Consider the following 86,670-nt stretch of genomic DNA (forward strand, 5'->3'; position numbering starts at 1 on the left):
GTGGGGCCCGGGCGAGCCGCGTCTCAGTCCACGGCGAGCGCCGCGACGGGCGACGTGCGGGCAGCGGTCCGGCCCGGCACGACGGACGCGACGAGCCCCGCCACGAGGGCGACGACGAGCACGAGCGCGACGTCCCGCCACGGCACGGCGAGCGACACGTTGCCCATGACGCTCAGCGCCGTCGCCGCGCCCGCCCAGCCGTACAGGACGCCCAGCACGATGCCCAGGACCGCGCCCACGCCCGCGATGAGCATGCCCTCGATCGCGAGCATCCACCGCAGCTGCGCCCGGCTGAGGCCGATCGCGCGCAGCGTCGCCGACTCGCGTCGCCGCTCGATCACGGAGAGCGAGAGCGTGTTCGCCACGCCGATGAGGGCGATGACGACGGCGACCGCGAGCAGCCCCACGATGACCCCGAGGATCGTGTCGATGACGCTCTGCATGGCCGCACGCTCGACGGCGATGCCGGCCACCTCCACCGGCGTGTCCGACTCGACGATCGCGTCCTGGATCGCGGGCACGACCTGCGTCGCGTCGCCCGTGTCGTCGAGCCCGACCCACAGCCGGGACACGAGGGCGTCCGGGGCGAGGGTCTTCGCGTCGTCCGCGTCGAGGAGCCAGCCGTCCCCGATGGCCCCGACGTGGGCCGTCACGTCGAGGGTCCCCCCGTCCGGACCGGTGAGCTCGAGCGTGTCGCCCTCGGCGACGTCCCAGGCGTCCGCGTCGGCCTCGGGGACCATGACCGTGCCCGGGGCGAACGCGGCGAGCACGTCGGGCGAGCGCACGACCGCGCGGGCCTGGTCCGGGTCGACCCCGTGCATCGTGATCTCGGCGCCGTCGAGCAGCGTGACCGTGACCCCGGAGAGCTCGACGACGCGCGAGACGCCCTCGGTCCCCGAGACCGCGCGCACCACGTCGCTCGGCACGGCGTCCTCGGTCGACCCGTAGGCGTCCGTCGCGACGAGGACGTCGACCGGGTACTGGTCGTCGAGCGCGGCGTCGAGGGACGTCCGGGCGCTCGCGGCGCCGGTCGACATCATCGCGACGAGCGTGACGCCGATGAGCAGCGCGGTGCTGGTCGCCGTGGTGCGGCGCGGGTTGCGCAGCGTGTTCGCGGTGGCGAGCCGCGCCGTCGATCCCGTGCCGGCCAGCAGCCGGCCCACGAACGACACGACCCCGGGCAGCCAGTACACGGCGCCGACGAGGACGCCGACGAACGACAGGGCGCCGCCCGCGACCCCCGCGAGGAGGCCGATCTCGGGGCTGCCGGTGCTGCCCAGCCAGATGCCGCCGCCGAGGACGGCGAGCCCCCCGAGGGTGAGCAGGGTCGCGACGACGAGGCGCGCGCGCCCACCACCGCGCGCGAGGTTCGGCGCGTCCGAGGGGCGCAGCGCCTCGAGCGGCGCGACGCGCGTGGCGGCGCGCGCCGGGGCGAACGACGCGACGACCGTGACGAGGGTCCCGACGAGCAGCGGGACGAGGACGACCGCGGGCGTCACCGTGATGGTCGCCGGGATCGGCACGCCGAGGTCGGCGCCACGGGCCACGAGGAGCGCGACCTGCGTGAGCAGGCCACCCAGCAGGATGCCCCCGACCGACGCGAGGACGCCGAGGATCGTCGCCTCCGTCAGGACCGACCGGGCGAGCTGCGACCGGTTCGCGCCGACGGCGCGCAGGAGGGCCAGCGTCCGCGTGCGCTGCGCGACGAGCACCTGGAACGTGTTGGCGATGACGAGCGCGGCGACGAGCAGGGCCACGGCGGCGAAGCCGAGGATGACGTACGTGAAGACGTCCTGGTCACCCGTCATCTTGCGGGTCTGCGCCTGGGCGTGCTCGTCGGGCGTCACGGCCTGGGCATCGTCGGGCGACGCCGCGACGAGCGCGGTACGCGCGGTCTCGAGGTCCGTGCCGGGCGCGAGCCCGACCATCGCCGCCGAGTACAGGCGCTCCGGGTCGTCGGGGCTCGCCTGCGCGGCCTCCCACGCGGCGACGTCCTCCGCCGTCACGACGACGGCCCCGCCCATCTGGGCGTACGCGCCGTACGGGTCGTCGGTCGTGCCGACGACGGTCAGCTCGTCGCGGACCTCCTCGTACGCGCCGCCGTCGGGGGCGGAGGCGTCCCACACGTTGCGCGAGCTCGTGACGGCGTCGCCGATCCCGACGCCGAGGCGCTCGGCCACGGCCGTGGGCAGCGAGACCTGTCCCGAGGCGGTGGGCATCGAGCCCTCGACGACCTCGAGCGCCTCGAAGCGCGGGTCGGAGGGCGCGGGGACGCCGAGCTGGAACACGCGCTTCGAGCCGTGCGACAGGTCGAGGTAGGTGAACTGGACCGCGTCGACCGCGTCGACGCCGCTCACGGAACGCAGGGCGTCGACGTCGGACGCCGTGAGGTCGCTCGGCGCGGACACGACGAGGTCCGCGTCGGCGAATTGCGCGGCGATCGAGTCGTTCGTGGTCTGGGTGATGACGTTGCCCGCGATCAGGGTCGCCGTGACGAACGCCGTCCCGATGACGATCGCGACGCCGGCCGCGACGAGGCGGCCGATGCTGCGGCGCATCTGCGCCAGGGTGAGGCGGAGCATCAGGCGCGCACCGCCTGCGACGCGGGGGCGGAGCCGTCGGCGCCCGGCGCCTCGAGCGTGCGCAGGGCGTCGAGCCCGGCGAGCACCGACTCGGGCGTCGGGTCGATGATGTCGCCCGCGATCCGCCCGTCGGCGATGAGCACGACGCGGTCCGCGTACGCGGCGGCCGTCGGGTCGTGCGTGACCATGATGATCGTGCGGCCGAGCTCGCGGACGGAGCGGCGCAGGAAGCTGAGCACCTCCGCGCCCGAGCGCGAGTCGAGGTTGCCCGTCGGCTCGTCCGCGAAGACGACCTCCGGACCGGCGATGAGGGCGCGCGCGATGGCGACGCGCTGCTGCTGGCCGCCGGACAGCTCGCTCGGGCGGTGGCTCAGGCGTGCCTCGAGCCCGAGCGTGCGCACGAGCGTGTCGAACCACGTCCGGTCGACCTTGCCGCCCGCGAGCTCGACGGGCAGCGTGATGTTCTGCTCCGCCGTGAACATGGGGAGCAGGTTGAACGACTGGAAGACGAAGCCGACCCGGTCGCGGCGCAGCTGCGTGAGCGCGTTGTCGTTCAGGCCCGTGACCTCGGTCTCGCCGATGAAGGCGTGGCCGCTCGTCGCGGTGTCCAGCCCTGCGAGCAGGTGCATGAGCGTCGACTTGCCCGAGCCCGACGGCCCCATGATGGCCGTGAAGTGGCCGCGCTCGAAGTCCACGTCCACGCCGTCGAGCGCGTGCACCGCTGCCTCGCCCGTGCCGTAGGTCTTGCGCAGCGAGCGGGCCCGCACCGCGGGCGGGCCGGCAGGGGCGGGGTCGGCGGGTCGGTACACGGTCGTGTCCACGTCATCTCCTGAGTGCGTCGAGTTCGTCGTCGGGCCGTCGTGCGGCACGCCGGTCCGGTGGTCGGAGGCGTGCGCCGGGGATCGTGGACGACGCTACGGACCCGGCCCGCCCCGCCGCGTCCGGCGAGGGTCGGGTCCTGCACGCGAGCAGGGTCATCCCGTGGTCGTACCCGACCCGGGCCGAGGGCTGACACGACGGCGCCCCACGGGTCCGGGGACCGGTGGGGCGCCGTCGGGACGGTCGGGAGTCAGGAGCCCGGGCGGACCAGGCCCGTCTCGTAGGCCGTGACGACGGCCTGGACGCGGTCGCGCGCGCCGAGCTTGGCGAGGATGCGGCCGACGTGGGTCTTGACCGTCGCCTCGGCGACGAACAGGTCGCTCGCGATCTCCGTGTTGGACCGGCCGCGCGCCATGAGGACGAGCACCTCGCGCTCGCGCTCGGTGAGACCCTCGACGGCGGCGTGCGCGGGGGAGTCGTCGGCCTGCTCGGCGGGCAGCGCCGTCACCAGGTGCTCGAGCAGGCGCCGGGTGGACGACGGGGCGATCACGGCGTCGCCGCGGTGCACCGTGCGGATCGCCGCGAGCATCTCCTCGGGCGGCGCGTCCTTGAGCAGGAACCCGCTCGCGCCGGAGCGGATCGCCTCGAGCACGTACTCGTCGAGGTCGAACGTCGTGAGCACGATCACCTTGGGCGCGTGCCCGCCGTCGGCCGCGGCGGCGGTGAGCCGGGCCGTCGTCTGGAGCCCGTCCAGGTGCGGCATGCGGACGTCCATGAGCACGACGTCGACCGGGTGGTCCGCGAGGAGGCGCAGCGCCTGCAGGCCGTCGCCCGCCTCGACCGCGACCGTGAGGTCGGGCTGCGAGTCGATCACCATGCGGAAGCCCGCGCGCACGAGCTGCTGGTCGTCGACGAGCGCGATGCGCACGGGCTCGACCGGCGCGAGCGGGTCGGCGGCGTACGCGCCGCCGGGGTCGGGGAGGGCGTCGGTCATGGTGTCCTGTCGGTCGGTCGGTCGAGGGCCGGGTGCGGGGGCTCCGCGTCGACGGCCGGCGGCGGCGGGGCCGTCGCGGCGGCCGGGTGGCCCGGGGCCATCCTGCCCGACGCCGCGGGCGCGGGTGCGGGGACGACCCGACCCGGGGGTCGGGGGAGGGCGGCCGGTCCGGGGGCCGCGCCGGGCAGGGCGGGCACGGGGATGCGCAGGTGCACGCGGAACCCGCCGCCGGGACGCGGGCCCACCTGCACGGACCCGCCGAAGAGCGCGGCCCGCTCGCGCATGCCCAGCACGCCGTAACCGCCGGGCCGGGCCTCCTGGTGCGCCGCGGCGGCGGCCGAGGCGCCGCGCCCGTCGTCCTCGACCTCGAGGTCGAGCGTGGTGGCGCCCCAGCGCACGACGACGGTGACCTCCGGGTCCGGGCCGGCGTGCTTGAGCACGTTGGTCAGGGCCTCCTGGCACACGCGGTAGACCGTGAGCCCTGCCCCGGGGGGCAGCGGTCGCGCCTGGCCGACGCGGACGAAGGACACGCGCATGCCGCTGTCGCGCACCTGTGCGACGAGCGTCTCGAGGTCGGCGGTGTCCGGCTGCGGGGCGCGCTCGAGCGCCGCCGTCGCGCCGCTCGCGGGCGCCGGGTGGCCGGGTGCGGCGGGCCCGTACGGCGAGCCGGCGGGCGGCGCGCCCGCCGGCCCCCGTCCCGGCAGCGCGAGGGTGCCCCCGGGCCCGACGGCGGCTCCCGGCGGCGCGGCGACGCGCGGCTGCTCCGTCCGGAGGACGCCGAGGAGCCGGCGCATGTCCGCCAGGGCCGTGCGGCCCGTCTCGGACACGGTCGCGAGCGCGCGCGTCGCGGCGTCGGGGTCGTGGGCGGCGGCGTACCGGCCGCCGTCGGCCTGGGCGATGATGACGGAGAGGGAGTGGGCGACGATGTCGTGCATCTCGCGCGCGATGCGGGCACGCTCGGCGGCGGTCGCGATCTGCGCCTGCTGGTCGCGCTCGACCTCGAGGCGTTCCGCGCGGTCGACGAGCGCGGCGATCGTCTCGCGCCGGGAGCGGCGCACGAGGCCGAACGCCCACACCGCGAGGAACGTCATGCCCCCGAACGCGGACGTGAAGAAGACCATCGTCGCGAGGTCGGTGAGGCGACCGGACATCAGGCCGAGCGCCACCCCGAGGACGACCGCGCCCACGAGCGAGGACACGATGGCCGTCCGGTGCGCCCAGCGGGGCCCGTAGACCGTGACCGAGTAGAGCGCGACCAGCACCGCGAAGTCGGCGGGGAAGATCAGGAAGTAGCCGGCCAGCAGGTGCACCAGCGCGACGGAGTACACGGTGATCGACGACGCGAGCGGGTTGGACCGGCGCCAGGGCAGCGGGGCGAGCAGGAGGGCCGCCCAGAACGCGGCCCAGCCGCCGCTCGTGCCGACGCCGCTCGCGCCGGCCGAGGAGAACGCCGCGGACGCGGGCACGAACACGACGGCGAGGACGAGCGTGACGGTGAGGTCCACACCGAACCGGTGCTCGTCGGACCACTGCCCGAGCCGCTCGTACCATCCCATGCGTCAAGCCTAGGCAGAGGGCGGCGGCGGGGCGTCCGACCAGGGTCGCAGAGTTCACGAGACACGATGGGACCGAAGTCGTACTGATGCCCTAGCATGAGCGAATGACCCACGTACTGCTAGCGGAGGACGACCCGGCGATTGCCGAACCTTTGGCGCGCGCACTGACACGTGAGGGTTACAACGTCGTCGTCCAAGGAACTGGTCAAGGAGCGATCGACTCCGCGAGCGGTGCGGACATCGTGGTGCTCGATCTGGGCCTTCCGGACATGGACGGCCTCGACGTCGCGCGCGAGATCCGGCACAAGGGTCTCACCACCCCGGTGCTCGTGCTCACCGCCCGGGCCGACGAGGTGGACCTCGTCGTCGGCCTGGACGCCGGTGCCGACGACTACGTCACGAAGCCGTTCCGGCTCGCCGAGCTGCTCGCCCGGGTGCGGGCGCTCCTGCGCCGCTCGCACGGTGAGCAGGTGGACGAGGAGGAGCTCGCCGCGCAGGACGTGCGCATCGACGTCTCCGCGCACCGCGCGTTCCAGGGCGAGCGCGAGCTGCACCTGACCACCAAGGAATTCGAGCTGCTGCGCGTGCTCGTCGCCAGCGCGGGCTCGGTCGTCGTGCGCGACGCCCTCATGCGCGACGTGTGGGGCTCCGAGCCGGTCGGCTCGACCAAGACGCTCGACATGCACGTGTCGTGGCTGCGCCGCAAGCTCGGCGACGACGCGAACGCGCCGCGCTACATCTCGACCGTCCGCGGTCTCGGCTTCCGCTTCGAGACCGGCGAGAGCTGACCGACCCCGACCGGGGACGAGGGACACGGGGAGCGAGGAGCAGCGTGCGGCGTCGGATGCTGCAGGCGACGGTGGCGGCCGTGGCCGTCGCCGTCATCCTCCTCGGGTTCCCGCTCGCGTTCTACGGCGCGCGGTTCGTGCTGCAGGGGGAGGTCGACGACGTCACGTCGCGCGTCGAGCGCCTCTCGCGCTCGATCGACGCCCGCCTCGCCGCGGGCGACGAGATCCCCGACTACGTCATCACGGACGCGGTCCAGCCCCGCGCGAGCGACCCTCCGGCGCAGGTCTACGTCACCCTGCCCGACGGGACGGTGCTCACGGCGGGCGAGGAGATCACCGGGCGGGGGATCGAGCAGCCGCTGCACTCCGAGTCGGGTGCGCTCGTCACGCTCACCGTCTCCTACTGGGACGCGTACCTCCAGGCGGCGCAGGTCGTGCTGCTCGTCGTCGCCGCGGCCATCGTCGCGTTCGCCGCGGGCATCGGGATGGCGGTGTGGCAGGCGAACCGCATCTCGGCGCCGCTGGTCTACCTCGCGGCGTCCGCCGAGCAGCTCGGGTCGGGACAGGTGCGCCCGCGGCTCGAGCCGTCGGGGGTCGAGGAGATCGACCTCGTGGCCGCCGAGCTCGCGCGCAGCTCCGACCGGCTCGCGGGTCGGCTCGCGGCGGAGCGCCAGTTCGCCGCCGACGCGTCGCACCAGCTCCGCACGCCGCTCACGGCGCTCAGCATGCGGCTGGAGGAGATCTCGATGGCCTCGGACGACCCGGCCGTCCAGGAGGAGGCCCGGATCTCGCTCGAGCAGGTCGAGCGACTGGTCGGCGTCGTCGACGACCTCCTCGCCTCGTCGCGGCGCGCGCAGGGCGGGACGACGGAGGCCGTCAGCCTGCTCGACGTCGTGCACCAGCAGGAGGAGGAGTGGGTCCCGACGTTCGCGAAGGCGGGCCGTGAGCTCGTCGTCGACGTCCCCGCGGAGTACCAGGTGCTCGCGACGCCCGGGGCGCTCGCGCAGGTCCTGGCGACGCTCATCGAGAACTCGCTCAAGCACGGCGGCGGGACGACGACGGTCCGCGCGCGCCCGTCCGGCACGAGCGGTGCGATCGTCACGGAGGTGTCGGACGAGGGCGCCGGCGTCCCCGACGACCTCGCCCCCCGGATCTTCGAGCGCGAGGTGACCTCCGGCGCCGGCACGGGCCTGGGTCTCGCGCTCGCGCGCGACCTCGCGGCGTCCGACGGCGGTCGGCTCGAGCTCGCGCAGCGTCGGCCCGCGGTGTTCGCGCTCTTCCTCGCGGGGGTGCCGCGGCGCCTCGACCCGCGGGTCGTCCTGCCGACGGGGGTCGCGGTCTCCGCGCACGGGCGTCGTCGCCGGCGCCGCGGCTGACGCGACCGGGTCCCGGTGGGGGCGTCAGGGAGTCGCGGTCTCCCGGCCGGCGACGTCGTCCCGCGCCCGGTCGCCCGTGAACACGAGGCGTCGGTAGGCGACGTAGCGGAACGCCGTGCCGAGCGCGAGCCCGACGACGTTCGCGGAGACGTTCTTGGCGAGCGGGGACGTGAGGCCCAGCGCGTACGTGGAGATCGCGAGGCAGCCGACCGCGATGAGCATCCCGCCCACGTTGACGACGACGAAGGCCGCGAGCTCGCGGCCGCGCGCCTGGGTGCGGCGTGCGGAGAACGTCCAGTAGCGGTTGCCGATCCACGCGACCAGCGTCGCGACCGTGACGGACACGATCTTGGCGGTGAGCGGCTTGTGGCCGAGGACCTCGCCCGGTCCGAAGCTGAGCAGGTTGAACAGGCCCAGGTCGACGACGTAGGCGACCGCCCCGACCGACCCGAACTTCGCGAGCTCCCGCACCCGGGCGAGGACGCGCTCGCGCCGCGGCGGGGCCGCCGCGTTCGCCTCGGCTCGCCGGTCCAGGTCGCTCGTCACCCTCCGAGGCTACCGGCCGCTCCTGAGCGTCGCCCGGGTGCCGGGGGCGGCCACCGGGTCGCGGGGCCGAGGAGCCGACGGTCCGGAGTCCGGGCGACGCGCGGTCCCGCGCCGCCCAGGCACTAGGGTGGGTGCACGTGGCAGCCCCAGTGATCGCCGTGGTCGGCGGAGGACAGCTCGCGCGCATGATGGCCCCCGCGGCCGGAGAGCTCGGCGTGCACCTGCGCGTGCTCGTCGAGGCCCCGGACACGTCCGCGGCCCAGGTGGTGGTCGACGCCCCCGTGGGCGCCGCGTCCGACGAGGCCGCGATCCGCTCGCTCATCGCCCCCGCGGGTGCCGCCCCGGCGGACGTGCTGACCTTCGAGCACGAGCACGTCCCGAACGCGCTGCTCACCGACCTCCTCGAGCACGGCACGCCCGTGCGTCCCGGACCCGACGCGCTCGTGCACGCGCAGGACAAGATCGTCATGCGGCGCCGGCTCACCGAGCTCGGCGTGCCGTGCCCGCGCTGGGCCGCGCTCCCCACCGCGCCCGACGCCGCCCGCACCGCTCTCGCGGACTTCCTCGCCGAGGTCGGGGGCGAGGCCGTGGTGAAGACGGCGCGCGGCGGGTACGACGGCAAGGGCGTGCGCGTCGTGTCGGTCGCCGAGGGCGGCGCCGAGCAGGTCGCGGAGTGGATCGAGGCGGCCGCCACGGGCGGCCCCGAGCTCCTCGTCGAGGAGAAGGTGCCCTTCACGCGCGAGCTGGCCGTCCTCGTGGCGCGCCGTCCGTCCGGAGGGATCGACGGTCGGGGCGAGGTGCGGACCTGGCCCGTGGTCGAGTCGATCCAGCGCGACGGCGTGTGCGCCGAGGTGATCGCGCCCGCGCCCGGTCTCACGGAGGCCGAGGCGGAGCGCGCCCGCGACGCGGCGGTCCGGATCGCCGAGGGCCTCGGCGTCACGGGGGTGCTCGCGGTCGAGATGTTCGAGGTCCCGGGCGACGACGGGCCGCGCGTGCTGGTGAACGAGCTCGCGATGCGCCCGCACAACTCCGGGCACTGGACCATCGACGGCGCGGTGACCAGCCAGTTCGAGCAGCACCTGCGGGCCGTGCTCGACCTGCCCCTCGGCGACACGACGGCCACCGCCCGCTGGACCGTCATGGCGAACGTGCTCGGCTCGACGCTCGGCGAGCTGACCGACGCGCTGCCCGACGTCCTCGCCGCCTTCCCCGACGCGAAGGTCAACCTGTACGGCAAGGGCGTGCGCCCCGGGCGCAAGCTGGGCCACGTGAACGTGAGCGGCGACGACCTGGGCGAGGCCCGGCGTCGGGCCCTGGCCGCGGCCGCGATCCTGCGGGGCGAGGGCCCCGAGGGCACCCCGAACGAGGAGCGAGCATGAGCGAGAACCCCGTCGTCGGCATCGTCATGGGGTCGGACTCCGACTGGCCCGTCATGGAGGCCGCGGCCGACGCGCTCGCCGAGTTCGGCGTGCCCGTCGAGGTCGACGTCGTCTCGGCGCACCGCATGCCCGTCGAGATGATCGACTACGGGCGCAGCGCCGCCGAGCGCGGCCTGCGCGTGATCGTCGCGGGCGCCGGGGGAGCGGCGCACCTGCCGGGCATGCTCGCCGCCGTGACGCCGCTGCCGGTGATCGGCGTCCCCGTGCCGCTGCGCCACCTCGACGGCATGGACTCGCTCCTGTCGATCGTGCAGATGCCCGCGGGCGTCCCCGTCGCGACGGTCTCCGTCGGCGGGGCGCGCAACGCGGGCCTGCTCGCCGCGCGCATCCTCGCGGCCGGCACCGACGACGACTCCGCGCGGCTGCGGGAGAAGATGGTCGCCTTCCAGGCGGACCTGGGCGACCAGGCGCGCGCGAAGGGTGCGCGCCTGCGCGCGTCGAGGTCCGGGGAGCAGCGCACGGGCTTCGGCGCCTGACCGGCGCGCCGCGGGTTTCTGCGGCAGGCGGTTGTCGGGTTAGCCTGCGGGCGCGTCTCGCGACGCAGGGGGCTGGACCGACGACGGTCCGTGGCGGGTCGGTCCGACACCCACCCGGAGCAGTTTCACGTGGCAGCACCGCAGGCAGCATGGGCGCCGACGGCGTCGTCCGACGCGACCCCCGGTGCGGTCCGACGGCACGCCCGCCCGAGGACCGCGACCTCGCGCGACGGCTACCGCTACGACCTCGACGGCCTCCGGGCGGTCGCGATCCTCCTCGTGGTGGTCTACCACGTCTGGCTCGGCAGGGTGTCGGGTGGCGTGGACGTGTTCCTCATGCTCTCGGCGTTCTTCCTCACGGGTTCGTTCGCGCGCCGCCTGAGCGCCGGGCGCGGGGTCGCCGTCGGGGCGTACTGGGTGCGCACGTTCAAGCGCCTCGTCCCCGTCTCCGCGGTGGTGCTCCTCGGCGTCCTCGGGACCGCGTTCCTGCTCTACCCGCCGTCGTCGTGGCCGTCGGTCTGGACGCAGACCTGGGCGTCGCTGGGCTACGTCCAGAACTGGGAGCTCGCCCGAGAGTCGGTGGACTACTACGCCCGGGACGGCGCGGTCGCGAGCCCGCTCCAGCACTACTGGTCGCTCTCGGTCCAGGGCCAGGTCTTCGTCCTCTGGCCGCTCCTCCTGCTCCTGTCCGGGCTCGTCGTCCGGCGCCTGAGGCTCTCCGTCACCCCTGTGCTCCTCGTGGTGTTCGGGACGGTGTTCGCGGCCTCGCTGGCCTTCTCCGTCGTCGAGACGGCGTCGGACCAGGGGCTCGCCTACTTCGACACGAGGGCGCGACTGTGGGAGTTCGCGCTCGGGTCGCTCGTCGCGGTCGCCCTGCCGCTCGTGCGCCTGCCGGCACGGGTCGCCCTGATCGTCGGCTGGGCGGGGCTCGCCCTCATCGTGACGTGTGGGCTCGTGCTCGACGTCCAGGGCGGGTTCCCGGGCTACTTCGCGCTGTGGCCCACGATGGCGGCCGCCGCCGTGATCGTCGCAGGCACGGCGGCGCACCCGTGGGCCGTGGGCAACGTGCTCGCGCACCCGGTGCTGCGGTCGCTCGGGCGGGACGCCTACGCCCTCTACCTCGTGCACTGGCCGCTGCTCATCACCTGGCGGGTGGTCACGGGACGTCAGGTCCCGTCCTGGCACGAGGGTGCGGTGATCGTGGTCGTGTCCCTCGTCCTCGCCCGCCTCCTCACCTCGCTCGTCGAGCGCCCCGTCCGGGACCTGGCGTGGGCGCGGACCGTCCCGTGGCGCGGTGCGGTCGCCGTGCTCGTCGCGGTCACGGTCGTGGCCGTTCCCCTCGCCGCCTGGCAGTCGGCCGAGCGCGCGCGGGCCGCCGAGGCGCTGGTGGGCGCCTCCGCCGACAACCCGGGCGCGCGCGTGCTCCTGCCGGGATACCAGGACGCGTCGGACCCGACCGCACCTCCCGTCCCCGTGGCGACCGCGCTCGACGCCCAGTGGGTGTCGCTCACGGAACGCTGCTCGGGAAGGTTCGCGCCCGACGTCGCGGAGCTCGCGAAGCGGTGCGGGCAGCTCGTTCCCCCCGCTCCGGAGGGTCCGACGGTCGTGGTGGTGGGCGACTCGCACAGCGAGCAGTTCATGGGTGCGCTGATCCCCGTCGCCGAGCGCGAGGGCTGGACCCTGGTCTCGGTCCTCTACGGGGGATGTTCGTTCGGCACGGCGGGCCACCCCTGCCGCGAGTGGAACGAGCAGGTGCTCGACTACGTCCTCGAGCTCGGTCCGGACGCGGTCTTCACCGTCACGACGGCCGCCGAGGCCGACGGCACGGGCGAGACCGTCGTCGTCGGGCTCCAAGAGGCGGTCGACGTGCTCTCCGACGCGGGGATCGCACTCCTCGGGGTCCGGGACAACCCGCGGTTCTCGACGGACATGTTCGTCTGCGCCGAGCAGCACGGTCCCGATGCGGACGTGTGCCGCCACGACCTCGCGTCCCGCTCCGCCTCACGGAACCCCGCCGAAGACCTCCGGGTGGGCGACGGGTCGGTGCTCGTCGACCTCTCTGGGGCGGTGTGCCCCGACGGGTGGTGCGTCCCGGTGGTGGGGAACGTGCACGTCTACCTCGACGACAACCACCTCACGTGGGACTACGCTCGTTCGCTGGCCCCGTTCCTCGAGGACGAGCTGTCACCGTGGACCGACCGCGCGACGTCGACGCGACACGGGGAGCCGTCATGACCGGACCTGTCGGAGCGAGGGCTCGCTCCGTCGGCCCGACCCGGCCGACGACGCCGCCCCGTCATGCGCGGTCACGTGCGGCGGACCGGTCGACAGACGCTGCCGTGCCCTACCGGCACGACCTCGACGGCCTGCGCGCGCTCGCGGTCGTGCTGGTCGCCGTATACCACGTGTGGGTCCACCGCGTCTCGGGCGGGGTGGACGTCTTCCTCATGCTCTCGGGGTTCTTCGTCGCCGGGGGTCTGCTCCGCTCGTTCGCCCGCGGAGCGCCGGTGCGGCTGCGAACCTACCTCCCGCGGCTCGCCCGCCGGCTCCTTCCGGCGCTCGTCCTGGTGCTCGCCGCGGTGCTCGTCGCGAGCGCGGTGCTCCTCCCGCGCACCCGGTGGACGGGGGTCTCGGGCGACGTGCTCGGGTCGCTGCTCTACGCCGAGAACTGGCGGCTCGCCGCCGCGGAGCAGGCCTACGGTGCGGCCGACGTGGGACAGAGCCCGCTCCAGCACGTCTGGTCCCTCTCCGTCCAGGGACAGCTCTTCGTCGGGCTTCCTGTCCTTCTCCTGCTCGTCTGGTGGTCGGCAGGTCGCGCGGGGATCGCGACGCGCCTGGCGATCGTGCACGCGACGGTGGTGACCGGGGCCGTCGCCTCGTTCGTCTACGCCGTGGTCGCGGTGCGCGCCGACCAGGCGTTCGCCTACTACGACACGGTGGCGCGCGCGTGGGAGTACCTCGCGGGTGCGCTGCTCGCGCTCCTGGTGACGCGCGTGCGCCTGCCCGGTGCGTCGGGGCTCGTCGCGGGCTGGGTCGGGCTCGCGCTCGTCGTCGCCAGCGGCTTCCTCGTGGACGGCGCGGCGCTCTTCCCCGGCCCCGCCGCGCTCGTTCCTCTCGCAGGCGCCGCGCTCGTCGTCGTCGCGGGGACGCCCGACCCGCGCGGGATCGCCGTCGCTCCCGCGTGGTCGGTCTCGAGGCTCCTCGCGTGGGCTCCGGTCGCCCGAGCCGGCGGGTACGCGTACGCCTTCTACCTGTGGCACTGGCCCGTGCTCGTGTTCACGATCGTCCTCCGCGACCGGCCGGTGGGCTGGCTCGCAGGGATCGGCGTGCTCGGCCTCTCGGCCGTGCTGGCGGTCCTGACGAAGCAGCTCGTCGAGGACGTGCTCCGTCGGGACCCTCGAGATGCGCGAGGCGCCACGCGCGCACGGCCCCCGCGGTGGGTGCTGCGTCCTCTCGTCGCTGTGGTCACCGTGACCGTCGCGGTCGTGCCGCTCGCGTGGCACGCCCACGTCCTGTCGGTCCAGCGCTCGTACCAGGGCACCCTGCAGGACGTCGACGTCGCTGCGTACCCGGGGGCGCTCTCCGTCCTCGAACCGGGCGCGTACGCGGCGGCGGCTGCCGACCCGGTGCCCGCCGTGGAGGCCGTGCTCGAGGACACGTCGCGGGTCGTCCTGGACGGCTGCATGACGGGGGACGGGGAGAGCGACGTCAAGCGGTGCTCGTACGGCCCGGAGGATGCCGCGACGGTCGTCGCGCTGGTCGGTGCGTCGCACAGCGAGCACTGGTTCGCCGCGCTCGAACCGATCGCCGACCGTCGTGGCTTTCGTGTCGTCCCCGTCCTCAAGGCGGGGTGCCTCTTCCTCGACCCCGAGGACGGCGACGTCGACGGCGAGTGCGCGACCTGGCAGCGCGACGCGATGGACTACGTCCTGTCGCTCGAACCTGACGTGGTCATCACGACCTCGACGCGACCGACGAAGTCGGACGGGCCCCGTGAGGTGGTCCCCGACGCGTACGTCCGTGTCTGGGAGCGGCTCGCCCTGGAGGACGTCCCGGTCGTGGCCATCCGCGACAACCCGTGGCACCCGTTCTGGATGCCCGAGTGCGCGGCCGTCCACGGCTCGGAGTCGGACGAGTGCGCCGTGGCGTGGGAGGACGTCCTGGACGACGTGGACCCGTCGCTCGACGCCGTCCAGGCGCTGTGGAACACGACGATCCTCGACTTCAACGACGTCCTCTGCCCGGACCGTGTCTGCCGGCCGGTCCAGGGCAACCGGTTCGTCTACCGCGACGACAACCATCTGACGGCGACCTATGCCGTGACGCTCAGCCCGGTGTTCGACGAGCGGCTCGGTGTCGCGACCGGGTGGTGGTGACGACTACTGCGGCAGGCCGCCGACCTGCCCCGGGGTGAGGTTGCCGTCACGGATGTCGATCCAGAACTGCCCCACGGTCTCGGGGTTCAGCTGCACGGTGGACCCGACGTTGCCGCCCGGCCGGTAGTCGGGGTTCGAGATCGGCGGCGTGCCCGTGATGCCGTCGGGACCGTTGGCCTTGCGGAACGCGAGGGCGAGCTTGCCGAGGTCGACGATGCCCGTGCTCTCGTCGACGGTGAGCGACCCGAGGCCGGAGTCCAGCAGCGAGACCTGGTCGCCGGGGCGGAACAGGATGCTCGGGTTCGCCGCCTTCGAGCTGATGGCGCCGATGACCTGGCGCTGGCGCTCGGCGCGGCCGATGTCGCCCTTCGGGTCGGAGTAGCGCATCCGCGAGAACGCGAGCGCGGTGTGGCCGTCGGCGACGTGGCACCCGGCGGTCCACACGAGTTCGCTGCGTTCGTCGTTCACGTCGTAGTCGAGGCACAGCTCGACGCCGCCGACGGCGTCGACGATGCCCTCGACCCCGCCGAACCCGACCTCGACGTAGTGGTCGACCGTGAGGCCGGTGAGCTGCTCGACCGTCTGCACGAGCAGCGGCGGGCCACCCCACGAGTACGCCGAGTTGAGCTTGCTCGCGCCGTTGTCCGGGATCTCCGCGTACGTGTCGCGCGGCAGGCTGATGAGCGCGACCGGGCCGCTCGGCGGGGCGTGCAGGACCATGATCGTGTCCGTGCGCGCGCCCTCGGTGCCGTCCTCGCTGATGCCTTCGCCGCGCGCGTCGGAGCCCGCGAGGAGATAGGTGTTCCCGGGCGTGCCGGGCGCACCGGAGAGGGCCTCGACGTGCTGGATCTTGCCGTTCGCCCAGATGAGCAGGCCGACCGGCCAGGCGAGGAGCGCGACGATCACGACGCACGCGACGAGCCCGACGACGCGGCCCTTGCGGACGCGGAACCCGCCCCCGCCGGCTCGAGGGGTCCCCGTGCCCGACGGCGGTCGCCCACCCCCGCCACCGGGTCGGCCGGTGCTCGGCCGCGGCGCCGCGCCCGGACGGCTCCGCGTCGTCGTGGGCACGGCCTGCGCACCCGCGTGGGGCGACGACGAGACGCGCGGAGGTGCCGCCGTCGCCTGGCGGGGCTGGCGCGACGGCGCGACCGACGGCGGGAGCGCGGACGCCGCGGAGCTCGTCCGCGGGCGTGCGCCGCGCGCGGGCGGCGCCGGCGGCGGCGTGCCCTTGCGTGCGGGGGTCACCGGGATCTCGCGCGACGACTGGCGCTTGATGCGGGGCTCGAGGCGCACGGCGTCGTCGGGCACGGCGGGGCGGGGGCGCGCCGGGGCGCGCCCGCTGTTGCCCACGGCGATCGCGTCGTCGACGGACGACGGGCGCGGGGCGCGGCCGCCCTGGGGCGTGAAGCTCGGGGGGAGCGACCGGGGGTCGCGCGAGGGGTCGGTCATGGGGTCACCCGCACTGCGCGGTCTCGTCGGCGGCGGAGAACGCCTCCTTGCCGGCTTCCTTCGTCTGCACCGGGGCGGGCTCGGCGGCCGCGTCGCCCGTCGGGTCGGCTGCGCCCTCCCCGGTCTGCGACGGCGGCTCGGTGGCCTCGGCGGCGTCGGTGGACCCGCCTGCGGCCTCGTCGGTCGCGGGTGCGGGCGCAGCGATCGGCTCGTCGGCGCGCACCTTGGCCCAGAGCTCGTCGGCCTCCGACGTCCAGACGACCTTCGCGTCGGGGTCCTGCGGGTCCGGCGCGTTGGGAACGGTCATGAAGGTGATGTTGCCACTGGTCGCGCCCTTGAGGCTGAAGGCGAGCCCGGCGAGGCTCGGGATCGACGACAGGTTGGCGCTCATGGTCAGAGACTTGGTGCCCGCGTCGACGAACCCGTAGATCTGGCCGAGGTCCGAGAGCACGTTCTTCGAGAGCACCTGGTTCACCGTCGCGGCGAGGAGCTGCTGCTGGCGGCCGATACGGCTGAGGTCCGACCCGTCGCCCACGCCGTAGCGCGCCCGCGCGAACCCGAGCGCCTGGGCGCCGTCGAGCGTCTGCATCCCTGCGTCCAGCCGAAGGTCCGCCTTGGGCGAGTCGATCGGCTCGGGGATGCAGATGGGGACGCCGCCGATCGCCGTGACCATGTTCTGGAAACCCGCGAAGTCGACGACGACGAAGCCGTCGACGAACACGTCGGTCAGGCTCTCGACGGTCTGGGTCGCGCACGCGGCGGCCGAGTCGACGTCGCCACCGACGGTCGCGCCGTTCGCGAACGCGGCGTTGAAGCGGGTGGTGGCCGGCGCGGTCGTCTTGCCGTTCGTCGTGTGGCACGCCGGGACGTCCACCCGTGAGTCGCGGGGGATCGAGATCATCTCCACGCGCGTCCGGTCTGCCGAGACGTGCACGAGGATCGTCGTGTCCGAGCGCATGCCCGCGACGCCCGCGACCTCGTGGCCGTTCTCGCCGCCGCGCTCGTCGGAGCCCATCACGAGGATGTTGAGGGGCTTCCCGGCGTTGGGGTCGCTCGGGTCCGGGGTGGGCTGCTCAGGTCGGTCCGTCAGGAGCTCGAGCCCGTCCGACGGCGCGATGTTCCCCTGGATTCTCGACACCGCTGCGGCGCCGCCGACCGCGCCGAACGCGAGCACCGCCGTGGCGACGAGCCCGACGGCGCGGGCTGTCCCGTGGGACCTCATGGCCCGCGCGTGCGCCGGACCGCGCGACGGCTCGGCAGCCGCCGCGTCGCTGGTCTGGGCACGGGAACGGGAGGTCACGGGAGTCGAGCATAGGCGTGCGGTGCGATCTGGCCGCGCGGGCCGCGGGCTCGCGGGGTGGAGGAGTTGTGCAGGCGCGTGCGGTGCGAGGACCGGTCGGGTCAGCCCGCGGCGTCAGCGTCCGGGCGGCCGCCCTGGCCGTCGCGCTGCTCGAGCTCGTCGACCGACGCGTCGACCCGGCTGAGCCTCGCCTCCGCGAGGCTCAGCTCGCGCGTGAGCAGCGTGATCTTGCGGGCGAGAGCGTTCGCACGCCGGTGGCTCGTGGCGATGTAGCTCACGAACGCGATGACGAGGGCGTAGAGGAGGAGGTCGGTCCCGCGGCCGACGCCGAGCATGTTGGCCAGCCGGGTGAGCCACTCGGGGAACAGGACGGAGAGCCCGGCGACCACGACGAACCCGACGAGCAGCAGGCGGCGGATCGCCTGGTGCCGGGCGTCGACCGTGGAGCGGGTGAGCAGGACCGTGACCACGGCGATCGCGGCGACGAGGACGATCTGGATGAGCATGTGCGCTCCCGTCTACTTGAACACGAGGTCGACCAGGATGTTCACGGAGTTCCAGAGCGACTGGCCCTTGGCCCGGGAGTAGTCCGTGTAGAGGACGTGCACGGGGTACTCGCGCCAGGGGAGCCCGGTGCGTCCGAGCTGCAGCACGATCTCGCTCGCGTGCGCCATGCGGTCCTGGCGCAGCTCGACCTGGCGCGCCGCGTCGACGCGGACGACCCGCAGCCCGTTGTGGGCGTCGGTGAGCCGCAGGCCGGTGCTCTGGTTCGTGAACCAGACGGCCGTGCGCAGGACCGCCCGCTTGAGGAGCCCGGGCCGGGTCCGCGCGTCGAGGAACCGCGAGCCGAAGACGATCGCGACGTCCTCGCGCCGGGCCAGCTCGACCATCGCGGCGGCGTCCTCCACCTGGTGCTGACCGTCCGCGTCGAACGTGACGAGGTACTTCGCTCCCGGCAGGTCGCGGGCGAACTCGATCCCCGTCTGGAGGGCGGCTCCCTGGCCGAGGTTGACGGCGTGGCGCAGGACCGTGGCGCCCGCCTCCCGAGCCCGCTGCGCGGAGTCGTCCGAGCTGCCGTCGTCGACGCAGACGATCCGGGGGAACGTCCCGAGCGCGTTCTTGACCACGTCGGCCACGACCGCGCCCTCGTTGTACAGAGGGACGACGAGGCAGGCGTCCTCGACGGGGCCGATGGCCTCGACGGGCGGGCGGCCGGGTCCCGCCGCGTCCGATTCGTGCATGTCGCTCATTGTTGCAGGCGACCGGGGAAGGTCGGGACCTTCGCCGCTCTCGGAGGGGCAGCGGCGGCAGGTAACCTTGCCGACGCGGCGTCCGCGTCCGACGTGGTCGCTGCGCACCGTCCCGACACGAAGGAGCCCGCATGGGAGTCCGGATCGCCCCGAGCGCCGACGTCGCCGACGACGCGTCGATCGGCGACGGCAGCCAGATCTGGCACCTCGCCCAGGTGCGCGAGGGGGTGTCGATGGGAGAGTCGTGCGTCGTGGGGCGCGGGGCCTACATCGGTACCGGAGTACAGATGGGCCGGAACTGCAAGGTGCAGAACTACGCGCTCGTGTACGAGCCGGCGTCTCTCGCCGACGGGGTGTTCATCGGCCCCGCCGTGGTGCTCACCAACGACACCTACCCGCGGGCCGTGAACCCCGACGGATCGCTGAAGAGCGCGGACGACTGGCACGCGGTGGGCGTGACGATCGGCGAGGGCGCCGCGGTCGGGGCGCGTGCGGTGTGCGTCGCGCCCGTGACGATCGGAGCCTGGGCCACGGTGGCCGCGGGCGCGGTCGTGACGAGGGACGTCCCCGACCACGCGATCGTCGTCGGGGTCCCGGCGCGGCGCGTCGGCTGGGTGGGGCGCGCGGGCGAGCCGTTGCGGCGCGACGGGGAGCACTGGGTGTGCCCGGTGACGGGTACGCGCTACGAAGAGCACGACGAGACCATCAGAGAGGTTGCGGCCGAATGAGCCAGACACTGATCCCCGCGGCGAAGCCGATCGTCGGGGACGACGAGCGCGCGGCCGTGGACCGCGTCCTGCGCAGCGGGATGATCGCGCAGGGACCCGAGGTCGCCGCGTTCGAGCAGGAGTTCGCCGAGGTGCTCGTCGGCGGGCGCACGTGCGTCGCGGTGAACTCCGGGACCTCGGGCCTGCACCTCGGCCTCCTCGCCGCGGGCGTCGGCCCCGGCGACGAGGTGATCGTCCCGTCCTTCACGTTCGCGGCGACCGCCAACTCGGTCGCGCTGACCGGTGCGACGCCGGTCTTCGCCGACATCGAGCCGGACCAGTTCTGCCTCGCTCCCGACGCGGTGCGGGCCGCGATCACGGAGCGGACCAAGGCCATCATGCCGGTGCACCTCTACGGGCACCCGGCGGACATGACGGCGCTGGGCGCGCTCGCGGACGAGCACGGTCTGCTCCTGTTCGAGGACGCGGCACAGGCGCACGGGGCGACCCTCGACGGACGCCCGGTGGGCTCGTTCGGCGCGTTCGCCATGTTCAGCCTCTACCCGACGAAGAACATGACGTCGGGTGAGGGCGGCATGGTCTCGTGCGCGACCGACGAGATCGCGCGCAACGTCCGTCTGCTGCGCAACCAGGGCATGGAGCGCCAGTACGCCAACGAGGTCGTCGGCTTCAACGCCCGCATGACGGACGTCCACGCGGCGATCGGCCGGGTGCAGCTCACCAAGGTCCAGGGCTGGACGGCGGACCGCCAGCGCAACGCGGCCTTCCTGTCGGAGAACCTCGAGGGCGTCGTGACGCCTCCGGTCGCGGACGGGGCGGTGCACGTCTACCACCAGTACACGATCCGTGTCGCCGACGACCGCGACCGCGTGGTGACGGCTCTCCGCGAGGAGCACGGTGTGGGCTCCGGGGTCTACTACCCGATCCCGAACCACCGCCTCGAGAGCCTGAAGCACTTCGCGCCCGGTCTCGACCTGCCCGAGACCGAGATCGCGGCGCAGCAGGTGATCTCCCTCCCCGTGCACCCGTCGCTCACCCAGGGCGACCTCGAGCGCATCGTCACCGCGGTCAACTCCGTCGTGAAGGCAGGTGCGTGATGGCAGACCTGCGTGCGGGCCTGATCGGGCTCGGAGCGATGGGGCGGCACCATGCCCGGGTGCTCCGCGAGATCGACGGCGTCGACCTCGTCGCCGTCGCCGACCCCGGCGGTGACCCTTACGGAGTGGCGGGAGACCTGCCGGTCCTGCCCGACGTCGACGGGCTGATCGGCGCCGGCATCGAGATGGCCGTCGTCGCGGTCCCGACCGTGTACCACGAGGAGATCGCGCTGGCCCTCGCTGCCGCGGGCGTCCACACCCTCGTGGAGAAGCCCATCGCGGCCACGAGCGCGGCCGGTCGCAAGGTCGCCGAGGCGTTCGCCGCGGCCGGGCTCGTCGGCGCGGTCGGGCACATCGAGCGGTTCAACCCGGCGCTCCAGGAGCTGCGTCGCCGCATGGAGGCGGGCGAGCTCGGGGAGGTCTACCAGATCGCGACCCGGCGGCAGGGGCCTTTCCCGGCGCGCATCGCCGACGTCGGCGTGGTGAAGGATCTCGGCACCCACGACATCGACCTCACGGCCTGGGTCGCCCAGAGCGCGTACCGCGCGGTCGCCGCGCAGACCACGCACCGCAGCGGGCGCCCGCACGAGGACATGGTGACCGCGACCGGCCGCCTGGAGAACGGCGTCGTGACCAACCACGTCGTCAACTGGCTCTCCCCGATGAAGGAGCGCGTCACGATCGTCACGGGCGAGCGGGGTGCGTTCGTCGCCGACACGGGCACGGCCGACCTCACCTTCTACGCCAACGGCGTCATCCCGACCGAGTGGGAGGCCGTCTCGGCGTTCCGCGGCGTGTCCGAGGGCGACATCACGCGCTACGCGTTCGCGAAGCGCGAGCCCCTGCGGGTCGAGCACGAGGCGTTCCGGGACGCCGTCCGGGGGATCCGCCAGGACGTCGTGACGATGGAGGAGGGCCTGCGCACCCTCGAGGTCGCCGAGGCCGTCCTGGAGTCGGCCGCGTCGGGGCAGACCGTCACGCTCTGAGCCGGCGCCCGGCGGCCCCGTGGTGGGGTCGCCGGGCCGACTCCCGACTCTCCCGGCGATCGTCCTGCGAGAACGTGCCCGCCTTGTGATACTGGCCGGGTTCGTCGGGGCGCGAGCAAGCCCTGGGTGATCTCTGCGACGACCGGGGTGAGCACGATGGCCAAGAGGTGGACGACCGTCCTGACGGTGCTGGCGGTGACCGTGACGTCGGCGGTGACGGGCAGCACCACCGCCGTGGCGGCCGGCCCCGCGACACGGGCCGCGACCTCTGTGGCTCCACGCGTCGCACCCGCCCCGCCGGCGGTGCCCGCACCGGTCGCCCCTGAGATCGACGAGACACCGCTCGAACCCGTCGACGCGTCCGGAGACGCCCCCACGGCGCCGGTGCCGTCGGAAGCGGGCGCTGCCGAGGGGCCCGGTGAGCAGGTGCTCCCCGAGGCCCCGGCCGACGACACGCCGAGCCCGGAGGGGACCTGGTCCGCGACCAGCCCGGCGACCGGTGCGACGACCGTCGTCGGCGTCACCTGGGACCTCGGGTCGGCAGGGGACGACGTCGTCGTCGAGGTGCGTTCACGTACCGGGACCGTCTGGACCGGGTGGACCGACGTCCACGCGGAGGACGCCGAGCCGACCGGGGGCGCCGGGGAGCAGCGCGACGGTACCGAGCCGCTGTTCGTCGGGGACGTCGACGAGGTCGAGGCGCGGATCCTTCCCGGGACCGGACCGACGCCCGTCGACCCGGTCCTGGTCGTGGTCGACCCCGGCGCGGACTCGGGGACCGCGGGAGGGGGAGCCGGCGGTGCGGGCGGGCTCGGTCGGTCCACGACCGCCGGGCTCGCGACTCCCGCCGCCGCACCGGCGGCCGCGCTGCCGACCGCCACGACCCGTCCGGCGATCTACTCGCGCGCCCAGTGGGGTGCCGACGAGCGGCTGATGACGTGGACGCCCCAGACCGGCAACGTCGTCGGCGCGGTCGTGCACCACACGGCCGGGTCGAACGACTACACCGCGGACCAGGTCCCGGCACTCATCCGGGGCATCTACGCGTACCACGCGCAGTCCCGCGGTTGGGGCGACATCGGGTACAACTTCCTCGTCGACAAGTACGGGCGCATCTGGGAAGGGCGCGCCGGAGGGATCGACCGGGGGATCGTCGGTGCGCACGCGTCCGGGGTCAACTCCCAGCGCTTCGGCGTCTCCGTGATGGGGAACTTCGACGCCGCGCAGGTCTCGGGGGCGGCCGTCGACGCCGTGTCCTCGGTCATCGCGTGGAAGCTCGACATCCACGGCGTTCGCGGAGCGGGCGGGAGCATCGTCGTCGGGCACCGGGACGTGGGCCAGACGTCGTGCCCCGGGGCCACGCTCTACGCGGCGCTCCCGCAGATCCGCTCCCTCGCGGCGGCGCGTCAGGGTCCCGTGCACGACCGTTCCCTCCGGAGGGACCTCGGGCTCGACGGCTACCCGGACCTCGTGTCGCGCACCGCGACCGGGGTCTCGATGCTCACGGCCACGGCCTCGGGGTGGGGGCAGACCCGGACGGTCGGTTCCGGCTGGCCCGGTTCCCGGGTGATCGCCCCCGGTGACTGGAACGGGGACGGTTCCCCGGACCTCATGATCGTCGACCCGGCGTCCGGAGACCTGTGGCTGTACCCGGGCACCGCGAACGGCGGCTGGGCCGCGAAGCAGAGGATCGGGGTCGGCTGGGGCGTCGCGAACCTGATCGTCGGCGGGCACGACTGGAACGGCGACGACACGACGGACCTCCTCATGAGGCGGCACGACGGGACGCTCTGGCTCTACCCCGGCAACGGGCGCGGCGGCTTCGGCACACCGCGGCAGGTGGGCACCGGCTGGAACGCGATGAGCTCGATCGCCATGGTGGGGGACCTCGGCAACGGGCGCCCGGCGCTCGTCGCGCGGACCGGCGGCAACCTCTACACGTACACGGGTGACGGGCGCGGCGGGTTCGCCAGCGGTCGGACGTTCGTCGGGTCCGGCTGGGACGTGATGACGACCATCGTCGGCCCGGGAGACCTCAACGACGACGGCCTGCCCGACGTCGTGGCACGGGACGTCCAGGGGAATCTGTGGCGCTACGTCGGGGACGGTGCCGGACGGCTGCTCGGACGGTCGCAGATCGGGCACCAGTGGCAGGGGTTCACCGCGGTGCACCCCGCCGGTCGTGCAGGTCGGGGCGAGGACTTCTTCGCGGTGGGTGCAGACGGCGCGCTGCACCGCTACTCCTATCTCGGTGGCGCGGGCTTCACGCGGGCCGTGGGCACCGGCATCTCCGGCTCGGCCGTCGCCGAGGCCATCGCTCCCGGAGACTGGAACGGTGACGGTCGGCCCGACCTCATGACCCGCCGGAGCAACGGCGACCTGTTCCTCCACGCCGGCACGGCGACCGGCAGCTTCGCGACGTCCGGGACGCGCGTCGGGACGGGCTGGGAGGTCATGACCCAGGTGATCGGAGCGGGCGACTGGCTCGGGACGGGCGTCCCGGGTCTGCTTGCCTTCCAACGGGGCACGGGGCAGATCTGGCTGTACCCGGGGGACGGCCGGGGCGGGTTCGGGACCCGCGTCCTGATCGCCCAGGGCGCACAGTTCCTCGACCGGATCGTCTCGGCGGGCCACTGGCGCGGCGGTGCGGCGCCGGACCTCGTCGCGCGCGAGGCCGGCACCGGGCGGCTCCTGCTCTACCCGGGCAACGGCGGCGCACGGCTCGGGGCGGCCTCGGTGATCGGGACCGGGTGGGACGTCATGTCGAGCATCGTGGGTGCGGGCGACGTGGACGGCGACGGGCGACCCGACCTGGTCGCCACGCGCTCGGACAGGTCGATCGTCCTGTACCCGGGCAACGGGTCGGGAGGGTTCCGGACGTGGCGGACGATCGCCACGGCCCCGTCGGGCGCTTCCGTCTCGTGAGCCGGTGACGCCTCAGAACGTCCTCGTGATGCCGTTCCACCCGGAGCCCACCTGCATCCGGGCGGCGAACCGCGTGCCGGTCCACGGATAGAGGTAGAACCGGCCGGCGGCGTCGGCCGCGAGGAGGTCGGGGATCCCGTCCCGGCCGAAGTCGGCCACCGGGGTGAGGAGCCGCATGCCCTGCCACCCGGAGCCGATCTGCACCGGGCTGAACCCGCCCGCCCCGTCGCCGCGGTAGAGCAGGAGCCGGCCGGCGGCGTCGACCGCCAGCAGGTCCGACCAGCCGTCGCCGTCCCAGTCACCGCCGCCGCCGACCCACGAGATGACGTCCCAGCCGCCGCCCACGAGCACGGCGCTCGCGAGCCTCCCGTCGCCCAGACCGGGGTAGAGCCACATCCGGCCCGACGTGTCGACCGCCAGGAGGTCGGCCGACCCGTCGCGCCCGACGTCCCCGGGGGCGACGAGGAACCGCATGGAGCCCCAGCCATGGCCCGCCTGGACACGGGCGCCGAGCGTCCCGGCCGCCGTCGTCGGGTAGCGCCACAGGCGCCCGGCCTGGTCGACGGCGAGGACGTCGTCGCGCCCGTCGCGATCGAGATCGTTGGCGCGGACCGCGAGCCGCATCGTCTGCCAGTCGTGGCCCGCCGGGCGGCTGCCGACGAACCGGCCGTCCCCGTCCCCGAGGTATGCCGTCAGACTGCCGTCCGCCCGCTGGCCGAGGACGTCTACGCGCCCGTCGTTGGTGGAGTCGCTGTCGAGCCGGCTCGTGCCGGTGAGCTTCCACCAGTCGGAGCGCAGACCGAAGGCGCTGCGGAACTGCGCGCCCGTGAGCGTGACGGAGCCTGCCGAGCCGGTGACGACGACCCGGACCACGCGCCCGCCCCACTCGCCGTCGCCGGTACGCGACATGACGTCGATGCTGCGGGGCGAGCCGATCTGCGGGTACCGCGCGCCGACGTCCGCGGCTCGGAGCGAGACGCTCCACGCGTGCACCGGGTTGCCCTGTGCGTCCCACGGGTCCGGTCGGGACGGGAGGTAGGGGAAGGACCCGGCCGCGCTCCAGCCGCCGTTCGACGAGCCGAACTGGGTGAAGGCGAGGCTGCCGCCGTAGTGACGCACCTGCCCCGAGGTCGCGGCGACGGCGGCGTCCGTCGAGGCCGCCTCGTGGTGGCGCGTCTCGACCCCCGCCGAGGTGAAGCTCTTGTGCCCGGGATAGACCTGGCAGGCGGTGGTGTCGCACGTCTGCCACGAGCCCGACCGGTGCGCGCGGTCGTACGACGCGTAGGTGCGCGCGGCGACGGCCTGCGCCCGCAGCGCGTCCGCCGGCCAGCTCGACGGCGACTCCGCCGGCACGACGGAGCGCAGGTAGTCCTCGAGGCCCACCACGTTGACGGTCTGCTGCCCGGGGCTCGCCCCGGAGGGGACGGCTCGGACCGTGCCGCGGTAGTCCGTCTGCGTGCCGTCGGGCCTGATCAGACGGATGAACCCCGACGGCGCGGCGATGCTCAGGAAGCCGGGGGAGGCGCCCTGCGACCACTGTCTCCAGGTCCCGCCGACGAGCCCGTGCAGCACGAACCCGCCGGACCCTCGGACGATGCGCCACTGCTGCGGTGTCACGCCGCCGAAGCTGATCGGGGTGCCGGTCGAGACCGCGTCGCTCGCCGTCATGCCCGGGACCGCGAGGATGCGGACGTCGTTGTCCGTGTCTCCGCTGATGAGGACGCTGATCGTGCTCGCGGGCTGGGTGACCCGGGCCGTACCGGGGTAGTACGCGTCCAGGATCTGCTGGTAGCCCACCCCCTGCGAAGCGGCCGCGCGTGCCCCCCACTGCGACATCCCGCGGCCGTGACCGAAGCCCCGCCCCGCGACCGTGACGGTCGTGCCGGTGCCGAGAACCACCCGTTCCTGGGTGAGCGTGTCCGCGCGTGCGACGACGGACTGCGTGACGAACGACGTCCCGACCAGGACGGCCGTCAGGAGCGACGCCGTCATCCTCTTCCGTGCCCCCATGGGTGACCTCCGTAGCTCTCGGTCCGATCCACGGTAGGTCGGGTGACGGGAGGGCGCCCGGCGGGCAGGTACCCTGGTGCGTCGTCGGGCGCCGTGCCCGACCCGAGACGAGGGGGAAGACCTGGCCGGCGTCGTGCGGACAGTGCTCGGGCACTCGGCGTTCCGCTACCTGCTGGTGGGCGGCTTCGCCTTCCTCCTCGACCTCGGGCTGCTCGCCCTGAGCTACCGGGTGCTCGGTGCGCCGCTGTGGCTCGCGACGACGGTCGGGTTCTGGGGCAGCTTCGCGTTCAACTTCACGCTCCAGCGGCGCTATGCCTTCGGCGGTGCCATGCCGACGGGGCCCGCGTTGTGGCGGTACGGCGTCCTCCTGGCGGTGAACTCGCTCGCGAACATCGCGGTGGTCGGTCTCTTCGAGCACCTCGGTTGGGGCTATGCCGTCGGCAAGGTCGCGGTCACCGTCGCACAGACCGTCTGGAACTACTTCGCCTACCGCTACTGGGTCTTCGGCGGGCGCGCGGCACCCGCCGCACCCGGCGACGACCGAGCCGGGCCTCAGGTGCCCGTCGAGCACGACCGCAAGGAGAGCTGAGGATGTACAAGGGTGCGCGGATCGCCGCCGTCGTGCCGGCCTACCGTGAGGAGGCCATGATCGCGACGGTCGTCACCACGATGCCGGACTTCGTCGACGACATCGTCATCGTGGACGACTGCAGCCCCGACGGGACCTCCGACGTCGTCAAGGCGCTGGACGACCCGCGCGTGACGCTCGTGCGCCACGAGGTGAACAAGGGCGTCGGCGGGGCGATCATCACCGGGCACCGCACCGCGATGGGGCTGGGCTCGGACGTCAACGTCGTCATGGCCGGCGACGCCCAGATGGACCCGGACTACCTTCCCGACCTCTTGGACCCGGTGACCTCCGGCGGCTACGGCTTCGCGAAGGCGAACCGGTTCTTCCGCCCGGACTCGTACACGGGCATGCCCCGATATCGCGTGTTCGGGAACATCGTGCTCTCGTTCCTCACGAAGTTCGCGTCGGGGTACTGGCACCTCTTCGACCCGCAGAACGGGTACACGGCCATCCGGACGTCCGTGCTGGAGAAGCTCGCGCTCGACCGCGTCGCGGAGCGCTACAGCTTCGAGAACGACCTGCTCATCCACCTGAACGTGGCCGGCACCGCGGCGGTCGACGTCCCGATCCCCGCCGTGTACGGCGCCGAGGTGTCGAGCATCCGTCTGGGCAAGGTCGTCCCCGAGCTGCTCAGCCTGCTCTTCCGCGGGTACTGGTACCGGATCTGGTACCGGTACGTCCTCTGGTCGTTCTCCGCCGTCGCGCTGCTGCTGTTCTCGGGCCTCCTCCTCACGCTCTTCGGCGTCGTCGCCGGGGTCTGGATCATCGCCGCGACCTGGGACTCGCCGCCGGCCACGGCCGGGACGGTCCTCCTCGCGGTCACCCCGTTCGTGCTCGGCGTCCAGATGCTCGTGTCGTCGTTGCAGCTCGACATCCAGGAGAGCCCCGACACCCCGACGCTCGCACCGTTCGACGAGGGCTGACATGACTTCCCGCAGGCCACGGGTCGTCCTCGCGACGCGCATCTACTCACCCGAGCCGGCGGCGGCCTCGTTCCGTCTCCGCGCGCTGGCGCGGGCGCTCGTCGAGAGCGGCGCGGCCGTCACCGTCCTGACGACGACGGCACCTCAGGCACCCGCCCCCGAGGACCCGGACCCTGGCGTGCGCATCCGGCGATGGCCTGTGCTACGCGACCGCACCGGCTATGTCCGCGGCTATCTGCAGTACCTGAGCTTCGACGTCCCCCTCCTCCTGCGCCTGCTGTTCTCGACCCGCCCGGACGTGGTCGTGGTGGAGCCACCGCCGACGACCGGGTTCGTCGCACGCCTCGCGTGCGTGGTGCGGAGGGTCCCGTACGTGTACTACGCGGCGGACGTGTGGTCCGACGCGGTGAACTCGACCGGTGCGCCAGCGCCGGTCGTCGCCGCCGTGCGACGCGTCGAGGGCTGGGTGCTGCGCGGTGCGCGACGCGTCGTCGCGGTGACCGAGGAGGTCGCCGAGCGCACCCGGGCGCTGGGCGCCCGCGAGACCGTCGTCGTGCGCAACGGCATCGACACGGACGTCTTCCGGCCGGACGGACCCGTCCCGGACGGTGCTCCCGCCGGTCCCTACGCGATCTACGCGGGAACGACGTCGGAGTGGCAGGGAGCGGACGTGTTCGTGCGGGCCATGGCCACGGTCGCCGAGGCGGTGCCCGGCGCCACGCTCGTCGTCCTCGGGCAGGGCAGCGCGTGGGCGGACCTCGAGGCGGTGGCGCGCGCGCTGCCCGACGGCGGCGCGTGCGTCCGGATGCTACGCCCGGTCCCGCAGGCAGAGGCCGCGGCATGGCTGCGCGGCGCGGCCGTCGCCCTCGTGAGCCTGCGCCCCGGCCAGGGCTACGACTTCGCGTTCCCGACGAAGGTGCTCGCCGGCGCGGCCTCGGGGACACCCGTCCTGTACGCCGGCCCCGGCCCCGCGCGGGGGGTGATCGAGGAGAACGGCCTCGGCCGCGCTGTCGCGCACGACGTCGACGCCGTCGCTGAGGCGATGTCAGACTTGCTCGAAGCCCCCGCGGACGACGGCCCGAGGACGCGCAGCGCCGGCTGGGCGCGGACGCACGCGTCGATCGCGGCGTCGGCGGCCGAGGTGGCGCGGATCGCCGTGGCGGCGTCGCGCGTCCCGGACCATAGACTAACGGCGCCGACACTGGGCGGCGTCCGACCATCGCCTGGTTTGACCGAGGAGCACGACGCGTGAGACAAGTCTGGGGAACCCTGCGGGACCTCCTCCCGCTCCTCCCGAGGCGCGCTCGCCGCTTCCTGGTCGGGTACTCCGTCGCGCTGAGCTCGCTGGCGCTCCTCGACGTGGCGGCGCTGGCGCTCCTCGCTCTCACCCTCACCTCGATGGTGGCGGGCGAAGGCGTGTCCCTGCCCGTTCTGGGGCAGCTGCCCGCTGGAGGGATCCTCTGGATCCTGGGTGCGGTCTCCGGACTCATCGTCCTCAAGGGGCTGTTCAGCGTCGTCCTCCAGTGGGTCGCGACGCGACGGTTCGCCGCGTACGAGCTCGAGATCGGCGACAAGCTCTTCGACGCCTACATCCGCGCCCCGTGGACTGAGCGGCTCAAGCGCAACACCGCGGAGCTCGTGCGGCTCGCGGACGTCGGGATCGGCAACACGACGTCCGGCTTCCTCCTCCCCGTCGCGTCGCTCCCGGCCCTCGCGACGACGTTCCTGGCGGTGCTGACGGTGCTGGTGATCGCGCAGCCCGTGACGGCGGCGATCACCATTGCCTATCTCGGGATCATCGCGCTCTTCCTCTACCTCGCCGTCTCTCGCCGCGCGTTGGTGGCCGGTCGGGTGAACCGCGACTACTCGATCAAGGTCGGCCGGCTGATGACCGAGATGGTCGGAGCGCTCAAGGAGGTCACGCTGCGTGGCCAGGCCCCTGCGGTGGCCAGGGTGGTGCACGAGAACCGCCGCCACTCCACCCGGGCGCGATCGAACATCTCGTTCCTCTCGAGCGTGCCCAAGTACGTCCTGGAGACGGCGCTCGTGGGCGGGTTCGTCCTCGTCGGCGGCGTGACCTTCGCGCTCGACGGGCAGGCGGCCGCCATCAGCGCGGTGGCCTTCTTCGGCGTCGCCGGCTTCCGGATGGTGCCCGCACTCACCGGGTTCCAGGCCGTGATGACCCAGACCGCGTCCACGATCCCTCACGTCCGCGCGGTCATCCTGGACATCCAGGCGTCCCGCGGCTACATCGAGAGGGCGGAGCGGGTCGGGCACGAGCCCATCCACGGCGACCCCACGACGCTCGTGCTCAACGGGGTCTCGTTCACCTACCCGGGTGTCGAGACGCCCGCTCTGCGCGGCGTCGATCTCACGATCCCCCTCGGGACGTCGGTCGCGCTGGTCGGATCCTCCGGCGCGGGCAAGTCGACGCTCGTCGATCTTCTCCTCGGCCTCCTCGAACCGTCCGAAGGCTCGGTCGAGCTGGACGGCGTCCCGCTCCACGAGATTCTCGCGGACTGGCGCTCGCGTGTCGGGTACGTCCCGCAGGACGTCGCGCTCTTCGACGCGAGCGTCGCGCAGAACGTCGCTCTCACGTGGGAGGAGGACTACGACGTCGAGCGGGTGCGGTCGGCGCTTCGAGAAGCACGGTTGCTCGACGTCGTCGACGCCCGCCCCGGGGGGATCGACGCGAGGATCGGAGACCGCGGTGTCGCGCTGTCGGGCGGACAGCGGCAGCGGGTCGGCATCGCGCGGGCCCTGTACGCGCAGCCGCTGGTGCTCGTGCTCGACGAGGCGACGAGCGCCCTCGACTCGCAGACCGAGTCCGAGGTCACGGCGGCGATCAACGAGCTCCACGGCGAGGTCACGGTCATCGCCGTCGCGCACCGGCTGTCGACGATCCGCAACGCGGACATGGTGTGCTTCATGGAGGACGGAACGATCACGGCCCGGGGGACCTTCGACGAGCTCGTCGCCTCGGTCCCGGAGTTCGCCAAGCAGGCGGTGCTCGCCGGGTTGGCGGGCAGCGGCCCCGAGACGGCGCGGTGACCGTGGCGGGATCCTCCTCGCTCCCTGGCGCGCGCGGCGGGCGCAGGCCGCGGATCGCGCTGCTCGTCTTCAACGACGCGTCGACCGACGCCCGCGTGCTCAAGACGGCCGATGCGCTCGCGGCGTCCGGAGCGGTCGTCCGTCTGGTCGCGTTCTCGGCGCACCTCCAGGCTGCACCCGGTCTCGTAGCGCGAGGTCGCGACGTCGAGATACTCAGGGTTCCTGTCCTCGAGCTCGACCACGCACCGGCCCGGGCCGGTGCCTGGGCGCGTCGACAGGTCTCCCTCCTGCGACGCGGGCGTGGAGATGCCACGCCGCCGGTCGGCGCGCCGCGGAGCGACGGCCCGGGCACGACGAACGCCACGCCGGCACCGGTCGAGCTCCGCGGCGCGAAGGGCACGGTCGTCGACCTCTGGATGCGCATGCACCACACGCTGCGGCTGGCGTCGTACCACGCCCGCTCCTACCGCGCCCTGGTGTCGTGGCGACCGGATGCCATCCATGCGAACGACGCGAACACGCTCGTCCCCGCGTGGGCGGCCGCGCGGAGGCTCGGGGTCCCGTTCGTCTACGACTCGCACGAGCTCTGGACCCACCGGATCAAGGCGGGTCACCGCCCGGTGGCACGTCGGTGGGAGGCGTTCGTCGAGAGACGGCTGGCGCCCCGAGCGGCCGCCGTCGTGACCGTCTCCCCGAGCATCGCGCACCGGCTGAAGGACGTGCTACGGCTTCGCGAGCTGCCGACCCTCGTGCGGAACGTCCCCGTGCGCTCGGGCGAGCCCGACCCGTCCCAGGGCTCGCTGCGACGGCTCGCAGGTCTGTCGCCGCAGGATCGCGTCGTCGTCCACATCGGTGCCGTGACGATCGGGCGCGGGCTCGAGCAACTCCTGTCCGTCCTGTCGCGCCTGCCCGCCGACGTCCACCTCGTGCTGCTCGGCCCCGCGTCGTCGACCTTCGTGGAGAAGCTCGACCGGCGCGCCGAGAGCCTCGGCGTCGGCCTGAGGGTCCATGCCGTCGGTGCGGTCCCTCCGGAGCAGGTGGCGCAGGCGGCGGCGGACGCGGACGTCTCCGTCGTTTCGATCGAGCCCCTGACCCTGAGCCTGCGCTTCTCGCTGCCGAACAAGCTCTTCGAGTCGCTCCATGCCGGGCTGCCCATCGTCGCGTCCGACCTTCCCGACATCGGTCAGGTCGTCACCGACGCAGGTGCGGGCGTGGTCGTCGACTTCTCCGACCCGTCGGCTGCGGCGCGCCGGATTCTCGACACGCTCGAGGACGGGGACGCCTACCGCACGGCGGCGCGGGCGGCGGCGCGCTCCCTCACGTGGCAGTCGGAGGTGCAGAACCTCGTCGAGGTCTACCGGCGGGTGCTCCTGCCCGGCACGGAGCGGCGGTCCCTCGTGCACCGGGCGGTCGCCGCCTGGACGAAGCACCGGCGGAGGCTGCCCCCCGGGCTCGGTGCGGTCGTGGACAGGGCGGTCCACCAGTTCCCCGATCCTCTCCGGGACGCCTACGACCGTGCGGTGTTCGGGTTCTCCGCCGCGGATGAGGTCGCGCCGCCACCCCTGCCCTCGTCGGGGCGTCGGCTGTACGTCGCGCCGACGAACTACGCGGGGCAGGGAGACGCGTACGCCCGGGCCGTCGAGCGGCACGGGGGCGTGGGCGCCGTCTCGATGAAGGCGTCGCCCGGTCCCGGGACGCTCCTGTTCCCGGCGGACATGGTGGTCGGGAAGTCGGTCTACCTGGCTTCGCGCGGCTGGCAGCGTAGGCAGCGGGAGTACGTCTCGCAGTTCACCCATGTGATCGTCGAGTCGGGCCAGACCCTGTACTCGCCTGCGGTCCCGGGAGCGGTCGAGAGCGAGGTGCGCGACCTCCTGGACCACGGCGTGCGTGTCGCCCTGCTCTTCCACGGCTCGGACGTCCGCCTCCCGAGCGCCCACCTGGAGCGGGAACCGTGGTCGCACTTCGCGCAACCGCCGTTTCTCGGTGCGGAGCGGTACGAGGAGCAGGCGCGACGGAACCGCGCGCTCGCGGACGAGCTCGGGACCGCGGGCGTCCTGACGTTCGTGACCACCCCTGATCTGCTGACCGACGTCCCGTCCGCCCGGTGGGTTCCCGTCGTCGTGGACCCCGCACGTTGGTCGGACACCGCGCGCGAGGACGTCCTCACGCGGCGGGTCCCGGTGGTGGTGCACGCGCCGAGCAGGTCCGCGGTCAAGGGGACCGACCTCGTCGAGCCGGGCCTCGTGGAGCTGGACCGCCGGGGTCTGATCGAGTATCGACGGGCCGAGGGCCTGTCCTGGCGCGACATGCCGGCGTTCTACGGCGACGCGGACGTTGTGCTGGACCAGTTCAGGGTGGGGAACTACGGCGTCGCGGCGTGCGAAGCGATGGCGTCCGGGCGCTTGGTGGTCTCGTACGTCTCCACGGACGTGCGCGCCGAGGTGCGACGTGCCTCGGGCCTCGACCTGCCCGTCGTGCAGAGCACCGGCCCGGACGTGGTGCGCGTGCTGTCCGAGATCCTCGAGGACCGCGAGGCCGCACGTGACGTGGCCCTCAGGGGGCGGTCATTCGTCGCCACCGTGCACGACGGGACGCGGAGCGCCGAGGTGCTCAGCGCCTTCATCGAGGGGGACGCATGACGTCCGAGATCATTCCCGTGGGCGCGTTCGACGCCTCGGCGGCCCGTTCGCCGCGGGTCGACGTCGTCGTCGCGGTACACGACCTGACCCGGCCCGTCGGCAGGGCTGTGGCGTCGGCGGTCGGGCCGACGGCAGGAAGCCCGACGGGCTCCGTCCGGGTGACGGTCGCGTGCCACGAGCTCGGTGCGGCACGGGTTGCGAGCGTCCTTGACCCTCGGCTGGGCCCATCGGTACGCCTGCTGGAGGTGCACGACGGCCTCGGCAGCCCGTCCGGCCCCTTCAACGCGGGGTTCGACGCCGCCACGGCGCCGTTCGTCTCGATCATCGGATCGGACGACTTCTTCGAGCCCGGTGCGCTTCGCGCGTGGACCGACCGGGCCGAAGCGACCGGCGCGGACGTAGTGATGGCGCGGCTGCGCGCGCAGAGCGGGTCCGGCATCAACACCCCCCGCGCCCGTCCGTTCCGCAGCAGTCGTCTGGACCCGGTCAAGGATCGGCTCGCGTACCGGACGGCCCCGCTCGGACTGCTGCGTCGCGCCACGCTCGACCGGCACGCGCTCCGTCTAGATAGCGGTGTGAAGGTCGGCGGGGACCTTGCACTCGGTCTGCGGCTGTGGGCCCTCGCGGACCGCGTCGAGCTCGGCCGTCAGGACCCGGCGTACGTCATCGGCGAGGACGCCGTCACACGCGTGACCACGACGCCGCGCCCGCTCACGGTCACGCTGGCACCGTACGAGTCGCTCCTCGCGCAGACGTGGTTCGCGCGGATGCCTCGGGCGTACCGCCGCTCGGTCGCGATCAAGGTGCTGCGCATCCACGTGCTCGGGGCGGTCGTCGCTCGGGGGCCGGCCGACTCGTGGTCCGCGGCGGAGACGGCGTACCTGCACGAGGTGGCCCGGGGACTGGTGCAGGTAGAGCGCGGCGTCCTGCGGCCGTTCTCGGTTGCCGACCGGGTGCTGCTCGACGCTTGCCTCGATCCGCGGAGTGACGCGGGCCGCATCGTCACGGCCGTCGCGCGCCGCGCGCAGACGTCGCGGACCGGACGGCTACTCCCGCCGAACCCGCTCCACGCCCTCGACCGCGAGGGCACGCTCCGCTACTTCGTCGCAGACAGGTTCTGGCGATGAGCGGCCCCGACCGGGGCGCGCTGCGTGTGGCGGTGACGACGGGCCCCGTCTCGATCCCTCCGACCTACTTCGTGGCGGAGCACCTCAGGCACATGCCGGACGTGGACGGGAGGGTCTTCGCGATCGCTGCGAGCGTCACGGACCCGCGGCTCCGTGACCTCGTCACAGGGGTCGTGCCGTCCGGGGCGGGGGGCTGGCGGACCGTCCTCAGTTATCAGTCCGCCGTCCCACGGCTCCGCGCGCAGGTGCGTCGGTTCCGACCTGACCTGGTGCACCAGCACTTCGCGACGTGGAGCCTGGCGGGCGCGGGCGCGGCGGCCGACCTCGGTGTCCCGTTCCTGGTGACCCTGCACGGCTACGACGTGTTCCTCCGTTCCGCCCCGGTGAGAGACGTCTGGTCGTTCCTCACGGCGGTCAACCTCCGACGCTGCGCCAGCCGCGCGACGTCGCTCCTCACCGTGAGCCAGTGGCTCGCCGGGGAGGCCGTACGGCGCGGCTACCCGGCGCGCTCGGTAGAGGTGCAGTACCAGGGCGTCGACACGGACTTCTTCACGCCCGGGACGCCGCAGGAGACTGAGCTCCCCGAGATCCTGTTCGTCGGCGGGCTCGAGGAGCGCAAGGGCATCCGCGACGCGATCCGGGCCTCGGTCATGCTCTCCGCGGACGTCCCGCACGTCCTGCGCGTCGTGGGTCATGGGAGCCTGGCAGGCGTGGTCGCGAGCGCCGCGCAGGAGCATCCGCACATCCGCCCCGAGGGTCTCGTCGACCGTGAGCGCGTGCGGCAGGCGATGCGTTCCGCGGCGGTGTTCGTCATGCCGACCCAGAGCGACGGCGACTGGCGGGAAGCGGCAGGTCTCGTCACCGCGGAGGCCCAGGCGTGTGGCGTCCCCGCGGTCGTGTACGACTCCGGAGGGGCACCGGAGATGCTCGTCGACGGCGAGACCGGGATTGTCGTCCCCGAGCGGGACACGCGCGCGCTGGCGGACGCCCTCCGGGAGCTGCTCGCGCTGGACCAGCGCGAGCGGGCGGCGATGGGAGCCCGGGCGCGTCGCTTCGTCGTCGAGGAGCGCGACTCACGGCAGAGCGCCGCCGAGCTGCGGGCACGCTACGAGCTCCTTACCCACTGACCCACCTTCGAGACCCCTGGAGCGGACCCATGGCCGAGAGCAGCAGGCGGACGATGCTGATCGTGTCGTTCTCCCCGCTGGCGGGAGACGCGCGGGTGCTCAAGCAGATCCGGCACTTCGCCGCCTCGTACGACGTCACCACGTGCGGCTACGGGCCGACACCCCTGGAGGGCGTCGAGCACCTGGCGATCCCCGACGACGCACGTCACGAGCTCGACGGACGGTTGGTGACGACCCGGGTCTACCCGCTCGTGCACCGTGCCGTCCCCGCGGTGCGGGCGGCCCGCCGCGTCTTGGCGGGTCGTCGCTTCGACGTGGCCATCGCCAACGACCTCGAGACGGTTCCGGTCGCCTTCGATGTCGCCGAGCCGGCGCACGTGCTCGCCGACCTCCACGAGTACTCGCCGCGCCTGCACGAGGACAACCCGGCCTGGGTCCGCCGGATCGCTCCCTACTACCGCTGGCTGGCTCGTCACTATGCGGCGCGCGCCGGCGCGGCGACGACCGTCGGCGACGGGCTCGCGGAGGCCTACCGCGACGAGCTGGGCGTCGAGTGCCGTGTCGTGACGAACGCCGCGCCGTACGCCGCGCTGTCGCCCGGGCCGGTCGTCGAACCGGTGCGGCTCGTCCACAGCGGAGCCAGCCTGCGCAAGCGCAACCTGATGCTCCTCCTCGAGGCCGTCGACGCGTCTACCGCCCCGGTGTCGCTCGACCTCTTCCTCACGCCGAACGACCCTGGCTACCTGACCGAGCTGCGCGAGCGCGCGGCGCACAGCAGCCGGGAGATCACAGTCCACGATGCCGTGCCCTACGACGAGCTCCTGGCGACGCTCAACCGGTACGACGTCGGCGTGCACGTCCTCCCGCCGGTGAACTTCAACAACGAGTGGGCGCTGCCCAACAAGGTCTTCGACTACGTGCAGGCCCGGGTCGCGCTGATCGTCGGTCCGTCACCCGAGATGGCGGCGGTGGTGCGGGAACGAGGGATCGGCCTCGTGACGGAGGACTTCTCCGCGGACGCGCTGGCGCGGGTCCTCGACGCCCTGACCCCTGCGCGTGTCGCGGCGCTCAAGGCCGCCTCGGACGCGTCGGCGCACGACCTGGCGTCGGATGCTCAGGTCGCCGTCTGGGACGAGGTCATCGCGGGGCTCGCCAGGGTCGGTACCCGATGAGCGAACGCCCGTCGGTCCTCGTCCTGTCCTTCTCGAACATCGCGTCCGACGCCCGTGTCCTCAAGCAGGTACGCCTGCTCGCCCAGGACTACGACGTCACGACCTGCGGTCACGGCCCGGCACCCGAGGGAGTCACGGCGCACGTCGAGGTGCCCGCGGACCGCATGGCGTGGGTCAAGGACCGTCGGCTGCTGCTGTTGCGCCGCTACGCGGCGGTGTACCGCAGGAACTCGGCCGTGTCCTGGGCGCGGGAGCATCTCCCGGTCGGCGCGTTCGACGTGGTCCTCGCCAACGACGTCGAGGCGGTTCCGCTCGCGGTGGAGCTCTGCCCCCGTGGTGGCGTGCACGCGGACCTGCACGAGTACGCGCCGGGCCAGAACAGCGAGCTCCGGCGCTGGCGCTGGTTCGTGGCCCCCTATCTCCGTTGGCTCGTGCGGACACGGGTGCGCGGCGCCGACTCGTTCACGACCGTCGCGCCGACACTCGCACGACGCTACGCACGTGACCTGGGCGCCCCGGTCAACGTCGTCGTGAACGCCACGCCCTACGCGGACCTCGCGCCGCACCCAACGGCACGACCGGTCCGTCTCGTCCACAGCGGGGTCGCGCAGCGGAACCGCTCGCTCGAGCTCATGATCGACGCGGTGGAGGCTTCGTCGTCGGACGTCCTGCTCGACCTCTACCTCGTCCCCAACGACCCGGTGTACACCCGCGAGCTCGAGGAACGCGTCGCGGGCTCCGCGCGGGTGCGCGTGCTTCCGCCGGTCGCGTACGACGACCTCGTCGCGACGCTCAACCGCTACGACGTGGGCGTCTTCGTCCTTCCGCCGGTCAACCCCAACTATGCGGCCGCGCTCCCGAACAAGCTGTTCGACTACGTCCAGGCACGCCTCGGCGTCGTCATCGGTCCGTCTCCCGAGATGGAGGAGGTCGTGCGCGGCCATGCGCTCGGAACCGTGACGGAGTCCTTCACCGCCGAGGCGTTGCGCACGATCCTGGACGGCCTCGACGTCGAGAGGGTCGACGAGTGGCGGCGCGCCTCGGACCGCGCCGCCCGCGAGCTCTCCGCGGAGGTCAGGTCGCGGCCGTGGCTCGACGCGGTCGAGGCGCTCGTCGCCAGGAGGCCGGGGTGACCTCGGGCACGACCGACGTCGCGGGTGCTCCGCGCGTCCCGGTCCCGGCGCACGTCGACGCGCCCGCGCGCGGGTCGGCCCCCGACCTCGCGTGGTTGGACTGGCTGCGCGTGCTCGCGATCGTCGGCGTGGTCACCATCCACGTCGTCGGGTCCACGGCGCTCGCGCCCTGGGCGAGGACGTCGCGACTGGGCTGGCTCGCGATCTGGCTCGACATCGGCTTCGTCTTCGTGGTCCCGGTCTTCGTCATGATCAGCGGCGCACTGTTCCTCGACCCGGCTCGGTTTCGTGGCACGGGGGACTTGCTGCGCCGACGCGCGCTCCGCCTGCTGCCGGCACTCGTCGTCTGGCACCTCGTCTACTGGGCGTTCCGGGTGGTGTACCTTGACCAGGAGATCGGCGTCCGGGACTTCCTCGAGTTGACCGTCACAGGTCGGCTCTACCCGCACCTCTACTACTTCTGGGTCGTGCTCGGCCTCGTCGTAGTGACGCCGGTGCTCGTGCCGTGGGTGGCCACGGCCCCGCGACGCTCACTCCTCCTCGCGGGGCTGTGCGCCGCGAGCATGCCCGTCCTGACGGTCGCGCTGCGGAACGGCCTCGAGGCCGCGCCCGTGTGGGTCGAGACCCCGTGGACCTGGTGGCTGTTCTATCTCGGCCTCTACCTGCTGGGGAGCGCGCTGCGGGACGTGGTCCTGCGGGGCGTGGCGCTCGTCGCTGCGGGCACCGCCGCGGTCCTGCTGGGCGCGCTGCTCACGTGGCAATGGCGCAACCCCGCGGCGCCCGGTTGGCTGCAGGTCGTCTCGCCCGTCTCCTACTACGGGCTTGGCGTGCACGTGTACGCGGTCCTCGTCCTCCTCGTCGCCCGCGCGCTCGTCAGACCGGGCGGCGTCGGCCGCGTCCTGGCACGTCCGGCTCCCGCGCGGGTCGGGCGAGTGCTCGGCGCGGCCACCCTCGGGGTCTTCTGCTCACACCTCCTCCTGGTACCGGTCGTGGCGGGGATCCCGGCGCTCGGGGGTGACGCGGCCGCGGGGTCCTCCGTCCAACTCGTCGCCCGCGTCGCGTGCGTGCTGGTGATCTCCTACACCGCCACTCTCGTCCTGCGGCGCGTGCCCGTCGTTCGGTCCGTGCTGTAGAGCGGTGCTAGCGTCGCCCTCCGTGCATGCTGATGTCTCCGCTCCCGAACGTGGACCCGACGTCGACGTCGTCGTCGCGGTCCACGACGTCCGTCGCCCCGTCGCACGGGCCGTGGGCTCGGCGCTACGGAACCGGGCGCGCGTGCGCGTCACGGTGGTCTGCCACGAGATCGGGGCGCACTCGGTGGCTCCGCTCCTCGACGGCCTGGGCGAGGGGGTACGCGTCCTGGAGCACCGGGACGGGGTCCGATCGCCGGCAGGCCCGTTCAACCACGGTCTCGACTCTGCCACGGCACCGTTCACGTCCGTCCTGGGCTCGGACGACGTGCTCGAGCCGGGGGCGGTCGACTCGTGGCTCCGGACCGCGCGGCGGGACCGTGCCGACGTCGTCGTCGCACGGGTGCGCCACGAGGCGGGCCCCCCGATGCGGACGCCGCCCGCGCGACCTTGGCGCCGCGCGCACCTCGACGGGGTCCGCGATCGTCTGGCCTACCGCAGCGCGCCGCTCGGCCTGGTGTCGACGGCTCGGTTCGGCGCCCTGCGCTTCACCCCGGACGTGGAGGTGGGGGAGGACATCTCCTACGTGCACGCGCTGTGGTTCTCCGGTGCGGCCGTGAGCCTCGACCGCGGCCCGGCGTACGTGGTGATGGACGACACTGCGGGCAGGGTCACGAGAGAGTCCAGACCGGTCGGTACCGAGCTCGCCTACGTCCCGCGCGTAGTCCGCGAACTGCGAGACCTGCCGCAGGACGTCCGCGACGCGGTCGTACGGAAGCTCGTCCGTATCCATGTCTTCGGCGCCGTCCACAACCGGCCCGACGCCACGGCCTGGGGGCCCGACGACCGCACCGCGCTCCGGAAGGCCACGGTCGAGCTCCTTGGTGCGGCCCCCCGGGCGGCCGCGCCCTTCTCTCGTGCCGACCGGGCGCTGCTTGACGCGGTCCTGGACACGACGGTCGGAGCCGACGTCCTCGTCGCGGCTTCCGTCGCGCGGCGACGGTTCGGCCGGCCGGGGACGCTCGTGCCGCGCGACGTGCGGTGGTCGTTCCACCGCGAGGCCCCGCTACGGTTCATGGTCGCGTCGGCGCTCGCGGGTCGCTCGCGCCCGACGCGCGGGGCGGGTGCGGCATGAGGATCCTCGTGGTCACGGCGTGGTACCCCAGCGCGGACGACCCCGCGACCGGTGCGTTCGTCGAGAAGGACGTGCTGACGCTGGCGGCCGCGCACGACGTCGAGGTCCTCCATCTCGTCGCGCCCCGCCTCGCGTCCGGCGACCCGTTCTCGGTGCGTGGCGGCGTCGTCGTCCGGCAGGTGCCGATGGACCCTGCGCGGCCCGATCACTGGATCCGCGCGTCCCGGGCGGCGCGTCGTCTCGCGCGGGGGTTCGACGTCGTGCACACGATGGCCTTTCCGTCGCTCCTGCCGTTCCTCGCCCGCCGCCCGGGTGTGCCGTGGGTGCACACGGAGCACTGGTCGGGCATCTCCAACCCGAGCTCGCTCCCCTGGGCGTGGCGGGCAGCCATGCCGTTGCTCGGCCGCGCGCTCGCCCGGCCCGACGCCGTCACGGCCGTGTGCGAGTATCTCGCCCGGCCCGTCGGGCGTCTCCGGCGCGGACCGGTGGAGGTCGTGCCGTGCGTCGTGGAGCCGCCCGACGCCGTGGTGCCCCGGCCGCGGGCGGGCCGGCTCGTGGCCGTGGGCGGTCTCGTACCGGGCAAGGACCCGCTCACGGCCGTCGACGCCCTCGCGCTCCTCGCCGCGGACGTACCGGACGTGTCGCTGACCTGGGTGGGGGACGGGCCGCTGCGCGAGGACGTGCTGCGTCGGGCTGGGGAGCGGGGCGTCGCGGACCGGCTCCGGCTGGTCGGCCGCCTACCCGCACCCCGCGTGTTCGCCGAGCTCGACCGGGCCGACCTCTTCCTGCTGCCCACGCTCCGCGAGAACTTCTGCGTCTCTGCCGCGGAGGCGCTCGTCCACGGCCGGCCTGTCGTCGCCGGCGCGAACGGTGGTCACGCCGAATACCTGGACCCCGCGGTGGGAGAGCTGGTGGGCACGCAGTCCGGGGCGGCGTACGCGCGTGCGGTGTGTGCCGTCCTCGGACGGACCGCCGAGCTCTCCGCCGCGGACGTCGCCGCGACGGTCGGTGACCGCTTCTCGGCCGCGACGGTACGTCGGGGCTACGAGTCCGCGTACCGGCAGGTCATGCGCTGACCTCGCCCGGCGCGTCACGGAGCAGCACGTCGATGACGCGCTCCGCCGCGCGCCCGTCCCCGTACGGCGCGGCTCCGGTCGCTTCTGGCGCAGGACGGGTCACCGCGTCGCGGACCTGGTCCGGCTGGGCGAGGACGTTCCAGCCGAGTTCGACGGTCTCCACCCACTCGGTCTCGGTCCGCAGCGTCGTGCACGGGACGCGCAGGAGGAAGGCCTCCTTCTGCAGGCCGCCGGAGTCGGTGACGACGCCGGCGCTGGCGGAGACCGCCGCCACGAGGTCCGGATAGGCGAGCGGCGAGCGGGGACGGAGAGCTCCCGTCTCGAGCTCGATACCGTGCTCGGCGCACTTCGCGACGAGACGAGGGTGGGCGAGCAGCAGGACGGGCCGGTCGAGCCCTGCGAGGCTGGCGACGAGGTCGCGGAGCCGCGCGGGGTCGTCGGTGTTCTCGGCACGGTGCAAGGTCGCGAGGTAGTACCCCCCGGGTTCGAGGCCGGCCTCGGCGAGCAGCGGGAGCGGGCGGTCGGCAACGGCGTCGCGTACCTGGTGGAGGACGTCGGTCATGACGTCCCCGACGAGCACGGAGCGTGCCGCGAGCCCCTCGGCGGCGAGGTGGTCCATCGCCACCTGCGTCGGCGCGAGGCACAGGTCCGCGGCGTGGTCGGTGAGCACGCGGTTGTGCTCCTCGGGCATCCGACGGTTGAAGGACCGCAGTCCCGCCTCGAGGTGCGCGATCGGGCGATGGAGCTTGACGGCGCTCAAGGCCGCGGCGAGCGTCGAGTTGGTGTCTCCGTAGACGAGCACCCAGCTTGGGGCGTGAGCGTCGAGGACGGCGTCGAGCGCACCGAGGATCGCTCCGGTCTGGACGCCGTGGCTCCCGGACCCGACACCGAGGTGGACGTCCGGGTCGGGGATGCCGAGCTCCGAGAAGAAGACGTCCGAGAGCATCGGGTCGTAGTGCTGCCCCGTGTGGACGATGACGTGCTCGACGCCGGCGGCGGTCGCGGCGTGGGCGATCGGGGCGAGCTTGACGAACTGCGGGCGCGCGCCCACGACGCTGAGGATCTTCACGGACATCGATGCTAACGGGAGCCGGGCGTCAGGCTCCGCAGGGCACTCGTCGAGAGGTCGCCCTCGCGGCTGGCGTGCCCGTCGACGGCCCCGCGTGGGTGTCGGTCGGACAGCGGCTTCCTCCCCGCGTTCGGGAACGCTACGATCACGGCGCTCGGGGGGCCGTCGTCGACGGGTTCACCCGTTTCGAGCAAATCGTCGAGGAAGTCGAGATGCCCATGGCAACAGGAAGTTCGCGCACGGCCCGGTCCCGGGTCGTTGCGTTCGCGTGCGCGGTGGCGACGGTCACCGCGGGTGCCCTCTTCGCAGCTCCCGCCCAGGCCGCTCCCAGCACCCCGGACGGCGCCGACGCGGCGCTCGTCGCGGCCGCCCAGGAGCGGGTCGCCCACCTCCGGGCCTTCCGTCCCCAGGACACCGAGCCCGTTGACTCGGTCGCCGTCGAAGCCCTCGCCGCTCGGGCGTTCGGGGCCGAGCCCGCCGCGCTCGCCGTCGCGGCGGACGAGAGCGTCGACCGCGTGTACGGCCAGAACCGCTGGGAGACCGCCGTCGCCGTCTCGCACCTCTACGGCCTCGGCGACGGCGGGCGGTCCGGTGTCCTGAACGGTCGCATCGACGCCGACGAGCAGGCGGCGCCGGTGGTGTACGTCGCGAGCGGGATGGGCTACGCCGACGCGCTGTCGGCGGCGCCGGCCGCGGCGTTCAACCGCGGCCCGCTGCTCCTGACCCCGGCCGCCGCGATCCCGGAGGTCGTGCTGTGGGAGATCGAGCGCCTCCACCCGGCACGGATCGTCGTCGTCGGCGGAACCGCCTCGGTGTCCGACGCGGCGTACGCGCAGCTCGCGGCGATCCAGCCGAACATCCGGCGGGACGCCGGTCGGGACCGCTATGAGACGTCGCGCGTCGTGGTCCAGCGCGGCTTCGACTACGCCGCGCGCGGGATGGACGCCTCGAGGATCGCGTACCTCGCCAGCGGCACGGGCTACGCCGACGCCCTCGCGGCGAGCGCGGCCGCGGCGACGGTCGGTTCGCCCGTGGTGCTCGTCGACGGGCGGGCGACGACGGCCGACGCGGCGACGACGGTCCTCCTGCGCGACAGGCTCGGCGCGGAGTACCTCTTCCTCGTGGGCGGGGCGGCGTCGATCTCGTCGGCCTACGAGCGCAACCTCCTGGCTCAGCCCTGGGTGACCGTCCCGACGCGACTCGCCGGCAACGACCGGTTCGGCACCGCGAACGCGATCAACGCCTACCTCTTCGGCCTGCTCCACGCCGACGGCGTGCTGACGCCGGGCTCCGTGAACTACACCTCCGGCCTCAACTTCCCGGACGCCCTCTCAGCAGGGGCTATGGCGGGATACTTCTTCGAGCCGCTCTACCTGTCGCTGCCGTCGTGCATCCCTGCGCAGGCCGTGCGTGACCCGCGTTCGTGGGGAGTCACGAGCTTCTACGTCATCGGCGGCCCGGGCGTGCTCGATGCCGCCGTGGAGAACCTGACGACCTGCTGAGTCGCCCGGCCCTCGGTAGCCGGGGCCCTCGGACACCTCGTCCGGGGGCCCCGGTACGCTCCTGCCCGTGGCCTCCCCCCCTCCTTCCACCCCGGTGCCCTCCCGCGAGGCCATCGCGGCGTCGTCGCGGCTGCCGACCGCCGGCGTCACCGGCCTCGAATGGGTCTCGTGGCTTCGTGTCCTCGCGATCGCCGCCGTCGTGTGCATCCACGTCGTCGGTCACGACGCCATCGTCGACGGCGCCCGGGGGACGTTCCACGGCAACCTGGCGATCTGGCTCGACTTCGGATCGGACTATGCCGTCCCGGCGTTCGTCCTGGTCAGCGGGGCGTTGCTGCTCGACCCAGCACGGTATGCCGGGGCCGGGGCCTTCCTGCGCAAGCGAGCGCTGCGCCTGCTCCCCGCCGTGGTCGTGTGGCACCTGGTCTGGTGGGCCTTCTGCGTGGCGGTGCTGGGCGAGAACCTCGGCGTGCGCGCGTTCGTCGAGCAGTCCGCGACGGGGCGGCTCTACACCGCGCTCTACTTCTTCTGGATCGTGCTCGGGCTCGCGCTGGTCACCCCGGTGCTCGTGCCGTGGGTGAGCACGACAGGACGACGCCCGGTGTGCGTCGCCGGAGCCGCACTCGTCGGGATGACGGCTGCGTCCGCAGCCGCCGAGGGTGTCCTCGGGCTACCGGTCGCGTGGGTGCACACGGCCTGGACGTGGTGGATCCCGTACCTCGGCCTCTACCTGCTGGGCTGGGGCCTGCGCGACGTCGTGCTGCGCGGCTGGGTCCTCGCCGCGGCAGCCGTCGGCGCGGCGGGGATCGGCGTGCTGCAGTGGTGGCTCTGGGAGAACCCTGCGGCACCGGAGCTCGTGCGCCAGCTCCTGCCGACGACGTACTACGGCGTCCAGGTCCAGGTCTACGCCGTCCTCGTGTATCTCGTCGTCAAGAGCGTGGTGAGGCCGGGCGGTCTGCTCGGTCTGCTGGCCACGCCTCGCGCCGCTGCGGTTGGTCGTGTCGCGGGAGACGCGACGCTCGGCGTGTTCGTGCTCCACCTGATCGTGTGGAACCTGATGCTGGCGCTGCCTGTCCTGGGGGGCGCCAAGGCGGCGGGCTCGGCCCCGCTGATGCTCGGGCGTGTGGTCTTCGTCCTCGTGGTGACCTACGCGATCGTGCTCCTGCTCCGCCGGGTCCCGGTCGTCCGACGCGTCCTGTAGGCGCGTCAGGACGCGGCGCTTCTCCCGGGCCGTGATCTGGGCTAAGTTCCCTTCGTCCGCATTCTGTGTCGAGGCGGACATTCCGCGCATCCCTAGGAGGCGATCCCGTGGCGCGTCACTCTGCACGGACCACACCGAGGCCGAGCGTCACGAAGAGTGCGCCGGTGTCGGCACGTTCCGTCGCGGGCAAGGCTCTCTCGTACGGCGTCACCCCGTTGCTCGTGCTCTCCGTGGTGCTCGCACCGGCGGGGAGCGCCCTGCCCCGGTCGTCCGTGCTCGAGCCAACGGCGGGGCAGGCTGACGCGCCACCGGTCGCCGCCGCCCTGCCCCAGGTGGGTCCTCAGGCGGCTCAGGTCGAGACGCACGACGTCGCCGAGAACGGTGCCGTCGCCGTCGCGGAGAGCTTCCAGACCGCCGCCGTGACGTGGTCGTCCGAGATCGACGCAGCCGTGCCCGAGATCCGGCTGCGCGCGCGGGCCATCGACGGGTCGTGGGGTCCATGGACCCACGTGGACCGGGCGACAGACGGAGCGGACGCCGCGACGAGCGACGTCGTGTCGTCGAGCACCGTGTACGTGGGCGACTCGGACGCGGTGGAGATCGCCACCGTCGACGACGACGCGACCCTGCCCGACGGCGTCCAGGTCACGACGGTCTCCTCCGAACCGACAGGCTCGGCGGCCGCACAGAGGTCCGGGGCCGCGCCGGTGGCTGGGGCCGCTGCGGTCTCGGCTGCGGAGACCCCCTTCCCGACGATCATCACGCGTGAGCAGTGGGGCGCGGCTCCGGCGTCCTGCGCCTGGGGCTCGGCAGCGACGCTCAAGGGCGGTGCGGTCCATCACACGGTGAACGCGAACGACTACACGTCGATGGCCGAGGCCATGCAGATCATCAGGAACGACCAGGCGTTCCACCAGTCCGGGAACGACTGGTGCGACATCGGCTACAACTTCCTGGTCGACAAGTGGGGGAACGTCTACGAGGGGGCCGATGGCAGCATCGAGCGAGCGCTCATCGGAGCGCACACCGGTGGCTTCAACACGGGCACGGTCGGGGTAGCGATGGTCGGCACCTACACGAACGTGGCACCCTCGACGGCGCAGCTCGACGGCGTCGCGAAGATCATCGCCTACCGGCTCGCGCAGTACGGCGTCGACCCGGCAGGGAAGGCAACGTTCACCGCGGCGAGCAGGACGGCCGGCGGCCGGTTCGAGGCCGGACAGTCGGTGGTCCTCCCCAAGGTCTTCGGTCACCGGGACACCCATCAGACCGAGTGCCCCGGCACGCTCGCCTACGGGAAGCTGTCGTACATCCAGAGCCGTGCCTCCCAGTACTTCGGAGAGCTCGGCACCGCGGTCGAGCGGATCTCGGGTGCCGACCGGTTCGCGACGTCCGCGGCGATCTCGGCCGCCACCTTTGCGCCCGGGGTGAAGGTCGCGTACGTCGCGAACGGCATGGCGTTCCCGGACGCGTTGTCCGGAGGACCGGCCGCTGCCGCCTCCGGTGCCCCGATGCTCCTGGTCGGGCCCACGACGGTGCCGAACCCCGTCGTGGACGAGCTCAAGCGGCTCCGACCGGAGCGGATCGTCGTCCTCGGCGGTGCCGGGGTGGTCTCCGCGGACGTGGTCACCCAGCTGAAGAGCCTGACGGCGACAGGGCAGGTGCGCCGCCTCTCCGGGGCCGACAGGTTCGCCACCTCGGCGGCGATCTCGACTGCCACCTTCGCCCCCGGAGTCGAGGTGGCCTACGTCGCGAACGGTCTGGCGTTCGCGGATGCGCTCTCCGGCGCCCCCGCGGCGGGGGCTCGGAAGGCGCCGGTGCTGCTCATCAGCCAGAACGCCGTCCCCGGGTCGGTCGCGGCCGAGCTCCGGCGGCTGCGTCCGGGCCGGATCGTCGTGCTGGGAGGCACCGGTTCGGTCTCCGCCGCCGTCGCGAAGCAGCTCGCCGAGTACACCCCGTCGAAGAGCGTGACCCGCGCCGCGGGAGCGGACCGCTTCGCGACGTCGGCCGCGATCTCGGCCGCGACGTTCGACCCTGGTGTCCCCGTCGTCTACGTCGCGAACGGGCTCAACTTCCCGGATGGGCTCTCCGGAGCGCCCGCGGCCGGAGCGGGTGGTGGGCCGGTGCTCCTCACCGTGAAGGACAGCCTTCCCGCTGCCGTGGCGGCGGAGCTCGAGCGGCTCGACCCCGCGCGGATCGTCGTGCTCGGTGGTCCGGGTGTGGTGTCCGACCCCGTGCGCGCCGCGCTCGCCGGGTACCTGAGCGAGCCCGCGCCCTGACCCACGCGCTCGGACGTGCCGCTCCTCGTCGAGGTGAGCGACCGGCTGCCGCGATGATCGGCGCCTCGCGTATCCTGCACGGTGGTCCGACCGCTCGACGCTGAACGACACCGTCGCGGTCCCCCGGATCCGGGACACGCTGCCGGACCGACCACCCGCTCGCCGGAAGGAACACTCGATGCGCATCGCCGTCGTCGCCCTGGGGAAGATCGGCCTTCCCCTGGCCGTCCAGTTCGCGTCCAAGGGACACGAGGTGATCGGAGTCGACGTCAACGCCGGTACGGTCGCCACGGTCAACGAGGGCCGGGAGCCGTTCCCGGGCGAGGCGTACCTCGCCGAGAAGCTCGCGGAGCTGGTCCCGGCCGGACGGCTGCGCGCGACCACCGACTATTCCGAGGCGATCCCGGGTGCCGACGCCGTCGTGCTCGTGGTCCCGCTGTTCGTCGACGAGGAGACGGCAGCGCCGGACTTCGGCTGGATGGACGCCGCGACGAGGTCCCTCGCGGAGCACCTGACGCCGGGGACGCTCGTCTCGTACGAGACGACGCTCCCCGTCGGCACCACGCGCAACCGGTGGAAGCCGATGCTGGAGGAGATCTCGGGCCTGGTGGAGGGCGAGGACTTCCACCTCGTGTTCTCGCCGGAGCGCGTGCTGACCGGTCGCGTGTTCGCGGACCTCCGCAAGTACCCCAAGCTGGTCGGCGGGCTCTCGCCCGAGGGGGCGGAGCGGGCGCGGGCGTTCTACGAGGCCGTCCTCGACTTCGACGAGCGCCCGGACCTCGACCGCCCGAACGGAGTCTGGGACCTCGGCTCGGCCGAGGCGTCCGAGCTCGCGAAGCTCGCCGAGACGACGTACCGCGACGTGAACATCGGCCTCGCCAACCAGTTCGCCCTGTTCGCCGACAAGCAGGGGATCGACGTGCACGCCGTCATCGACGCGAGCAACTCCCAGCCGTACAGCCACATCCACCGTCCGGGGATCGCCGTCGGAGGGCACTGCATCCCGGTGTACCCGCGGCTGTACCTGTCGGTCGACCCGGACGCGTCGATCGTGCGCGAGGCCCGCGCGGTCAACGCGTCCATGCCGGAGCGCGTCGTGGGACGTGCGGTCGACCTCCTGGGGTCGCTCGACGGGCTGGACGCCGTGGTGCTCGGCGCCGCGTACCGCGGCGGCGTGAAGGAGACGGCGTTCTCCGGGGTCTTCGCCACCGTGAAGGCCCTGGAGGCGCGGGGCGCGTCGGTCCGCGTGCACGATCCCCTCTACTCCGACGCCGAGCTCGCCGCGCTCGGCTTCGCTCCCTTCCACCTGGGGGACCGGGCGGACGTCGTCGTGGTCCAGACCGACCATGCCGAGTACCGCGAGACCGGCCGCGAGAGCGTGCCCGGGGCGCGGCTCGTCGTCGACGGTCGCGGCGTCACGGACGCCGGGCGCTGGGCGGGGGTGCCGCGCGTCGTGCTCGGGCGGGGCGACGCCCCCGACGAGGCCTGAGGCGCGCAGGGCGCCCTCCCGCACGTCGCCCGGACGTCGCCGGCAGACCTCCTGACCTGCGCATCCACCCGCTGCGGGTGGACTATCCTGCACGAGCGCCTTCGCGCGTCTCCATCCAGCCGATCCCCGAGGTTTTCCATGCGAATCGCCGCGGTCGTCGTCGCCTACGACCGGCGTGACCTGCTCGTCGAGGCGCTCGACGCGCTCGCTGCGCAGACCCGTCGGCTCGACGCGGTCGTCGTCGTCGACAACGCGTCCCACGACGACTCGGCGGTCGTGGCGGCCGAGCACCCCGTCGGGGCCGAGGTGCTCGAGCTGCCCCAGAACACGGGCGGTGCCGGCGGCTTCGCGGTCGGCATGGCCCATGCGGTCGAGGCCCTCGACGCGGACCTCGTCTGGCTGATGGACGACGACACGATCCCGACACCGACCGCCCTCGCCGAGCTGCTCGCCGCGCGGGAGGCGTACCCGGGTCCGGTCGCGCTGCTCGGGAGCCGCGTCGTCTGGCACGACGGCCGCGACCACCCGATGAACACGCCGCGCCGTCGCCCGGGGGCGTCCGCGGAGCAGATCGCGCGGGCCCGGGAGTCCGGGGCTCTTCCCGTGCGGTCCTCCTCGTTCGTCTCGATGCTGGTCGACGCGCGGGCGGTCCGGCACCACGGCCTGCCCGTCGCGGACTACTTCATCTGGAACGACGACTTCGAGTACTCGGCCCGGTTGCTGCGCCGGGGGACGGGCCTGCACGTGCCCGCGTCCGTCGTCGAGCACCGGACCAAGAAGTTCGGGGCCACGGACGCCGACCCGGGCGAGCGCTTCTACTACGAGGTGCGGAACAAGCTCTGGATGCTCCTGCGCTCGCCCTCGCTCTCGCCGGAGGAGCGGTTCCTCTACCTCGGGGCGTCGCTGCGGCGGTGGGCGCGCACCTTCCGTGGCTCCCGGAACCGCGACGTCCTGCGCTCGGCAGGTCTGCGCGGTGCGCGGGACGGGCTGCTCCGCGGTCCCCGGCGCAACGCGGCGGTGCTGGCGGACATGGGCCCGCTGACCGCGGAGGTCGACGCTCTGGACGCGGGGCGCAGCCGGCGGGGGCCCGCGGCATGACCACCGTGTCGCTGCCGCCGTTCTCGCTCCTCCTGCCCGTCTACCACGGCGACGACGCCGCCCACCTGCGCAGGGCCTTCCGGTCGGCGACGTCGGAGCAGCACCTCCCGCCCGCCGAGGTCGTGCTCGTCCAGGACGGCCCGGTGGGTCCTGCCCTCGGCGAGGTCGTCGCGGAGATCGAGTCGGCGGGGCAGGGGGTGACGGTCGTCCGGCTCGAGCGCAACGTGGGGCTCGCGCTCGCGCTCGAGGCGGGGCTCGCACGGTGCAGCCACGAGATCGTCGCCCGCACGGACGCCGACGACGTGTGCCGGCCGGAGCGGTTCGCGCGCCAGATCCCGCTCGTCGCCGAGGGGTACGACATCGTCGGGACCGCCATCCAGGAGTTCGTCTCCGAGGACGAGCCGGGCCTCGTGCGGGTGCCCCCGCTGTCGAGCAGGGACATCGAGTCGGGGGCGCGCTTCCACTCGCCGTTCAACCACCCGACCGTCGTGTACCGCCGGTCCGCGGTCGAGGCCGCGGGCGGCTACCAGGACCTGCCGCTCCTCGAGGACTACTGGCTCTTCGCCCGCATGCTCGCCCGCGGGGCCCGCGGTCGCAACCTTCCCGAGCCGCTCCTGCTCTACCGGGTGGGTGCGGGCGCGTACGCGCGGCGCGGCGGGACGCGCCTGCTGCGGTCGGAGATCGAGCTCCAGCGCCGGATGCGGCGCATCGGCTTCACGTCGCGGGCACAGGCGCTGCGCAACGTCGTCGTACGGGGTGGGTACCGTCTCGTCCCGGAGAAGGTCCGGACGGCGCTGTACCGCACGTTCCTGGCGGACAGGAGAGGTTGAGCGATGGCCGAGTGGCTCGCGACGTGGCCCGTCGCCGTCGCATCCCTGCTCGTCCTGTTCCTGCCGGGCGTCCTGCCCGCGTACGCGCTGGGGCTCCGCGGCCTCGTCGCGTGGGGCTCGGCGCCCCTGCTCGGCGGCGGCGTGATCGGGATCGTCGCGGTCGTCGCGGGTGCCGCCGGGGTGCCGTGGGGGATGTGGCCGGTCGTCGCCGGGAGCGTCGTGCTCGCCGCCGTCGCGCTCCTGCTCCGGCGGGCGTGCGGCCCGTGGACGCCCCGCGTCCGCGGCGCCCACCCGTCGCGACGCCTGCTCGCGGCGGTGGTGCTCGTGACGAGCGTGACGGCGGTCGTGCTCCAGGTGCGGCGCACGCTCGTCGCGGTCGGGGGACCGGATCGCGTGGCCCAGACCTTCGACACCCCGTTCCACCTGAACTCGGTCGCCCTCGTCCTCGATCGAGGCGACGCGTCCTCGCTCCACATGAACCTGACCGTCCCGGACACCCCGACGGCGTTCTATCCCGGTCTGTGGCACGGGATCGTCTCCCTGGTGGTCCAGCTCACCGGTACGGACATCGCCGTCGCGGCGAACTGGGTCTCGGTCCTCGTCGGCTCGGTCGTCTGGGTCGCGGGACTGCTCGCCCTCGCCCGGACGATCCTGGGCACGTCGCCCGTGCTGCTCGGCCTGGTCGCGCCGCTGTCCTTCGCGTTCACGCAGTACCCGAACCGGCTGTTCTCGTTCGGCCTGCTGTACCCGAACTTCCTCTCCTACGCGGTGCTGCCCGCAGCCCTCGCGCTGTGCGTCCTGGCGCTGGTCCGCAGGACGGGTCCCCGCCGCCTGCCGCCCGCGGCAGGTGCCCTGCTCGGCATGGTCACCCTCGTGCTCGCCCAGCCGAACGGGCTGTTCGCGCTGTGGTACGTCGTCGTCCCGGTGGTCGTGACGGCCCTCGTCCAGACGACGGGGCGGTTGCGGCGCCGTGGCCGGGGCCCGGTGGTCGCGGCGCTCCCGGCGGTGCTGACGGTGGTGGGTGCGGGGATCGGCTACTGGGCTCTGGGACGGGTGTCGATGATCGACCAGTTCCGCGAGAAGAGCTCCTGGGAGGTGACGGCGTCGTGGCGGCACGCGGCGCGCGAGGTCCTCGACCTGACGGCGATGCACCCGTCGACCACGCCGAACTTCCCCGAGCCGGAGAACCTCGCGGCGGGGGTCCCCAACCTGGTCGTGGCGGGTCTCGTCGTCCTCGGTGCCGTGGTGTGCCTGACCGTCGCGCGCTGGCGGTGGCTGCCCTTCTCCTACGGGATCGTCGCGGTCCTCTACGTCGTCGTCCGCGGCGTCGACAGCCCGCTGCGCCCCCTGCTCACGGGGTACTGGTACGCGGACCCGCAGCGCATCTCGGCGCTCCTGCCGCTGCTCGGCGTGCCGCTGGCGGTCGTCGGTGCGGGCTGGGCGGTGACCGCGCTGCTCCGCCTCGCGCGGGTGCCGACCGGCCCGTTCGCGCTGCACCCGGACGGACGGCGCGCGGCGCTCGTCGTCGCTGCCGTCACCGTGGTCCTCGCGGTCGCCGTGTCGGTCCTGCTCCCGCGCACCGCCACGATGCGCGAGTCCTTCGCCTACGTGTCCCACGTGTACCGGGTCGACCCGTCCGCCGAGGGGTCCGCCGGGCTGCTCGACGCGGACGAGATCGAGATCCTGGAGACGGTGGCCGAGGTCGTCCCGGAAGGCGTGGCCGTCGTGGGCAACCCGTGGGACGGAAGCTCGCTGACGTGGGCGCTCGCGGGGCGCGAGTCGGTCTTCCCGCACACCGGGATCCGGCTCGACGAGGACCGGCTCCTCGTCGCGGGCCACCTGCGCGACGCCCTCACCGACCCGAGCGTCTGCGAGGCCGTCGAGGACCTCGACGTCGGGTACGTCATGCGCGGCGGTCGGCTGCTGTGGGGGACTCCCCCGGCGGGGTTCGAGGGTCTCGACGGCCTCGTCGAGGCCGGTGTCGGCGAGCTCGTCGCCCAGGAGGGCGACGCCCGTCTCTACCGCATCACCGCGTGCGGGCTCGAGGACGACGGCGGCTCGTGAAGGTCCTGTGGCGGCTCTGCGGGGCCGACCACGCCGTCCGTCCGGCACCTGCCGAACGGCTACGCTAGTGCGGCTGTCTTCCAAGACTAGGAGTATGTGTGGACGCGGATCTTGTCGTCGTGGGCTCGGGGTTCTTCGGCCTGACGGTCGCTGAGCGGATCGCCGAGGAGTACGGCCGGAAGGTCCTCGTGATCGACCGACGGCCGCACATCGGGGGCAACGCCTTCAGCGAGGCGGAGCAGACGACGGGGATCGAGGTGCACCGCTACGGCGCCCACCTGTTCCACACGTCCAACGAGCGCGTCTGGGAGTACGTGAACCGCTTCACGGCGTTCACGAGCTACGTGCACCGCGTGTACACCACGCACCGCGGCGAGGTGTTCCCGATGCCGATCAACCTGGGCACGATCAACCAGTTCTTCCGCTCTGCGCACGGCCCCGACGCGGCGCGCGCTCTCGTCAAGGAGCTCTCCGCGGAGCTGGGCGGCAAGAGGCCGGCGAACCTCGACGAGCAGGGCGTCTCCCTCATCGGACGGCCCCTCTACGAGGCGTTCATCCGTGAGTACACCGCGAAGCAGTGGCAGACGGACCCGCGCGACCTGCCCGCGTCGATCATCTCGCGGCTGCCCGTCCGCTACACGTACGACAACCGGTACTTCAACGACACGCACGAGGGCCTGCCCGTCGACGGCTACACGGCCTGGCTGGAGCGGATGGCCGACCACCCGAACATCGAGGTCCGCCTCGGCGTCGACTTCTTCGACGCGACGCAGCCGGTCAACAAGGAGAACGTCGTCGGCAACGTCCCCGTGGTCTACACAGGGCCCGTGGACCGCTACTTCGACTACGCCGAGGGCGACCTGTCGTGGCGCACGCTCGACTTCGAGGAGGAGGTGCTCCCCGTCGGCGACTTCCAGGGCACCTCCGTCATGAACTACGCGGACGCGGACGTCCCGTACACCCGGATCCACGAGTTCCGGCACTTCCACCCCGAGCGCGACTACCCGACGGACAAGACCGTCATCATGCGTGAGTTCTCGCGGTTCGCGCAGCGCGAGGACGAGCCGTACTACCCGGTGAACACGGCCGCCGACCGTGAGCGGCTCCTGCGGTACCGCGACCTCGCCGCCGCGGAGCGCGACGTCCTGTTCGGGGGGCGTCTCGGCACCTACAAGTACCTCGACATGCACATGGCCATCGGCGCTGCCCTGTCGATGGTGGACAACAAGCTCGCGCCGCACTTCGGTGGCGGCGCCGCGATCCAGAGCGGAGGAGTCGAAGAGTGACCGTCGCCCCCCAGGAGGCGTTCGTCGAGCCCGGCAAGGGAGCCGGGCTGCTCGACGTCCTCCGCCGCCGATTCCTCGCGCGCCTGCTGGTGCGCAAGGAGCTCCGGGTGCGGTACCGAGGATCCTTCCTCGGCCTGCTCTGGTCGTACGTGAAGCCCGCCGTCCAGTTCGTCGTCTTCTACTTCGCCGTGGGCGTGTTCCTGCGGATGAACGAGAACGTCGAGGACTTCGCCGTCTACCTGTTCTCCGGCGTCGTCGCCGTCAACTTCTTCAGCGAGGCGTTCGGCAACGCGACCCGGTCGATCGTGGGCAACGCCGCCCTGGTCAAGAAGATCTACCTGCCGCGCGAGCTCTTCCCCGTCGCGTCGGTCTGGGTCGCCGTCGTGCACTTCCTGCCGCAGCTCGTCGTGCTGATCCTCGGTGCGCTGATCGCGGGGTGGCAGCCGTCGCTGTTCGAGCTCGGTGCGGGTGTGCTCGGGATCGTCATCATCGCCGTCCTCTCGCTCGGTCTCGGACTGCTCTTCGGGGCGCTGAACGTGCTGTTCCGCGACGCCGAGAACATCGTGGACCTGATGCTCATGGTCGCCACCTGGCTCTCGCCCGTGCTGTACCAGTGGCAGAACGTCAGGGACGCCATCGGGGACGGCGTCCTGTGGTGGATCTACCAGGCGAACCCCATGACCGCCGCGGTCGAGCTGTTCCACCTGTGCTTCTGGTTCCCCGGGACCGACCGGACGGGTGCCATGCCTCCGGGCCTCCTGTGGTCGACGATCTCCGCGGTCGTCCTCTCGTTCCTCGTCCTCCTCGCCGGGCAGGTCGTCTTCCGGCGACTCGACGGCCGATTCGCCCAGGAGCTCTGACGTTGTCCACCATGGTCGAGACACAGCAGGCACGGATCGTCGTGGCCGGGATCGGCAAGCGGTTCGTCCTGCAGCACACCCACACGCTGAAGGACCGTGTCGTGCGCGCCATCGTCCGTCGCGGCGAGAAGCAGTCGTCCGACTTCGTCGCGCTGCACGACGTGAGCTTCGAGGTCGACGACGGCGAGGCGGTCGCGCTGCTCGGTCTCAACGGCTCCGGGAAGAGCACGCTGCTCAAGCTCATCTCGGGCGTGATGCGGGCCGACTCCGGCCGGGTCGGGGTCCGGGGGAAGATCGCCGGCCTCATCGAGGTCGGAGCCGGGTTCCACCCCGACCTGACGGGGCGGGAGAACGTCTACCTCAACGGCGCGATCCTCGGCATGACCGAGGCGGAGATCGACTCGAAGTTCGACGCGATCGTCGCCTTCAGCGAGATCGAGTCGTTCATCGACACCGAGGTCAAGTTCTACTCCTCCGGCATGTTCCTGCGGCTCGCGTTCGCCGTCGCCGTGCACACTGATCCCGACGTGTTCCTCGTCGACGAGATCCTGGCGGTCGGCGACGAGCCCTTCCAGAAGAAGTGCTTGGCGAGGATCCGCGAGCTCAAGGCGAGCGGCAAGGCGCTCGTGATCGTGAGCCACGACCTCAACATGATCGAGCAGCTGTGCGACCGGGCGATCCTGCTCGAGCACGGGCACGTCGTCAGCGACGGGCCGGTCGGAGACGCGATCGCCCACCTGCGAGGAGGAAACGGATGAGTGGACCCGACGTGAGCGAGACGCAGGGCGTGGAGGTGGAGATCGCTGCCGCGCTGACGCGTCGACTAGGGGGACGCGTCGCACGGGTCAGCCTGACCGAGACGGGACGGGGGATCGCGCAGCGGCTGGGGGCCGCGTGGTTCGACGCTGCGGTCCGCAGCCTCGCCCTGGCTCACCCCGGGGCTCCGCTCGAGCTCCTCGTCGTCTCGAGCGAGCACGAGCCCTTCCCCGCCCCGATCGACGTGGACCCAGCCGTCGCCGGCGGCCGCTTCGCCGAGGGCGACGCGGTCGGACGGGTCTCGGTCGAGGGTGAGCCCGGACGCCAGGACGCGGTCGGCCGTACTCTCGTGGTCCCGACGACGACGCTCCTCGACGAGGCGGGCGAGTTCCACTTCCTCCAGCCCGACTCGCTCAAGCGTCGGGTCGTCGGCGGCGTGTACAAGAAGATCTACGAGAAGGCGCCGCTCCTTCTCGACGAGTGGCGTCAGGGGCGCAACACTCGTGTCGAGCACCGGCGTTCGGTCCTCCGCCCCCAGGTCGAGCACCTCTCCACCGCCGGCGGCTCCCCGCTGACGACGGGGGAGGAGCCGGTGGCGTGGATCGCGATGCACTGGTTCGAGTCCGGCGGGGCCGAGTCCTGGGCCGTGCAGTCCGCCGAGCTCGCCGCGGCCGCCGGCTACCGGGTCGTGGTGACCGCGGACGTGGCCGCTCCGCAGCGCCAGCTCGACAGGATGCTCGAGATCACCGACGACGTCTTCGTCGCGGCGAACGCCCTCGCCGAGGAGGACTGGGGCGCGTTCCTCACCGCCCTCGTCCGCACGTACCGGCCGACGCTGCTGCACGTGCACCATTCGCGCCGGGCGTACGCGTTCCTGCCCGAGCTCCGTCACGTGGCGCCGTCCGTGCAGGTGCTGGACAGCACCCACATCGTCGAGCACCGCACGGGTGGGTTCGTCCGTCAGAGCATCGAGCTCTCCGACCTGATCGACGAGCATCACGTGATCTCGCCGGAGCTCCGAGACCTCTATCTGCTCGACTCCGAGGTTGACCGGCGCAAGCTCGTCTACCGGCCCCTGACCTCCGGTGTCTCGCCCGTCCCCGCGGTACGACCCCGGTCGGGCGGCCCGCTGCGGATCGGGTACCTCGGGCGCCTGGCGCCGCAGAAGCGGCCGTTCCTCTACGTCGCGCTCGCCGCACGGCTGCACGCGAAGGCTCCCGCCGACTTCTCGTTCGTCATGCAGGGCAGCGGAGTGCTCGGCGCCATGACGAGCGACCGCATCCGCAAGGAGGGTCTCGAGGGCGTCATCGAGCGGCGCCCCTGGGGGCCCGTCGGCGACTTCATGGACGACGTGGACGTGCTCGTGATCTCGAGCGACAACGAGGGACTGACGCTCACGTCCCTCGAGGCGGAGGAGCACGGCGTCCTCGTGCTGTCCGCGGACGTCGGGAGCCAGCGGACCGTCGTCGCCCCGATGCTCCTCGTCCCCCGCGCGCCCCGTGGCTTCCTCAGCGGTGCGACACAGGCTCTCGTACGCCTGGCCGGAGACCCGGACGCCTACGAGCGCGCACGACGTGAGCAGACCCAGCTCATCCAGGCACTGCACGAGGTCGAGCCGGCCAGCGCGTTCCTCGCGCGACGGCTCGAGGAACTGAAGGAGAAGAACTGATGCGCGTCGCCGCTGTCGTCGTGACCTACAACCGTCGAGCGCTGCTCGAGCAGACGCTCGACGCGCTCGAGGCACAGGACCGGCTGCCCGATCGCCTGGTGATCATCGACAACGCCTCGGACGACGGCACGGCCGAGTTCCTCTCGTCGCGCGAGTTCTCCGTCCCGGCCACCGTGCGCCGGCTCCCGGAGAACACCGGGGGCGCCGGGGGCTTCGCGACCGGGACCGAGCTCGCGTACGAGCTCGGGTACGACGCGATGTGGCTCATGGACGACGACACCGTCCCGCAGGTCGAGGCGCTCGGCGAGCTCGTCTCCGGGCTCGACCGCGCCACGGAGACGCTCGGGTACCTGCCGAGCTTCGCCTGCAGCATGGTCCTGTGGAAGGACGGCTCCCTCTGCGAGATGAACACCCCGGAGCCGACGTGGGACTTCGCGCGCCCGCTGGCCATGGGTGCCGACTTCACCCTGATGAAGTCGTGCTCGTTCGTCTCGGTCCTCATCACGCGAGAGGCCGTGCACGCGGTCGGCCTGCCGAGCGCGAACTTCTTCATCTGGTACGACGACGCGGAGTACACCCAGCGCCTGGCGAAGTACCGCCCGGGGATCTTCCTCCCGTCGTCGAAGGTCAACCACCTCCTCCCGCAGAACCGCGGGGTCAACTTCGGCGACGTCAACGACGGCAACATCTGGAAGTTCGAGTACGGGGTCCGCAACCAGATCGCGTCCGCCCGTGCCTTCCGCAGCCCGACGCTCGCGGCGTCGCTCGTCGAGAACATGACGAAGCAGCTCACCCGGTCGAGCGTGCCGTGGCGGCTGCGCCTGCGGCTGGTCAAGGCGGCCGCGAAGGGCGTGGTGTTCCGTCCCGAGATCGAGAAGCCGAGAACGACGCGATGACGAACGGCGCGGCGGCGTCCGCCTCTCCGGGGGCGGACGTCCCGACGACGGAGATCGGGCACGTCCGTGCCCTCACCGGCGTGCGGATCGTCGCGGCGGTCTGGGTCGTCGTCTTCCACATCCGGGGCAACCTCTACAGCGAGTTCCCCGGGACGGAGTCCTGGGCGGGGCCGCTGCTGTCGCACGGCGAGCTCGGCGTCGACCTCTTCTTCACGCTCAGCGGGTTCGTGCTGGCGCTCAACTACTCGGCCCGGATGGGTCGCTCGATGCAGCGGGTGTCGACGGCGCGGTTCTACTGGGCGCGGATCGCCCGCGTGTGGCCGGTGTTCTTCGTGACGCTCCTGGCGGCGGGTCTCTGGCACGGGCTGATCATGCGTGTCAGCACCGACCCGGTCCCGCCCCGGGACTTCACGGTGCCGAGCTTCCTGCGCCAGAGCTTCCTCGTCGCGCTGTGGACGGAGGGCGACACCGACCGCCTGATGTGGAACGGCCCGGCCTGGTCCGTCTCCGCCGAGGCCTTCGCCTACGCGCTCTTCCCGATCATGGCGCTCCTGTTCCTCCGGCTCGGCCGCTCGCTCCGGGCGACCAGCCTCTTCGTGCTCGCGTTCGTCGCACTCGTCCCGTTGCTGGTCTTCGTCGTCGCGTACGGCACCATGTACTACCCCTGGGCCTGGATGCTCCGCATCCTGTGCTGCTTCGTCGCGGGCGCCCTGGTCTACGAGGGCGTGCGACAGCTTCGGCTCACCGCCCGCTCGCGCGCCGTCGCGAGCCACGCCGCGCTCGGCGTGATCCTGCTGATCCTGGCCTGGCTGTACGGGGTCGACGCTGTCGGCCACCCGGAGCTCGCGCCGCTCGTGACGCCGCTGTTCGTCCTTCTCGTCGGTCTCCTGGCGATCGGCGACCGGCACGTCGTCACGCTCCTGGGCACCCGCTGGTTCGTGATCGGCGGGGCAGCCTCGTACAGCGTCTACATGGTGCACATGCTCCTCATCGAGCCGGTGTGGTGGGCACAGGGCCGGTTCGCGTGGATGGCGCCCGGGACGCTCGGGTCGAAGATCGCGTTCGTGCTGCTGCCGTTCGCCGCGCTCGCCGTGGGCTACGCGCTCTGGCGCTGGTTCGAGGAGCCTGCGCGGCTGGCGATCAAGCGCATGTCGTCGTCCGGGAGGACCCCGCCGCCGGGCCAGGTCGAGCGACCACGCCCGTCCGTCGGCGTACCCACGACGGCGCCCGAGGAGCGGGTCGGATGAGCGCCGGGACCGAGACACCGCGGACGACGTCCGCCGCTGGTACCGGCGCGGTCGCCGCCTCACCGCGGGCAGGGCGGGCCGTCGAGGTCGCGTGGGCGGCCTCGGGGGCGCTCGTCGTGATGCTGCTCGCCCTGGTCCCGCTCGTGCGAGCGCCTCGTTACTACTTCAACGACGACACGCAGATCGGCGCGTACGGGATCTGGTTCCGCATCGGCGAGCTCTTGCGCGAGGGCGGCGGGTTCTCGTTCCTCGAGACGGATACCTGGGCGGCCGGGAACTACTTCGTCGAGGGGCAGTGGGGGCTCCTGAACCCCGTCGTGCTCCTGATCGGTCTTCTGGCGTCCTACGCTCCGGACGCCGTCGTGTTCTCGACCGCGGTGAAGGCGGTCGTGATGGGCGTCGCAGCCGTCGGCGCGTACGGCCTGGTCCGCGACTTCGGGGGGCACCGCCACTGGGCGCTCCTCGCGGGCATCGGCTTCCCGCTGGCGGGGTTCACCTTCTACATGGACGCGACCACCTGGGTGACGGGACTGTTCACCTCGACGGGCATCCCGTGGTTCTGGTGGATGGCGCGTCGCGCGGCCCGCGGTCGCAACCCGGTCGGGATGCTCGTCGCCGGGTATCTCGTCGTGACGGTCGGCTACGTCCACGGCACGATCGCGCTGGTCTTCGTCATCTGTGCCGTGCTGGTCGACGCGATGATCGCGGGCCAGCGGCGGGGCGCTCTCGTCGTCCTCGGCGCGAGCGTCCTGCTCGGGCTCGTCGCCGTGGCGGTCTACCTCCCCGGCGTCCTCTCCGCCGACGTCACGGTGCGCCAGGGAAGCTCGATCCTCAACGACGGCTTCCTCGTCGCCGACCTCAACGGACTTCTTGCCTCCGCGATCTCGACGGCGAGACCGGAGGTCTCGGCCTGGTGGGGCGCGTTCGCCGTCGTCCCGATGCTCTACATCTCCTGGGCGCTCCCGCTCGTCGCGTTCGTCGACGTCCGCAAGATCGTCCGCGACGCTCGGGACCTCGTGGGGATCGGGCTGTTCCTCCTCGTCATGGTCCTGTGGGTCGTCGGGCCGAGCTATGCCGGCCCGCTCCGCATCCCGGTGCGGATGATGCCGTACGTCTCGCTCGCGGCGCTCGTCCTGCTCGCGGTCGTGCTCAGCCGCGCGCTGGTCGCGCGCGTGACCCTCGCGCGGGGCGCGGTCTTCGTGGCCCTCGTCCTGATCGGCGCCTACCTGGCGTTCGTCCAGGTGCCCGGGTGGGGCAGGCCGCTCGCCGTCGCGGTGGCCGTCCTGCTCGTGGTCGGCGCGACGTACTTCGTCCTCCTCCGGACCACCTCCGGGCGGCGCGCACTGCCGCTCGCGCTCGTGGCAGTCCTGGCGACCTCGGCGAACGTCGTGGTGCAGCACCGCTACCAGCCGGACCCACCGCTCGCCGACTTCGGCATGCCGTCGGCCGTGGCCGACTACCAGCGCCAGCTCGAGGGGGTCGAGGAGAACGTGTTCGTCGTGGGCGCCCCGACGCAGGCCCCGGGCCCGGAGGTCTGGGAGGAGACGCTGCTCGCGAACACCTGGTACCTCAATCCGGCTCCGGTGCAGAACGTCTACACGCCCGTGGGGTTCGCGGCGTACTCGGAGACCCTGTGCGTGAGCAACCGGGGGGAGTCGTGCGCCGGCTCGCTCGACGCGCTGTTCGCGGAGGTGGAGGGGACGTCGTCCCCGCTCGTCGACCTCATGGGGATCGGCAACGTCCAGCTCGTCCTGTCGGCGTTCCCGGACGGTGTTCCCACGCCGCCCGCGGGCTGGCACGTCGCGACGACCGGGCACTCGACCGAGCTGTGGACCCGGGACGTCGCGGTGCCCGGACCCGGCCACGTGACCTACGCCTCCGACGGGGTCGAGGTGGTGGAAGAGTCGGTGAGCGACGACGTGACGACGCTCCGCGTGACGGACGTGCCCGAGTCCGGTGGGACGATCGTCCTCAGCCGGATGGCCTGGCCCGGGTACCGCGTCGCCGGCGGTGAGCTGGCGGCACCGACGGGAGACTTCCTCCTCACGGTCGAGCTCGACGGCGACAGCGTCGGCGAGACGGTCGAGGTGTCGTTCCGGCCGCCGGGGTGGACGCTGGAGCTCGGTGGCCTGGTCGTGGCGCTGCTGGGCGCGGTGGGGCTCTGCGCGTTCCAGGGGTTCCGGAGCCGACGGAGCACGACCCCCGCCGGCACCGAGGTGTGAGCGCGGCGGGTCAGTCTCGAGGGCGCATCCGGCGCCCGAGGACGACGTACGCCGCCCGGCGCTGCAGAGCGACGACCTTCGCCAGACGGTCACCGCGGCGCACGTCCTGCTCGGTGATCGTGGCGGGCGCCAGCTCACGCGCCAGGCGGTGGAACTCCGCGGCCTCCTCCGCCTGCTGCCGCATCAGGCGGACGGACCACTGGCTCGCGCTGACGCGGAACGACGCGAGGGACTCGCGCAGTGCGACGACCCGTCCCTGGACCATGACGTGGGCGTACGAGCCGGCGTCGATGTAGTACCGCAGGTCCTGCCACCACCCCGCGCGTCGCAGGGCGTCGGTGCGCATGAGCACGCACGCGGGCTCGCCGAAGAGGTTCGTGCCGGAGCGCACGGTGGCCCGCAGCGCCTCGGCGCCGTCCACGACGCCGTCGAGGTCGCCCAGGCCCCGCGCACGGACGAAGACGTCTCCGCGCGCGTCGACGAGGTCTCGCTGCGACGCCACGAGCACGGCCTCCGGACCTGCCGCGTCGATCGCCGCGACCTGGCGGGCGAGCATGGTGGGGTGCACGAGGTCGTCCCCGCAGACGAGCTTGATGAGCTCACCCCGGGCGAGCTCGCTCACCCGGTTCCAGTTCCTCCGGGCTCCGCCGCCCGCGTCCGTCTGCACGAGCCGCACCCGGGGGTCGTCCGCGAACGCCTGGAGCTGCTCCCACGTGTCGTCGGTGGACGAGTGGTCCGCCACGACGAGCTCGAAGTCGTCGAAGGTCTGGTCCAGCACGGAGCGCATCGTCGCGGCGATGTAGTCGCCGTTGTTGTACGCGGGCACGACGACCGAGACGCGAGGGCTCACGTGGGGGCGTCCTTTCTGCTGTGGCTGTCGGCGGCACCGGTGTCGGCGACGTCGGGGGGCGTGGCCGCCGGCTTCTTGCGTCGGAACGAGAAGCCCTTGTGGCCGAAGTAGCTGATGAGCGCGGTGACGCAGGTGATGAGGAGCTGGGCGGGGATCGGCGCGAGCCCGAAGAGCTCGACGACGAACGGCAGGGCGACGAGGTTGACCCCGAGCGCGCTGAGGTTCACCACCTCGAAGCGAGCCAGGTCGAGCCAGACGTGCCCCGTCACCCGGAAGACGAACTTGCGGTAGAGCACGAACGCGCAGAGCACGGCCGCGACGTGCGCGCAGACGAGGCTCGCCATGTAGCCGAACCGGCCGAGCTGGTCGCGCAGGAGCATCTCGAAGACGACGAACCACGCGGTGCCGATGACGGTGTTGAGGCCGCCCACGATGAGGAACGCGACCCGCTGGTCCTTGACGAGGGTGAAGAGGGGGCCGAGCGACCCGTGCATCCCTGCGGGAGGGGCCGGGGTCGGCGATCCGGGGGCGTCCGTCGTCGGGGGCTCCGGGTCCATGACCATCGGGCGGGGTACCTCTTCTCGGAGCTCGCGGGCGCACCCGAGGGCGGACGGGCTGCGACGACCCAACGACTATAGTCTCCAGCGTGACGAACGAAGACCTCGACGGCGTCCTTCACAAGATCTCCGTCGTCGTTCCCGTGTACCAGGGTGAGCGCACGCTCCCGGCCCTCCTCGAGGAGATCGAGAGGCTCTGCGTCCCGTTCGCGACACCGGCGGGGGCGCAGGCCCAGGTCACCGAGGTCCTGCTCGTCTTCGATCACGGACCCGACGGTTCCGCCGCGGTCATCCGCGACCTCGCCGCGAAGTACGACGTCGTCCGACCCGTCTGGCTGAGCCGCAACTTCGGGCAGCATGCCGCGACCCTCGCCGGGATGGCCTCCTCGGGCGGCGACTGGATCGTCACGCTGGACGAGGACGGCCAGCACGACCCCGCGGACATGGGCGTGCTGCTGGACGCGGCGCTCGCGCAGCGGGCGACCGTCGTCTACGCGGCGCCGACCAACGCCCCTCCGCACTCCGCGTTCCGCAACGTGACGTCCAAGGCGGCGAAGCGCGTGATCGAGGCGCTCGCGGGGGGCACCGACACGTCGCTCTACCAGAGCTATCGGCTCGTTCTCGGGGAGATCGGTCGGTCCGTGGCCGCGTACGCGGGCCCCAGCGTCTATCTCGACGTCGCGCTCGGCTGGGTCGCGGGAACCGTCACCACGGCCCCCGTCGCGCTCCGTGACGAGGGCGAGCGTCGGTCCGGGTACTCGCTGCGGCGCCTCCTGTCGCACTTCTGGCGGATGGTGCTCTCGAGCGGTACCCGGGGGCTGCGGATCGTGAGCGTGCTCGGCGCGGTGTTCGGCGTCGCGGGCGTGGTGGTCGCGGTCGCGCTCGCGATCGCCCGTATCGCGGGCGAGTCCGTCCCTGCCGGCTGGACGTCGCTCATCGTCGTGATGCTGCTGGCGACCGGTCTCATCCTCTTCGCGATCGGTGTGGTCGCGGAGTACATCGGGGTGGCCGTCAACATGGCGATGGGCAGGCCGCTCTATCTCATCGTGAGCGACCCCGCGCAGGGCCCGCTCGGACGCGCACGCGATCGATGAACCGTGCGGGGGGCGCGACGACCCTGGTCGTGGGCGCGGGGGGCCTGCTCGGCCGGGCCGTGACGCGCGAGCTCGACCGCCGCGGGACGTCGTCCGTCCGGGCGCGGGTGCGGTGGGGCGTGCGTGCCGACGCCGTCGAGGACCTCGGGCGCGCTGTCGACGAGCTCCTCCGGACGGCGGGAGACGGCCCCTGGGCCGTGGTCTGGGCCGCGGGAGCAGGGGTCACCGCGTCGACGGCCGACGCGCTCGGTGCCGAGCTCGACGTCATCCGCGACGTGGTGTCCCGGCTGCGGGCGCTGCCGACCGATGTCGCGGCACGGGGTGCGCTCCTCTTCGCCTCGTCGGCCGGCGGCCTCTACGCCGGGAGCGACGACCCACCCTTCACCGAGGAGACCGCGCCGCGGCCGCTGGCGGAGTACGGGCGTGCCAAGCTCGACGCGGAGGACGCCTTCCGTACGCTCGGCGGGGCGGGCACGCGCGTGGTGCTGGCACGCATCGCGAACATCTACGGTCCGGGGCAGAACCTGGCGAAACCCCAAGGGCTCATCTCCCAGCTCTGCCTGGCGCACCACACGGCGCGCCCGATCGGGATCTACGTCCCGCTGGACACGCTGCGCGACTATCTCTTCGTCGACGACTGCGCGGCGATGGTCCTCGACACGCTCGACCGCGCGGCCACCCTCCCGCCGGGGAGCGACCCCGTGGTGAAGATCCTCGCGTCGCAGCAGTCGGTCTCGATCGCGACCCTGCTCGGCGAGATGCGCCGCATCTACAAGCGACGCCCCCAGGCGGTGCTGGCGGCGTCGCCGTTCACCTCTCGTCAGGCGCTCGACCTGCGGTTCCGGTCCCGCGTGTGGCCCGAGCTGGACCACCGCGCGTTCGTGCCGCTCCCGGTGGGCATCGCCGCGACGGGAGCCGACATCGGCCTCGCGCTGCGGTCACGGACGCGAGGCTGAGACCGGGGGACCGGTCGTCTAGAGTGGTCGGTCGGCCGCACGACGACTTGGCAGGAGCAGCGCACATGAAGATGCTGGTGACCGGCGGAGCCGGTTTCATCGGGTCCAACTTCGTCCACCAGAGCGTCCGGGAGCGCCCGGACGTCCAGATCACCGTCCTGGACGCGCTCACCTACGCGGGCGACCGCTCGTCGCTCGATCCCGTGGCGGACCGGGTCCGCCTGGTGCAGGGCGACATCGCGGACACCGACGTGGTGGACCCGCTCGTCGCCGAGCACGACCTGGTCGTGCACTTCGCCGCCGAGTCCCACAACGACAACTCGCTCAACGACCCGTCGCCCTTCGTACGGACCAACGTCGTCGGGACCTTCACGCTGCTCGAGGCCGTCCGTCGGCACGGGGTGCGCTTCCACCACATCTCGACGGACGAGGTGTACGGCGACCTCGAGCTCGACGACCCGGCGAAGTTCACACCGACGACCCCGTACAACCCCTCGAGCCCGTACTCCTCCACGAAGGCGGCGAGCGACCTGCTCGTGCGGGCGTGGGTCCGGTCCTTCGGGGTCGAGGCGACGCTCTCCAACTGCTCCAACAACTACGGCCCGTACCAGCACGTGGAGAAGTTCATCCCGCGCCAGGTGACCAACCTCATCGACGGGGTGCGCCCCCGGCTCTACGGGGCGGGGCTGAACGTGCGTGACTGGATCCACGTCGAGGACCACAACAGCGCCGTGTGGCGGATCATCGACGCGGGCCGGATCGGGGAGACGTACCTGATCGGTGCCGACGGGGAGACGAGCAACCTCGACGTGGTGCGGACGCTGCTCGAGATCTTCGGGCGGCCCTCCGACGACTTCGACCACGTGGCCGACCGCCCCGGGCACGACCTGCGGTACGCGATCGACGCCTCGCGGCTCCGGGAGGAGCTCGGCTGGGAGCCGCGCTACACCGACTTCCGGGACGGCCTCGTCGCGACGGTCGACTGGTACCGGGAGAACGAGTCGTGGTGGCGCCCGGCGAAGGCCGGCGTCGAGGCGACCTACGCCGCGTCCGGGCAGTAGGACGGCAGCTCGCGGTCGGCGGGCGCCCGGGCGCTCAGGCGCCCGTGCCCCGTCGGTCGGCGAGGAAGGACCGCACGGCGTCCCAGGTGGGCAGCAGACCCTGCGCGTGCGCCTCGTCGAACGTCGGGGCCTGGGAGTCCTTGTCCGAGAGCCGCGGGGTGAGGGCACGGCCACGGCGGTCCGTCGTCGGCCACTCGATCGCGAGACCCGGGTCCAACGGGTGGATCCCGTGCTCTCTGCCCGGCGCGTAGGGTGCCGAGCAGAGGTAGGCGACGGTCGAGCCGTCCTCGAGCGAGCAGAACGCGTGCCCGAGGCCCTCGCTCAGGTAGACGGCGCGGCGGTCGACGTCGTCGAGCAGCACCGAGTCCCAGCGGCCGAAGGTCGGCGAGCCGACGCGGATGTCCACCACGACGTCCAGCACCGCGCCGCTCACGCAGGTCACGTACTTGGCCTGGCTCGGCGGGACGTCGGCGAAGTGCACCCCCCGGACGACCCCGGCGGCGGAGACCGACAGGTTCGCCTGCCGGAGGTCGAGGTCGTGTCCGACCGTCGCAGCGAACTCGCTGCCCTGGAACCACTCGAGGAACACGCCTCGGTCGTCGCCGAACTGGCGCGGCGTGAGCTCCCATGCGCCGGGGATGTCGAGCTCTCGGATCTTCACGGTCATCTCTCCGTCGGTCGGGGTCGGGGCTCGTCGTCCGTCGCTCGTTCGCCGGTGGGAACGGCTCTGCCCAGCCGCTCCGCGAGGAGGAAGACGCCGAGCGCGGCGAGCGATCCGGTGACGAGCACGGTCAGCGGGGTCGGGGCGAGGACGTCCCACCACCAGCGGGGGTCGCCGTCGAGGTTCGCCACCGGCGTCTCGATGCCGACGGTGAACCTCCGGATCGTGGTGAACAGTGCGACGGCCGCAGCGAGCGCCAGCGCCACCGCTCCGGTGACGCCTTGTGCCCGGGTCCACTCGACCTTGCCGCGGGCGGTCGCCACGGTGAGGACGCCGACGAGCAGGACGAGCACGGGCAGGAGGTAGCGAGGCTGGACGAACGAGCCGGGGAGCACCCCCGACTGCTGGTGCAGGAGCGTCGGCATGCCCCACAGCGCGCCGAGGGCGACGACCGCCGCGACCAGGGTCCGGGGCGTGGCCTTGCCGAGGCCGAGGAACACGGCGGCGGAGAGGACGGCCCAGACGAGGACGGGGACGAGGGCCGGGAGGGGGACGTCGAACCAGCCGAGGCCCCATCCGCCGACGGCTCCGATCCACAGGTCCGGGACCTCGAGCACGGTGCGGAAGGTGTCCCACACGCCGAGCGGCGGTCCTCCGGGTCCGTCGCTGAAGCCGCCGCTCACCTGACCGCCCTGCGTCGAGCTCAGGTAGAAGAGCGCGCCGACCGCCGCGATGACGGCGCCCGCCACGGCCGGGACGACGAGGCGGCGGTCGCGGCGGAGAGAGAGGATCGCGACGATGCCGACGGCGAGGCACGCGTAGACGCCCGCGTCGCCTCGTGCCCCCGCGCCGAGGAAGCCGGCGAGCACGGCGAGCAGGGCCAGCCCGATCTGGCGGCGGCCCTCGACGAGCGTGCTCGCGTAGAGCGCGAGCCACGTCACGCCCGCCGCGAGGTACGCCCACGAGCTGGGGTTGGTCGACGGGACGACGAACAACCCGAGCGGGACCGCCGTGACGGCGAACGGCAGGACGGCGCTGCGCCGGAGCGGCCGCGGGACCAGGGCGGCCACCCCGGTGACGAGCCCGACGAAGAGGAGCGCGTTGAACCCTCGCATGAGCAGGACGGACGTCTCGACGTCGGTCGACGCGAACGCCGACATCGTCGCGTAGAAGACCGGGGGATAGAGGTGCACCGTGTTGACGCGGTCCGTCTCGACGAGCTCGGTCGAGTCGGACCAGCAGGACGCGTCGCGTGCGGCGTCCCGGGCGTAGCAAGGCTCGCCCGCGACCGCTGCCGGGACGAGTCGCGTGAGCTCCTCGGAGCCCTGCTCGCACAGGCCGTCCCGCTCGCCGAGCCCGCACCAGATCGACGGGAGGTGGAAGTCGTCGTCGGGGCTCGAGCCGACCGGCGTGGCGAATCCCCATGCGAGGAGGGCGACCAGGGCGAGGAGGGGGAGCGCGACCCAGGTGGTCGTCCGGCGGGCGCGGGAAGGTCCGCCGATCTCAGGGGTCATGGTTGGTCATCCTACGAGACCGGGGCCTCCACTACGCTCGTCTGGTCATCGCCCACAGGATCGGAGGTCGCTCGTGCACTGGTTGGTCACGGGAGGGACGGGCATGCTCGGCACGGACCTCGCGGGTCGGCTCGCCGAGCGGGGGGAGCAGGTGTGGGCTCCGTCGTCCCGGGAGCTCGACGTGCTGGACGCCCGGAGCGTGGAGGACGCGGTCGCCGCGGTCGACGTCGTCGTCAACTGCGCCGCGTGGACGGACGTCGACGGCGCGGAGCAGCACGAGTCCGACGCTTTCGCCGTGAACGCCCTCGGTGCCGGCGTCCTCGCGCGAGCGTGCGCCCGTGCCGGGCGCCGCCTCGTCCACATCTCGACCGACTACGTCTTCGCGGGCACGGCCGACGCGCCCTACCGCGTCGACGACGCGCCGACGCCCGTGTCCGCGTACGGGCGGACGAAGCTCGCGGGCGAGTGGGCGGTCCTTGCGGCGTCTCCGGCGAACCTGGTGGTGCGCACGGCGTGGCTCTACGGCGCGCGGGGCGCCTGCTTCCCCCGGACCATCGCCCGGCTCCTGCGCGAGCGCGGTGGGGTCGACGTCGTGGCCGACCAGGTCGGCCAGCCCACCTGGACGCGGGACGTGGCCGAGGCCGTCGACCGCCTCGTGGTGACCGGCGCCCCCGGCGGCGTGTACCACGCGACGGCGAGCGGCGCGTGCTCCTGGTTCGAGTTCGCGCGCGCGGTCGCGGTCGCCGCCGGCCACGACCCCGAGAGCGTGCGGCCGACGACCAGCGAGGCGTTCGTGCGTCCGGCGCCGCGTCCTGCGTACTCGGTGCTCGACCACGCGCCCCTGGCGGCGGTCGGGGTGCCCGTGATCGCCCAGTGGGAGGAGCGGTGGCGGACGGCCGCCGCCGAGGTCCTCGCGGGCTGACGGTCGGCGCAGCCGCCGACCGTCGTCGTCAGGGTGCGAGGAGGCCGAGCAGATAGCTCCCGTAGCCGGACTTCACGAGCTTCTCGGCGCGGGTGCGCAGCTCGTCGTCGGTGAGGAAGCCCCGGCGCCACGCGACCTCCTCGGGCGAACCGACCTTCAGGCCCTGCCGGTTCTCGATCGTACGGACGAAGTCCGACGCCTCGAGGAGGGAGTCGAAGGTCCCGGTGTCGAGCCAGGCCGTGCCGCGGGGCAGCACCTCGACGTGGAGCCGCCCCTGGCGGAGGTACTCCGCGTTGACGTCGGTGATCTCGTACTCGCCCCGGGCCGACGGCTCGAGGTCGCGGGCGATCGCCACGACGTCGTTGTCGTAGAAGTACAGTCCGGGCACCGCGTAGCTCGAGCGTGGGTGCTGCGGCTTCTCCTCGAGCGAGAGGGCCTTGCCGTCCTCGTCGAACTCGACGACACCGTAGGCGGTCGGGTCGGAGACCCGGTAGGCGAACACCGCGCCGCCGTCGAGGCCCTCGAACCGCGAGAGGCGCGTACCGAGGCCCGGGCCGTAGAAGATGTTGTCGCCCAGGACGAGCGCCGCGGAGTCCGACCCGATGAAGTCCGCACCGAGGACGAACGCCTGCGCGAGCCCGTTGGGCTCCGCCTGGACGGTGTACGAGATGGAGATGCCGAACTGCGAGCCGTCGCCCAGCAGCCGACGGAACTGCTCGGCGTCGTGCGGGGTCGTGATGACGAGGACGTCGCGGATGCCCGCGAGGATCAGGGTCGACAGGGGGTAGTAGATCATCGGCTTGTCGTAGACCGGCACGAGCTGCTTGCTCACACCGAGCGTGATCGGGTGCAGTCGCGTGCCGGAGCCGCCGGCCAGGATGATTCCACGCATGGGCGCCATCCTCCCACGCGCGCGATCTCGACGGGCTCGTCTCGCTCAGGCCGGCACGTGCCCGTGCACGACGAACTCGTTGTAGATGAAGTACCGGCCCGTCCAACGAGGGAACGGGAAGGACCGCGACCCGTCCACGACGACACCGAGCGCGTCGAGCGCCTGCGCGATCCTCCGGTCGTCGACGAAGTCGGTGTGGGTGGGGTCCGACGCGAAACCGCGCTCCTGGGGGCACACCACGAGCACCCGGGCGCCCGCCGCGAGCCGCTCGACGTACGGGCGCAGCATCTCGACCTGGCTGCCCTGCTCGACGTGCTCGAGCACGTGCGAGACGAGGAGGGCGTCGAAGGGCGGGAGCCGCCCGTCGGCGCTCGCGTCCAGGAAGCCCTCGGGGGTGAGTGCGTCCATCCCGAGGCTCCGGCAGAAGGCGACCGACGCGGGGTTGTGGTCCACCCCGAGGCTGCCCGGGGAGAGGTGGCGGAGGTTGCGCCCGATGCCGCACCCCAGGTCGAGCGTCCGGCGCGCCCCCAGGTGGTGTCGGACGATCCACCGGTACGGGGCCTGCACGTGCAGGATCCGCTTCCAGCGGGCGCCCTGGAGCTCGCGCAGACGACGCGTGTACTCGGCGTCCTCCGTGCTCGCGGCGCGTGCCGTGGCGTCGCCCGGCCCGCTGGGTACGGGGTCTGCGGCCGGCTGGTCGTCGGGTCGGGTCACGGGCACCTCGCTCGGGGTCGCACCTGTCCTCGATCCGCCCACGATAGCCGCGCGGTCTCTCCGAGGGGAGACACCACCAAGGCGGTCAGGCCGGCGTCACCTGCTCCTGGGCGAGGAGCCGACGAAACCGCTCGGGGTCGGAGCCCAGAGCCGTCGCGGTGGCGGGGGAGACGAGGACGACGGACCCGTCGGCAGCCCAGGTCGCGAGCACCCGGCGCAGGATCGAGGCCGTCGCCGGGTCCCCGTTGTCCCCGTCCCCGGAGGGCGGCGTCGGGGACAGGAGCTGCCGACCGCCGGCGGCCCGGTCGACCAGGTGCGCGTGGTCCCACGACGAGGGGGGTGCGGAGAGCGCCTCGAGCCCGGGCTCGACCGCGGGCGCCCAGCCGATCCGGTCGCCGTAGGTCATGACCGCGGACGCGGCGTCGGTCGCCCCCGCCGGGAGGTCGCCGTCGAACCGGCGGGCGAGCGCCGGCAGCGTGACGGCGACGAGCTCGGCGCGCGTCCCGGTCCAGCGGTCGGGGCGCGTCGTCACGACGACGTCCGGTCGCGTGGTGCCGTCGTCCGGCATAGCGTCGTCCTCGACGGGCGCGAGCACGACCGTCGTTCCGACGCGCCATGCGGCGAGCGCCCAGACGACCGTGCGCCAATGGACCGGAAGGTCGAGAACGACCCGCGTGCCGGGGCCGGCGTCGAATTCTTCGACGAGAAGGTTGGTCGTCTTGTTGACCCAGTTCTCGAGCACCGCGCCGGAGAGCTCGACGCGCTCGCCGTCGTCGCCGTACCACGTGAGCCGCGGTCGGCCGGGGTCTCGCGTGAGGAGACGCAGCAGGTCAGCGACGTGCGTGGGGCGGTCGTCGCGCGGGGTCGGGGGATGGGGAGCGGTCACCATGGACACCACCCTAGAGCGCTGATATCGCGTCCCGACATGTCGGAATTTCACCCCTCGCCTCCTCGTCGCTATCACATTTCGGCTTGACGCCCGCGGACGACACGCGTGTAATTTCTTCAATGCAGTTTCCGGCGGGGTTCTCGCCACGAGGCCCGGCGAACGGCATGAAGGGGCGCACGATGTGGAACATGCTGGACGGGACGGGAGGGGCTTTCCCCTCCGACGCTGAACGAGAGGTGGAGCGCGTGGCACCGGTGCTGCCGCTCTTCGGCGAGCCGGTCGACGACTCGCTCATGGGTTGGCAGGAGCGGGCGCTCTGCGCCCAGACGGACCCGGAGGCCTTCTTCCCGGAGAAGGGCGGGTCCACGCGCGAGGCCAAGAAGGTCTGCACGGGCTGCGAGGTCCGCGCGGAGTGCCTGGAGTACGCGCTCGAGAACGACGAGCGGTTCGGCATCTGGGGCGGCCTCTCGGAGCGGGAGCGCCGCAAGCTCAAGCGCCGCGTCGTCTGACGACGAGCGTCGCCCGGTCCGGATCGGCCGCGTGCCGCACCGGGCCGCCTCGTGACGGGGTCACGACACCCCGCCACACCGGGGCGCGCAAATGCCGCGCCCGGAGCCGTGTCCGTCGCATGATCGACGGGACATGACTTCCTCCGACCTCACCACGTCCGCGCGCAGCGCCCGCCCCGGCGACGTCACGCCGGGGGCGGCCGCGCGTGCCGCTGCGGTGCCGGGCGTCGTCGCGGCACCCGAGATCGTCGCTGCCGTCACCGGGGCGCTGCCCGTCGTCACGACCGTCACCGCAGTCGTCGTCACGCGCGGGAGCACGCCGTTCCTCGCGCAGACGATGGCCGCCCTGCGCGCCCAGACGACGAGCCCGCACGCGGTCGTCGTGGTCGACGCCGCCACCGGTGACGCGACGCGCGAGCACCAGGGGCTCCAGCTCGGCGACGCGCGGTTCGTCGCTGCTCCACGCGCCCGCTCGTTCGGGGACGCGGTCGACGCCGCGCTCGCGCACGTCGAACCGGGCACGTGGCTCTGGCTGCTCCACGACGACTCGGCGCCCGCTCCCGACGCGCTCGCCGAGCTCCTGCGCGCGGTCGAGCACTCGACCGCGGTCGCGGTGGCGGGACCCAAGCAGGAGCGGTGGACGGTCGGCACGGGAGCCGAGCCCGCCGCGCCGTTCGAGCCGGGCACGGCGAGCCGCCTCGTCGAGGTCGGCGTCACGACGACGCCGCTGGGGCGCCGCATGACCGGGATCGACGACGACGAGATCGACCAGGGCCAGCACGACGCGCGCGACGACGTGCTCGCCGTCGGGCTCGCGGGCGCGCTCGTGCGCCGCACGGTGTGGCTCGAGCTCGGCGGGACCGACCCCGAGTACGGCCCGTTCGGCGACGGTCTCGACCTGTGCCGCCGGGCACGGCTCGCCGGGCACCGCGTGATCGTCGTGCCGTCCGCGGTGGTGCGGCACGCCCAGGCGTCGCTGCTCGGTCTGCGGGACCGGCGGCGCGGGGCGACCACGCTCCCCGCGCCGGACCCCGGCTCGTCCTCCGCCGCGCGGCGCCGGTCGCAGCTGCACGCGCGACTCGTCGGGGTCGCGGCACCGTGGCTCCCGTTCGTCGCGCTGGCCATGATCCTCGGTGCGCCGTTCCACGCCGCGTACCGGTTGCTCGTCAAGCAGCCCGGCCACGCGCGGGACGAGCTGCTCGCGCCGCTGTGGGCGCTCGCCCGGGTCGGGCCCGTGTGGCGCGCGCGGCGCGCGGCCCGACGGACCCGCAGGCTCCCGCGCGGTGCGCTGCGCCCGTTGCGCGGCACGTGGCGCGAGGTGCTCGCCGAGCGGCGCGACCGTCGTCTGGCGCGGGCGGAGCAGCGGCGCACCGCGTGGGCCCCGACCGACATCGAGCGGCGCGAGCTGCGCGCGCTCGCGCTGCGGCGACGGGCGGGGCTCGCTGCGACGGCCGTCGCCCTCGTGGCGTACACCGCCCTCGTGTTCGGCCCGCTCGCGGGGGCGCTGCTCGCCGGCGGGCGCCTCGTCGGCGGCTCGCTGCTGCCGGCGACGGGCACGCTGGGCGACGTCTGGCGTGCCGCGACGACCGGGTGGGTCTCGACCGGCCTCGGGGCACCCGCCCCGGCCGACCCCTACGTCACGGCGCTCGTCCCCGCCTCGCTGCTCGCGGGGGGCGCGACCCAGACCGCCGTCAACCTGCTCGTGCCGGCCTGCTTCGTCGCCGCGGGTCTGGGCGCGTGGTTCGCCGCGGGCGCCCTGGTCCGCTCGGTCCCGGCGCGCGCCTGGGCCACGCTCGTGTGGGTCGCCGCGCCGGCCCTGCTCGCCGCCGTGGGCGCGGGCCGGGTGGGCGCCGTGCTCGTGCACGCCACGCTGCCGTGGCTCGCGCTCGCGGTGGTCCGCGCGCTCGGGCTCCAGCGTGTCGACACGGTCGCGCCGGCCGCGCCCGACGCCGCGCGTCCGGTCCTGCGGCGCGAGCCGGGGTCGCTCGCCGCGGCGGCGACCGCGGGCCTGCTCTTCGCCGTCGTCGTCGCCGGCTCGCCCGTCCTCCTCCCGGTCGGCGTCCTCGTGCTCGTGGTGGTCGCGGTCGGGGTGCCCGCGCACCGCCGCTACCTCGCCCTCGTCCCCGTCCCGGCCCTCGTGCTCTTCGCGCCGTTCCTCGTGCACGTGGCGAGGACGGCGGGCGACGGCGGGTGGCGCCTCCTGCTCGCCGACCCCGGTGCGCCCGTCGCGGCCGCGGCCGCGCCGCCGTGGCAGCTGCTCCTCGGTCTGCCGGTGTCGCCGGGCGCGTGGTTCGGGCTCGACGGCTCGGGCGCCGTCGACCTGCTCGCGCGGTGGGCGCCGTTCGCCGCCGGGGCGGTCGTCGTGACGCTCGCCGCCGTGGCCGTGCTCCGCGGGCGCCGCCTCGCCGTCGGCGCGTGGTTCGTCGCGGCGATCGGCCTCGCGACGGCGATCCTCGCCGGCTCGACCGTCGTCGGGGCGGGCGCGTCGCCGGACGCCCCCGTGACGGGCTGGCCCGGCGCGGGCACCTCGCTCGCGCTCCTCGCGCTCCTCGGCGCCGCGCTCGTGGGTGCGCCCCGACTGCCCGACGGCGGCGCCCCGCCCTGGCGGTCCGGTGCCGTCGTCGCGCTCGGCCTCGTCGTCACGCTGCTCCCGCTGGGCACCGCGGCGTCGTGGACGGCGGGCGTCCTCGACCGGGACGACGCGCGGGTCGGCGACGTCCGCGCGACGACCCAGCCCGTCGTCCCGCCGGTCGGCCGCCAGATGCAGTCCTCCCCGCGCCAGGCCCGGGTGCTCAGCCTCGAGATCGGTCCGGGCGGCGTGGTCGAGTACGCGGCGCTGCGCTCCGACGGCCCGCAGGCCGTCGACTCCTCGGTCGTCGTCGAGGCGTGGCAGGCCGCGGACCCCGGCGCGACCGAGGGCGAGCTGCCCCGGGTGGTCGCCGACCTCGTCTCCGGCACGTCCGCCGACGTGAGCGACGGCCTCGGGCGCCTCGGCGTGGGCGCCGTGCTCCTGCCGGCGTCGGCGGAGCAGGACCAGGCGCGCGCGGAGCTCGTGGCGCGGCTCGACACGGTGCCCGGTCTCGAGCGCATGACGGAGGGGCAGTCGGGGCTGGTGTGGCGCGTGGCGCCCGACGGCCTCGACCCCGCCTACGCGCGGGTCGAGTCGTCCGCGGGGTCACAGCCGCTCGACGCCGACCGCCAGGCGCTGCGACCGGTCGACGCGGTCGTGCCGGCGGGGGCCGAGGACCGCGTGGTCGTGCTCGCGGAGGACGCCTCGCCCGGGTGGCGGGCGACGCTCGACGGCCGACCCCTGGAGGCCGTCGACCCGTCGACCACCGGCGGGCTCCAGGCGTTCGCCCTGGGAGGCGCGGACGGTCGGCTCGAGGTGTTCCACGCGGCCGATCACCGGTCGGGCTGGATGACGGCGGCAGGGATCACCCTGCTCGTGTACGTGCTGCTCGCGGTGCCGGTGCGGCGTCGTCGGGCGGGGACGAGGTAGCGCGGTGACGACGGAGAACGAGACGGGCGAGGGCCGGGCGGCGGCGGACGGGGCGACCGCCGGGACGTCCCGCAGCCGGCGGCGCGGGGTGGTGCGCCGGGTCACGACGACGGGCGCCGGCCTGGTCGGGATGCTCGCGGTCGGCGCCGTGGCCGCGTTCGGGAGCACGGGTGCGACGCTGGTCCCCGCCGCGCCGCCCCCCGCCGACCCGGTCGAGCGGGTCGCCGTCGAGCCGGCCCCGGAGGTCACGGTCTGCCCGGGGCCCGCGCGCCTCACCGACCCGGAGACGGTCGGCGACGCGCAGTTCGGTCCCGCGCCGGTCGGCACCGAGAGCAGCCTGCGCGCGGTCGTGGCGGGCGCCGGGTCGGCCGAGATCGGCGCGTTCGACGGCACGGCCGCGCGCACCGGCGCCCGGGCGCTGGATCGCGCCTCCGACGCCGACGTCACGGTGAGCACCGTCGAGGACCCTGGCGCGGGCAGCGTCCTGACCGTGCGCCCGGGCGAGGGGGCGGCGCCGCGGGTCGCGGCGTCGGTCGGGTCCGTGACGACCGCCGGCGACCTGCGCGGCCTCGCCGCGGCGAGCTGCGCGCGGCCCGGCATCAGCCAGTGGCTCGTGGGCGGGAGCACCCAGATCGGCAGCAGCACCCAGCTCGTGCTGCAGAACCCGGGGCTCACGCCCGCCGTCGTGCAGGTCGACGTCTGGGGCCAGGGCGGGGCCGCGGTGCTCTCCGGGGGCGGGCAGCAGCTCGTGGGCCCGGGCGAGGAGGTCGTGACGCTCGTCGAGGCGGCCGCCCCCGAGCAGCGGCGTCTCGTCGTGCACGTCGCGGCGACGGGCGGGCTCGTCTCCGCCTACCTCCAGCACTCCACGCTCGACGGGCTGGTCCCGCTCGGCGTCGACTACGTCGTCCCCGGCGCGGACCCCGCGCACGACCTGGCGCTCGCGGGCGTCGCGAGCATCGGCGAGGCCGTCGACGACCCGCACGCGCCGCAGCTCCGCCTCCTCGCCCCCGGCGACCAGGCGGGGACCGCGCAAGTGACGGTCTACGGGGCGGACGGGCCCGTCCCGCTGCGCGGCGTGGAGGACGTCGCCCTCACGCCGGGGGTCGTCACCGACGTCTCGCTCGGGGGGCTGCCCGCGGGGTCGTACGCCGTGGCCGTGCACGCGGACGTCCCCGTCGTCGCGGGGGCGTCGGTCGACCGGCGAGGCGAGGCCGACCCCGACCTGCTGCACGAGGAGCGTCAGTACGACCGGGCGTGGATCGCCGCGCGGGCGCTGGTGCCCCCCGCGGAGGACGCCCCGGCCGTGGCGGACGACGCGCGGGCCGGGCAGGTCGCGCTCGTCCCCGGCACGACGTCGGTCCTGACGCTCGCGGCAGTCCCGGCGACGGGCCCGGCGGAGGACGGCGACGACGCGACCGGACGCCTCGAGCTCCGCGTCCGCGCCTACGACGAGGACGGCGCCGAGGCCGGGACGACGACCGTGGCGCTCGCCGCCGGCACGACGCAGACGCTCGACCCGTCCGCGCTGGTGGCGGAGGGATCCGACGCCACGGTCGCGGCCGTGACGGTCGACGTCGTCGGTCCGCGCGGGGACCTGGAGCCGGTCTGGTCGGTCACGGCGAGCGCGGGTCACCCGAGCGGGGACGACGGCGACGAGACCCCGAGCCTGCTCTCGGTGCTCCTGCCCGTGGCCGACGTCCCCGCGCCCGGTACCGTCGCGGTCCGTGCCTCGGGCACCGCGGGCCTCGGGGGCTAGGGAGCGACGCGGGTCAGCGGTCGCCGGTGTACCGGGGGTCGATCTCCTCCGGCGTGCGCGCGAGCAGGTGGGCGACCTGCTCCACGAGCACGTCGCGGACGAGGTCCTCCAGGTCCTCGGCGTCGAACGCGCGGGCCTCGACCGGCCGTCGGTAGACGACGATGCGCGCGGGCTGACCCGACTCCGCGGGGAAGCACCGGCCGAGCGGGACGCCGCCGTCCTCCCAGGGTGCAGGGTCGGACGGCGGCACGTCCTCGACCGCGAACTCCGTCCCGCGCAGCTGCTTGGCCCACGAGCGCTCGACCCGCTCGACGACGTCGACGACGACGTCGTCGAACTTCTCCGCCCGCGTGCGGCTCGCCGGTGCGGTGGGCGGCAGGAGCGGCCCGCGGATCCCGCGACCCCGGCGGTCCCGGCGTCGCGGCACCGGACCCTGACCGCCCGGGCCGGGCGCCCGAGGCGGGATGACGAGCTCGTCGAACGAGACGGGGGGCGGGGCGGGGGTCGCCCGGCGCGACCAGCGGTCGCGGGCCCGGCGCCCCTTGCCGGCGGGCTCGGGCCGCGAGCCGGGGGACGGAGTGTTGCCACGCACACCACGACTCTAGCCCGCCGCCGCCCGGCGCAGCGCGCCCACCTGCGGCGGCGCGGGCGCTCGGACGGCGTGTGGCGGCCCCACGACACGCCAGGAAGGCGTAAGGTCAGCGCGTGAGATCCGTCAGGCAGTGCTCGCGCACGGCGTGCGTCCGTGCCGCCGTCGCGACCCTCACCTACGTCTACGCCGACTCCACGGCGGTCCTCGGCCCGCTCGCGCACCTCGCCGAGCCGCACTCCTACGACCTGTGCGCCGAGCACGCGGAGCGCCTCACCGCACCGCGCGGCTGGGAGGTCGTGCGGCTGTCGCCCCAGTTCGTCGAGACCGGCCCGAGCGACGACGACCTGTCGGCGCTCGCGGACGCGGTGCGCGAGGCGGGCAAGGTCCGGACGGAGCCGGAGCCGCCGGACGTCACCGAGGTGGGGCGACGCGGCCACCTGCGCGTCCTGCGCGCCGAGGGCGACTGACCCCGACGCACCCCCGTACCCCCGCCTCGGTAGGGTGGGCGGCGTGACGACCGACCTCTCCCACCTCATCAAGGCGTACGACGTCCGCGGCACCGTCCCGGACCAGCTCAACCCTCAGGTGGCGAAGGCCATCGGTGCCGCGTTCGCCCGTGCGGTCGTGCTCCCCGAGGCGCCGGCCCCCGCAGGCGACGCGCCCGCCCGGACGAGCGTCGTCGTCGGGCACGACATGCGGGACTCCGGGCCGGAGCTCGTGGACGCGTTCGCGGCGGGTCTCGTCGAGGCCGGGGTCGACGTCGTGCGCATCGGGCTGTGCTCGACGGACGGGCTCTACCACGCGTCCGGCGTCCTCGGTGCGCCCGGCGCGATGTTCACCGCGAGCCACAACCCCGCGGTCTACAACGGGATCAAGCTGTGCCGCGCGGGCGCGCGCCCGGTGGGCCAGGACTCGGGGCTCGCGGAGGTCCGCCGGCTCGCGGAGGGGTACCTCGACGACGGCCTCCCCGCCGCCGCGGACGAGCCGGGGACGGTCACCGACCGCGACACGCTCGCGGACTACGCGGCGTTCCTGCGCTCGCTCGTCGACCTGTCGGGGATCCGGCCGCTCAAGGTCGTGGTCGACGCCGGCAACGGGATGGGTGGCTACACCGTCCCGGCCGTCCTGGGCACGGGCGCGGGCCTGCCCGCGCTGCCGCTCGACGTGGTGCCGCTGTACTTCGAGCTCGACGGCACGTTCCCGAACCACGAGGCGAACCCGCTCGACCCGAAGAACCTGCTCGACCTGCAGGCCGCCGTCGTGGAGCACGACGCCGACCTCGGGCTCGCGTTCGACGGGGACGCCGACCGCTGCTTCGTCGTCGACGAGCACGGCGACCCGGTGTCGCCGTCGGCGATCACGGCGCTCGTCGGGCTGCGCGAGGTCGCGAAGGAGGTCGAGGCGGGGCGCACGCCGACCGTGATCCACAACCTCATCACGTCGCGGGCCGTGCCCGACTTCCTCGGGGCCGCCGGCGCCCGGACCGTGCGCACGCGCGTCGGCCACTCGTTCATCAAGGCGCAGATGGCCCAGAACGACGCCGTGTTCGGCGGCGAGCACAGCGCGCACTACTACTTCCGCGACTTCTTCTTCGCCGACACGGGGATGCTCGCGGCGATGCACGTGCTCGCCGCCCTCGGGTCGCAGCCGCACCCCCTCTCGGCGCTCGGGGACATGTACGAGCCGTACGTCGCCTCGGGCGAGATCAACTCGACCGTGGCCGACGTGCCGGCGGCCCGGGCGCGCGTCGTCGAGGCGTACGTGACGCAGCAGGGCGGCGGGCCGGTCGAGGTCGACGAGCTCGACGGGCTGACCGTCTCGCACTGGGACTCCCACCCGCAGTGGTGGTTCAACCTCCGCGCCTCGAACACCGAGCCGCTGCTGCGGCTCAACGTCGAGGCCGCCGACGAGGACATCATGGAGAAGGTGCGCGACGACGTCCTGTCGCTCGTGCGCACGCACGACGACGAGGAGCGAGCATGAGCCTGCAGATCGACCCCTGGGTGCGCGAGGCCCTGCGCTGCCCCGTGACCGGCGCGCGCCTGGTGGACGGCACCGGCCCCTCCGGGGAGCCGGAGCTGCACTCCACCGATCCCGACCGCCCCCTCGCGTACCCGGTGCGCGACGGCATCCCGGTCCTGCTGGAGGACGACGCGCGCGAGCTCTGAGAGCCGCACCGGTCCGAGGACGACAGGAGGCCGGCTCCCCGTGGGGAGCCGGCCTCCTGTCGTCAGCACGCCCGGGCGCGGAACCGACGGCGGCGAGCCGAGGACCGCGGCCCGTTCGTCGCGCGACGTCAGACGCCCGCGGCCTCCTTGAGATCGTCGACGAACGTCGGGTTCGCCTCGAGCCAGGCCTGGACGGCCTCGGCCTCGTCGGCGTACTCGTCGGAGTTGAACATCATGTTCTCGAGCGAGAAGAGCTGCTCGTCGTCGAGGGAGAAGGCGCCGAACAGCTTGGTCAGCGTCGGGTAGCGCTCCTCGAAGTCGGACGAGCCCCACATGTGGATCTTCTCGGCCTCGCCGAGCGCGCCCTCGGGGTCCTCGAGGTCGCGGACGGGGAACTCGTCGTAGGCCCAGTGCGGGCGCCACAGCGTGACGGCGATGTTCTCGCCGGCGTCGGTCGCGCCCTTGAGCTCGGCGAGCATCGCGGGGGTCGAGGAGATGGAGTAGTCCATGCCCTCGAGGCCGTAGGTCGGGATGACCTGGTCCTGGGTGATCTCGGTCAGGCCGGCGCCGGCCTCGATCCCGACGAGCTTGTTGCCGTACTCGTCGGCCATGCCGGCGAGGTCCTCGAGCGACTGCGCGGGCGAGTCCTCGTTCACCGCGATGGTGAGCTTGGCGTCGTCGTACCAGTAGCCGAGGTCGGTGACCTGGTCGCCGTACTCCTCCTCGTACGAGGCGTGCGTGTAGGGGAGCCAGACGTCGAGGGTGACGTCGAAGTCCCCGCCGGCCAGGCCGGTGTAGACGACGCCGATGTCGGCGGTCTGGGAGGTGACGTCGTAGCCCTCCTGCTCGAGGATCGCGGTCCACAGGTGGGACACGGCGATGCCCTCGTCCCAGCCGGAGGGGATGCCGATGGAGACCGACGTCTCGTCCTCGCCGGTCGAGCCGCCGGCGTCCGAGCCGCCGGAGCCGGAGTCGGAGGCGCAGGCGGTGAGGGCGAGGCCGAGGACGGCCGAGGCGGCGACCGCGGTGGTGCCACGAGCGAAGCGGCGGGTGCTGCGGGTGCGTGCGGGGGTCATGCTGTCCTTCCCTGGGTCCGGGCGGACCCGGTCGGTGTGCCCGACGCCGGGGGTGCGGCGGGCGGGTTCCCGGCGCTGCGGCCGGGCACGGTTCGGGCGCTCCTGAGACCGGCTCAGACGCGCTCGCTCAGACGCGCGCCGCGGCGAGGGCGCGCGAGACGGGGGCGCGGTTGCCGAGGGCGGACGTCACGCGGTCGAGGAACATCGCGAGGATGACGACGGCGAGGCCCGCCTCGAAGCCGAGCGCGACGTTGACGCGCTGGAGCGCGGCGACGACGTCGTTGCCGAGGCCGCCGGCGCCGACCATGCCCGCGATGACGACCATGGAGAGCGACAGCATGATGACCTGGTTGACGCCGGCCATGATGGTCGGGAGCGCGAGCGGGAGCTGGATCTGGCGCAGGATGCGGCCCGGGGTCGCGCCGAACGCCTGGCCTGCCTCGACGACCTCCTTGTCCACCTGCCGGATGCCGAGCTCGGTGAACCGCACGCCCGGCGCCATGGCGAAGATGATCGTCGCGATGATGCCCGGGACGGGTCCCGTGAGGAAGATGACGACGGTCGGGATGAGGTAGACGAAGGCCGGCATGGTCTGCATGAAGTCGAGGATCGGCCGCACGACCGCGGAGACGCGGTCGTTGCGCGCGGCCCAGATGCCGACCGGGATCGCGACGACGAGCGCCAGGACGGCGGACAGCAGGACGAGCGCGAGGGTGTCCATCGCGTTGTCCCACTGGTCGACGCCGGCGATGACGACGAAGCCGACGAGCGAGCCGAGCGCGAGCTTCCAGCCCTTGGCGAGGAGCGCGAGGGCGGCGAGCGCGAGCGCGACGACCCAGAACGGCGGGCTCGACAGGATCGTGTCGAGGCCGTCGTAGATGCCGACGAGGACGTCCTTGACGAAGCGGAAGAGCGGCCGGAACGTCGTGGTCATCCAGTCGACGAACGTGTCGACCCACTCGCCGAGCGGGATGCGGGGGACGAGGGTGTCGTTCACGCGGCACCTCCCTCGGTCGTCGGGTGGGCGTCCACGGCGGCGTCCCCGACGGCCTCGTCCTGCACCGCGGGCGCGCCGAGGTCGATCTCGCCCGTGCGCGGCTGCTCGGTCGGGACCATGGCCTCGAGCAGGGTGACGCGCGGGACGACGCCGACGAGGCGGCCCTCGGCGTCGGTCACGGGCACGGGGAGCGACGACTCGGCCGCGGGCGCGAAGATCTCCGCGAGGGGCGTGTCCGGGGAGACCGGGGCGACGCCGTCGTGCACGAGGTCCCCGATGCTCTCCTTGCCGGCCTTGAGGGCGGCGACCGCGTCGTCGTCGCGCACGACGCCGTGCAGCACGCGCTGGCGGTCGACGACGTACGCGGCCGAGACCTGCGCCTCGCGCATCGCGCGGCTCGCCTGACGCGGCCCGCCGCTGACGGGCACGACGACCGCGGGGCGCACCATGACGGACGACGCGGTGAGGACGCGCGTCCGGTCGACGTCGGCGACGAACTGCGCGACGTAGTCGTTCGCGGGGTCGGACAGGATCTGCTCGGCGGTGCCGATCTGGACGATCCGGCCGTCGCGCATGACGGCGATGCGGTCACCGAGGTGCATGGCCTCGTTGAGGTCGTGCGTGATGAAGACGATCGTCTTGCCGAGACGCTGCTGCAGGTCGAGCAGCTGCTCCTGCATCTCGCGCCGGATGAGCGGGTCGAGCGCGCTGAACGCCTCGTCCATGAGCAGGACGTCGGTGTCGGCGGCGAGCGCGCGGGCGAGCCCGACGCGCTGGCGCATGCCGCCCGAGAGCTGCGACGGGAGCGAGTCCTCCCAGCCGCCGAGCCCGACGAGGTCGAGCGCGGTGCGGGCCTTCTCGCGGCGCTCGGCCTTGCCGACGCCCTGGATCTCGAGCGGGTACGCCGCGTTGTCGAGCACCGTGCGGTGCGGCAGGAGCGCGAAGTGCTGGAACACCATGCTCACGCTGCTGCGTCGCAGGGCGCGCAGCTGCTTGGCGTCGGTCGCCGCGAGGTCGGTGCCGCCGACCACGACGTGCCCGGCCGTCGGCTTCCACAGGCCGTTGAGCATGCGGATGAGCGTGGACTTGCCGGAGCCGGAGAGGCCCATGACGACGAAGATCTCGCCGCGCCGGACGTCGAAGCTCGCGTCGATGACGGCGGCCGTGCCGAGCGCCTTGACGTCGTCACGGGCCGCGCCCTGCTCGAGCCGGCGGATCGCCTCGACCGGCCGACGGCCGAAGACCTTGTAGACGTCGCGCACGGAGACGGCGACGTCGGTGGGAGGAGGGGTCGACGGTGCGGGGGAGCCGACCGTCGTGTCGCTGCTGTCGGGCGGGGTGATGCTGGGAGCGGTCATGCGGGCGGGTCTCGCCACCTTCCGTGCGGGGACCGGCACGCCCCGCGCGAGGACGGCGCCAGAGGATTCCGGCGGCGGCGTCTCGGGAGCGTGGCACGCGGCCGTGATCGCGTCGCGGTCGGACGCCCGAGGGCGACCTCCGCGCTCGGCGCGCAGCGGGCCACATGCTGGTCCGACGTCAATCGGTACTCCAGCACCCTGCCTGATTCGAGGGTCAACTTCTACCTACGACCCCGGGATCGGGGACTGTTCCAGGACGATTCTTGACCCACCATCGTTGGAACGGTGCGGATGCCGACGGATCGCGGATCGTTATCTCTTTGTGATCTTGAGATGGTCAAGCATTCGTGTTACGCGCGCGCCCGGGCGCGCGCGCTGGACGAACGGTGCGGCGAGCCCGGGGCGCCGTGCTCGCCGGGGCCGGGCGGCGCCGTCGTCGGTAGGCTGGGACCGGGTGGGCTGCGGTCCCGCCCGGCGCGGACGGGAGCCCCCAGCGCAGCCACCGGCCGGCCAGTCGGCCAGCCACCGGCAGGACCGGTACCACCGGCCCGACCGGCACCGAGAACGCACAGGAGAACCATGTCCACCACAGCGCCAGCCCCGACGACCGGCACCTCGGGAGCCGCTCCCGGCTTCGACGAGGTCCCCGGCCGCTACAAGGTCCGCGACCTGTCCCTCGCGGAGGCGGGCCGTCACCAGCTCCGTCTCGCGGAGCACGAGATGCCCGGCCTCATGGCGCTGCGCGCCGAGTACGGGGAGTCGCAGCCGCTCGCGGGCGCCCGCATCGCCGGCTCGCTCCACATGACCGTGCAGACCGCCGTCCTCATCGAGACGCTCGTCGCGCTCGGGGCGCAGGTGCGCTGGGCGAGCTGCAACATCTTCTCCACGCAGGACGAGGCCGCGGCCGCCGTCGTCGTCGGGCCCCACGGGACGCCCGACGACCCGCAGGGCGTCCCGGTGTTCGCGTGGAAGGGCGAGAGCCTCGAGGAGTACTGGGACTGCACCGAGCAGATCCTCCTGTGGCCCGGCGACGAGTCGCCGAACCTCATCCTCGACGACGGCGGCGACGCCACGATGCTCGTCCACCTCGGCCTGCAGTACGAGCGCGCGGGCGTCGTCCCGCCCGACACGCTGCCCGGCGAGCCCGACCACACGCACGAGATGAACGTCGTGCGCGCCGTGCTGCGCCGCGCGCTCGAGGCCGACCCCCTGCGCTGGACGACGATCGCCCAGGCGATCCAGGGCGTCACCGAGGAGACGACGACGGGCGTGCACCGTCTCTACCAGCTCGCCGAGGCGGGCGAGCTGCTCTTCCCGGCGATCAACGTCAACGACTCGGTCACCAAGTCGAAGTTCGACAACAAGTACGGCATCCGCCACTCGCTGCCCGACGGCATCAACCGCGCGACCGACGTCCTCATGGGCGGCAAGGTCGCGTTCGTCGCGGGGTACGGCGACGTGGGCAAGGGCGCTGCGGAGGCGTTCCGCGGCCAGGGCGCGCGCGTCATCGTGTCCGAGGTCGACCCGATCTGCGCGCTCCAGGCCGCGATGGACGGCTACCAGGTCGCCCGGATCGAGGACGTGCTCGGCGAGGCGGACTTCTTCATCACGACCACGGGCAACAAGGACGTGATCCGCGCCGAGCACCTCGTCGCGATGAAGGACAAGGCCGTCGTCGGGAACATCGGGCACTTCGACAACGAGATCGACATGGCCGGCCTCGCCGAGGTGCCCGGGGTGTCGCGCACCGAGATCAAGGCCCAGGTCCACGAGTGGACGTTCGCGGAGCCCGGCCCGGGCGGGCAGCCCGCGGGCCGCTCGATCGTCGTCCTCTCCGAGGGGCGCCTGCTCAACCTCGGCAACGCGACCGGCCACCCGTCCTTCGTCATGAGCAACTCGTTCTCCAACCAGGTGATCGGCCAGATCGAGCTGTTCCAGGACGCCACGTCCGCCGCGCGCGAGGGCCGCGAGCGCTCCTACGCCCGCCAGGTGTACCGCCTGCCCAAGGTGCTCGACGAGAAGGTGGCGCGCCTGCACCTCGACGCGCTCGGCGTGCGGCTCACCGAGCTCTCGCCCTCCCAGGCCGACTACCTCGGCGTCCGGGTCGAGGGCCCGTACAAGCCCGAGCACTACCGCTACTGAGCGCCGACAGCCCGCTCGCGCCACGAGGAGGTCGCATGGACCAGTCGCCCGACGAGCGTGGCCCCGTCGCGCCCCCGCCCACCGCGGGCCGGGGTCCTCTCGCGCCGTCTCGACCTCCTCGGGCTCGGGGACGACGCCGCGACCACGTGCT

The 86,670-nt window shown here is 73.3% G+C and carries 69 protein-coding genes; 47 read left to right on the forward strand and 22 right to left on the reverse strand.

The genetic code is table 11. The features are described 5' to 3' along the window. Positions 1–23: 23 nt before the first annotated feature. The 4 genes from ABWU78_RS08800 to ABWU78_RS08815 form a co-directional block, all read right to left on the reverse strand. Complete coding sequence (locus ABWU78_RS08800) at positions 24–2,582, reverse strand: ABC transporter permease (protein ID WP_439158135.1); 2,559 nt, start codon at positions 2,580–2,582, stop codon at positions 24–26. Beyond that, complete coding sequence (locus ABWU78_RS08805) at positions 2,582–3,403, reverse strand: ABC transporter ATP-binding protein (RefSeq protein ID WP_439158136.1); 822 nt, start codon at positions 3,401–3,403, stop codon at positions 2,582–2,584. Before ABWU78_RS08805 ends, ABWU78_RS08800 begins: the two co-directional genes overlap by 1 nt. A gap of 248 nt (positions 3,404–3,651) precedes the next feature. Beyond that, positions 3,652–4,395 carry a response regulator gene (locus ABWU78_RS08810; protein ID WP_253053111.1) on the reverse strand — a complete coding sequence of 248 codons (744 nt, stop codon included), beginning with the start codon at positions 4,393–4,395 and terminating at the stop codon, positions 3,652–3,654. Next, positions 4,392–5,951, reverse strand: coding sequence for a sensor histidine kinase (locus tag ABWU78_RS08815; RefSeq protein WP_439158137.1), 1,560 nt, complete (start codon positions 5,949–5,951; stop codon positions 4,392–4,394). Before ABWU78_RS08815 ends, ABWU78_RS08810 begins: the two co-directional genes overlap by 4 nt. A 104-nt stretch (positions 5,952–6,055) precedes the next feature. On the opposite strand from ABWU78_RS08815, the gene ABWU78_RS08820 reads away from it, so the two are divergent. Then, the gene (locus ABWU78_RS08820) at positions 6,056–6,739 is read left to right on the forward strand and encodes a response regulator transcription factor (protein WP_031316534.1); all 684 of its coding nucleotides are present in this window, start codon (positions 6,056–6,058) and stop codon (positions 6,737–6,739) included. Positions 6,740–6,783: 44 nt separating this feature from the next. Continuing rightward, complete coding sequence (locus ABWU78_RS08825; RefSeq protein ID WP_253053115.1) at positions 6,784–8,115, forward strand: ATP-binding protein; 1,332 nt, start codon at positions 6,784–6,786, stop codon at positions 8,113–8,115. Positions 8,116–8,139: 24 nt separating this feature from the next. On the opposite strand, the gene ABWU78_RS08830 is transcribed toward ABWU78_RS08825, so the two are convergent. After that, complete coding sequence (locus ABWU78_RS08830; RefSeq protein ID WP_353708669.1) at positions 8,140–8,661, reverse strand: GtrA family protein; 522 nt, start codon at positions 8,659–8,661, stop codon at positions 8,140–8,142. Between the two features lie 137 nt (positions 8,662–8,798). Between ABWU78_RS08830 and ABWU78_RS08835 the strand changes: the two genes are divergently transcribed. From ABWU78_RS08835 to ABWU78_RS08850, 4 genes are all read left to right on the forward strand, one after another. After that, positions 8,799–10,040: a 5-(carboxyamino)imidazole ribonucleotide synthase gene (locus ABWU78_RS08835; protein ID WP_353708670.1), complete on the forward strand. Its 1,242-nt coding sequence runs from the start codon at positions 8,799–8,801 to the stop codon at positions 10,038–10,040. Next, complete coding sequence (gene purE, locus ABWU78_RS08840) at positions 10,037–10,576, forward strand: 5-(carboxyamino)imidazole ribonucleotide mutase (protein ID WP_253053121.1); 540 nt, start codon at positions 10,037–10,039, stop codon at positions 10,574–10,576. Before ABWU78_RS08835 ends, purE begins: the two co-directional genes overlap by 4 nt. 129 nt (positions 10,577–10,705) lie before the next feature. Further along, complete coding sequence (locus tag ABWU78_RS08845) at positions 10,706–12,811, forward strand: acyltransferase family protein (protein WP_439158138.1); 2,106 nt, start codon at positions 10,706–10,708, stop codon at positions 12,809–12,811. A 104-nt stretch (positions 12,812–12,915) separates the two neighbouring features. Further along, positions 12,916–14,952: an acyltransferase family protein gene (locus ABWU78_RS08850; RefSeq protein WP_439158139.1), complete on the forward strand. Its 2,037-nt coding sequence runs from the start codon at positions 12,916–12,918 to the stop codon at positions 14,950–14,952. 3 nt (positions 14,953–14,955) lie between these two features. Here the strand turns inward: ABWU78_RS08850 and ABWU78_RS08855 are convergent, their stop codons facing one another. The 4 genes from ABWU78_RS08855 to ABWU78_RS08870 all read right to left on the reverse strand — a co-directional run bounded on the left by ABWU78_RS08855 (position 14,956) and on the right by ABWU78_RS08870 (position 18,945). Further along, a complete protein-coding gene (locus tag ABWU78_RS08855) occupies positions 14,956–16,404 on the reverse strand; it encodes an LCP family glycopolymer transferase (protein WP_439158140.1) in 1,449 nt (482 codons plus the stop codon). 4 nt (positions 16,405–16,408) lie between these two features. Further along, positions 16,409–17,704 (reverse strand): LCP family protein, encoded by a 1,296-nt coding sequence (locus tag ABWU78_RS08860; RefSeq protein WP_439158141.1) that lies wholly within the window; start codon positions 17,702–17,704, stop codon positions 16,409–16,411. A gap of 101 nt (positions 17,705–17,805) precedes the next feature. Beyond that, the gene (locus ABWU78_RS08865) at positions 17,806–18,210 is read right to left on the reverse strand and encodes a DUF2304 domain-containing protein (protein ID WP_253053131.1); all 405 of its coding nucleotides are present in this window, start codon (positions 18,208–18,210) and stop codon (positions 17,806–17,808) included. A gap of 12 nt (positions 18,211–18,222) precedes the next feature. Continuing rightward, entirely contained in the window at positions 18,223–18,945 is a 723-nt protein-coding gene (locus ABWU78_RS08870; protein WP_253053133.1) for a glycosyltransferase family 2 protein, read from the reverse strand. 140 nt (positions 18,946–19,085) lie between these two features. Between ABWU78_RS08870 and ABWU78_RS08875 the strand changes: the two genes are divergently transcribed. The 4 genes from ABWU78_RS08875 to ABWU78_RS08890 all read left to right on the forward strand — a co-directional run bounded on the left by ABWU78_RS08875 (position 19,086) and on the right by ABWU78_RS08890 (position 24,690). Continuing rightward, positions 19,086–19,682 carry an acyltransferase gene (locus ABWU78_RS08875; protein ID WP_253053135.1) on the forward strand — a complete coding sequence of 199 codons (597 nt, stop codon included), beginning with the start codon at positions 19,086–19,088 and terminating at the stop codon, positions 19,680–19,682. Next, a complete protein-coding gene (locus tag ABWU78_RS08880; protein WP_253053137.1) occupies positions 19,679–20,779 on the forward strand; it encodes a DegT/DnrJ/EryC1/StrS family aminotransferase in 1,101 nt (366 codons plus the stop codon). Before ABWU78_RS08875 ends, ABWU78_RS08880 begins: the two co-directional genes overlap by 4 nt. Then, on the forward strand, positions 20,779–21,765 hold the full coding sequence (locus tag ABWU78_RS08885; protein WP_253053139.1) for a Gfo/Idh/MocA family protein: 987 nt from the start codon (positions 20,779–20,781) through the stop codon (positions 21,763–21,765). Before ABWU78_RS08880 ends, ABWU78_RS08885 begins: the two co-directional genes overlap by 1 nt. Before the next feature lie 156 nt (positions 21,766–21,921). Then, positions 21,922–24,690, forward strand: a complete 2,769-nt coding sequence (locus ABWU78_RS08890) for an FG-GAP-like repeat-containing protein (RefSeq protein WP_439158142.1) — start codon at positions 21,922–21,924, stop codon at positions 24,688–24,690. Between the two features lie 12 nt (positions 24,691–24,702). On the opposite strand, the gene ABWU78_RS08895 is transcribed toward ABWU78_RS08890, so the two are convergent. Further along, positions 24,703–26,700 (reverse strand): SpoIID/LytB domain-containing protein, encoded by a 1,998-nt coding sequence (locus ABWU78_RS08895; protein ID WP_353708677.1) that lies wholly within the window; start codon positions 26,698–26,700, stop codon positions 24,703–24,705. A gap of 142 nt (positions 26,701–26,842) precedes the next feature. Here ABWU78_RS08895 and ABWU78_RS08900 point away from each other — a divergent pair, with 142 nt between their 5' ends. The 12 genes from ABWU78_RS08900 to ABWU78_RS08955 are packed head-to-tail and all read left to right on the forward strand — an operon-like array spanning position 26,843 to position 41,844. Beyond that, positions 26,843–27,289, forward strand: coding sequence for a GtrA family protein (locus ABWU78_RS08900; protein WP_439158143.1), 447 nt, complete (start codon positions 26,843–26,845; stop codon positions 27,287–27,289). Positions 27,290–27,291: 2 nt separating this feature from the next. Then, complete coding sequence (locus tag ABWU78_RS08905) at positions 27,292–28,254, forward strand: glycosyltransferase family 2 protein (RefSeq protein WP_253053147.1); 963 nt, start codon at positions 27,292–27,294, stop codon at positions 28,252–28,254. A 1-nt stretch (position 28,255) separates the two neighbouring features. Next, a complete protein-coding gene (locus ABWU78_RS08910) occupies positions 28,256–29,506 on the forward strand; it encodes a glycosyltransferase family 4 protein (RefSeq protein ID WP_439158144.1) in 1,251 nt (416 codons plus the stop codon). After that, on the forward strand, positions 29,503–31,305 hold the full coding sequence (locus ABWU78_RS08915; RefSeq protein ID WP_375824186.1) for an ABC transporter ATP-binding protein: 1,803 nt from the start codon (positions 29,503–29,505) through the stop codon (positions 31,303–31,305). Before ABWU78_RS08910 ends, ABWU78_RS08915 begins: the two co-directional genes overlap by 4 nt. A gap of 2 nt (positions 31,306–31,307) precedes the next feature. Further along, positions 31,308–33,944: a glycosyltransferase gene (locus ABWU78_RS08920; protein WP_353708680.1), complete on the forward strand. Its 2,637-nt coding sequence runs from the start codon at positions 31,308–31,310 to the stop codon at positions 33,942–33,944. After that, entirely contained in the window at positions 33,941–35,071 is a 1,131-nt protein-coding gene (locus ABWU78_RS08925) for a glycosyltransferase (RefSeq protein ID WP_353708681.1), read from the forward strand. The genes ABWU78_RS08920 and ABWU78_RS08925 overlap by 4 nt, the downstream gene beginning before the upstream one ends. After that, positions 35,068–36,198 (forward strand): glycosyltransferase, encoded by a 1,131-nt coding sequence (locus tag ABWU78_RS08930; RefSeq protein WP_353708682.1) that lies wholly within the window; start codon positions 35,068–35,070, stop codon positions 36,196–36,198. The genes ABWU78_RS08925 and ABWU78_RS08930 overlap by 4 nt, the downstream gene beginning before the upstream one ends. Before the next feature lie 29 nt (positions 36,199–36,227). Next, the gene (locus ABWU78_RS08935) at positions 36,228–37,370 is read left to right on the forward strand and encodes a glycosyltransferase family 1 protein (protein ID WP_353708683.1); all 1,143 of its coding nucleotides are present in this window, start codon (positions 36,228–36,230) and stop codon (positions 37,368–37,370) included. Further along, positions 37,367–38,503 (forward strand): glycosyltransferase family 1 protein, encoded by a 1,137-nt coding sequence (locus tag ABWU78_RS08940; protein ID WP_353708684.1) that lies wholly within the window; start codon positions 37,367–37,369, stop codon positions 38,501–38,503. Before ABWU78_RS08935 ends, ABWU78_RS08940 begins: the two co-directional genes overlap by 4 nt. Next, complete coding sequence (locus ABWU78_RS08945) at positions 38,500–39,636, forward strand: acyltransferase (protein ID WP_439158145.1); 1,137 nt, start codon at positions 38,500–38,502, stop codon at positions 39,634–39,636. Before ABWU78_RS08940 ends, ABWU78_RS08945 begins: the two co-directional genes overlap by 4 nt. A 22-nt stretch (positions 39,637–39,658) precedes the next feature. Then, positions 39,659–40,768 carry a glycosyltransferase gene (locus ABWU78_RS08950; RefSeq protein ID WP_353708686.1) on the forward strand — a complete coding sequence of 370 codons (1,110 nt, stop codon included), beginning with the start codon at positions 39,659–39,661 and terminating at the stop codon, positions 40,766–40,768. Further along, complete coding sequence (locus tag ABWU78_RS08955; protein ID WP_353708687.1) at positions 40,765–41,844, forward strand: glycosyltransferase; 1,080 nt, start codon at positions 40,765–40,767, stop codon at positions 41,842–41,844. The genes ABWU78_RS08950 and ABWU78_RS08955 overlap by 4 nt, the downstream gene beginning before the upstream one ends. Here ABWU78_RS08955 and wecB read toward each other — a convergent pair. Beyond that, entirely contained in the window at positions 41,834–42,913 is a 1,080-nt protein-coding gene (gene wecB, locus ABWU78_RS08960) for a non-hydrolyzing UDP-N-acetylglucosamine 2-epimerase (protein ID WP_353708688.1), read from the reverse strand. The genes ABWU78_RS08955 and wecB overlap by 11 nt on opposite strands. A 218-nt stretch (positions 42,914–43,131) precedes the next feature. Here wecB and ABWU78_RS08965 point away from each other — a divergent pair, with 218 nt between their 5' ends. The 14 genes from ABWU78_RS08965 (at position 43,132) to ABWU78_RS09030 (ending at position 62,312) form a co-directional block, all read left to right on the forward strand. After that, positions 43,132–44,415, forward strand: coding sequence for a cell wall-binding repeat-containing protein (locus tag ABWU78_RS08965; protein WP_439158146.1), 1,284 nt, complete (start codon positions 43,132–43,134; stop codon positions 44,413–44,415). Positions 44,416–44,482: 67 nt separating this feature from the next. Beyond that, positions 44,483–45,616 carry an acyltransferase gene (locus ABWU78_RS08970; RefSeq protein ID WP_353708690.1) on the forward strand — a complete coding sequence of 378 codons (1,134 nt, stop codon included), beginning with the start codon at positions 44,483–44,485 and terminating at the stop codon, positions 45,614–45,616. Between the two features lie 164 nt (positions 45,617–45,780). Then, positions 45,781–47,895, forward strand: a complete 2,115-nt coding sequence (locus ABWU78_RS08975; RefSeq protein ID WP_439158147.1) for a cell wall-binding repeat-containing protein — start codon at positions 45,781–45,783, stop codon at positions 47,893–47,895. Positions 47,896–48,073: 178 nt separating this feature from the next. Beyond that, positions 48,074–49,384 (forward strand): nucleotide sugar dehydrogenase, encoded by a 1,311-nt coding sequence (locus ABWU78_RS08980; RefSeq protein WP_253053175.1) that lies wholly within the window; start codon positions 48,074–48,076, stop codon positions 49,382–49,384. Between the two features lie 138 nt (positions 49,385–49,522). Further along, positions 49,523–50,482, forward strand: coding sequence for a glycosyltransferase family 2 protein (locus tag ABWU78_RS08985; RefSeq protein WP_439158148.1), 960 nt, complete (start codon positions 49,523–49,525; stop codon positions 50,480–50,482). After that, the gene (locus tag ABWU78_RS08990) at positions 50,479–51,312 is read left to right on the forward strand and encodes a glycosyltransferase (protein ID WP_353708694.1); all 834 of its coding nucleotides are present in this window, start codon (positions 50,479–50,481) and stop codon (positions 51,310–51,312) included. Before ABWU78_RS08985 ends, ABWU78_RS08990 begins: the two co-directional genes overlap by 4 nt. A gap of 3 nt (positions 51,313–51,315) precedes the next feature. After that, the gene (locus ABWU78_RS08995; protein WP_353708695.1) at positions 51,316–53,376 is read left to right on the forward strand and encodes a DUF6541 family protein; all 2,061 of its coding nucleotides are present in this window, start codon (positions 51,316–51,318) and stop codon (positions 53,374–53,376) included. A 98-nt stretch (positions 53,377–53,474) separates the two neighbouring features. Next, entirely contained in the window at positions 53,475–54,662 is a 1,188-nt protein-coding gene (glf, locus tag ABWU78_RS09000) for a UDP-galactopyranose mutase (RefSeq protein ID WP_353708696.1), read from the forward strand. Continuing rightward, on the forward strand, positions 54,659–55,522 hold the full coding sequence (locus tag ABWU78_RS09005) for an ABC transporter permease (protein ID WP_253053185.1): 864 nt from the start codon (positions 54,659–54,661) through the stop codon (positions 55,520–55,522). The genes glf and ABWU78_RS09005 overlap by 4 nt, the downstream gene beginning before the upstream one ends. Before the next feature lie 11 nt (positions 55,523–55,533). After that, complete coding sequence (locus ABWU78_RS09010) at positions 55,534–56,280, forward strand: ABC transporter ATP-binding protein (RefSeq protein WP_253053187.1); 747 nt, start codon at positions 55,534–55,536, stop codon at positions 56,278–56,280. Then, positions 56,277–57,947 (forward strand): glycosyltransferase, encoded by a 1,671-nt coding sequence (locus ABWU78_RS09015; protein WP_253053189.1) that lies wholly within the window; start codon positions 56,277–56,279, stop codon positions 57,945–57,947. The genes ABWU78_RS09010 and ABWU78_RS09015 overlap by 4 nt, the downstream gene beginning before the upstream one ends. Continuing rightward, on the forward strand, positions 57,947–58,843 hold the full coding sequence (locus ABWU78_RS09020) for a glycosyltransferase family 2 protein (RefSeq protein ID WP_253053191.1): 897 nt from the start codon (positions 57,947–57,949) through the stop codon (positions 58,841–58,843). The genes ABWU78_RS09015 and ABWU78_RS09020 overlap by 1 nt, the downstream gene beginning before the upstream one ends. Then, positions 58,840–60,090 (forward strand): acyltransferase family protein, encoded by a 1,251-nt coding sequence (locus ABWU78_RS09025; RefSeq protein ID WP_439158149.1) that lies wholly within the window; start codon positions 58,840–58,842, stop codon positions 60,088–60,090. The genes ABWU78_RS09020 and ABWU78_RS09025 overlap by 4 nt, the downstream gene beginning before the upstream one ends. Then, complete coding sequence (locus ABWU78_RS09030; protein WP_439158150.1) at positions 60,087–62,312, forward strand: hypothetical protein; 2,226 nt, start codon at positions 60,087–60,089, stop codon at positions 62,310–62,312. The genes ABWU78_RS09025 and ABWU78_RS09030 overlap by 4 nt, the downstream gene beginning before the upstream one ends. A gap of 10 nt (positions 62,313–62,322) precedes the next feature. Here the strand turns inward: ABWU78_RS09030 and ABWU78_RS09035 are convergent, their stop codons facing one another. Together ABWU78_RS09035 and ABWU78_RS09040 are read right to left on the reverse strand one after the other, a co-directional pair. Further along, positions 62,323–63,162, reverse strand: coding sequence for a glycosyltransferase family 2 protein (locus ABWU78_RS09035; RefSeq protein WP_439158151.1), 840 nt, complete (start codon positions 63,160–63,162; stop codon positions 62,323–62,325). Next, positions 63,159–63,725, reverse strand: a complete 567-nt coding sequence (locus tag ABWU78_RS09040; protein ID WP_253053199.1) for a GtrA family protein — start codon at positions 63,723–63,725, stop codon at positions 63,159–63,161. Before ABWU78_RS09040 ends, ABWU78_RS09035 begins: the two co-directional genes overlap by 4 nt. An 83-nt stretch (positions 63,726–63,808) precedes the next feature. Between ABWU78_RS09040 and ABWU78_RS09045 the strand changes: the two genes are divergently transcribed. The 3 genes from ABWU78_RS09045 (at position 63,809) to rfbB (ending at position 66,830) form a co-directional block, all read left to right on the forward strand. Next, positions 63,809–64,813: a glycosyltransferase gene (locus ABWU78_RS09045; protein ID WP_253053201.1), complete on the forward strand. Its 1,005-nt coding sequence runs from the start codon at positions 63,809–63,811 to the stop codon at positions 64,811–64,813. Then, the gene (locus ABWU78_RS09050) at positions 64,810–65,769 is read left to right on the forward strand and encodes an NAD-dependent epimerase/dehydratase family protein (RefSeq protein WP_439158152.1); all 960 of its coding nucleotides are present in this window, start codon (positions 64,810–64,812) and stop codon (positions 65,767–65,769) included. The genes ABWU78_RS09045 and ABWU78_RS09050 overlap by 4 nt, the downstream gene beginning before the upstream one ends. A gap of 65 nt (positions 65,770–65,834) precedes the next feature. Further along, the gene (gene rfbB / locus ABWU78_RS09055) at positions 65,835–66,830 is read left to right on the forward strand and encodes a dTDP-glucose 4,6-dehydratase (RefSeq protein WP_253053205.1); all 996 of its coding nucleotides are present in this window, start codon (positions 65,835–65,837) and stop codon (positions 66,828–66,830) included. Between the two features lie 34 nt (positions 66,831–66,864). Here rfbB and ABWU78_RS09060 read toward each other — a convergent pair whose 3' ends face one another. After that, the gene (locus tag ABWU78_RS09060; protein WP_253053207.1) at positions 66,865–67,491 is read right to left on the reverse strand and encodes a dTDP-4-dehydrorhamnose 3,5-epimerase family protein; all 627 of its coding nucleotides are present in this window, start codon (positions 67,489–67,491) and stop codon (positions 66,865–66,867) included. Positions 67,492–67,493: 2 nt separating this feature from the next. Continuing rightward, positions 67,494–69,005, reverse strand: a complete 1,512-nt coding sequence (locus tag ABWU78_RS09065; protein WP_353708699.1) for a DUF2142 domain-containing protein — start codon at positions 69,003–69,005, stop codon at positions 67,494–67,496. 73 nt (positions 69,006–69,078) lie between these two features. Here ABWU78_RS09065 and rfbD point away from each other — a divergent pair, with 73 nt between their 5' ends. Then, positions 69,079–69,927: a dTDP-4-dehydrorhamnose reductase gene (gene rfbD, locus ABWU78_RS09070; protein ID WP_353708700.1), complete on the forward strand. Its 849-nt coding sequence runs from the start codon at positions 69,079–69,081 to the stop codon at positions 69,925–69,927. Between the two features lie 28 nt (positions 69,928–69,955). Here rfbD and rfbA read toward each other — a convergent pair whose 3' ends face one another. The 3 genes from rfbA to ABWU78_RS09085 all read right to left on the reverse strand — a co-directional run bounded on the left by rfbA (position 69,956) and on the right by ABWU78_RS09085 (position 72,422). Beyond that, a complete protein-coding gene (rfbA, locus tag ABWU78_RS09075; RefSeq protein ID WP_353708701.1) occupies positions 69,956–70,819 on the reverse strand; it encodes a glucose-1-phosphate thymidylyltransferase RfbA in 864 nt (287 codons plus the stop codon). 45 nt (positions 70,820–70,864) lie between these two features. Then, positions 70,865–71,533: a class I SAM-dependent methyltransferase gene (locus tag ABWU78_RS09080; protein ID WP_353708702.1), complete on the reverse strand. Its 669-nt coding sequence runs from the start codon at positions 71,531–71,533 to the stop codon at positions 70,865–70,867. 85 nt (positions 71,534–71,618) lie between these two features. Then, a complete protein-coding gene (locus ABWU78_RS09085; protein ID WP_439158153.1) occupies positions 71,619–72,422 on the reverse strand; it encodes a TIGR03089 family protein in 804 nt (267 codons plus the stop codon). Between the two features lie 179 nt (positions 72,423–72,601). Here ABWU78_RS09085 and ABWU78_RS09090 point away from each other — a divergent pair, with 179 nt between their 5' ends. From ABWU78_RS09090 to ABWU78_RS09100, 3 genes are all read left to right on the forward strand, one after another. Then, positions 72,602–72,931, forward strand: coding sequence for a WhiB family transcriptional regulator (locus ABWU78_RS09090; protein ID WP_275892227.1), 330 nt, complete (start codon positions 72,602–72,604; stop codon positions 72,929–72,931). A gap of 133 nt (positions 72,932–73,064) precedes the next feature. Then, positions 73,065–76,430, forward strand: coding sequence for a glycosyltransferase (locus tag ABWU78_RS09095; protein ID WP_439158154.1), 3,366 nt, complete (start codon positions 73,065–73,067; stop codon positions 76,428–76,430). Between the two features lie 4 nt (positions 76,431–76,434). Further along, positions 76,435–78,186 (forward strand): DUF5719 family protein, encoded by a 1,752-nt coding sequence (locus tag ABWU78_RS09100; RefSeq protein ID WP_439158155.1) that lies wholly within the window; start codon positions 76,435–76,437, stop codon positions 78,184–78,186. Between the two features lie 13 nt (positions 78,187–78,199). Here the strand turns inward: ABWU78_RS09100 and ABWU78_RS09105 are convergent, their stop codons facing one another. After that, on the reverse strand, positions 78,200–78,778 hold the full coding sequence (locus tag ABWU78_RS09105) for a metallopeptidase family protein (protein WP_353708706.1): 579 nt from the start codon (positions 78,776–78,778) through the stop codon (positions 78,200–78,202). A 113-nt stretch (positions 78,779–78,891) separates the two neighbouring features. Here ABWU78_RS09105 and ABWU78_RS09110 point away from each other — a divergent pair, with 113 nt between their 5' ends. Genes ABWU78_RS09110 through ABWU78_RS09120 form a run of 3 tightly spaced genes read left to right on the forward strand, consistent with a single transcriptional unit; the run spans position 78,892 to position 80,946 of the window. Beyond that, complete coding sequence (locus ABWU78_RS09110; protein ID WP_047232115.1) at positions 78,892–79,245, forward strand: DUF3499 domain-containing protein; 354 nt, start codon at positions 78,892–78,894, stop codon at positions 79,243–79,245. 43 nt (positions 79,246–79,288) lie between these two features. Further along, complete coding sequence (locus ABWU78_RS09115) at positions 79,289–80,761, forward strand: phosphomannomutase/phosphoglucomutase (RefSeq protein ID WP_439158156.1); 1,473 nt, start codon at positions 79,289–79,291, stop codon at positions 80,759–80,761. Next, the gene (locus ABWU78_RS09120; RefSeq protein ID WP_141389178.1) at positions 80,758–80,946 is read left to right on the forward strand and encodes a Trm112 family protein; all 189 of its coding nucleotides are present in this window, start codon (positions 80,758–80,760) and stop codon (positions 80,944–80,946) included. Before ABWU78_RS09115 ends, ABWU78_RS09120 begins: the two co-directional genes overlap by 4 nt. A 128-nt stretch (positions 80,947–81,074) precedes the next feature. Here the strand turns inward: ABWU78_RS09120 and ABWU78_RS09125 are convergent, their stop codons facing one another. The 3 genes from ABWU78_RS09125 to ABWU78_RS09135 all read right to left on the reverse strand — a co-directional run bounded on the left by ABWU78_RS09125 (position 81,075) and on the right by ABWU78_RS09135 (position 84,377). Further along, entirely contained in the window at positions 81,075–82,022 is a 948-nt protein-coding gene (locus ABWU78_RS09125) for a glycine betaine ABC transporter substrate-binding protein (protein ID WP_439158157.1), read from the reverse strand. Positions 82,023–82,149: 127 nt separating this feature from the next. Beyond that, on the reverse strand, positions 82,150–83,019 hold the full coding sequence (locus tag ABWU78_RS09130; protein ID WP_353708709.1) for an ABC transporter permease: 870 nt from the start codon (positions 83,017–83,019) through the stop codon (positions 82,150–82,152). Beyond that, entirely contained in the window at positions 83,016–84,377 is a 1,362-nt protein-coding gene (locus ABWU78_RS09135; RefSeq protein ID WP_353708710.1) for a quaternary amine ABC transporter ATP-binding protein, read from the reverse strand. The genes ABWU78_RS09130 and ABWU78_RS09135 overlap by 4 nt, the downstream gene beginning before the upstream one ends. Positions 84,378–84,956: 579 nt before the next feature. Here ABWU78_RS09135 and ahcY point away from each other — a divergent pair. After that, positions 84,957–86,519, forward strand: coding sequence for an adenosylhomocysteinase (gene ahcY, locus ABWU78_RS09140; protein ID WP_439158158.1), 1,563 nt, complete (start codon positions 84,957–84,959; stop codon positions 86,517–86,519). Positions 86,520–86,670 lie beyond the last annotated feature (151 nt).

The sequence above is a fragment of the Cellulosimicrobium sp. CpK407 genome, assembly GCF_051844275.1.
Taxonomy (GTDB): Bacteria; Actinomycetota; Actinomycetes; order Actinomycetales; family Cellulomonadaceae; genus Cellulosimicrobium; species Cellulosimicrobium cellulans_G.

What these genes read in the sequence shown, in the direction of transcription:
- ABWU78_RS08980 (WP_253053175.1), top strand. Translation starts at nt 48,074, where the DNA reads ATGCGCATCGCCGTCGTCGCCCTGGGGAAGATCGGCCTTCCCCTGGCC.
- ABWU78_RS08865 (WP_253053131.1), bottom strand. Translation starts at nt 18,210, where the DNA reads ATGCTCATCCAGATCGTCCTCGTCGCCGCGATCGCCGTGGTCACGGTC.
- ABWU78_RS09065 (WP_353708699.1), bottom strand. Translation starts at nt 69,005, where the DNA reads ATGACCCCTGAGATCGGCGGACCTTCCCGCGCCCGCCGGACGACCACC.
- ABWU78_RS08930 (WP_353708682.1), top strand. Translation starts at nt 35,068, where the DNA reads ATGAGCGGCCCCGACCGGGGCGCGCTGCGTGTGGCGGTGACGACGGGC.
- ABWU78_RS08800 (WP_439158135.1), bottom strand. Translation starts at nt 2,582, where the DNA reads ATGCTCCGCCTCACCCTGGCGCAGATGCGCCGCAGCATCGGCCGCCTC.
- ABWU78_RS08995 (WP_353708695.1), top strand. Translation starts at nt 51,316, where the DNA reads ATGGCCGAGTGGCTCGCGACGTGGCCCGTCGCCGTCGCATCCCTGCTC.
- ABWU78_RS09125 (WP_439158157.1), bottom strand. Translation starts at nt 82,022, where the DNA reads ATGACCCCCGCACGCACCCGCAGCACCCGCCGCTTCGCTCGTGGCACC.
- ABWU78_RS08820 (WP_031316534.1), top strand. Translation starts at nt 6,056, where the DNA reads ATGACCCACGTACTGCTAGCGGAGGACGACCCGGCGATTGCCGAACCT.
- ABWU78_RS09135 (WP_353708710.1), bottom strand. Translation starts at nt 84,377, where the DNA reads ATGACCGCTCCCAGCATCACCCCGCCCGACAGCAGCGACACGACGGTC.
- ABWU78_RS08880 (WP_253053137.1), top strand. Translation starts at nt 19,679, where the DNA reads ATGAGCCAGACACTGATCCCCGCGGCGAAGCCGATCGTCGGGGACGAC.
- ABWU78_RS08905 (WP_253053147.1), top strand. Translation starts at nt 27,292, where the DNA reads ATGTACAAGGGTGCGCGGATCGCCGCCGTCGTGCCGGCCTACCGTGAG.
- ABWU78_RS08910 (WP_439158144.1), top strand. Translation starts at nt 28,256, where the DNA reads ATGACTTCCCGCAGGCCACGGGTCGTCCTCGCGACGCGCATCTACTCA.
- rfbB (WP_253053205.1), top strand. Translation starts at nt 65,835, where the DNA reads ATGAAGATGCTGGTGACCGGCGGAGCCGGTTTCATCGGGTCCAACTTC.
- ABWU78_RS08895 (WP_353708677.1), bottom strand. Translation starts at nt 26,700, where the DNA reads ATGGGGGCACGGAAGAGGATGACGGCGTCGCTCCTGACGGCCGTCCTG.
- ABWU78_RS08870 (WP_253053133.1), bottom strand. Translation starts at nt 18,945, where the DNA reads ATGCACGAATCGGACGCGGCGGGACCCGGCCGCCCGCCCGTCGAGGCC.
- ABWU78_RS09030 (WP_439158150.1), top strand. Translation starts at nt 60,087, where the DNA reads ATGAGCGCCGGGACCGAGACACCGCGGACGACGTCCGCCGCTGGTACC.
- ABWU78_RS09085 (WP_439158153.1), bottom strand. Translation starts at nt 72,422, where the DNA reads ATGGTGACCGCTCCCCATCCCCCGACCCCGCGCGACGACCGCCCCACG.
- ABWU78_RS09020 (WP_253053191.1), top strand. Translation starts at nt 57,947, where the DNA reads ATGCGCGTCGCCGCTGTCGTCGTGACCTACAACCGTCGAGCGCTGCTC.
- ABWU78_RS08985 (WP_439158148.1), top strand. Translation starts at nt 49,523, where the DNA reads ATGCGAATCGCCGCGGTCGTCGTCGCCTACGACCGGCGTGACCTGCTC.
- ABWU78_RS08810 (WP_253053111.1), bottom strand. Translation starts at nt 4,395, where the DNA reads ATGACCGACGCCCTCCCCGACCCCGGCGGCGCGTACGCCGCCGACCCG.
- ABWU78_RS08935 (WP_353708683.1), top strand. Translation starts at nt 36,228, where the DNA reads ATGGCCGAGAGCAGCAGGCGGACGATGCTGATCGTGTCGTTCTCCCCG.
- rfbA (WP_353708701.1), bottom strand. Translation starts at nt 70,819, where the DNA reads ATGCGTGGAATCATCCTGGCCGGCGGCTCCGGCACGCGACTGCACCCG.
- ABWU78_RS09015 (WP_253053189.1), top strand. Translation starts at nt 56,277, where the DNA reads ATGAGTGGACCCGACGTGAGCGAGACGCAGGGCGTGGAGGTGGAGATC.
- ABWU78_RS08940 (WP_353708684.1), top strand. Translation starts at nt 37,367, where the DNA reads ATGAGCGAACGCCCGTCGGTCCTCGTCCTGTCCTTCTCGAACATCGCG.
- ahcY (WP_439158158.1), top strand. Translation starts at nt 84,957, where the DNA reads ATGTCCACCACAGCGCCAGCCCCGACGACCGGCACCTCGGGAGCCGCT.
- ABWU78_RS09090 (WP_275892227.1), top strand. Translation starts at nt 72,602, where the DNA reads ATGTGGAACATGCTGGACGGGACGGGAGGGGCTTTCCCCTCCGACGCT.
- ABWU78_RS09050 (WP_439158152.1), top strand. Translation starts at nt 64,810, where the DNA reads ATGAACCGTGCGGGGGGCGCGACGACCCTGGTCGTGGGCGCGGGGGGC.
- purE (WP_253053121.1), top strand. Translation starts at nt 10,037, where the DNA reads ATGAGCGAGAACCCCGTCGTCGGCATCGTCATGGGGTCGGACTCCGAC.
- ABWU78_RS08855 (WP_439158140.1), bottom strand. Translation starts at nt 16,404, where the DNA reads ATGACCGACCCCTCGCGCGACCCCCGGTCGCTCCCCCCGAGCTTCACG.
- ABWU78_RS08875 (WP_253053135.1), top strand. Translation starts at nt 19,086, where the DNA reads ATGGGAGTCCGGATCGCCCCGAGCGCCGACGTCGCCGACGACGCGTCG.
- ABWU78_RS08955 (WP_353708687.1), top strand. Translation starts at nt 40,765, where the DNA reads ATGAGGATCCTCGTGGTCACGGCGTGGTACCCCAGCGCGGACGACCCC.
- ABWU78_RS08885 (WP_253053139.1), top strand. Translation starts at nt 20,779, where the DNA reads ATGGCAGACCTGCGTGCGGGCCTGATCGGGCTCGGAGCGATGGGGCGG.
- ABWU78_RS08890 (WP_439158142.1), top strand. Translation starts at nt 21,922, where the DNA reads ATGGCCAAGAGGTGGACGACCGTCCTGACGGTGCTGGCGGTGACCGTG.
- ABWU78_RS09025 (WP_439158149.1), top strand. Translation starts at nt 58,840, where the DNA reads ATGACGAACGGCGCGGCGGCGTCCGCCTCTCCGGGGGCGGACGTCCCG.
- ABWU78_RS08925 (WP_353708681.1), top strand. Translation starts at nt 33,941, where the DNA reads ATGACGTCCGAGATCATTCCCGTGGGCGCGTTCGACGCCTCGGCGGCC.
- ABWU78_RS09095 (WP_439158154.1), top strand. Translation starts at nt 73,065, where the DNA reads ATGACTTCCTCCGACCTCACCACGTCCGCGCGCAGCGCCCGCCCCGGC.
- ABWU78_RS08815 (WP_439158137.1), bottom strand. Translation starts at nt 5,951, where the DNA reads ATGGGATGGTACGAGCGGCTCGGGCAGTGGTCCGACGAGCACCGGTTC.
- ABWU78_RS08990 (WP_353708694.1), top strand. Translation starts at nt 50,479, where the DNA reads ATGACCACCGTGTCGCTGCCGCCGTTCTCGCTCCTCCTGCCCGTCTAC.
- ABWU78_RS09120 (WP_141389178.1), top strand. Translation starts at nt 80,758, where the DNA reads ATGAGCCTGCAGATCGACCCCTGGGTGCGCGAGGCCCTGCGCTGCCCC.
- ABWU78_RS09010 (WP_253053187.1), top strand. Translation starts at nt 55,534, where the DNA reads ATGGTCGAGACACAGCAGGCACGGATCGTCGTGGCCGGGATCGGCAAG.
- ABWU78_RS08965 (WP_439158146.1), top strand. Translation starts at nt 43,132, where the DNA reads ATGGCAACAGGAAGTTCGCGCACGGCCCGGTCCCGGGTCGTTGCGTTC.
- ABWU78_RS09040 (WP_253053199.1), bottom strand. Translation starts at nt 63,725, where the DNA reads ATGGTCATGGACCCGGAGCCCCCGACGACGGACGCCCCCGGATCGCCG.